The organism is Pseudomonas sp. PSPC2-3, from assembly GCF_049898265.1.
Taxonomy (GTDB): domain Bacteria; phylum Pseudomonadota; class Gammaproteobacteria; order Pseudomonadales; family Pseudomonadaceae; genus Aquipseudomonas; species Aquipseudomonas veronii.
Genome location: NZ_JAFCXJ010000017.1, coordinates 1 through 91,308 on the forward strand (window position 1 = coordinate 1; position 91,308 = coordinate 91,308).

86 protein-coding genes, 4 tRNA genes, 1 pseudogene and 1 riboswitch are annotated in these 91,308 nt (G+C 61.2%); of the genes and pseudogenes, 24 read left to right on the forward strand and 67 right to left on the reverse strand.

Annotated features, from left to right (window positions below; genetic code table 11):
• The 3 genes and pseudogenes from ACP7E3_RS30335 to ACP7E3_RS30345 form a co-directional block, all read right to left on the reverse strand.
• Positions 1 to 305 (reverse strand): annotated as a pseudogene (locus ACP7E3_RS30335) (arabinose ABC transporter substrate-binding protein); the annotation flags it as partial.
• A gap of 38 nt (positions 306 to 343) precedes the next feature.
• The gene (locus tag ACP7E3_RS30340; RefSeq protein ID WP_046382383.1) at positions 344 to 1,165 is read right to left on the reverse strand and encodes an SDR family oxidoreductase; all 822 of its coding nucleotides are present in this window, start codon (positions 1,163 to 1,165) and stop codon (positions 344 to 346) included.
• Positions 1,166 to 1,319: 154 nt separating this feature from the next.
• Complete coding sequence (locus ACP7E3_RS30345) at positions 1,320 to 1,799, reverse strand: GNAT family N-acetyltransferase (protein ID WP_057005494.1); 480 nt, start codon at positions 1,797 to 1,799, stop codon at positions 1,320 to 1,322.
• 190 nt (positions 1,800 to 1,989) lie between these two features.
• Between ACP7E3_RS30345 and ACP7E3_RS30350 the strand changes: the two genes are divergently transcribed.
• Entirely contained in the window at positions 1,990 to 3,186 is a 1,197-nt protein-coding gene (locus tag ACP7E3_RS30350; RefSeq protein ID WP_426125348.1) for an MFS transporter, read from the forward strand.
• 90 nt (positions 3,187 to 3,276) lie between these two features.
• Here ACP7E3_RS30350 and ACP7E3_RS30355 read toward each other — a convergent pair whose 3' ends face one another.
• The 20 genes from ACP7E3_RS30355 to ACP7E3_RS30450 all read right to left on the reverse strand — a co-directional run bounded on the left by ACP7E3_RS30355 (position 3,277) and on the right by ACP7E3_RS30450 (position 20,901).
• The gene (locus ACP7E3_RS30355; RefSeq protein WP_046382379.1) at positions 3,277 to 4,194 is read right to left on the reverse strand and encodes a PfkB family carbohydrate kinase; all 918 of its coding nucleotides are present in this window, start codon (positions 4,192 to 4,194) and stop codon (positions 3,277 to 3,279) included.
• Positions 4,187 to 5,653, reverse strand: coding sequence for a purine-cytosine permease family protein (locus ACP7E3_RS30360; RefSeq protein ID WP_046489304.1), 1,467 nt, complete (start codon positions 5,651 to 5,653; stop codon positions 4,187 to 4,189). Before ACP7E3_RS30360 ends, ACP7E3_RS30355 begins: the two co-directional genes overlap by 8 nt.
• 68 nt (positions 5,654 to 5,721) lie before the next feature.
• Complete coding sequence (locus tag ACP7E3_RS30365) at positions 5,722 to 6,753, reverse strand: ADP-ribosylglycohydrolase family protein (RefSeq protein ID WP_046382377.1); 1,032 nt, start codon at positions 6,751 to 6,753, stop codon at positions 5,722 to 5,724.
• Positions 6,750 to 7,463 (reverse strand): GntR family transcriptional regulator, encoded by a 714-nt coding sequence (locus ACP7E3_RS30370; RefSeq protein ID WP_046382376.1) that lies wholly within the window; start codon positions 7,461 to 7,463, stop codon positions 6,750 to 6,752. Before ACP7E3_RS30370 ends, ACP7E3_RS30365 begins: the two co-directional genes overlap by 4 nt.
• Positions 7,464 to 7,532: 69 nt before the next feature.
• The gene (locus tag ACP7E3_RS30375) at positions 7,533 to 8,093 is read right to left on the reverse strand and encodes a DUF1285 domain-containing protein (protein ID WP_046489303.1); all 561 of its coding nucleotides are present in this window, start codon (positions 8,091 to 8,093) and stop codon (positions 7,533 to 7,535) included.
• A gap of 16 nt (positions 8,094 to 8,109) precedes the next feature.
• A complete protein-coding gene (locus ACP7E3_RS30380) occupies positions 8,110 to 8,715 on the reverse strand; it encodes a DUF4823 domain-containing protein (protein ID WP_046382374.1) in 606 nt (201 codons plus the stop codon).
• A gap of 184 nt (positions 8,716 to 8,899) precedes the next feature.
• Positions 8,900 to 9,868 carry a GTP 3',8-cyclase MoaA gene (locus ACP7E3_RS30385; RefSeq protein ID WP_046382373.1) on the reverse strand — a complete coding sequence of 323 codons (969 nt, stop codon included), beginning with the start codon at positions 9,866 to 9,868 and terminating at the stop codon, positions 8,900 to 8,902.
• Positions 9,869 to 9,982: 114 nt separating this feature from the next.
• Positions 9,983 to 10,651, reverse strand: a complete 669-nt coding sequence (locus ACP7E3_RS30390) for a TetR/AcrR family transcriptional regulator (protein WP_046382372.1) — start codon at positions 10,649 to 10,651, stop codon at positions 9,983 to 9,985.
• Between the two features lie 445 nt (positions 10,652 to 11,096).
• Entirely contained in the window at positions 11,097 to 11,882 is a 786-nt protein-coding gene (locus ACP7E3_RS30395; protein ID WP_046382371.1) for a TatD family hydrolase, read from the reverse strand.
• A gap of 63 nt (positions 11,883 to 11,945) precedes the next feature.
• Complete coding sequence (locus ACP7E3_RS30400; protein ID WP_046489299.1) at positions 11,946 to 12,935, reverse strand: DNA polymerase III subunit delta'; 990 nt, start codon at positions 12,933 to 12,935, stop codon at positions 11,946 to 11,948.
• Positions 12,928 to 13,560: a dTMP kinase gene (gene tmk, locus ACP7E3_RS30405; protein ID WP_046382369.1), complete on the reverse strand. Its 633-nt coding sequence runs from the start codon at positions 13,558 to 13,560 to the stop codon at positions 12,928 to 12,930. The genes ACP7E3_RS30400 and tmk overlap by 8 nt, the downstream gene beginning before the upstream one ends.
• A 19-nt stretch (positions 13,561 to 13,579) precedes the next feature.
• The gene (gene mltG, locus ACP7E3_RS30410; RefSeq protein ID WP_426125354.1) at positions 13,580 to 14,710 is read right to left on the reverse strand and encodes an endolytic transglycosylase MltG; all 1,131 of its coding nucleotides are present in this window, start codon (positions 14,708 to 14,710) and stop codon (positions 13,580 to 13,582) included.
• Between the two features lies 1 nt (position 14,711).
• Positions 14,712 to 15,527 (reverse strand): aminodeoxychorismate lyase, encoded by an 816-nt coding sequence (gene pabC, locus ACP7E3_RS30415; RefSeq protein WP_046382367.1) that lies wholly within the window; start codon positions 15,525 to 15,527, stop codon positions 14,712 to 14,714.
• Complete coding sequence (gene fabF / locus ACP7E3_RS30420; protein ID WP_046382366.1) at positions 15,527 to 16,771, reverse strand: beta-ketoacyl-ACP synthase II; 1,245 nt, start codon at positions 16,769 to 16,771, stop codon at positions 15,527 to 15,529. The genes pabC and fabF overlap by 1 nt, the downstream gene beginning before the upstream one ends.
• 126 nt (positions 16,772 to 16,897) lie before the next feature.
• Positions 16,898 to 17,134 (reverse strand): acyl carrier protein, encoded by a 237-nt coding sequence (gene acpP, locus ACP7E3_RS30425; RefSeq protein WP_003175607.1) that lies wholly within the window; start codon positions 17,132 to 17,134, stop codon positions 16,898 to 16,900.
• Between the two features lie 192 nt (positions 17,135 to 17,326).
• Complete coding sequence (gene fabG, locus ACP7E3_RS30430) at positions 17,327 to 18,070, reverse strand: 3-oxoacyl-ACP reductase FabG (RefSeq protein WP_046382365.1); 744 nt, start codon at positions 18,068 to 18,070, stop codon at positions 17,327 to 17,329.
• Between the two features lie 24 nt (positions 18,071 to 18,094).
• The gene (gene fabD / locus ACP7E3_RS30435; RefSeq protein ID WP_046489281.1) at positions 18,095 to 19,033 is read right to left on the reverse strand and encodes an ACP S-malonyltransferase; all 939 of its coding nucleotides are present in this window, start codon (positions 19,031 to 19,033) and stop codon (positions 18,095 to 18,097) included.
• A gap of 126 nt (positions 19,034 to 19,159) precedes the next feature.
• Positions 19,160 to 20,170, reverse strand: a complete 1,011-nt coding sequence (plsX, locus tag ACP7E3_RS30440) for a phosphate acyltransferase PlsX (RefSeq protein ID WP_079444532.1) — start codon at positions 20,168 to 20,170, stop codon at positions 19,160 to 19,162.
• Between the two features lie 4 nt (positions 20,171 to 20,174).
• Positions 20,175 to 20,357, reverse strand: a complete 183-nt coding sequence (rpmF, locus tag ACP7E3_RS30445; RefSeq protein WP_008152339.1) for a 50S ribosomal protein L32 — start codon at positions 20,355 to 20,357, stop codon at positions 20,175 to 20,177.
• Positions 20,358 to 20,370: 13 nt separating this feature from the next.
• Positions 20,371 to 20,901, reverse strand: coding sequence for a YceD family protein (locus ACP7E3_RS30450; protein ID WP_027607804.1), 531 nt, complete (start codon positions 20,899 to 20,901; stop codon positions 20,371 to 20,373).
• A gap of 105 nt (positions 20,902 to 21,006) precedes the next feature.
• On the opposite strand from ACP7E3_RS30450, the gene ACP7E3_RS30455 reads away from it, so the two are divergent.
• Positions 21,007 to 21,585 (forward strand): Maf family protein, encoded by a 579-nt coding sequence (locus tag ACP7E3_RS30455; protein WP_256823593.1) that lies wholly within the window; start codon positions 21,007 to 21,009, stop codon positions 21,583 to 21,585.
• Between the two features lie 131 nt (positions 21,586 to 21,716).
• Here the strand turns inward: ACP7E3_RS30455 and sppA are convergent, their stop codons facing one another.
• From sppA to rluC, 3 genes are read right to left on the reverse strand one after another with little or no spacing between them, the layout of a single operon-like run.
• Positions 21,717 to 22,700, reverse strand: a complete 984-nt coding sequence (gene sppA, locus ACP7E3_RS30460) for a signal peptide peptidase SppA (RefSeq protein WP_057005500.1) — start codon at positions 22,698 to 22,700, stop codon at positions 21,717 to 21,719.
• 21 nt (positions 22,701 to 22,721) lie between these two features.
• Positions 22,722 to 23,384, reverse strand: coding sequence for an HAD-IA family hydrolase (locus tag ACP7E3_RS30465; protein ID WP_426125359.1), 663 nt, complete (start codon positions 23,382 to 23,384; stop codon positions 22,722 to 22,724).
• The gene (rluC, locus tag ACP7E3_RS30470; RefSeq protein ID WP_046382359.1) at positions 23,371 to 24,330 is read right to left on the reverse strand and encodes a 23S rRNA pseudouridine(955/2504/2580) synthase RluC; all 960 of its coding nucleotides are present in this window, start codon (positions 24,328 to 24,330) and stop codon (positions 23,371 to 23,373) included. The genes ACP7E3_RS30465 and rluC overlap by 14 nt, the downstream gene beginning before the upstream one ends.
• Before the next feature lie 768 nt (positions 24,331 to 25,098).
• Between rluC and rne the strand changes: the two genes are divergently transcribed.
• Positions 25,099 to 28,293 carry a ribonuclease E gene (rne, locus tag ACP7E3_RS30475; RefSeq protein ID WP_128192561.1) on the forward strand — a complete coding sequence of 1,065 codons (3,195 nt, stop codon included), beginning with the start codon at positions 25,099 to 25,101 and terminating at the stop codon, positions 28,291 to 28,293.
• A 115-nt stretch (positions 28,294 to 28,408) separates the two neighbouring features.
• Here the strand turns inward: rne and ACP7E3_RS30480 are convergent, their stop codons facing one another.
• The 5 genes from ACP7E3_RS30480 to ACP7E3_RS30500 form a co-directional block, all read right to left on the reverse strand.
• Positions 28,409 to 28,993 (reverse strand): nucleotidyltransferase family protein, encoded by a 585-nt coding sequence (locus ACP7E3_RS30480; RefSeq protein WP_046382357.1) that lies wholly within the window; start codon positions 28,991 to 28,993, stop codon positions 28,409 to 28,411.
• Positions 28,990 to 29,976 carry an XdhC family protein gene (locus ACP7E3_RS30485; protein WP_046382356.1) on the reverse strand — a complete coding sequence of 329 codons (987 nt, stop codon included), beginning with the start codon at positions 29,974 to 29,976 and terminating at the stop codon, positions 28,990 to 28,992. The genes ACP7E3_RS30480 and ACP7E3_RS30485 overlap by 4 nt, the downstream gene beginning before the upstream one ends.
• Positions 29,976 to 32,297 carry a xanthine dehydrogenase family protein molybdopterin-binding subunit gene (locus tag ACP7E3_RS30490; protein ID WP_046382355.1) on the reverse strand — a complete coding sequence of 774 codons (2,322 nt, stop codon included), beginning with the start codon at positions 32,295 to 32,297 and terminating at the stop codon, positions 29,976 to 29,978. The genes ACP7E3_RS30485 and ACP7E3_RS30490 overlap by 1 nt, the downstream gene beginning before the upstream one ends.
• Entirely contained in the window at positions 32,294 to 32,764 is a 471-nt protein-coding gene (locus tag ACP7E3_RS30495; protein WP_046382354.1) for a (2Fe-2S)-binding protein, read from the reverse strand. Before ACP7E3_RS30495 ends, ACP7E3_RS30490 begins: the two co-directional genes overlap by 4 nt.
• 254 nt (positions 32,765 to 33,018) lie before the next feature.
• Positions 33,019 to 34,350, reverse strand: a complete 1,332-nt coding sequence (locus ACP7E3_RS30500; protein ID WP_169865819.1) for a dicarboxylate/amino acid:cation symporter — start codon at positions 34,348 to 34,350, stop codon at positions 33,019 to 33,021.
• A gap of 339 nt (positions 34,351 to 34,689) precedes the next feature.
• Between ACP7E3_RS30500 and ACP7E3_RS30505 the strand changes: the two genes are divergently transcribed.
• Positions 34,690 to 35,688: an AraC family transcriptional regulator gene (locus tag ACP7E3_RS30505; protein WP_046382352.1), complete on the forward strand. Its 999-nt coding sequence runs from the start codon at positions 34,690 to 34,692 to the stop codon at positions 35,686 to 35,688.
• Between the two features lie 21 nt (positions 35,689 to 35,709).
• On the opposite strand, the gene ACP7E3_RS30510 is transcribed toward ACP7E3_RS30505, so the two are convergent.
• The 3 genes from ACP7E3_RS30510 to ACP7E3_RS30520 are packed head-to-tail and all read right to left on the reverse strand — an operon-like array spanning position 35,710 to position 38,057.
• Complete coding sequence (locus tag ACP7E3_RS30510) at positions 35,710 to 37,056, reverse strand: ATP-binding protein (protein ID WP_426125364.1); 1,347 nt, start codon at positions 37,054 to 37,056, stop codon at positions 35,710 to 35,712.
• Positions 37,053 to 37,730, reverse strand: a complete 678-nt coding sequence (locus tag ACP7E3_RS30515) for a response regulator (protein WP_046382350.1) — start codon at positions 37,728 to 37,730, stop codon at positions 37,053 to 37,055. The genes ACP7E3_RS30510 and ACP7E3_RS30515 overlap by 4 nt, the downstream gene beginning before the upstream one ends.
• Before the next feature lie 18 nt (positions 37,731 to 37,748).
• The gene (locus tag ACP7E3_RS30520) at positions 37,749 to 38,057 is read right to left on the reverse strand and encodes a hypothetical protein (protein ID WP_046382349.1); all 309 of its coding nucleotides are present in this window, start codon (positions 38,055 to 38,057) and stop codon (positions 37,749 to 37,751) included.
• A gap of 132 nt (positions 38,058 to 38,189) precedes the next feature.
• Here ACP7E3_RS30520 and ACP7E3_RS30525 point away from each other — a divergent pair, with 132 nt between their 5' ends.
• Positions 38,190 to 38,906, forward strand: coding sequence for a 4'-phosphopantetheinyl transferase family protein (locus ACP7E3_RS30525; RefSeq protein ID WP_426125366.1), 717 nt, complete (start codon positions 38,190 to 38,192; stop codon positions 38,904 to 38,906).
• 90 nt (positions 38,907 to 38,996) lie between these two features.
• On the opposite strand, the gene ACP7E3_RS30530 is transcribed toward ACP7E3_RS30525, so the two are convergent.
• Positions 38,997 to 40,607, reverse strand: a complete 1,611-nt coding sequence (locus tag ACP7E3_RS30530) for an ATP-binding protein (RefSeq protein ID WP_057005508.1) — start codon at positions 40,605 to 40,607, stop codon at positions 38,997 to 38,999.
• Entirely contained in the window at positions 40,604 to 41,329 is a 726-nt protein-coding gene (locus tag ACP7E3_RS30535) for a response regulator (protein ID WP_046382346.1), read from the reverse strand. Before ACP7E3_RS30535 ends, ACP7E3_RS30530 begins: the two co-directional genes overlap by 4 nt.
• Before the next feature lie 785 nt (positions 41,330 to 42,114).
• On the opposite strand from ACP7E3_RS30535, the gene ACP7E3_RS30540 reads away from it, so the two are divergent.
• Positions 42,115 to 45,009: a ribonucleoside-diphosphate reductase subunit alpha gene (locus tag ACP7E3_RS30540; protein ID WP_046382345.1), complete on the forward strand. Its 2,895-nt coding sequence runs from the start codon at positions 42,115 to 42,117 to the stop codon at positions 45,007 to 45,009.
• A 103-nt stretch (positions 45,010 to 45,112) separates the two neighbouring features.
• Here ACP7E3_RS30540 and ACP7E3_RS30545 read toward each other — a convergent pair whose 3' ends face one another.
• From ACP7E3_RS30545 to ACP7E3_RS30575, 7 genes are all read right to left on the reverse strand, one after another.
• The gene (locus ACP7E3_RS30545) at positions 45,113 to 46,165 is read right to left on the reverse strand and encodes a hypothetical protein (RefSeq protein ID WP_426125370.1); all 1,053 of its coding nucleotides are present in this window, start codon (positions 46,163 to 46,165) and stop codon (positions 45,113 to 45,115) included.
• A gap of 227 nt (positions 46,166 to 46,392) precedes the next feature.
• Positions 46,393 to 47,709, reverse strand: coding sequence for a flagellar hook protein FlgE (flgE, locus tag ACP7E3_RS30550; RefSeq protein WP_057005510.1), 1,317 nt, complete (start codon positions 47,707 to 47,709; stop codon positions 46,393 to 46,395).
• A 31-nt stretch (positions 47,710 to 47,740) separates the two neighbouring features.
• A complete protein-coding gene (gene flgD, locus ACP7E3_RS30555; protein ID WP_057005511.1) occupies positions 47,741 to 48,466 on the reverse strand; it encodes a flagellar hook assembly protein FlgD in 726 nt (241 codons plus the stop codon).
• A gap of 16 nt (positions 48,467 to 48,482) precedes the next feature.
• The gene (gene flgC, locus ACP7E3_RS30560; RefSeq protein ID WP_046382341.1) at positions 48,483 to 48,926 is read right to left on the reverse strand and encodes a flagellar basal body rod protein FlgC; all 444 of its coding nucleotides are present in this window, start codon (positions 48,924 to 48,926) and stop codon (positions 48,483 to 48,485) included.
• Positions 48,927 to 48,929: 3 nt separating this feature from the next.
• A complete protein-coding gene (flgB, locus tag ACP7E3_RS30565; RefSeq protein ID WP_003175633.1) occupies positions 48,930 to 49,337 on the reverse strand; it encodes a flagellar basal body rod protein FlgB in 408 nt (135 codons plus the stop codon).
• 303 nt (positions 49,338 to 49,640) lie between these two features.
• Positions 49,641 to 50,468, reverse strand: coding sequence for a protein-glutamate O-methyltransferase CheR (cheR, locus tag ACP7E3_RS30570; protein WP_026140309.1), 828 nt, complete (start codon positions 50,466 to 50,468; stop codon positions 49,641 to 49,643).
• A 42-nt stretch (positions 50,469 to 50,510) separates the two neighbouring features.
• Positions 50,511 to 51,443, reverse strand: coding sequence for a chemotaxis protein CheV (locus ACP7E3_RS30575; protein WP_026140310.1), 933 nt, complete (start codon positions 51,441 to 51,443; stop codon positions 50,511 to 50,513).
• Positions 51,444 to 51,524: 81 nt separating this feature from the next.
• Between ACP7E3_RS30575 and flgA the strand changes: the two genes are divergently transcribed.
• The 4 genes from flgA to ACP7E3_RS30595 all read left to right on the forward strand — a co-directional run bounded on the left by flgA (position 51,525) and on the right by ACP7E3_RS30595 (position 54,120).
• On the forward strand, positions 51,525 to 52,289 hold the full coding sequence (gene flgA, locus ACP7E3_RS30580) for a flagellar basal body P-ring formation chaperone FlgA (RefSeq protein WP_032804943.1): 765 nt from the start codon (positions 51,525 to 51,527) through the stop codon (positions 52,287 to 52,289).
• Positions 52,290 to 52,431: 142 nt separating this feature from the next.
• On the forward strand, positions 52,432 to 52,755 hold the full coding sequence (gene flgM / locus ACP7E3_RS30585; protein ID WP_017849175.1) for a flagellar biosynthesis anti-sigma factor FlgM: 324 nt from the start codon (positions 52,432 to 52,434) through the stop codon (positions 52,753 to 52,755).
• 48 nt (positions 52,756 to 52,803) lie between these two features.
• Complete coding sequence (locus tag ACP7E3_RS30590; RefSeq protein ID WP_057005512.1) at positions 52,804 to 53,274, forward strand: flagella synthesis protein FlgN; 471 nt, start codon at positions 52,804 to 52,806, stop codon at positions 53,272 to 53,274.
• Positions 53,275 to 53,370: 96 nt separating this feature from the next.
• Positions 53,371 to 54,120: a flagellar brake protein gene (locus tag ACP7E3_RS30595; RefSeq protein WP_017849177.1), complete on the forward strand. Its 750-nt coding sequence runs from the start codon at positions 53,371 to 53,373 to the stop codon at positions 54,118 to 54,120.
• Between the two features lie 58 nt (positions 54,121 to 54,178).
• Here ACP7E3_RS30595 and ACP7E3_RS30600 read toward each other — a convergent pair whose 3' ends face one another.
• Complete coding sequence (locus tag ACP7E3_RS30600) at positions 54,179 to 55,564, reverse strand: MFS transporter (RefSeq protein ID WP_057005513.1); 1,386 nt, start codon at positions 55,562 to 55,564, stop codon at positions 54,179 to 54,181.
• A 491-nt stretch (positions 55,565 to 56,055) separates the two neighbouring features.
• Between ACP7E3_RS30600 and ACP7E3_RS30605 the strand changes: the two genes are divergently transcribed.
• The 8 genes from ACP7E3_RS30605 to ACP7E3_RS30640 all read left to right on the forward strand — a co-directional run bounded on the left by ACP7E3_RS30605 (position 56,056) and on the right by ACP7E3_RS30640 (position 62,467).
• Complete coding sequence (locus ACP7E3_RS30605) at positions 56,056 to 56,346, forward strand: hypothetical protein (protein WP_169865821.1); 291 nt, start codon at positions 56,056 to 56,058, stop codon at positions 56,344 to 56,346.
• A gap of 84 nt (positions 56,347 to 56,430) precedes the next feature.
• The gene (locus ACP7E3_RS30610; RefSeq protein WP_261755317.1) at positions 56,431 to 58,827 is read left to right on the forward strand and encodes a membrane-bound PQQ-dependent dehydrogenase, glucose/quinate/shikimate family; all 2,397 of its coding nucleotides are present in this window, start codon (positions 56,431 to 56,433) and stop codon (positions 58,825 to 58,827) included.
• 138 nt (positions 58,828 to 58,965) lie between these two features.
• Entirely contained in the window at positions 58,966 to 60,252 is a 1,287-nt protein-coding gene (locus tag ACP7E3_RS30615) for a carbohydrate porin (protein WP_126589471.1), read from the forward strand.
• 279 nt (positions 60,253 to 60,531) lie between these two features.
• The gene (locus ACP7E3_RS30620) at positions 60,532 to 60,846 is read left to right on the forward strand and encodes an ArsR/SmtB family transcription factor (protein ID WP_046385196.1); all 315 of its coding nucleotides are present in this window, start codon (positions 60,532 to 60,534) and stop codon (positions 60,844 to 60,846) included.
• Complete coding sequence (locus ACP7E3_RS30625) at positions 60,843 to 61,283, forward strand: YeeE/YedE family protein (RefSeq protein WP_201021460.1); 441 nt, start codon at positions 60,843 to 60,845, stop codon at positions 61,281 to 61,283. Before ACP7E3_RS30620 ends, ACP7E3_RS30625 begins: the two co-directional genes overlap by 4 nt.
• Entirely contained in the window at positions 61,280 to 61,699 is a 420-nt protein-coding gene (locus ACP7E3_RS30630) for a DUF6691 family protein (RefSeq protein ID WP_017849186.1), read from the forward strand. Before ACP7E3_RS30625 ends, ACP7E3_RS30630 begins: the two co-directional genes overlap by 4 nt.
• Positions 61,700 to 61,712: 13 nt before the next feature.
• Positions 61,713 to 61,901: a YgaP family membrane protein gene (locus ACP7E3_RS30635; protein WP_017849187.1), complete on the forward strand. Its 189-nt coding sequence runs from the start codon at positions 61,713 to 61,715 to the stop codon at positions 61,899 to 61,901.
• Between the two features lie 200 nt (positions 61,902 to 62,101).
• Complete coding sequence (locus ACP7E3_RS30640) at positions 62,102 to 62,467, forward strand: YidH family protein (RefSeq protein WP_046382334.1); 366 nt, start codon at positions 62,102 to 62,104, stop codon at positions 62,465 to 62,467.
• 261 nt (positions 62,468 to 62,728) lie between these two features.
• Here the strand turns inward: ACP7E3_RS30640 and ACP7E3_RS30645 are convergent.
• A tRNA-Arg gene (locus tag ACP7E3_RS30645) sits at positions 62,729 to 62,805 on the reverse strand.
• 324 nt (positions 62,806 to 63,129) lie between these two features.
• On the opposite strand from ACP7E3_RS30645, the gene ACP7E3_RS30650 reads away from it, so the two are divergent.
• From ACP7E3_RS30650 to ACP7E3_RS30660, 3 genes are all read left to right on the forward strand, one after another.
• Entirely contained in the window at positions 63,130 to 63,357 is a 228-nt protein-coding gene (locus tag ACP7E3_RS30650; protein WP_108526646.1) for a hypothetical protein, read from the forward strand.
• A gap of 11 nt (positions 63,358 to 63,368) precedes the next feature.
• Complete coding sequence (locus tag ACP7E3_RS30655; RefSeq protein WP_046382331.1) at positions 63,369 to 63,548, forward strand: PA3371 family protein; 180 nt, start codon at positions 63,369 to 63,371, stop codon at positions 63,546 to 63,548.
• 389 nt (positions 63,549 to 63,937) lie between these two features.
• Positions 63,938 to 64,264, forward strand: coding sequence for an Arc family DNA-binding protein (locus ACP7E3_RS30660; protein ID WP_017849200.1), 327 nt, complete (start codon positions 63,938 to 63,940; stop codon positions 64,262 to 64,264).
• A 102-nt stretch (positions 64,265 to 64,366) separates the two neighbouring features.
• On the opposite strand, the gene mgtE is transcribed toward ACP7E3_RS30660, so the two are convergent.
• The 8 genes from mgtE to ltaE all read right to left on the reverse strand — a co-directional run bounded on the left by mgtE (position 64,367) and on the right by ltaE (position 72,103).
• Entirely contained in the window at positions 64,367 to 65,809 is a 1,443-nt protein-coding gene (gene mgtE / locus ACP7E3_RS30665; protein WP_046382330.1) for a magnesium transporter, read from the reverse strand.
• 336 nt (positions 65,810 to 66,145) lie between these two features.
• Positions 66,146 to 66,222, reverse strand: a tRNA-Arg gene (locus ACP7E3_RS30670).
• 72 nt (positions 66,223 to 66,294) lie between these two features.
• Positions 66,295 to 66,371: transfer RNA gene (locus tag ACP7E3_RS30675), tRNA-Arg, on the reverse strand.
• A gap of 108 nt (positions 66,372 to 66,479) precedes the next feature.
• Positions 66,480 to 66,570 (reverse strand) — tRNA-Ser (locus ACP7E3_RS30680).
• Between the two features lie 62 nt (positions 66,571 to 66,632).
• The gene (gene csrA / locus ACP7E3_RS30685; RefSeq protein ID WP_003175645.1) at positions 66,633 to 66,821 is read right to left on the reverse strand and encodes a carbon storage regulator CsrA; all 189 of its coding nucleotides are present in this window, start codon (positions 66,819 to 66,821) and stop codon (positions 66,633 to 66,635) included.
• A gap of 173 nt (positions 66,822 to 66,994) precedes the next feature.
• Positions 66,995 to 68,236 (reverse strand): aspartate kinase, encoded by a 1,242-nt coding sequence (locus tag ACP7E3_RS30690; protein ID WP_017849202.1) that lies wholly within the window; start codon positions 68,234 to 68,236, stop codon positions 66,995 to 66,997.
• A gap of 97 nt (positions 68,237 to 68,333) precedes the next feature.
• A complete protein-coding gene (gene alaS, locus ACP7E3_RS30695) occupies positions 68,334 to 70,952 on the reverse strand; it encodes an alanine--tRNA ligase (protein ID WP_046382329.1) in 2,619 nt (872 codons plus the stop codon).
• A gap of 146 nt (positions 70,953 to 71,098) precedes the next feature.
• Positions 71,099 to 72,103: a low-specificity L-threonine aldolase gene (gene ltaE, locus ACP7E3_RS30700; RefSeq protein WP_108526647.1), complete on the reverse strand. Its 1,005-nt coding sequence runs from the start codon at positions 72,101 to 72,103 to the stop codon at positions 71,099 to 71,101.
• Between the two features lie 190 nt (positions 72,104 to 72,293).
• Positions 72,294 to 72,463: riboswitch (FMN riboswitch) on the forward strand.
• Between the two features lie 113 nt (positions 72,464 to 72,576).
• Here ltaE and ACP7E3_RS30705 point away from each other — a divergent pair.
• Positions 72,577 to 73,086 carry a 6,7-dimethyl-8-ribityllumazine synthase gene (locus tag ACP7E3_RS30705; RefSeq protein WP_017849205.1) on the forward strand — a complete coding sequence of 170 codons (510 nt, stop codon included), beginning with the start codon at positions 72,577 to 72,579 and terminating at the stop codon, positions 73,084 to 73,086.
• A gap of 132 nt (positions 73,087 to 73,218) precedes the next feature.
• On the opposite strand, the gene astE is transcribed toward ACP7E3_RS30705, so the two are convergent.
• The 14 genes from astE to acs all read right to left on the reverse strand — a co-directional run bounded on the left by astE (position 73,219) and on the right by acs (position 89,253).
• A complete protein-coding gene (gene astE, locus ACP7E3_RS30710) occupies positions 73,219 to 74,223 on the reverse strand; it encodes a succinylglutamate desuccinylase (protein WP_426125381.1) in 1,005 nt (334 codons plus the stop codon).
• Positions 74,224 to 74,234: 11 nt separating this feature from the next.
• Positions 74,235 to 74,525: a hypothetical protein gene (locus tag ACP7E3_RS30715; RefSeq protein ID WP_017849207.1), complete on the reverse strand. Its 291-nt coding sequence runs from the start codon at positions 74,523 to 74,525 to the stop codon at positions 74,235 to 74,237.
• Between the two features lie 23 nt (positions 74,526 to 74,548).
• Positions 74,549 to 75,895 carry an N-succinylarginine dihydrolase gene (astB, locus tag ACP7E3_RS30720; RefSeq protein ID WP_426125383.1) on the reverse strand — a complete coding sequence of 449 codons (1,347 nt, stop codon included), beginning with the start codon at positions 75,893 to 75,895 and terminating at the stop codon, positions 74,549 to 74,551.
• Between the two features lie 88 nt (positions 75,896 to 75,983).
• Positions 75,984 to 77,453, reverse strand: coding sequence for a succinylglutamate-semialdehyde dehydrogenase (gene astD, locus ACP7E3_RS30725; protein ID WP_162231510.1), 1,470 nt, complete (start codon positions 77,451 to 77,453; stop codon positions 75,984 to 75,986).
• Positions 77,450 to 78,475 carry an arginine N-succinyltransferase gene (gene astA, locus ACP7E3_RS30730; protein WP_017849210.1) on the reverse strand — a complete coding sequence of 342 codons (1,026 nt, stop codon included), beginning with the start codon at positions 78,473 to 78,475 and terminating at the stop codon, positions 77,450 to 77,452. The genes astD and astA overlap by 4 nt, the downstream gene beginning before the upstream one ends.
• Before the next feature lie 50 nt (positions 78,476 to 78,525).
• Positions 78,526 to 79,545, reverse strand: a complete 1,020-nt coding sequence (gene aruF / locus ACP7E3_RS30735; protein WP_017849211.1) for an arginine/ornithine succinyltransferase subunit alpha — start codon at positions 79,543 to 79,545, stop codon at positions 78,526 to 78,528.
• 204 nt (positions 79,546 to 79,749) lie between these two features.
• Positions 79,750 to 80,970, reverse strand: coding sequence for an aspartate aminotransferase family protein (locus ACP7E3_RS30740; RefSeq protein ID WP_046382325.1), 1,221 nt, complete (start codon positions 80,968 to 80,970; stop codon positions 79,750 to 79,752).
• A gap of 267 nt (positions 80,971 to 81,237) precedes the next feature.
• A complete protein-coding gene (locus ACP7E3_RS30745; RefSeq protein ID WP_017849213.1) occupies positions 81,238 to 82,218 on the reverse strand; it encodes a GlxA family transcriptional regulator in 981 nt (326 codons plus the stop codon).
• A gap of 209 nt (positions 82,219 to 82,427) precedes the next feature.
• Positions 82,428 to 83,192, reverse strand: a complete 765-nt coding sequence (locus ACP7E3_RS30750; RefSeq protein WP_046382323.1) for an ABC transporter ATP-binding protein — start codon at positions 83,190 to 83,192, stop codon at positions 82,428 to 82,430.
• A 27-nt stretch (positions 83,193 to 83,219) separates the two neighbouring features.
• Complete coding sequence (locus ACP7E3_RS30755; RefSeq protein ID WP_046382322.1) at positions 83,220 to 84,332, reverse strand: succinylglutamate desuccinylase/aspartoacylase family protein; 1,113 nt, start codon at positions 84,330 to 84,332, stop codon at positions 83,220 to 83,222.
• Between the two features lies 1 nt (position 84,333).
• Positions 84,334 to 85,032: an ABC transporter permease gene (locus tag ACP7E3_RS30760; RefSeq protein ID WP_017849216.1), complete on the reverse strand. Its 699-nt coding sequence runs from the start codon at positions 85,030 to 85,032 to the stop codon at positions 84,334 to 84,336.
• Positions 85,029 to 85,718: an ABC transporter permease gene (locus ACP7E3_RS30765; RefSeq protein ID WP_010566615.1), complete on the reverse strand. Its 690-nt coding sequence runs from the start codon at positions 85,716 to 85,718 to the stop codon at positions 85,029 to 85,031. The genes ACP7E3_RS30760 and ACP7E3_RS30765 overlap by 4 nt, the downstream gene beginning before the upstream one ends.
• Before the next feature lie 91 nt (positions 85,719 to 85,809).
• Positions 85,810 to 86,595: an ABC transporter substrate-binding protein gene (locus ACP7E3_RS30770; protein WP_017849217.1), complete on the reverse strand. Its 786-nt coding sequence runs from the start codon at positions 86,593 to 86,595 to the stop codon at positions 85,810 to 85,812.
• 702 nt (positions 86,596 to 87,297) lie between these two features.
• Positions 87,298 to 89,253, reverse strand: a complete 1,956-nt coding sequence (acs, locus tag ACP7E3_RS30775) for an acetate--CoA ligase (protein WP_017849218.1) — start codon at positions 89,251 to 89,253, stop codon at positions 87,298 to 87,300.
• 395 nt (positions 89,254 to 89,648) lie between these two features.
• Between acs and ACP7E3_RS30780 the strand changes: the two genes are divergently transcribed.
• Positions 89,649 to 89,918, forward strand: coding sequence for a DUF2790 domain-containing protein (locus tag ACP7E3_RS30780; RefSeq protein WP_017849219.1), 270 nt, complete (start codon positions 89,649 to 89,651; stop codon positions 89,916 to 89,918).
• Positions 89,919 to 90,427: 509 nt separating this feature from the next.
• Positions 90,428 to 91,308: ribonucleotide-diphosphate reductase subunit beta (locus ACP7E3_RS30785; protein ID WP_426125391.1), on the forward strand; the 881-nt coding region annotated here is incomplete at its 3' end.

The window sequence follows — 91,308 nt, forward strand, 5'->3', positions numbered from 1 at the left end:
TTGGCCTTGGCGACAATGGCCGGGCCGAGGGACACGTCCGGCGGGCAGATCACAAAGCCCTTGGCGCCGTTGGCGGCCAGGCTGTCGATGGCCGAGAGGGTCTTCTCGCCGTCGGGCACGGCGATCTTGATCACAGTGAAACCATGTTCCTTGCCGGCTTTTTCGGCGAAGGCCCATTCGGTCTGGAACCAGGGTTCTTCGGCTTGTTTGACCAGGAAGCCGATTTTTACGGGTTCGGCGACGGCCAGGCTGCTGAAGCCGCTTAACGCAATGGCGGCGGCGAGTACGCGGAGTGTTTTTTTCATGAACGGCACCTCTTGTTGTTATTGGAGAGTGACAAGTTCTAGTCGTGGTACATCACCGACCGTCCGCCATCGATCATCAGGCAGGTGGCGTTGATAAAGGGCGCCTCATCGGTGGCCAGAAACAGCGCGCTCATCGCCACCTCCACAGGCTGGCCGATGCGCTTGGGCGGGTGCAGGTCGAATGCGCGCTGGCGCTCGGCGTGGGGGTCGGGGAAAGTGTTCCAGTAGTCGACGTTGAGTTGGGTTTCGATATAACCCGGGGCGATGGCATTTACGCGGATGCCCTTGGGCGCGTATTCGATGCCGAGGGCGCGGGTCAGGCCGAGCAGGCCGTGTTTGGCGACGGGGTAGGGAAAACAGCCGGGAATGATGTGGCTGGAATGGGTCGAAGCGATGTTGATGATGTTGCCGATGCCCTGCTCAATCATGTGCGGCAACACCGTGCGGCAGCCATACCAGGCGCCGTCGAGGTCGATGGCGAAGCAGCGCCGCCAGTCTTCGTCGGTCATCTGCAACGGGTCGCGGAACACGTTGACCCCGGCGCAGTTGACCAGCACATCGACACGGCCGAAGCGCTCGATGGCCAGGTTGACCAGCGCCTGCCATTGCGCCTGGGACGTGATGTCGACCGGTTGCGCGTAGATCTCGGCGCCGCGTTCGCGCCAGTGGGCGGCGACTTGCTCGACCTTTTCGCCCTGGATATCGGCGATCACCAAACGTGCCTGCTGCGCCTGGAAGCAGGCCACGATCGCCTCGCCAATGCCTTGGGCCGCGCCGGTGACGATCACCACCTTGTGCTTGAGCCGCTCGCCATAAGTCGGTTCGGGCACGGCGGGGAGTGACAGAGGTTGTGCCTGCATCGCTTCACCTGTTTTATTTTTGGTAGTGAGTGCTGATGCAGCCGACTATAAACCCAGACCTTTAAATATCTCAATATATAAATTTACATCCCATATAGTGAGAATACATATAAAAAAACCGGCGTCGGGACGCCGGTTTTCACCGGGTACCTGATCAGCCCTGGGCGAAATCCCGCAGCGCATCGCCCTCCATGCGGTAGCGCACCCACTCTTCCTGGGGCTGGGCGCCGATGGATTTGTAGAAAGCAATCGCCGGTTCGTTCCAATCCAGCACGCTCCATTCGAACCGCCCGCAACCGTTGTCGCAGGCGATCTTCGCCAGGTGGCGCAGCAACTTCTTGCCGGCCCCGCCGCCGCGTTGCTCGGGGTTGATGTAGAGGTCTTCGAGGTACAGGCAGTTGCTGCCCAGCCAGGTGGAATAGCTGAAAAAGAACACCGCGAAGCCGATGGGCAAACCGTCGCGCAGGCAGATCAGCCCATGGGCGGTGGCGCCTTCGCTGAACAGGCTGCGCTCGATATCCGCCACACTGGCGATCACTTCATGACGGGCTTTTTCAAACTCGGCAAGCTCGGTGATGAAAGTCAGGATCTGCGCAGCATCGCTGGGCACGGCGGGGCGAATCTCGATGGTCATGGGCGCGCCTTGGGCAAATTCAAAGGCCACATACTAAGACGGTTTGATGACAGATTGCAGTGCAATTTCGGGAGCGCCAGGCCACCTTACTCCGTTGCGGGCTAAAGCAAGCACCAGCAACCACAGAACAATCCGCCCTGACACGCATGGTAGAACGTGGCCATAACTCCAATGATTCCAAGGCGTGCTCATGAACTCCACACCTCCGGTGGGCGGAAAACTATTCGTCCTGTTTTGCCTGGCCAGCTTCCTGTTGTCCTTGTCCTACGGCTCGACGTTTCTGCTGTCCTTGCTGATTCACTCGCGCGGTGGGAATGAGCATGACGCCGGCAGTGTGATTTCCACGGCGATGCTCAGTACCTTCGTCGCGGTAGTGCTCTCCGGGCATTTGGCCGATGCATTGGGCGCGGCACGGGCGATTGCGGGAATGGGCGTGTTGCTGGTGGTGGCCTGCCTCGGTTTTGCCCTGACACCGGGGTTTGGCCAAGGCTTGATGCTGTTCGGGCTGGCCCTCGGCTTGGGTTGGGGGGTGTTCTACACGCTGGGCCCGATCATCGTGACCTTGCTGGTCGAGCCCAGGCAGCGGGCCAAGTACTTTGCGCTGCTGTCGGGCAGCATGTTGAGCGGGATCGGTTCCGGGCCCTTGCTCGGACGAGCCACCAGTGCGCTGGACCTGCCCCTGACGACCGCCTTCTATATCGCTGGGGCGGCCAGCCTCGTTGGGGTGCTGATGTTCTGGCGACTGGGCGCACAACTCAAGCACCATGCGAATGCACCGACGTCGAGGATTTCCCTGGCCACCAGCCGCCGGGTGCTGTCGTCCAGGGCGGCGTTCGCCATCCTCATGGTCGGCCTGGGCGGTTGCGTGTTTGGCGGGCTTTCATCGTTCCAGACCAGCTACGCGGCCGCGCATGGGTTGGATTATTCGCTGTTCTTCGCGGGGTTCCTGAGCGCCGCGATCACCAGCCGTCTGTTGATCGCCGGCTTCGTGGTCAAGCGCGATGCCTACCGGGCCGCCTGTGTGTTGTCCGGGATCATGCTCGGCTCGATTGCACTGTTTGCTTTTGGTGTGAGCGGTAACCTCAGCTACCTGCTGGCGGCTGCCACGCTGGGGGTGGGTTACGGCCTGACGTACTCGGTGATCAATGGGCTGGTCGCCCACGAAGCGCCGTCCGGCACGACGTCCCAGGCGTTGCTGCTGTTCAGCCTGGCGTATTTTGTCGGCGTCTTCGGGTTTCCCTGGCTGGCGGGCAGGATCATCGTCGACTACGGCCTGTCGACATTGATGATGGGCGTACTGGCCATCGCTGCACTGAACTGGATGATCACCGTGGCACGCCTGATAGCGCGCCAGCTCTCGGCGCACAAAACCTTACAGGTGTCCTGATACCGCTCGTCGGCATCCAGGCGCGATCATCGACAACGGCGCCGACCCGCACATCGATAGCCAGGCGAACACCGCTCAAAATGCGGGGGCTTATCCAGCGAGGAATGCGTCGACTTCCGCGGCGCCGGGAGCAGTCGCCGGCCCCCAGCGCGTCACCGCCAGGGCCGCCGCCGCATTGGCACGGCGCGCCGCGTCGAGCGGTTTCAAACCGTTGGCCAAACCGGCGATGAACACGCCGGCGTGGGCATCTCCCGCGCCATTGCTGTCGACCGCCTGCACCTTGAAGCCGGGCACAGGCTCAAGCGCATTCGCCCGCCCGACCCAGCAACCGTTCGGCCCATCGCGCACCACCCGCAGTGTGTCGGCGGGCAGATACTGGTTGAGCTTGATCAGCGCCTCGGCCATATCCGCCGCGCCGGTGAACGCCAGGGCTTCCGGGCCGTTGCTGGTCCAGATGTCGATACGCGGCAGCAGCGCGCGCATCAACGCCGAATCGGGCGCCTGGACCAGCGGGCCCGGGTCGAACACCACCGTAATCGCCCGTGGCAGCGCCAGTAGCCAGTCGATCAGCGCCTGGGCCTTGCCGTCGAGAAGCAGGCTGTAGCCACTCACGTACACGTAGTCATCGGCACGTGGCGCGACGTTGGCCAAGTCCTCGGCGCTCAGCTCGCCCTCGGCGCCCAGATGGGAGATGAAGGTGCGCTCGCTGCTGGCTTCGGTCAGCGCCACGCACAGGCCGGTGTCCTTGCCGGCGCTGGCGGGCAGCGCGATGTCGATGCCTTCGGCGTGCATCGCCGCACGGGCCAGGTCGCCGAAACGGCCGCTGCCGTGGCGCCCCAGGTAGACCACCGGCAGCCCGTTGCGCCGCGCCGCCGCCATCACATTAAAACCGCCGCCGGCTTCGAAACGGGCCGATTGCGCCAGCACGTCGCCGCCGCTCGCCGGCAATTGATCGAGGGCCATGACCAGGTCGACGATGACCTGGCCGGTGTGCAGCAACCTAGGCATTGGCACGCTCGACCAATGCCGGACGCCGGTCAGCCGCGCCGCCGAGCAACGCATATATTCCGCCGGCCACCACGAAAGTCACGATCCAGCCCAGGCCGTTGTGGCCCAACCAGGAATCGGACAACGGCCCGGCGAACCAGATGTTGTCGGCGGTGGTGCCGATGGTAGTGAAACTGAACCCCAGCCCGATCGCCACGGCCCACGCCCCCAACGCGCGCCATTCCACGCCGCCGCGATACCAGTAGGCGCTGCTTGGGCTGACGTTCAGCAGGTCGTCGGGGCTGTAGTAATGACGGTGAATCAGGTCGACCACGAAGATCCCCACCCATGCGGTGATCGGCACCGCCAGCAACGAGATGAAGGTGATGAACGGGCCGTAGAAACTGTCGGCGATCAGCATGAAGTAGATGGAACCGGCGAAGATCGCCACGATATCGACGATCACCGCGTACACGCGCTTGACCTTCAAACCGAGGGTCAAGGTAGTGAGGCCGGCCGAATACACCGACAGGTTATTCGACAGCAACAGCCCGCCAAACGCGGTGATCAGGTACGGCACGGCCATCCAGGTGGGCAGCATGTCGCGGATCGCGACGATCGGGTCGGTCGCCGCCGCCAGGTCGTTGTTGCCCACCGACAGCAGGCCGCCGAGGGTGATCAGCAGCACCAGTGGAATGCCCGCGCCAAACGCGGCAGACGCCACCAGGCGCACGGCCGTGACGCTGCGGTGTTGGTAGCGCGACATGTCGGCGCCGGCGTTGGCCCAGCCGATCCCGGTGCCGGCGGCCATGGTGCCGATGCCGATGAGCATCGCGCTCAAGGGCGCCGGGGTGGCGTTGAACACTGCGCTCCAGTCGATGGTGGCGCAGAGGAAGCCGCCGACCAGGAGATTCAAGGCGCCGAATACGTAGGTCGCCCACTTCTGGATCACCAGCAAAGTCGCATGGCCCAGGCCGGAAACGGCCAGGGTCAGCAGTACGAAAATGGCGATGAACAGCAGCGTCAGCAGCGGCGCACTTTTCGCCGCGACCGGGGTGTGGAACAGCAGCGTACACAACGACAGCAGCACGAACGCAGCAGTGGTGGTGTTGACGGTCTCCCAACCGAGCCGCGACATCAGCGACACCAACGTCGGCCCGATATTGCCGCGCACGCCGAAGATGGCGCGGGACAGCGTCAGACTCGGCGCACGCCCGCGCCGCCCGGCGATCGAGATAATGCCCACCACCGCGAAGGAGCCGGCGGCACCGAGGATGGCGACGATGACCGCCTGCCAGATGGCCAGGCCGCGAAATGCAACCAGGGTGGCGCCCAGCGGCAACCCCAGGATGCTGATGTTCGCGGCGAACCACACCCAGAACAGTTGCAGCGGATGGCCGTGGCACTCGCCTTCGGGGACCGGTTCGATGCCGCGCGTTTCCAAGCGCCCGGCGCTTGGGCCGGAAGTGGACGTACTCATGTGCGGGTGCTCCTGGTGCCGGTATTGTTAGGGTTGTGGCAAATTCGCAAATCGCAATGTTGACTCGGTCAGTGCGCGAGCGCGCTGGCCTGTAGCGCCTGGCGCAAGCTGAGCAGCCCTTCAACCAACGGCTGCAACGCCAGCCCGTTGACCCGCTGGACCTGTTCGATCATCGCCGCCGGCCAGCATTGCATCCCCAGGCACGCGCCCAGCATCGCGCCGAGGATCGCGGCGATGGTGTCGGTGTCGCCGCCCAGGCTGGCGGCCACGCACAAGGCCTCGAAGGCGTTCATCTCGCCCACCGCCACTTGCTGCGCGAGGGCGAACGAGACCACCACCGATTCCTGGGAAGCGACCGAGGTGCCAATCAATTCATAGAGCAAGTCGGCGAACAGCGCCTTGTCGCCACTGGCGACGCTCAAGGTCCGCGCCCAACCGATGCGCGTGGCAATACGGCCGCCGGCCACCCAGTGTCCATGGCGTTCGGCCTGCTGGGCGATCTGGCTGCCGATGTTCAGCGCTGCGCCCAGGTCCGCGCCGTTGATCCCGGCCGAGACCACTGCCGCCACTGCCGCGGCACTGGAGATGCCGAGGCTGGTGTTGTGGGTCACCTGGCACGCCTGGATCACCGCACGGATGAACGGCGCGGGGTCGCTGACATCGGCGGCAATCCCCACCGGCGCGATACGCATCGCCGCGCCGTTGGTGGTGCCGTAGCGCCCGGACTCTTCAGGCGTATGCCCGGCGAGGATCATGTCGATGGCGCGCTTGGTCGACGGGCCCAGCAGGTCCTGGGAGCCTTTGGCGCGCATTCGCGCTTCCCAGTCGATCAGGCGTCGCGCAAGTACGCTCGGCTCGATCGTGCCCTGGCCTTCCACCAGCAACTCGCCGACGAGGATCGCCTGCTCGGTGTCATCGGTGATGGAGCCGGCGGGCATGTTCGGTGCGATGGGTTGGTCGGCGTCGGCATCTTCCAGGCCGGTGATGGCACCGAAGCGCGCCCGGACCTGCTCGCGGCTCAAAGACTGGGTGGGCATGCCCAAGGCATCGCCCAACGCCAGACCGTAGAAGGCACCGAGGGCACGATTGTGCGCGCTCATTTCGTCGCGCCAAACTGCAAGTGCAGACGAAAATGCAGCGGGTCGAGCAGACTCTCCACGTATTCCATGAAGCGTTCGCGCCGGTCGTAAGTGGTGCGCGACGCCTTGAGAAACACCGTGCCCACCGGGCGCTCGAGCAGCTCGGCGTCTTCATCGGTCAGAGGCTCGGCGCCGATCCATTGATCGCCTTCGGCGCCGACGTAACCGTAGGCGGCCAGGGTGATGGTCAGGGAGTTGTCGATCAGCCCGACCCGGGGCAAGCCTTCCAGGCCTCCGGAGGCCGGCATCAGCGAGCGCTCCAAAGACACGGCGCGGCCATCGGCGGCGCGGCGGCGACGGTCGAGGGCGATGAATTGGTCGCTGCCGAAGCGGCTGAACAGGTCCGGGCGGGTCACGGCTTCGAAGCGCAGGATGTCGGTGCTGACCAGGGCGCCGGTGTCGGCCAGGGCCTGGGCCCAGCCATTGCGTTGGTCGAGCACCATGCCGTCATAGGTGACGATGGAGCCGACGCCGCCCTGGGTGGCGATGTAGTTGCGGCGCTTGAGCTCGGCCAGGGCTTCGCGCAGCGTGCCGCGACTGACCGCAAACTCTTCGGCCAGTTGATGCTCACCCGGCAGCAGGAAACCGTCGGCCATCACCCCACCTTCGATACGGCGGATGAGTTCGTCGACGACGCGTTTTTTCTTATCGAATCGGACATGTCTAATCATGTACAAATTGATAACCGATAGCAGCCGTTTACAGCAAGCGAATTATTTCAGGGAGAGGAAAAAACCTGCTCAGGGCTCCAGGCCAATCGGGAAGAACGTCCCGCCGCTCCACACGCCGAGCCAGTTCTGACCGTCGATCGGACGGCTCACCGCCAGCTCGACCAATTGGTAGAACACATTGCGATGCACCAGGGCTTCGAGGTTGGCGCGCACCCGCAGATAGGGCGAAGGCTCCTCGGTGTCGGGGTCGATCACCACCCGCAGCGGGTGTTCAAGATCGGCCTCGACCTGCTCGTCGACTTGCGTGGTGAAGCGCAACCGCTGGCTTTCGCCCTGCCCTTCGACTTCCAGGGTGACCGCGACAAACGGCGCATCCTCGACGGTGATGCCGACCTTTTCCACGGGGGTGACCAGAAAGTACTCATCGCCATCGCGGCGGATGATGTTGGAGAACAACTTGACCATCGGCTTGCGCCCGATCGGCGTGCCCTGGTAATACCAGGTGCCGTCGCGGGCAATGTGCATGTCGATGTTGCCGCAGAAGTCCGGGTTCCACAGATGCACCGGCGCCGGTCCCTTGCCCTTGGGCAGTTGGGCCAATAGATCATTGGCCTTGGCGGAATCGGTCATGGGCTTCTCCTCTGGCTTACTGATCGCTCATGCCCAGCAGGCCTCGGGCGTACTGCGCCAGCGGGCGGGCGATCAGATCTTGGGGCGTATTGTCGTGGAACGTCAGTAAACCGCCACGACTGCGAATCCGTGCAGTATCAATCAAATACTGGGTGCTGGTCTCGATCAACATGATCTGGATAACGCCGCTGTCCAGGCCGACACGGTCGAGGGCCTGCTGATCGGTCCACTCATCGGCGTTGCCGATGCGGTCATCCGCCTTGGCGAAGCGGCAGTACAGCAAGTAGTGAGCGCCGGCCGCACGGGCTTCGGCCATGGCTTGTTCGAGGCTTTCGGGCTGGCGGGCGCGGCGCACCATGGGGAAGTATTCGACGAAGCCGTTGAAGGCTTCTTCGGCGACCACGTTCGGGCGCGGATAGGCGCTGCCGGGCGGCACGAAGGCGCCCTGGGCGATGAAGACAAAGGAGTCCGGCTGCACGCGAATCGACGCGGAGCGCCGGGTGTCGCTGTGGTCCAGCAACCCGGCGTCGCTCATCTGATAACGGGTGCCTTCGGCCATATCGCTGACGGTCATGCAACCACTCAGCGTCAACGACGCCAGCAACAAAACCAGACTACGCATCCTAATCCTCCAGAAGCCGGTGACGGAAAACCGGCGAATGGGCATGAGATGCAGAATCCGCGCCATTTGGGGAGGGGGCTTGCTCCCGATTGCGGCGAGTCGGTCAGATTATCTGGGACTGACACATTGCAATCGGGGGCAAGCCCCCTCCCACACTGGATTGTGCGCAATCTTGAAAACCGGGTTAGCCGCCGATGATTTTCATGATGGTCGCACCACCGGAGAACGCCACTTCCTGTTTGTCGCCCAAGGCCTTCATCAGCAAGCCTTGCAAGGCCGGCAGCGCCTGGTGGCGCGGTTTATCCAGCAGGTCGCCGACATAGTGACGATTGCTCGACGACAGGCAGCCATGCAACCAACCGGTGGACGACAGCCGCAACCGTGAACAGGTGCGGCAGAACGGCACGCTTTCGTTGGCGATCACCCCAAAGAAACCCTTGCCCGGCACTTCGTAGCGCACCGCCGTGGCGTCCACGGGAGCGTTGGCTTGCAGGTATTCGTGGTGTTCGCCGATCAGGCTCAGCAGTTGCTGAAGGCTGACGAATTGCTGCAGGAAGGCATTGGAGTCCTTGGCCAGGTGGCCCATTCGCATCAGTTCGATAAAGCGCAGCTCATAGCCCCGTTCCAGGCAATAGTCGAGCAGCGGCATCACCTGATCGAGGTTCTGGCCGCGCAACGGCACCATATTCACCTTGATCTTGATCCCGGCCGCGCGCGCCTGGTCCATGCCATCGAGCACCGTGGCCAGGTCGCCACCACGGGCGATGCTGCGAAAGGCCTCGGCGTTCAGCGTGTCGAGGGACACGTTGATGCGCCGAATGCCGGCGTCCACCAGCAGCGGCAGTTTGCGCGCCAGCAGTTGGCCGTTGGTGGTCAGGCTGATCTCACTGAGGCCCATCCCGCCCACGGCGCCCATGAAGGCTTCCAGCTTGGGGCTGACCAACGGCTCACCACCGGTGATGCGCAGGCGCTCGATACCGGCGGCTTCGATCAGGTAAGCCACGCCACGGGCCATGGCCTCGGCCGAGAGTTCGTCCTGGGCAGCCACCAGCCGCTTGCCGTTAGGCACGCAATAGGTACACGCGTAATTGCAGGCTGAGGTCAGGCTGATCCGCAAATTGCGAAAACGCCTGCCTTGACGATCAACGATCATGGATCACTCCGGCAGAGGATAATTCAGACGCAGCAAAAGCTGACTCATAAATCAGCTTTTAGCAATAGCCTTACCTGAGTATATTCCTGGGTTACTGCACCTGGCAGCAAATCATTACGCGGCAGGCGTGCCAGCAGGTGCAGCGTCAACGGGTGGCAGCTCGCTGCTGTGCTTGCGCTTGTTGCCCATACGCACGCCGATGTCCATCAGGAACTGGAAGAAACCTTCCTGATCTTCCAATACATTGCTCCAGAACGGCGAGTGGTACAGCGCCACTGCGCCATGCACCAACGCCCAGGCGGCGCAGTAGTGGAAATACGGCGGCACGTCTTCCAGCTTGCCTTCGCTGATGCGGCCCTTGATCAGCAGGGTCAGGCGTTCGAAGTTCGAGGCGCGGATCTTGTGCAACTCCTCGACCATTTCCGGCACCTGATGGCCCTTGACCACCTTCTCTTCCAGGCGGTCGAACAGGCGGTAGCGCTGCGGGTCGCGCATGCGGAACTCGAAGTAGGCCCGCGACAGGGCCTCCTTGTCCTTGTCCACATCGGCCGAATGCAGCAGCTCGTTCAGGTCGCGCTCGTAGTCGAGCATCAGGCGCAGGTAGATCTCGGCCTTGGACTTGAAGTGCTTGTAGATGGTGCCTTTGCCGATACCTACGGCATCCGCGATCATCTCGACGGTAACGCTGTCTTCACCTTGTTCGAGGAACAACTTGAGGGCGGTGTCGAGAATTTCCTGCTCGCGGCGGCGAAACTCACGGACCTTACGGGGTTCTTTTTGCATGAGGAAAAGGTCTGCAGAGGTCGGTATAGGGAGGGTTGCGCAGGGCCAAGGAGACGTGGCAATACGATTTACCCGGTACGAGGGATTATCCCGACTGAACGGTCGTTGGGCAACGCTTATGTGAACCGCTCACACACATTACTTTCAGCATGCCGACGAATTCATGGCGTTCAGTCAGAAATAATACGTGACGTCTACGCCTGTACATCCGCTCAATGAGAACTCAAGCGAAGCGCGCGTATTCCAAATCTGTTTAAAAAACGACCAGACGCGACTGGACTGAATCGGATACTGATCAATACTTCAACTGTCGGCGCGACATCTCCCCCAAGTGAAGCGTCGACCTGGGTACCGACGGACTGCGTGCCCTTGTTTTACTCCTAATGGTCTTAACCCGGATTCCCCCCCCAGAACCCGGGTTTTTTTTGCCTCGGATTTGGTCGCGTCAACCCGCGACGTGCGCCAGCGGGAACAGGCGCTTGAAGTTCTCGGTGGTCTGTTCGGCAAAGCGTTCGTAGGATTCACCGCGTAGCATCGCCAGGTAATCCGCCACGTCACGCACATACTCCGGCAGGTTCGGCTTGCCGCGATGGGGAATCGGCGCCAGGTACGGCGAGTCGGTTTCCACCAGCAGCCGGTCGGCCGGCACTTGTCGCGCCACGTCACGCAGGGCGTCGGCATTGCGAAAGGTGACGATGCCCGACAGGGAAATGTAGAACCCCAGGTCGAGGGCCGCCTTGGCCATGTCCCAGTCTTCGGTGAAGCAATGCAGCACGCCGGCCTGGGGCAATGCGGCTTCGCGCAGCAGGCTCAGGGTGTCGGCGCGGGCGCCGCGGGTGTGGACGATGACCGGTTTGCCGGTCTGCTCGGCGGCGTGCAGGTGCAGGCGGAACGACGCTTGCTGCAATAGCGCGGCTTCGGGCTCGTAGTGATAGTCCAGGCCGGTTTCACCAATCGCCACCACCCGTGGGTGGTTGAGTTCGCCGAGCAACCAGTCGAGGGCCGGAGCTTCGCCAGGCTTGAGGTCCAGCGGGTGGATACCCACCGAGCAATCCACGTCCGCGTAGCGATCCGCGAGGGCTTTGACGTCGGCCGCATTGTCGGCGCTGACGCCGATGCACAGGAAGTGCCCGACCCCACGCTGGCGGGCCGCTTCCAGGGCGGCGTCGAGGGAACCGCCGTGTTGGGCGAGGTCGAGGCGATCAAGGTGGCAATGGGAATCTACGAGCATAGGAAATGACAACTTCAATCACGGGAAGGATCTGGCCGACGATACACCCGTCGGCCACGGAAATTAACGCCGGCCGAGCAAACCGACCCACTGCACCAGCAGCGCTTCGAGCAACAGCACGCGGTTGAGGTTGGCCTTGCCGAGGACCTTCTGGCGCTGGGCGAGAATCCAGTCCTGGATATTCAGCACCTTGTCCTGTGCGCTTTTCTGCGCGAGGTATTGCACGACCTTGCGCATGTCCGGCAGGCCCAGGCCATTTTCATCCTGGGTCAACTGGTAGCGCAGGATCAGGCTCGACCAGTCGCAGAACCAGTCGAACAGCAGCAGCAAGGGGATGTCCTTCCAGGCGGTTTCCGCCAACTGGGTGGCGGACAACTCCTGCTTGAGCAGCTTTTTCACCCCGTCCACCACCAGCGCGCGTTGCTCGCGCACGCCCTGGGCCTGCAGCTTCACGGCGGCCAGGGGGGAGCCGGCGGCCAGGGTCAGCAACTCGACGCGTTCGGCTTCGGAACAGTCCGGCAAAGCCTGTTCCAGCCATTGCAGGCTCATCGCCTCGCTGGGCAATGGGCACGCCTGCTGCACGCAACGGCTGCGAATGGTCGGCAACAAGCGGCTGGACTGGTGGCTGACCAGCAACAGCACGGTATCGCCGGAAGGTTCTTCGAGGCTTTTGAGCAAGGCGTTGGCCGCGTTGATGTTCATCGCCTCCACCGGCTCGATCAGTACGACCTTGCGCCCGCCCATCTGCGCGGTTTGCACCACGAAGCTGACGAGGTCACGCACCTGGTCGACCTTGATCGCCTTGTCCGCTTCCTCGGGTTCCAACAGGTAGTTGTCCGGGTGGCTGCCGGCCTTGAGCAGCAGGCAGGACTTGCACACGCCGCAGGCTTCCAGGTTGACCGGACGTTGGCACAGCAGGCTGGCCATCAGGCGCTCGGCGAGTGCGCGCTTACCGATACCCGCCGGGCCGTGCAACAAGTAGGCATGAGCGTGCTGGGCACGCCCCGCCAGTTGCTGCCAGAGACTGTCCTGCCAAGGGTAGGCTTCAGCCACGGGCGCGCTCCAGCAATGTGGGTAGCAGCGCATCGATGGCCTGCTGCACCTGGGCCAGCGGCTGGGCGGCGTCCAACAGGTAGTAACGCGCCGGCTCGGCCTTGGCCCGGGCAAGGAATGCGCTGCGCACGGCGTTGAAAAACGCCTGGCCTTCCAGTTCGAAGCGGTCCAGGCGGCCACGCGCACTGGCACGGGCCAGACCGACTTCCACCGGCAGGTCGAACACCAGGGTCAGGTCGGGACGCAAATCGCCCTGGACGAAGGTCTCCAGGGTGGCGATGCGCGCCTGGGACAGGCCGCGGCCACCGCCTTGGTAGGCATAGGTGGAATCGGTGAAACGGTCACAAATCACCACGGCGCCGCGGGCCAGCGCCGGGCGAATCACTTCGGCCAGGTGCTGGGCGCGTGCGGCGAACACCAGCAGCAGTTCGGTGTCCGGGTTCATCTGTTCTTCACCTGGGGCCAGCAGCACTTCACGGATGCGCTCGGCCAACGGCGTACCGCCGGGCTCGCGGGTCAGCACCACCTCGACGCCCGCAGCGCGCAAACGCTCGGCCAGGTAATCGCGGTTGGTGCTTTTGCCGGCGCCTTCCGGGCCTTCCAGGGTAATAAACAAGCCAGTCACAGGCAGTCCTTAGTCAGAGTCATTGCGGGCTTTGCGGTGCGGCGGCGTCCGGCGCAGGCTCGGCGGGTGCGTCGGGGGCATCGTTCGTCGGCGCGGGGTCTTCCAACGGCTTCACCTGCGGCGCCGGGCTGGAACGGTAATCGGCGCGACGTTTGAGCTGGAACTCACGCACCGCGGCATTATGTGCATCCAGGTCGTCCGAGAAAATATGACTGCCATCACCCCGGGCAACGAAATACAGGCTGCTGCCCGGCACCGGGTTCAGCGCCGCATGAATCGCCTCGCGGCCGACCATCGCGATGGGTGTCGGCGGGAGCCCGGCAACCATGTAGGTGTTGTAGGGGTTGGCTTCCTTGAGATGGGCACGCGTCAGCTTACCGTTGTAGCGCTCGCCCAGGCCGTAGATCACCGTCGGATCGGTCTGCAGCAGCATGCCGATCTTCATGCGACGCACGAATACCCCGGCGATCTGCCCGCGCTCCTCCGGCACACCGGTCTCTTTCTCCACCAGGGAGGCCATGATCAGCGCTTGGTAGGGGTCGGTGTACGGCGCGTCGGTGGCGCGTTTGCTCCACTCCTGGGCGAGCACGTCGTCCAGGCGGTTGTAGGCCTTCTTGAGGAACTCGACATCCGTCATGCCGCGCACAAAGCGATAGGTATCGGGGAAGAACCGCCCCTCGGGGAAAACCCCTGGGTGGCCGAGCTTGTCCATCACTTCGCTGTCACTCAAGCCGGCAAGGCTCTGCACGATCTTTTCATGCTTGGCCAGCGCCGAGCGCACTTGGCGGAAATTCCAGCCCTCCACCAGGGTCAGGCTGTATTGCACCACTTCGCCACGCTGCCACAGGCCGATCAAGCCTTGGGCGGTGAGGCCGGGAGTGAGGCGGTATTCGCCGCTGTGCAATGGTTGGCCTTCGAGGTTGAAGCGCCAGTACAGACGCAACCAGAAGGCGCCGTCGAGCACACCGTCGGCTTCCAGGCGATTGAAAGTGCCGGTCGGCGTGGCTCCGGCGGGGACGTCGAGCAGTTGCTCCTCGGTCAGGTGCAAGGGCTGCTTGAGGGCTGAGTCGAGCTTCCAGGCCGAAACCCCCAACAGCAACGCCGCCGCGAACAGACCGATCAGCAGCAGTAACAACAGTTTTCGTATCAACTCAAATATCCAATAGCGCGCGAACAATGCCCTGCAGTTTACGGGTGAGCGGCCCAACCGACCAGCTCATCGCAGCACAGCTGCGCACCGGCCAAATGCCATAAACGCTGTTGCAGACAAAAACCTCGTCGGCCGACTGCAACTGCTCAAGGCTGATATCGGCCACGACCACCGGGGTGCCGAGCGCCTGCGCCTGGGCCAGTAGCTCGGCACGCATGACGCCGGCCACGCCGCAACGATTCAGATCAGCGGTCAACAACACGCCGTGGCGCACCAGGAACAGGTTGCTGAACACGCCTTCGATGACGCGCCCGGACATATCCAGCATCAAACCTTCGGCATGCTCGGTATCTTGCCACTCGGCGCGCGCGATCACTTGTTCGAGGCGATTGAGGTGCTTGAGACCGGCCAGCAGCGGCTGTTCGGACAAACGGGTGGCGCACGGAAACAGGCGGATACCGTCGTTGCCATGGGCCTGGGGATAAGCAGCAGGCGCACTGCCCTGCAGGATACGGCGCACCGGGGCGCCGGGGTTGATGCCATAACCGCGTAGGCTGTCGCCTCGGGTGAGGATCAATTTGAGTACGCCGTCGCCGAGGGCGCTGGCATAAGCGAGCACTTCGCTGCGGACCAATGCCGGGTCCACAACCAATGCCAACCGCCTGCAACCCTCGGCCAGGCGTTGCAGGTGGCGGTCGAGCAACACCGGTTGCCCGGCCTTGACGGCGATGGTTTCGAACAGGCCATCGCCATACGCCAGGCCACGATCTTTCAGGGGCACGCTGTCCGCTGGCTGACCGTCGACCCAGCTGTGCATTACTCGGCGAACCGGCGGAACACCAGGGAGCCGTTGGTGCCACCGAAACCGAACGAGTTGGACAACACCACGTCGATCGGCATCTTCTGCGCTTCATGAGGCACGAAGTTCAGGTCGCAGCCTTCATCCGGCTCATCGAGGTTGATGGTCGGCGGAGCGACCTGATCCCTGATGGCCAGCACGCTGAAGATCGCTTCGACCGCGCCCGCCGCACCCAACAGGTGGCCGGTCATGGACTTGGTGGAGCTGACCGCCAGCTTGTAGGCGTGCTCGCCGAACACCGACTTGATCGCTTCGGCTTCCGCCAGGTCGCCGGTCGCTGTCGAAGTGCCGTGGGCGTTGATGTACTGCACCAGGTCCGGGCTGATCTTCGCATCGCGCAGGGCGTTGGTGATGCAACGCGCAGCACCGGCGCCGTTGGCCGGTGGCGAAGTCATGTGGTAGGCGTCGCCACTCATGCCAAAGCCGATCAGCTCGGCGTAGATCGTCGCGCCACGCGCCTTGGCGTGTTCCAGCTCTTCCAGCACCAGCGCACCGGCGCCGTCGGCCAGGACGAAACCGTCACGGCCCTTGTCCCACGGACGGCTGGCACGAGCCGGCTCGTCGTTGCGGGTCGACAGCGCACGCGACGCGCCGAAGCCGCCCATGCCCAGGCCGCAGGCCGCCATTTCAGCGCCGCCGGCAATCATCACGTCCGCTTCGTCATAGGCGATATTGCGCGCGGCCATGCCGATGCAATGCGTGCCTGTGGTGCAAGCCGTGGCAATGGCGTAGTTAGGTCCCTGTGCTCCCAGATGGATGGACAGGAAACCGGAAATCATATTGATGATCGAACCCGGCACGAAGAACGGTGAAATTCGACGCGGACCGGACTCGTGCAACGTGCGACTGGTTTCTTCGATATTGGTCAAACCGCCAATACCCGAACCCATGGCCACGCCGATGCGTTCACGGTTGGCGTCGGTGACTTCCAGACCAGCGTCACGCACTGCCTGAAAACCGGCTGCCAGGCCGTATTGAATGAACAGGTCGAGTTTGCGGGACTCTTTGATCGAGAGGTATTGCTCGACATTGAACCCCTTTACCGAGCCGCCAAAACGGGTGGAATAGGCAGAAAGGTCCGTGTGTTCGATCAGACCAATACCACTGCGGCCAGCCAGAATGCCCTGCCAACTGCTCGGCACATCCGTGCCCAGTGGCGACAACATACCCATACCGGTGACTACGACGCGTCTACGCGACACAGCACTCTCCTTTTTCTAATGACGACACTTTGCTTCAGAATCACTTTTCATCAGAGCTAAAGAAAAAACCGCACGCCGTTACAGCAGTGCGGTTTTTCCCTGACAGCAAGCGACGACTACAAACTATTACGCCTGGTGGCTGGTAACGTAGTCGATTGCAGCTTGAACGGTAGTGATTTTTTCAGCTTCTTCGTCCGGGATTTCGGTCTCGAATTCCTCTTCCAGAGCCATCACCAGCTCAACGGTGTCAAGGGAGTCGGCACCCAGGTCTTCAACGAAGGAAGCGGTGTTGACCACTTCTTCTTCTTTAACGCCCAGTTGCTCGGCAACGATTTTCTTGACGCGCTCTTCGATGGTGCTCATACCTTGTTTTCACTCCTAATGGACAAATTCAGGCAGCTGGCCAGTGGGTAAGTGTATAGAAAGCCATTTCAGCTTTTCAACTGAAAGGTTCACCCCGTACCCGGTCGGCCACCCGCGTATAAATTAAGTTGCAGCTTTATAACGGATTTTAGACAGCTCGTATGACATTTTTTTGAAGCGATCCGTCACAATTTAACTCATGTACATCCCGCCGTTAACCGGGATTGTAGCCCCAGTCACGTATGCCGCACCGTCGGATGCCAGGAAAGAGACCACATTCGCAATCTCTTGAGCCTGGCCCAGACGGCCCAGCGGAATCTGCGTCAGCAAGGCTTCACGCTGTGCTTCCGGCAGTTCGCGGGTCATATCGGTGTCGATGAACCCAGGGGCCACCGAGTTGACCGTAATCGACCGCGAGCCGACTTCACGCGCCAGTGCGCGGCTGAAACCTTCCAGACCGGCTTTCGCCGCGGCATAGTTTACTTGGCCTGCGTTGCCCATGGCACCCACTACGGAGCCAATATTGATAATTCGACCCCAACGCGCCTTGGTCATGCCGCGCAAAACGCCCTTGGACAGGCGAAACAGACTGTTCAAGTTGGTGTCGACGACGTCATGCCACTCGTCGTCTTTCATCCGCATCATCAGATTATCGCGGGTGATACCGGCATTATTCACCAGAATCGCCGGCGCGCCGAACTGTGCGGTGATCTCGGCCAGTACGGCAGCCACGGACTCATCGCTGGTCACATTCAGCTCAAGGCCGGTGCCCTGCACGCCGTTTTCCTTCAAGGTCGCGGCGATACGCTCGGCGCCCGCGGCGGAAGTGGCGGTGCCGATCACGACGGCGCCCTGACGGCCCAGTTCCAGGGCGATCGCCTGGCCAATGCCACGGCTTGCGCCGGTAACCAGTGCAACTTTACCTTGCAGACTCATGCAGGCTTCTCCTAAGTTCGGGGTTCAGGCCAGTGCCGCGCGAGCGGCCGCAAAGGCATCCGGGGTATTGAGGTTGGAGGTCGACACGCCGTCGGCGCAGCGCTTGTTCAGGCCGGCCAGGACTTTGCCCGGGCCGCACTCGACCAACTCGGTGGCGCCGTTGGCGGCCAGGGTCTGTACCGATTCAACCCAGCGCACCGGCTTGTAGAGTTGTTCCAGCAGGTCGCGCTTGAGGGTGTCGAGATCCGCGGCAACCGCCGCGCTGACGTTCTGCACCAGCGGGATCTGCGGTGCCTGCCAGTTGATGGCGGCGATGGACTCGGCAAAACGCTCGGCCGCCGGGCGCATCAGCTCGCAGTGCGACGGCACGCTCACCGGCAACGGCAAGGCACGCTTGGCGCCACGGGCCTTGCAGCCTTCGATGGCGCGCTCAACGGCGGCCTTGGCACCGGCAATCACCACCTGGCCCGGCGAGTTGAAGTTCACCGCGCTGACCACTTCGCCCTGGGCCGCTTCGGCACAGGCGGCGATCACCACCGCATCATCCAGGCCGAGAATGGCGGCCATGCCACCCTGCCCGGCCGGAACCGCTTCCTGCATCAACTGGCCACGACGCTCGACCAGCTTGACCGCTTCAGCGAGGGTCAGGCTGCCCGCGGCGACCAGGGCACTGTATTCGCCCAGGCTGTGACCGGCGACGAATGCCGGACGCGCGCCGCCTTCCGCCAGCCACAAGCGCCACAGGGCGATCGAAGCGGTGAGGATGGCCGGCTGGGTTTTATCGGTTTGATTGAGTTGCTCTTCCGGCCCCTGCTGGGTCAGCGCCCACAGGTCGTAACCCAGGGCATCGGAAGCTTCCTTGAAGGTTTCCAGGATCAGCGGATATTGCGCGCCCAGCTCGGCCAACATGCCGAGGGACTGCGAACCCTGCCCTGGAAAGACGAATGCGAGGGATGTAGACATGTAACAAGCCCCTAATGATCTGGTCGTCGGATATAGGCGCTCCTACGATGGGAGCGCACGAAACTGACAGATTGGATGGTCAATTGAACCGGCCGGTCACATTTAAGCATTCCCGGGCCGATTCGCCTAAGGCAACAGATCTTCCAGGCGGCCGTGCAAGCGTCGCGGCAGATTTTCCTGGATCTCGATCAACGCCCGTGCAATCGCACTCTGAAAGCCTTCCACCCCCGCCGAGCCATGGCTTTTCACCACGATGCCCTGCAAGCCGAGAAAGCTTGCGCCATTATGCCGCGCCGGGGCCAGGTCCTCCTGCAGGCGGCGCATCAGCGGCAACGCCAGGGCGCCGACCAGGCGTGTGGCCAGGTTGCGCTTGAACAAGGCCTCGATCCGCGTGGCAATCATGGTCGCCAGGCCTTCGCTGGATTTAAGCAGGATATTGCCGACAAACCCGTCGCACACCACCACATCCGCCTCGCCGCGATACAAACCGTCGCCTTCGACAAAGCCGATGTAGTTCAACCCCCGCGCACCTTGCAGCAAAGCGGCGGCGAGCTTGACCTGCTGGTTGCCCTTGATGTCTTCGATGCCGATATTCAGCAAGGCCACGCGCGGACGAGCCACACCCAGCGCCTCGGCAGCCACCGAGCCCATCACGGCGAACTGGAACAGATGCTCGGCACTGCAATCGACATTCGCGCCCAGGTCGAGCAACTGGCAATAGCCTGTCTGCGTCGGTATCGCCGCGACTATCGCCGGCCGGTCGATCCCCGGCAAGGTCTTGAGCACATGCCGCGACAATGCCATCAGCGCGCCCGTATTGCCGGCACTGACACAGGCTTGCACCTTGCCATCACGCAACAACTCGAGGGCGACCCGCATTGAAGAGTCGGGCTTGCCACGCAGGGCGACCGCCGGCTTTTCATCCATGCCGATGGCTTCGCTGGCGGGGGTAATCGTCAGGCGCGCGCGATCCACCGCCGGATGGCTGGCAATCAGTTCTTCAAGAAGGGAAGGTTGACCGACGAGGGTCAGGTGCAGCGAGGGCGTAGCAGACAGGCTGGCAATACAAGCCTGAACAATGCTGCGGGGACCGAAGTCCCCGCCCATTGCGTCAATCGCGATGACTTGAGCAGACAAGTGATTACTCGTCAGCGCCCTTGTCGATCACTTTACGGCCACGGTATACGCCTTCTGGCGATACGTGGTGACGCAGGTGAATTTCACCGGTGGTTTTTTCTACAGACAGAGTGCTTGCCGTCAGGGCGTCGTGCGAACGACGCATGTCACGGGCAGAGCGGGATTTTTTGTTCTGCTGAACAGCCATAATTGATTAACTCCTAAACGTTTGGGTCACGCTTTAACTGCGCCAATACACTGAACGGGTTGGACCGCGTTACCTCGTCCTCGCTCGGTTCGGACTCGTCATCGAGGCCCGCCGGCTGCTGGCATTCTTCCGGATGATGAGCAGGCACAATGGGCAAGGCGAGCAAAAGCTCCTCCTCGATCAGTGCATGCAGATCCAAAGGATCTTCGCCCAGTTCCAGCACGTCATAACCTTTCGGCAACGACTGGGTATTCGCACCCTCCTTTACCACAGCGTAACTGCATTCGCTGTGAATCGGCAGGGTGACCAGCTCAAGACAACGCTGGCAAACCATTTTGACCTCGGTGTCGATAAAGCTGTGAATAACCACAGATTTACGTTCATCTCGTTCAAAAACGAATTTGGCCTGCACCGTACCGACAGTGTCGGAAAGCGGGTCGCAGAGTCTCTCCAAATCGGCCAGCAGCAATTCACCTTGAAGGGAAGTGCCACGATCAGCCAATTTGCGCGGGTCAACGTGAGGTGGAATCGGGTCATTCAACATAGGCGCAGCATTATAGGGATGCCCCCAGCCATGTCAAAGGAAATTCAGCCCTGTGCGTCAGCCGGTCGTCCCGCTAGAATCCCCGGTCGCCCTGAGGAGACGCCCATGCTGCCTTTATTACTCGCATCCAGCTCGGTCTATCGCCGGGAATTGCTGAGCCGCCTGCACTTACCGTTCATCTGCAGCTCGCCGGATATCGATGAAAGCCACCGCGCAAATGAGTCAGCCGTCGAACTGGTCAAACGCCTGGCCGAAGAGAAAGCCCGCGCCCTCGCCGCCCGCCATCCAGGGCACCTGATCATCGGCTCCGATCAGGTCGCCACACTCGAAGGCCGGATCATCGGCAAACCCCACACCTTCGAGAACGCCCGCGAGCAACTGCTGGCGGCCAGCGGCAAGCGTGTCAGCTTCCTCACCGGGCTGGCGCTGCTGAACAGCGAGACCGGGCATTGCCAGGTCGACTGCGTGCCGTTCACCGTGCACATGCGCGTGCTGGACGCGGAGCGGGTCGAGCGCTACCTGCGGATCGAGCAGCCCTATGACTGCGCGGGCAGTTTCAAGGCCGAAGGGCTGGGCGTGAGCCTGTTTCAAAGCACCGAAGGCCCGGATGCGACCAGCCTTGTCGGCTTACCGCTGATTCGCCTGGTGGATATGCTGCTGGCCGAAGGTGTGCAAACCCCTTAAAAACACCGCAAAACCAAATGTGGGAGGGGGCTTGCCCCCGATTGCGGTAGACCAGCTACAGACAAGCCGGCTGATCCACCGCAATCGGGAGCAAGCCCCCTCCCACATTTATCTACGCAGACCTTGGGATCTCAGCGCAGGGTCGGGCCCTGGAAGCCCATGTACAAGGCCAACTTCTCCGCCACGCTGGCGCCGAGCTTCTTGGAGAAACGGTCAAACGGCGACTCCTGAACGGTGAAGTCCACCAGTTCCTTTTCACCAATCACGTCCCGCGCCACCGAACTGGCACTGCCCAGGCCATCGATCAAGCCCAGCGGCAAGGCCTGCTCGCCAGACCAGACCAGCCCGGAGAACAGCTCCGGATGGTCCTTGTCCTTCAAACGATCACCGCGCCCTTGCTTGACGCTGGCAATGAACTGGCGATGAGTGGTGTCGAGCACGCTCTGCCAGAACTGGGTTTCATCGGCCTTTTGCGGCTGGAACGGGTCGAGGAACGCCTTATGCTCGCCCGAGGTGTAGGTGCGACGCTCCACACCGAGCTTCTCCATGGTGCCGACAAAGCCGTAACCGGCCGCCGTGACGCCAATGGAACCCACCAGGCTGGCCTTGTCGGCGTAGATCTGGTCAGCGGCACTGGCGATGTAATACGCACCCGAGGCGCCCAGGTCGGAGATCACCGCGTACAGCTTGATCTGCGGATGCAGTGCGCGCAGGCGGCGAATTTCGTCATACACGTAGCCCGACTGCACCGGGCTGCCGCCCGGGCTGTTGATGCGCAGGATCACGCCCTTGACCTTGGGGTCTTCGAACGCGGTGCGCAGACTGCTGACGATATTGTCGGCGCTGGCGGACTCCTTGTCGGCAATCACCCCGCGCACTTCGATCAAGGCGGTGTAGTTGGGACCACGGGTCGCGGTTTTTTCCATGTCCACCAGCGGGCTGAACAGCACCAGCATGCCGAGCAGGTAAACAAAGGTCAGCAGCTTGAAGAAAATCCCCCAGCGCCGCGAACGACGCTGCTCTTGCACGCTGGCCAGAAGAGTCTTCTCCAGCAGCTTCCAACTCTTGTCGTCACTGCTGTCGGCCTTTTCGGGCGCTTTCCACTCATCACTCATGCCATCTACCCCAGCAAAGACTCAGTGGGCCCGGCTGAGCCAGGCCTGCAATTCAGAAAAATGATCGATCGTCAGCCTGGGCTCGTATGCCTGCAGCGCCTCGGAAGCCTGCGCACCGTAGCTGACCGCCACGCTGTCCATGCCGGCATTGCGTGCCATCATCAGGTCGAAGGACGCGTCGCCGACCATCAACGCCTGGCGTGGCGACACGCCGCAATGGGCGAGGATCTGCTCAAGCATCAGCGGATGGGGCTTGCTGGCGGTTTCGTCCGCTGCGCGGGTAACGTCGAAATAGTCTTCCCAGCCGTGGGCCCTGAGCACCCGGTCCAGGCCGCGGCGGGCCTTGCCGGTGGCGACCGCCAGCTGATAACCCTCGGCGCGGAACGCTTCCAGGGACTGCACCACGCCATCAAACAGCGGCGAAGGCTCGGCCTCCAGCGCAATGTAGTGATCGGCATAATGCTCGCGGAACGCGACCAATTCAGCGTCAGCGATGTGCGGGTACAAGGTGCGAATCGCCTCAGGCAACCCCAGGCCGATAATTCCCTTGACCGCCAGATCGCTGCACAGCTCGAAGCCAGAACGCGTCGAGGCCATGTGCATGGCCTCGACGATACGGCCAATGGAGTTGGCCAGCGTGCCGTCCCAATCGAAAATCAGCAGTTTGTAGTCAAGGTGCGGCACTCAAACGCTCCACGGTCTTGGCCCACATCTCATCGACCGGCGCCTGCAACTTCAATTCGCCACCATCGGGCAGCGGGACGGTGAGCATGTAGGCGTGCAGGAACAGGCGTTTGCCGCCCAGGTCGCGAATCTCCTTGGAGAACGCCTCGTCGCCATACTTGGTGTCACCGGCAATGCAGTGGCCCGCATGCAGGGTGTGCACGCGAATCTGGTGAGTGCGCCCGGTGACCGGCTTGGCCTCGACCAGGGTGGCGAAGTCGCCGAAGCGGCGCAGCACCTTGAACAGGGTCAGGGCTTCTTTGCCCTCCTCGTCCACTTCGACCATGCGCTCGCCGGAGCGCAAGTTGCTCTTCTGCAACGGCGCGCGCACGCTCTTGATCGAGCTGGCCCAGTTGCCGCGCACCAGCGCCATGTAGCGCTTGTCCACGCCATCGCCGCGCAGGGCGGTGTGCAGGTGGCGCAACATGCTGCGCTTCTTGGCGATCATGAGCAGGCCGGAGGTGTCGCGGTCGAGGCGATGAACCAGCTCCAGCTCCTTGGCATCCGGACGCAACTGACGAAAGGCTTCGATCACGCCGAAACTCAGGCCGCTGCCGCCGTGAACCGCAATGCCGCAGGGCTTGTTGATCACGATCAGCTTGCTGTCTTCGTAGACAATCGACGCTTCAAGGCGCTGCAACAGGCCCTGGGCCAGCGGCACAGGTTCGTCGCGCTCAGGCACGCGCACCGGAGGCACCCGGACGATATCGCCCGCCTGCAGCTTGTACTCGGGCTTGATGCGACCCTTGTTCACGCGCACTTCGCCTTTACGCAAAATGCGGTAGATCAAGGTCTTGGGCACGCCTTTGAGCCTGGCCAGGAGAAAATTGTCGATGCGTTGGCCGGCATATTCCGGCGAGACCTCGAGCAGCTGGACGCTGGGGGTCTGGGGGGCGGTAGTCGTCATGTCGGCGATGATAACAATTTTTTATGGAATTGAAGCACTTAATCATTACTGCTATAGTCGCGAACGCCGCCAAAAGCGGCCTGGACAGAGGACTTGCGGCAAATTGCCGGCCCTGACCTTCGCAATTCATCAGGACGCGAGGCCGTCCTACGGGGCTTTCGTTACCTTGGAAAGCCCGAGATTGTAACAAGCGCAGGTGACATGAGGCCTGAAGCGAGTGCAGAAAGCAGAGTGAATACTCGCATTTTGCGCCGATATTTACGGCCAGTTCACAAAGTGCAGTCAGTCTTGGGACACACCATGGCGAATGCTTCGGAAACAACGCCTGTTAAGAGCCGAGTGAGAGCGCAATCGCCCACACTTGGTCTTGTTTAGCCATGAGCGTGGACTCCCCATTGGAGAACACGGTAAATGCCAACCCGCTGCGGATTCTGCGCGCGGCAGCACCCGAATTATCAGGGATACGTGTAGGGTGGAGATGCACAACCGTCGGACCGTGTAGCACTAGGCTTATATATAGACGCTTCATCTCGTCCACAGTCGCCGGTTGATTCCTCCTCCTGACCTTAGCTTTTGTTGAAGTGGTGCCTTTGTCACCACCGCTAACAAGCAGGACGCGTCCGTCGCGATACCAGCCCAATTCGCCGGTTATTGCTGGACACTGGAGTGGCCAACCACTCTTGACGCACCTGACACCGACCGTGAGAAGTCGTGTGTGCCGAACGCCGTTTCCGGCAGCCCGGAAACCGACGGTACAACATGAAAAGAATGCTGATTAACGCAACTCAACCCGAAGAGTTGCGTGTTGCGCTGGTAGATGGCCAACGCCTTTACGACCTGGACATCGAGTCCGGCGCACGCGAGCAGAAGAAGGCCAACATCTATAAAGGCCGTATTACTCGCATCGAACCAAGCCTTGAGGCTGCCTTTGTCGATTTCGGCTCCGAGCGCCACGGCTTCCTGCCCCTCAAAGAAATCTCCCGCGAATACTTCAAGAAAGCCCCCGAAGGCCGCGTGAACATCAAGGACGTCCTGAGCGAAGGCCAGGAAGTCATCGTCCAGGTCGAAAAAGAAGAACGTGGCAACAAGGGCGCCGCCCTGACCACCTTCATCAGCCTGGCCGGTCGTTACCTCGTACTGATGCCGAACAACCCGCGTGCCGGCGGCATTTCCCGTCGCATCGAAGGCGAAGAACGCAACGAACTGCGTGAAGCGCTGAACGGCCTGGTCGCTCCAGCCGACATGGGCCTGATCGTCCGCACTGCCGGCCTGGGCCGCAGCAGCGAAGAAATGCAGTGGGACCTCGACTACCTGCTGCAACTGTGGACCGCCATCAAAGAAGCGTCCCTGGATCGTTCCGCGCCGTTCCTGATCTACCAGGAAAGCAACGTGATCATCCGCGCCATCCGCGATTACCTGCGCCAGGACATCGGCGAAGTGCTGATCGACAGCGTCGAAGCCCAGGACGAAGCCCTGACCTTCATCCGCCAGGTGATGCCGCAGTACGCCAGCAAGATCAAGCTGTACGAAGACAGCGTTCCGCTGTTCAACCGTTTCCAGATCGAAAGCCAGATCGAGACCGCCTTCCAGCGCGTGGTCGAACTGCCTTCCGGCGGCTCCATCGTGATCGACCCGACCGAAGCCCTGGTGTCCATCGACATCAACTCGGCGCGCGCCACGAAAGGTAGCGACATCGAAGAAACCGCCCTGCAGACCAACCTGGAAGCGGCTGAAGAAATCGCCCGCCAGCTGCGCCTGCGTGATATCGGCGGCCTGATCGTGATCGACTTCATCGACATGACCCCCGCCAAGAACCAGCGCGCCGTGGAAGAGAAAGTCCGCGAATGCCTGGAAGCTGACCGTGCCCGCGTGCAAGTCGGCCGCATCTCGCGCTTCGGCCTGCTGGAAATGTCCCGTCAGCGCCTGCGTCCGTCCCTGGGCGAGAGCAGCGGCATTGTCTGCCCGCGTTGCAACGGCACTGGCATCATCCGTGACGTTGAATCGCTGTCCCTGGCGATCCTGCGCCTGATCGAAGAAGAAGCCCTGAAAGACCGCACCGCCGAAGTCCGCGCACAAGTGCCGATCCCGGTTGCCGCGTTCCTGCTCAACGAAAAACGCAACTCGATCACCAAGATCGAACTGCGCACCCGTGCCCGTATCGTCATCCTGCCGAACGATCATCTCGAAACGCCGCACTTCGAAGTGCAGCGCCTGCGTGATGACAGCCCGGAAGCCCACAGCGGCCAGTCCAGCTACGAAATCGCCGCTGCCGCTGCCGAAGTGGAAGAAGTCCAGCCAGCCGCCGCGACCCGCACCCTGGTTCGCCAGGAAGCCGCCGTGAAGACCGCTCCGGCGCGTGCCAACGCACCGGTTCCGGTTGAAGTGGCTGCCCCGGTTGCAGCCCCGGCCGCCCTGCCTGAGCCAAGCCTGTTCAAGGGCCTGGTGAAATCGCTGGTCAGCCTGTTCGCCAGCAAGGAAGAGCCTGCGGCACCGGTGGTGGTCGAAAAACCTGCCACCGAGCGTCCGGCGCGTAACGAAGAGCGTCGCAACGGTCGCCAGCAGAGCCGTAACCGCAACGGTCGCCGTGACGAAGAGCGCAAGCCGCGCGAAGAACGGGCCCCGCGTGAAGAGCGCGCACCCCGTGAAGAGCGTGCGCCTCGCGAAGCCCGTGAAGAGACCCCGGTCGTAGCCCGCGAAGAACGCGCACCGCGCGAAGAGCGCGCACCACGTCCACCACGCGCACCGCGTGAAGATCGCAAGCCGCGTGGCGAGCGTGAAGAACGTGTGCGTGAACTGCGCGAGCCGCTGGACGCTGCGCCAGCCGTTGCCGCCGCTGCTGTTGCCGCCCCTACCGAGGAAGAACGCCCGGCTCGCCCGCCGCGTGAAGAGCGTGCGCCACGTGAAGAGCGTCAACCGCGCCCACCGCGTGAAGAACGTCAACCACGTACCGAGCAGGCGGCTGCCGCCAGCGAAGAAGAAGTGCTGACCGGCGAAGAGCAACTGCAGGAAGACGGCCAGGACAACGCCGAAGGCGATCGTCCGCGCCGCCGCTCCCGTGGCCAGCGTCGTCGCAGCAACCGTCGCGAGCGTCAACGTGACGCCAACGGCAATGTGATCGAAGGTTCGGAAGAAGCCGGCGAGAACGCAGAAGCCGCTACCAGCGAACCGACCAGCACCGAACTGGCTGCCGGCCTGGCCGTTACCGCCGCTGTTGCCAGCTCGGTCATCAGCGCACCTGCCGAAGCCCAGGCTCACGAGCAGGCTGAACGCGCCACTGCCGCCGTCGAAGAAACCGTTGCGGTAGAAGCGCCAGTCGCCGAGACCCCAGTGGTTGAAGCACCGGTCGTAGAAGCAACCACCCCGATCGAAGCCCCCGCGGCTCCGGAAGTGGAAGTTGCGCCGGTTCGCGAAGCCCAGCCGCAAGAAGAAGTGGCTGCCGCCGAGCCTGCCCCGGTGGTTGAGCCACAGCCAGTGGTTGAAGCTGTCGTGGAAGCTCCGGTTGTCGAAGCCGCCGCCCCGGCCGTGCGTGAAGTTCGCGAAGAACAGACCGCCTTCCAGTGGACTGCCGAACCTGCCGCCCCGGTTGAAGTGTCTGCCCCCGTGGTAGAAGCCGCACCGGCCCCGGTTGCCGAAGTGGTTGAAGCCGCTCCGGTAGTGGTTGCCGAGCCTGCGCCCGTGGTTGAAGCGCCCGTGGTTGCCGAAGCCGCCGCCCCGGTGGTTGAAGCCGCACCGGCCAGCGCCCTGACCGAAAACGGCCGTGCGCCGAACGACCCACGTGAAGTGCGCCGTCGTCGCAAGGAAGCCGAAGCGGCCGCCGCTGCTGCCGCTGCCGCACCGGCTGTCGCCGAAGTGGTCGAGCACGCTGCCCCTATCGTCGACGAGACCCCGCGTTCCGTTGAAGAAGTGGCAGAGCACCACCCAAAGGCCCTGGAAGAAGAGCACGAGCCTAAACCCCTCGTCTGATTCCATCAGCCACTGAAAAGCCCCGCCTGATCACTCAGGCGGGGCTTTTTTATGCCAACAAATTCTGAAAACACCGAAGATTCAATGTGAGAGGGGGCTTGCCCCCTCCCACATTTCAGAGCGGTTTGAAATCCAACAGATGTGGCAGATCCACATCCCAGAGTACGCCAGGATCGTTTACCTGGATCTCGCGCACCTGCCCCTGGGCAAACAGCGGCTTGGCCCCGCGATCGCCCGTCAACGCCATCAACGCTGGCCCAAACGCTCGTCCAAACGCAACCGGATGCCCATACTGGCCGGCATGCACCGGCACGTTGATGCTGTCCACGTGCTCCAGCACCCGTTCAATACTGGACGGCAGGATGAACGGCATATCACCCAGCACCACCAGCCAGCCATCACTGGAAGCACTGGCCGCGACCGCTGCCGCAATGCTGTCGCCCATTCCGGCCGAGCACAGCTGCACTACCTCGCAGCCATGGACCTGCGCCAGACGAATGACTTCAAGCCGCTCGGGCGACGTCACCAGCACGCGCTTTAGCGCCCACGCCGGCAAATTCACCAGCACCTGCTCGATCACCGGCCGCACCACTGCGTCCCGGCCGACGCACTCAGCCAGCAATTTATCCCGATCTGCCCCGGCTTCAGCGCGAAAACGACTGCCCTGCCCCGCCGCCAGCACAATCACCGTGACGGTCATTCAACCTGCACCGACAGCGGCTTTTTCTGCAGCGGCACCACGCCATTCTTGATCGCGACAATTTCCGCCAGCAACGACAGCGCGATCTCCGCCGGTGTATGGCTGCCAATATGCAAACCGATCGGCCCATGCAACCGCGCGATCGCCTGCGCAGACAATCCCAGCGCCGCCAGGTTTTCCCGGCGTTTACGCGTGTTGACCCGCGAACCCAGCGCGCCGATATAGAACGCATTGGAGTTCAGTGCCGTCAGCAACGCCATATCGTCCAGGCGCGGGTCGTGGGTCAGGCAGACGATGGCCGTGCGTTCGTCGGTCTGGATGTTCAGCACCGCTTCATCAGGCATGCCGGGCACAAAGCGGCCGTGCGGTTCTTCCCAGCCATACGCGAACTCTTCACGCGGGTCGCAGATCAGCACTTCGAAATCCAGCAACCGCGCCATCTGCGCCACGTAGCGGGACAACTGCCCGGCGCCGATCAACAGCAGGCGCCAGCGCGGGCCATAGATGGCGCGCAGGCGCTCGCCGTCGAAGCTCACCACGTCGGTCTTGCTCGCGGGGCTCAAGCTCACGTCGCCGGTGGCCAGGTCCAGCTCCCGAGCGACGATTTCATGGGCGTCACAGCGCGCCAGCAACTCGGCCACCCACTGCCACTCCGTCACGCGCTCTTCGGTCAGGCGCAGGGTGCCGCCGCACGGCAGGCCGAAACGCGCCGCTTCATCGCGTGTCACGCCGTAGGTCACCAACTGCACCGCGGGCCCGTCGTCCGCCAACCGACCATCCTGCAAACGCGCAATCAAGTCGTCTTCAATGCAACCGCCGGACACCGAGCCGATCACCACCCCGTCGCCGCGCAAGGCCAGCATGGCCCCGGGCGGACGCGGCGCGCTGCCCCAGGTCTGGACCACGCTGTACAACACCACCCGCTGCCCGGCGCGGCGCCATTCGAGCACGCTGCGCAGGACATTCAGATCCACGCTGTCCATCAAGCCTTCGCCTCCTGCCAGCCTTGCAACTGATAACGCACGGGCAGGTTGCGAATACGCTTGCCGGTGGCGGCAAAGATCGCATTGCACAGCGCCGGCGCAATCGGCGGCACGCCGGGCTCACCGACACCGCCCAACGGCACCTCGCCCTGTGGCGTGACCAGGTGGACCGCGACAACCTTGGGCGCCAGGGACATGCGCGCCACTTCATACATATGGAAGTTGTCCTGCTGGACCTTGCCGTCCTTGAAGCTGATCTCGCCCAATACCGCGTTGCCCAGGCCCATCACGCAGGCGCCTTCGAATTGCGAGCGAATGCGTTCCGGGTTGATCTGCGGGCCGCAGTCCACAGCGATATCCGCCTTGTGGACGATCAGCGTGCCGTCGTCTTTGACTTCCACCTCGATCACCGCCGCCACATAGGTGACGAAACTGTAATGCACCGCCAGCCCCAGGCCTCGCCCCTTGGGTAGCGTGCGCCCCCAGCCGGCGGCTTTGGCGGCGGTTTCGAGGACGCCGCGCAGGCGGGCGGTATCGATCGGGTAGCGCTCCGGGGATTCGCCGTAGTTCCACTCATCGCTCAGGGTTTTCGGATCGATCTGACGGTCCGGCCCAAGCAGTTTGAGTTGGTACTGCAACGGGTCCTGGCCGGCCTTGTGCGCCAGCTCATCGACAAAGCTCTGAATCGCAAAGCCATGCGGGATGTTCGACACCGAGCGGTACCAACCAACCCGGGTGTGGGCGGCGGCTTCGGGGTTTTCCAGGCGCACGTTGGGAATCGCGTAGGCCATGTTGGTAAAGCCCATGCCCAGCTCGAACGCCGCCTCGTGGTTCATCCCCGGCGCAAACAACGCGGTGATGCTCGGCGCGACGGTGCGGTGCAGCCAGGCGGAAGGCAGGCCGTCCTTGTTCAGACCAGCCTTGAGGTACTCGGCGGAAACCGTGTGGAAGTAGGAGTTGTGGATGTCATCTTCACGAGTCCACTGCACGCGCACGGCCTTGCCGGGGAATTCCTTGGCGAGGATGGCCGCCTCGACCACGAAGTCCGGCTTGGACTTGCGACCGAAACCGCCGCCCAGCAGCGTGACATTGATCGTCACGTTATCGAAAGGCAGGCCCAGGCGCTCGGCGACGCGCTCACGGGTCACCTGGGGCGCCTGGCTGGGGGCCCAGGCTTCGCACTGGCCCTTGTCGAAACGGGCAACGGCAACCATCGGTTCCATCGGTGACTGGGCCAGATGCGGCAAATAATAAGCGGCGTCCAAAGTGCTGTCGGCCTCGTTCATCGCCTGCTCGAGGGTGCCGGTGTTGCGCACCACTTTGCCCGGTTGCCGCGCGGCCGCTTCCAGTTCCTTGCGGTAATCGATCGAGTTGTAGCCGGCGTTGACGCCGTCATCCCAGACAATCGCCAGCGCTTCGCGGCCCTTGATCGCTGCCCATGTGTTGCTGGCCACCACGGCCACGCCGCCCAGCGGCTGGAACTCCGAGGGCAGAGGCCGGCTTTCGATTTCGAGGACCCTGATCACCCCCGGCACCTTCAACGCCGCACTGGCATCGAAGGATTTGACCTTGCCGCCATACACCGTCGGCCGTGCAATGGTGGCGTAGAGCATGCCGTCGAAATGCACGTCCGCGCCGTAGACCGCGCGACCGTTGACGATATCGGCGCCGTCGATGGCCTTGACGCCCTCTTTGCCGATGTAGCGGAACTCCGACGGCTGCTTGAGGCGCAGCGTGTCGCGCGCCGGCACCGCCAATGCACCGGCAGCGGCGGCCAGCTCGCCATAGCCCAAGGTGCGACCGCTGGGCTGGTGAACCACCTTATGCAGCTGCGCACGGCACTCGCCCAGCGGCACCTTCCACTGTTCGGCAGCCGCCTGTTCCAGCATCGCGCGCACACTCGCGCCGCAACGCCGCATCGGTTCGAACCAGTGGCGCATGCTGCGCGAGCCATCGGTGTCCTGGTTGCCGTAACGCACTTCGTCAGCCGGCGCCTGCTGGACGCGCACGTGGGCCCAATCGGCGTCCAACTCATCGGCGACTACCAGGCTCAGGCTGGTACGCACGCCCTGGCCCATTTCCGAACGGTTGCAGATCACGGTCACGGTGCCGTCGGTGGCAATGCTGACGTAGACCTTGGGGTCATCGATCAGCCCATGGGGCATGGCATCGCCGCCATACTTCTTGGCGGCATCGGCGGCAAACGCTGCGGGCAGGCCCCAACTGGCGGCGATCACCAGCGCGCCGGTGGCGCCGACGCCCTTGAGGAAACCGCGGCGGCTGAGGTTATCGAGGACGAAATCAGCGGGTAAGCGGTTCATGCCTTGGCCCCCTGCAGGTGCGTCGAGGCCTGGCGGATCGCGGTCTTGATGCGGTTGTAGGTGCCGCAGCGGCAGATATTGCCGACCATCGCCTCCTCGATCTGCTCGTCGCTGGGGTTGGGGTTGGTTTTCAGCAGCGCGGTGGCCGACATGATTTGCCCGCCCTGGCAGTAACCGCACTGGGCCACGGCACTGTCCAGCCAGGCTTGCTGCACGACCTGGCCGATGGGGTCGGTGTGCAGGTTGTCGATGGTGCTCACGGCCTGGCCCTTGACCGCGCCGATCGGGGTGATGCAACTGCGCGCCGGGGCGCCGTCGATATGAATGGTGCACGCGCCGCACAGGCCCATGCCGCAGCCGAATTTGGTGCCGTTGTAACCCGCCACATCGCGAATCGCCCACAACAGCGGCATATCCTCGGTGACGTCCAGTTGATGGTCTTGACCGTTGAGTTTCAGGGTAATCATTGGGCACGCCCGCCTATTTTTTGCATTTAGGGGCGAGCCATCTGCTGCGAAAGGTATCGCTGGTTCGGGTGCACGCAGATGGGCTCAGGCTGAGGAGGCTCTCTTGCGAAGACGGATCTTCACCGGGCCTTTGATGGAGCATTGACTAACTGTAAACCAAAAAATTCGAATTTGGCCGCGCAGAAACGCAAACGCCCCGAACCAGTCGGGGCGTTTGCGGATTGCTGTGGGCGTCAGTTCACGCCATCAGCGGGTTACTTGATCACCGGCGCAGGGCCTTCGGCCACGCCCAGGTCATCTTCTTCACGGGTGTCGGAGATCCCACGACCACCGGAAGCCAGCTCGACTTGCAGCTTATCTTCGTCCAGTTCGTTGACCCACTTGGCTACCACCAGGGTCGCCACGGCGTTACCGACCAGGTTGGTCAGCGCACGGGCTTCGGACATGAAGCGGTCGATGCCGAGGATCAGCGCCAGGCCGGCAACCGGCAGGTGGCCCACGGCCGACAGGGTTGCGGCCAGCACAATGAAACCACTGCCGGTCACGCCTGCAGCGCCCTTGGAGGACAGCAGCAGCACCAGCAACAGGGTGATCTGGTGGGTGATGTCCATATGGGTGTCAGTCGCCTGGGCGATGAACACGGCAGCCATGGTCAGGTAGATCGACGTACCGTCGAGGTTGAACGAGTAGCCGGTCGGGATCACCAGGCCAACCACGGATTTCTTCGCGCCCAGACGCTCCATCTTGATCAGCATGCGTGGCAGTGCCGATTCAGACGAGGACGTACCCAGAACGATCAGCAGCTCTTCACGGATGTAGCGGATCAGTTTCAGCACGCTGAAACCGTGTGCGCGGCAGATGGCGCCGAGCACCACCACCACGAACAGGACGCAGGTGATGTAGAAGCAGATCATCAACTGGCCCAATTGCACCAGGGAGCCGACACCGTAGGCACCGATGGTGAACGCCATGGCACCCAGCGCACCGATCGGCGCGAGCTTCATGATCATGTTGATGATGTTGAACATCACGTGGGCGAAGCGATCGATGAAGTCCAGCACCGGCTTGCCGTAGGCACCCAGGCGATGCAGGGCGAAACCGAAGATCACCGAGAACATCAGCACTTGCAGGATGTCACCGTTGGCGAATGCGCCGACGATGGTGTTCGGGATCACGTTGAGCAGGAAGCCAACGATGCTCTGGTTCGCACCGGCCGTGGCATAGGCCGCGATTTTCGAAGCGTCCAGGGTGGCCACGTCGATGTGCATGCCAGCGCCCGGCTGCACGATGTTCACCACGAACAGGCCGATCAGCAGGGCGATGGAGGACACGACTTCGAAGTACAGCAGCGCGTAGCCGCCGGTTTTGCCGACCGATTTCATGCTCTGCATGCCAGCGATGCCGCTGACAACGGTGCAGAAGATGATCGGGGCGATGACCATTTTGATCAGTTTGATGAACCCGTCACCCAGCGGCTTGAGCTCCACACCGGTCTGCGGGTAGAAGTGACCGAGCAAAATACCGATAACGATGGCAACGATCACCTGGAAATACAGGGATTTGTACAGTGGCTGACGAGTCGTCATTGCAAAGTTCCTCAATCGTCCCGTGTGGCAAATATCCGCCATTGCCCACGGCACTTGAATTGCGAACCCTCCTGCACTGGAGGGATTTGTTGTTTGCGAGACCTGTAGGACCAAGCCTGCGCTGTAATCCTTAACGCAAACGTCGTGCCACTTTGCTGAAACGGCCTGAAGCCCCTTAGACATCAGGGCTGGAGGGATCAAGGCGCGCCTGAGCGCCGTCCATTGCATGGCGGGTTTCCGCCAACTCGCCGTATCTCGTCCTACAATTTGGCGGATATCCGCCTTGTCGCTGTAGCGGGTGATGGCTACCATCCGCCCTTCCATGGACGAGGCCCTTGCATGCGCGAACGTACCATCGCCAGTCACTACGCCCGAGCGGCCCTCGGCGGTGCGCGCCGGGCCGGCTACGACTACTCGGGCCTGTTGCAGCAGGTGGGCATCACCCCGGAACTGCTGAACGAACCCCGCGCCCGCATCGCCCCGGAACAATTTACCCGGCTGTTGCAAATGCTCTGGCTCGCGCTGGACGACGAATACCTGGGCTTTGCCGAAGGTCCGAGCAAGCGCGGCACGTTCGCCATGATGTGCCACGCGCTGATCCATTGCCGCACCCTGGAGAAGGCACTCGAACGCGGCTTGTTGTTTTACAGCCTATTCCCACAAGGTCCGCGTTGGCAGCTGACACGGGAAGGCGAAATGGCCCGCTTGAGCCTGGACGACTCCCAGCTCGGGGACCCGGATCACTTTCTCAGCGAATCCCTGCTGCTGATCTGGCATCGCCTCGGCAGTTGGTTGATCGGCCAGCGCATCCGCCTGCAGCAGGCCACATTCAGCTACCCGATGCCGGCCCACGCCAGCGAATACGACCTGTTGTTTCCCTGCCCGCAGGTGTTCGACGCACCGAACAGCAGCCTGGTGTTTCCTGCGCGTTACTTGAGCCTGCCGCTGCTGCAGGACGAGCGCACCCTCAAGCATTTCCTGCAGCGCTCCCCCGCCGACTTGTTGTCGCGGCCCGATGAGGGCGACAGTTTGAGCAGCCAGATCCGCCGCCTGCTCAGCCGTGACCGCACACCCTGGCCGGACCTGGACGCCGTTGCCCAGCACTTGCACATCAGCCCGCAGACCCTGCGCCGACATCTGCGTGAAGAAGGCAGCAGTTTTCAAGCGCTCAAGGATGAGCTGCGGCGGGACATCGCCATTTACCACCTGGGACGCGCGGATCTGTCATTGCAGGAAATTGCCGAACAGCTCGGGTTCTCCGAGCCGTCGGCGTTTCATCGGGCGTTCAAGAAGTGGACGGGATTGACGCCGGGGGCTTATCGGGCACAGGAGAGTTAGGCAGGCGCCACTCAAGGAAGGTCAAACGGCCGGAAAGTGGATCTTGAACGCCGCGCCCCCCAAAGGCGAGTCGCCCAGGGTCAGGCGCGCGCCGTAGCTTTCAATGATGTCCTTGACCACCGCCAGGCCGATCCCCTGCCCCGGGTGCTGGCGGTCCAGCCGCTCGCCCCGTTGCAGAATCCGCGCGCGCTGGTCGGGCGGCACACCGGGGCCGTCATCTTCGATGCACAGTTCGATGCCATCCAGGCTTTCCACCAGGCTGATACGCACTTCGCTCAGGCACAGGCGGTAGGCGTTTTCCAGCAGGTTGCCGAGCAGTTCCAGCAAGGCGCCTTTTTCGATGGGCACATCGCACGCGTCCGGCAATACGAAGCTCACTTTGACGTGCTTGTCGCGGTAGACCTTGTCCAGCGTGTCGCACAGGCTTTGCAGTACCGGCTGCAGGCGTACCTGATGGCGTACCAGGCCGCTTTTACGCAGGCTGGCGCGCTGCAACTGGTAGCTGATCTGCTGGCTCATGCGTTCGATCTGCGATTGCAGCACCCAGGCCTGGTCGCGGTCTTCGGGGCGCTGGGCCATGTCTTCGCTCACGCCCTGCAACACCGCCAGCGGGGTTTTCAGGCTGTGGGCCAAGTCGTCGAGGGAGTCGCGGTAGCGGGTACGCTGCTCGCGCTCACTGTGCAGCAAGCGGTTGAGAGGCCCGGTGAGACGCAGCAGTTCGCGCGGGTGTTCTTCGCTGAGGCTTTCGCGGGTGCCGCCTTCGATCTGGTCCAGCTCCTGGCTCAGGCGCCGCAACGCTTGCAGGCCCCAGGTCAGGCCCAGCCAGAGCAACGTCAGCAACACCAGCAACGCCGCGCCGAAGCCCAGGTAGAGGTTTTCGCGCAGACCTTCGAGGGTCAACTGGTATTCGCGCACCGGTTGCAGCGCGACGATGCTGAACGCCGCACTCTTGCCGCCGAGCAGCTTGACCTCGACGTCATACACGAAGAATTCCTGGCCATTGCCCTCGCGAATCCGCGCAAACTCATTCCCGCGCCCGTCATAGCGCGGCCTGTAGTTGATGTTTTCTTCCTGGGTCGCCCGCGAGCGCCACACCAGATGGCCTTCGCGGTCGTAGATATAACCGAGCAACCGGCTATCGGTGAGGTTGAAGCGTTCGTCCGGCAACTGCGCCGGCATTTGCAGGCGGTTGTTTTCAACCCGCGCCGCCGAAATCAAGGTGGTGACGTCCGACGCCAGGCGCTGCTCGATCGAGTCCTGCAAGGCCAGGCTGAACGCGCCCTGCATGGCCGGCAACAAACCCAGCATAAACAGCACGGCCAGGGTGGCGGCCGCCAGCATCAAGCGCACACGTAACGAGCGAATCAACGACAGCGCTCATTGAACAGATAGCCCAGGCCGCGCACGGTGTCGATCGGCTTGAACCCGCCCGGGCCTTCCAGTTTACGGCGCAGGCGGCCGACCAGCACTTCGATGACATTCGGGTCGCGCTCGTCGTCATCGGGGTAGAGCTGTTCCATCAAGCGGTCCTTGGGCACTACCTGCTGATGGTGACGCATCAGGTACTCGAGAATCCGGTACTCGTAGGCGGTCAGCGCCAGGGGTTGCTCGTCCAACGAGGCCTGCTTGCGGTTGAGGTCCAGCAGCAAGGGGCCGGCGACGATGGTCGATTGGGTAAAGCCGCTGGAACGACGCAGCAACGCGTTCATCCGCGCTTCCAGTTCTTCGAACTGGAACGGCTTGACCACGTAGTCGTCGGCGCCAGCGGCCAGGCCTTCGACCTTGTCCTGCCAGTTGCCGCGAGCGGTGAGGATCAGGATCGGGAAGGTCTTGTCCTGGGCGCGCAGTTGGCGGATCAGATCAAGACCGCCCATGCCGGGCAGGCCGAGGTCGATGATCGCCAGGTCATGGTTGAATTGGCCAGTCTGGTACAAGGCCTCCTCCGCGTTGGCCACGGCTTCGACCACGTGCCCGCTGTCGGTCAGGCGGGTATACAGGTGATGACGCAACAGAGCCTCATCTTCCACGACCAGCAATTTCATAAGGCTCTCCAAAGCAAATCAACAGTCCGACAGAGGGATATCATAGCGGCCCTGCAGGTCTTGCGGGCGCAGTTTAATGCCATTGTATTGGCCACCAAGATGCTCATAGCCGGCACGATACGTCGCCTGCGGGCTGCTCGAACCCAGCGACTGGCCCCAAGGCGCGGCCTGGCTGCGCACCGCCTCGAAGCTCACACGCTGCATCAGCGTGCTGGATTTCTTGGTTCTCTCGCTACCGAATGCCGCAAAGGCGCCATCGCTGGCCTGCGCCCCGGCGGTGGCACTGAACATGGTCAACGCCAACATCAGCTTCTTGATTGCAGTCATGGTACTTACCTCCACGTAGGCTGTAGGCCCACACTACGCAAGCGCCCCTGAACTCCCCCTGAACAGGCTCTGAACCTGGCCTGAACCGCTACGGACTATCCACTGGCGCGCCAACTCGGCAAAATACCGCCCATGACGCCCCTACCCGCTTGCTGCACCCCACTCGACGCCCATTGGCCACTGCCCGATCCCTTGCCGGGTACGGTGTTGCTCAGTACGCGCTTTGATCCGGCCCTGTTGATCGCCGGTGATTTCCAACGCAGCGCGGTGACGCCGCCGGCGAGCATCCAGCGTTCGGTGGCCAAGCGCCAGGCGGAGTTTCTCGCCGGACGGTTATGCGCCCGCGCCGCCTTGCAACAGCTCGATAACCTGGACTGCGTGCCGGCAATCGGCGAAGACCGGGCGCCGGTGTGGCCGCCGCACATCAGCGGCTCCATCACCCACAGCAGCGGGCACGCGGCGGCAATCGTCGGGCACAAGGCGCAATGGCGCGGGCTGGGGATGGACCTGGAAAATGTCCTGAGCCTGGAGCGCGCGGAACGCCTGGCGGGGGAAATTCTCACCGCCGATGAGTTGCAGCGCATGGCCAGGTTGCCGCGTGAGCAACATGCGCAGCTGGTGACACTGACGTTTTCGGCCAAGGAGAGCCTGTTCAAGGCGCTCTACCCGATCGTGCAGAAGCGCTTCTACTTTGAGCATGCCGAAGTGGTGGAATGGTCCGAGCACGGCCAGATGCGGTTGCGGCTGCTGACGGAGTTGTCCGGCGAGTGGTGCCACGGCAAGGAGTTGGTTGGGCAATTTGCGGTGGATGGGGAACAGTTGTTGAGCCTTGTAGCAATCGGCGTCTGATCTAGCGTCATCGGGGGCAAGCCCCCTCCCACACTGGAATGCATTCCAAGAGGGGCGGTGCGAGGGTTCGGCTTGCTCCCGATAGCAGTATCAGGATTTATCCTGGTCCCGTGGCCAACTCAGGCTGAAGCACGCCCCTCCCAGGTTGTTGCTCTTGCTGATCAATGCCCGCCCGCCATGCCAATGAATAATCCGCCGCACAATCGACAAGCCCAGGCCATGCCCGCCCGAGGCGCGGGTGCGGCTGTCGTCCAGGCGCAGGAACGGCGTGAAGATGCGTTCCCAGGCGCTTTCCGGTACGCCGGGGCCATCGTCTTCCACATCGATGCGGCAGCGCACCTGGCCGACCTGGTAACTGATCAGCACCCGGCCCTGGGCATGGCGCATGGCGTTGCTCACCAGGTTCTGCAGGGCGCGGTGCAGGTAGCGCGGTTCGGCATCGACCCAGGCATCGTCCCAATGCACCGATGACAGGCAGATACCACGGCTCACGCTGACCTGCGGGCGCAGTGGCGATAATTCGCCGATCACCTGGTCGAGCAACGCATTGAGGTCGACCCGCTGGAAATTCAGCTCCGGCGCGCCCTGCTCCAGGCGCGCGTAGGTGAGCATTTCGTCGACCAGGCCGTCGAGGTCCTGAATATCGCTGTCCATACCTTCGAGGTATTTGCGCCGGGCCTGCGGGGTGGCGGCCTCGCCGATCATCTCCAGGCCGAAACGCAGGCGCGCCACCGGGGTGCGCAACTCGTGGGACACCGCGCGCACCAGTTCGCGCTGGATCGCGAGCAACTGCTGCAGGTGCTCGGCCATGCCATTGAAGGCGGCGGCCAGGCGCCCCACCGAGTCGGCGCCGCGCGCGGGCACGCGCACTTCCAGGTTGCCTTTGGCAATACGCGTGGCAGCGGCCTCCAGGCCTCTGAGCCGGCGCTCGAGCTGACGCACCAACAGATAGACGATCAGGCCAATCAGGGTCAGGCCGATCAATGCGATCAGGATCAACCATTGCGCCGGGTACGGGTTCATTTGATACAACGGGCCGATTTCAAGCACCCAGGGCGTGCCGACCATGCCGGCAAACACCCGAATCGAGTCGCCGCCCTTGCCCAGCGCCATCACCGTATCGCCCTCCGACACGCGGCGGCGCTGGTCGTCGTCCATATCGGCCTGATCGAGGGCCATCAGGTGCATCTCGAAGCCAAACCCTTTGGCTTCCTTTATATCCGCCAGGCGTTGCGGTTGCTCGGCCACCGGAAAACGCACCAACTCGTCGGCCAACAGGTAGATCGTCGCCCGCGCCAATTGCTCGCTGATCTGTTGCACTTCACCTTCCAGCACCAACTGATCCTGCTCGCTGACCAAACGCAGGACCCGCGCCGCATGGGGGCCGGTCTGTTGCACCAGCACCTGGCCATGCTGCAGGCGGGTGCGTTGGCCGAGGTCCAGTTGGGCATCGGTGTACGTGCGCAGCATCAGGGGAATGCCCAACAGGCGCTCCCACACCGCCAGCGCGCGCTGGCGCTCGATCACGCTCATGGGTTGCAGGTTGTCGCCCATCAAGGCAAAGGTGCCGTGGGCCAGACGTTCACGGTACTGCCCGCTGCGCACGTCGTTGAGCAGGTGCAACGCCAGCACGCCCAGCAGCGCCACCAGGATCAGCGCCGCGCACATGCCGCCGTAGATGCGCAGGAAGATCGAGTTCACAGCGGTATGTCGCCAGCGGCTTCGGGGACGAACAGATAGCCTTTGCTGCGCACGGTCTTGATCAGGCGCGGGTGGATCGGATCGTCGCCGATCTTCGGACGGATGCGCGAGATACGCACGTCGATCGAGCGGTCCTGGCCGTCGTAGCCGATGCCGCGCAGGGCGATGAAGATTTCTTCGCGCGACAGGATGCGCCCGGCATTCGCCACCAGCAGCCACAGCAGGTCGAACTCGGCGCTGGTCAGTTCGATGCCGTCGCCCTGCAGCCAGGCTTCGCGCAGGGCGTTATCCACGAGCAGCGGGCCGAATTGCAGGCGGCGCTGGTTTTGCGCGACGGCCGGTTCCGCTGGCTCGCTGCGGCGCAACAGGGCCTGGATACGCGCCAGCAGCAGGCGTGGGCGCACGGGTTTGCACACGTAGTCGTCGGCGCCCATGTCCAGGCCCAATACCTGGTCCATGTCGTCGGTACGCGCGGTGAGCATGAGGATCACCCCGTCGTAGCGCTCGCGCACCTTGCGGCAGATGCTCAGGCCATCTTCGCCGGGCAGCATCAGGTCGAGAATCACCAGGTCCGGCTGTTCGGCGATGATCCGCGCCGCAGCCTGGGCGCCGTCGCTTTCCACCGACACGCGCAGGCCGTTGCTCTCCAGGTAATCACGGGTCAACTCGGCCAATCGCTCGTCATCCTCGACGATCAGGATTTGCCAGGCTTCATGCTCCACAGGTAATCCTCGTTGTTATTAGGGGATTGGTTGGTCTGCTCGATCAAATGTGGGAGGGGACTTGCTCCCTCCCACATGTTGATCTTCGCCAGCCACACCTTATTTGTAATGTTGTGAGGGCATAACAATGATCGATTGTAGCCATGCCCCAACCCTCGAACACAAGCCAGGAAATGCATTCGGTGATGCGGTTTTTTTGTGATAGGGTTCGCGCCCTCAAAAATCCAAAGAGCCGTTTTTTTCTTGGAATATTCAGTGACAAACGGCGCGGTCCAGCAGTACTGCGGCCTACACGGGCATTCTACGTTTCATACACATTTTACTCACAGCGTTATCCACAGGCCCTGGATTGCTAAGCCTCCAAAAACGCATTATCTTGTACCTCGGCGCCAAAAAAACCCTACATGTAGGGTTTTGAACTAAAAGACCAAACACAAATCAGACAAGAAACTCAAGCCCTTTCTTGCTCCTGTTTGGTCCAACTCCAGCATTTTTTGAAAGCCCAAACCGCTCATGCGGATGGCAACCGTTTTAGCGCTCCAACAGCGTAAAACGGTACGGGTGTTGCAGTGCTTGAACCGGGCAACTGTCACCCACCAGGAATACGGCGAGGCGCTTTTGAGCGCCAAACCGAAGACTTCGGCATGGAAGCGGCGCGATAAGCCCCCCTTCCTCCTGTCCCGAAGTTGTTATGCCAGGCCAAGGCCTGCTGTAAGTGCTTCAGGACGGAACGGTGGGCACCGTGATGGTGCCCAAATAAATATAGAATGTGGAGACAACCCCCCATGCAAACCGACACAACTCGCGAGAACCCGCAGGGCTCCGTGCCGCAGGCCGCTGATTCGAATATGGATCTGTCCGCCACTGCACCCGGCCAACTGCGCGTGATCAAGCGTAACGGCACTGTCGTTCCTTACACCGATGACAAAATCACCGTCGCCATCACCAAAGCGTTTCTTGCAGTTGAAGGCGGCAACGCTGCCGCCTCGTCGCGCATCCACGACACCGTTGCCCGCCTGACCGAACAAGTCACCGCGACCTTCAAGCGTCGCATGCCTTCGGGCGGCACCATCCACATCGAAGAAATCCAGGACCAGGTCGAACTGGCCCTGATGCGTGCCGGCGAGCAGAAAGTCGCCCGCGACTACGTGATCTACCGTGATTCGCGCGCCAAGGAACGTGCCGTTCGCTCCCCGGCCGACGAAGCCGCCGTACACGCGCACCCATCGATCCGCATCACCCTGGCCGACGGCACCTTCGCGCCGCTGGACCTGGGCCGCCTGAACACCATCATCACCGAGGCCTGCGAAGGCCTGGAAGAAGTCGACGGCGACCTGATCCAGCGCGAAACCCTGAAGAACCTGTACGACGGCGTGGCCCTGACCGACGTCAACACCGCCCTGGTGATGACTGCCCGTACCCTGGTTGAACGCGAGCCGAACTACTCGTTCGTCACCGCGCGCCTGCTGATGGACACCCTGCGTGCCGAAGGCCTGGGCTTCCTCGGCGTAGCCGACAGCGCCACCCACCACGAGATGGCCGACCTGTACGCCAAGGCCCTGCCGGCCTACATCGCCAAGGGTATCGAATACGAATTGCTGAACCCGGTCCTGGCCACCTTCGACCTGGAAAAACTCGGCAAGGCGATCAACCACGAGCGCGACCAGCAGTTCACCTACCTGGGCCTGCAAACCCTGTACGACCGTTACTTCATCCACAAGGACGGTATCCGCTTCGAACTGCCGCAAGTGTTCTTCATGCGCGTGGCCATGGGCCTGGCAATTGAAGAGAAGCACAAAGAAGACCGCGCCATCGAGTTCTACAACCTGTTGTCGTCCTTCGACTACATGTCGTCCACGCCGACCCTGTTCAACGCCGGTACCCTGCGTCCACAGCTGTCGAGCTGCTACCTGACCACCGTGCCGGACGACCTGTCGGGCATCTACCACGCGATCCACGACAACGCCATGTTGTCCAAATTCGCCGGCGGCCTGGGCAACGACTGGACGCCGGTGCGCGCACTGGGTTCGTACATCAAGGGCACCAACGGCAAGTCCCAGGGCGTCGTACCGTTCCTGAAAGTCGTCAACGACACCGCCGTAGCGGTCAACCAGGGTGGCAAGCGCAAAGGCGCTGTGTGTGCCTACCTGGAAACCTGGCACATGGACATTGAAGAGTTCATCGAGCTGCGCAAGAACACCGGCGATGACCGTCGTCGTACCCACGACATGAACACCGCCAACTGGATTCCTGACCTGTTCATGAAGCGTGTCTTCGACGACGGCAAGTGGACCCTGTTCTCGCCATCCGAAGTGCCGGACCTGCACGACCTGACCGGCAAGGCCTTCGAAGAGCGCTACGAGTACTACGAAGCCCTCACCGAGTACCCAGGCAAGGTCAAGCTGTTCAAGACCATCCAGGCCAAAGACCTGTGGCGTAAAATGCTGTCCATGCTGTTTGAAACCGGCCACCCATGGCTGACCTTCAAAGACCCGTGCAACCTGCGCAGCCCGCAGCAGCACGTAGGCGTGGTCCACAGCTCGAACCTGTGCACCGAGATCACCTTGAACACCAACAAGGACGAGATCGCTGTTTGCAACCTGGGCTCGATCAACCTGCCGAACCACATCGTCAACGGCAAGCTGGACACCGCCAAGCTGGAGCGCACTGTCAACACCGCTGTTCGCATGCTCGATAACGTGATCGACATCAACTACTACTCGGTGCCACAGGCGCAGAACTCCAACTTCAAGCACCGTCCGGTTGGCCTGGGGATCATGGGCTTCCAGGACGCTTTGTACCTGCAGCACATTCCTTACGGTTCGGACGCCGCGGTCGAGTTCGCCGACAAGTCCATGGAAGCGGTCAGCTACTACGCGATCCAGGCTTCCTGCGACCTGGCCGACGAGCGCGGCGCCTACGAGACGTTCCAGGGCTCGCTGTGGTCCAAAGGCATCCTGCCGCTGGATTCGCAACAGATCCTGATCGCGCAACGTGGCCAGAAGTACATCGACGTTGACCTGAACGAATCCCTGGACTGGGCGCCGGTACGTGCCCGTGTGCAGAAAGGTATCCGTAACTCCAACATCATGGCCATCGCACCGACCGCGACCATCGCCAACATCACTGGCGTGTCGCAGTCGATCGAACCGACCTACCAGAACCTGTATGTGAAATCGAACCTGTCGGGCGAATTCACCGTGATCAACCCGTACCTGGTTCGCGACCTGAAAGCCCGCGGCCTGTGGGACTCGGTCATGATCAACGACCTGAAGTACTACGACGGTTCGGTGCAGCAGATCGAGCGCATCCCGCAAGAACTCAAAGAGCTCTACGCGACTGCCTTCGAAGTGGACACCAAATGGATCGTTGACGCCGCCAGCCGTCGCCAGAAGTGGATCGACCAGGCGCAGTCGCTGAACCTGTACATCGCCGGCGCTTCGGGCAAGAAGCTCGACGTGACCTACCGCATGGCTTGGTACCGTGGCCTGAAAACCACTTACTACCTCCGTGCCCTGGCCGCGACCAGCACCGAGAAGTCGACCATCAACACCGGCAAGCTGAACGCGGTTTCCAGCGGCAACCACGGTGATGACTCGGTGCTCGCCGCACCAGCCGGCCCGGCCCCCGTGCCGAAAGCCTGCGCGATCGACGAGCCGGATTGCGAAGCCTGCCAATAAGCTGAGCACGTTCCGGGCTTGATGGCCCGGGATTGGAAAACCCCGATATTCCCTTGCTGCAGTTGGGTTTATCGGGGTTTTCTTTTGCCTGGGCAAAGGCTCGTCAGTCGTCGAACAATATGGTCGCAATCCCCGACCGGGGCACCCCGCCCCGCTTGCCCCACAGTTCAATCCGGCCACCGATCACCGCCATCGAATGACCGCCATACTCCACCGTCCCCACCTTGCCGCTTCGCAAGTCGGCATCCGTGGCCTGCCGGTAATTTTTGCGCAAGCCCAGACGGTCCAAGCCTTCCCGGCTGTACTCGCCGTCATTGAGGGTACGTATGCCATCCAGAAAGCTGCGTCCGGCAGTGCCGTCGTTGTTTTCCAATTGCGCGCGTTTTGCGCTGACGGCAAACATGAAATTGGCGTTGGTCATCATTTTCGGGTCATCGCCCTGGAAACGTGCATGAGTGGCAGCCAGCCGCACTTCATCCTTGGTCAGGTCAACCTTGACACCATCGCGCATGGTCACAGAGTAGCCATTACCCGTCTCCTTGACCTCTTTGAAGACGTCGGTGGGCTTCTCGCCAAATTGCATCATGGCGGCTTTAATCGCTGAAACCGTCACGCAATTGCCGTCCGGCCCCTGTCTGAAGCCGCTCCAGATATTCTCCGGTTTTTTCCCCGGCTCGCTGTCATCGGGCTTGTAGTCGAAATGCTTCGCGCCTTCGGTAATCGGCTTGTCGCTCATGGACTCGCTGGGGCCGAAACCACCGCCGCCGCCTCCACCGCCGCCGCCGCCGCCCCCCCCTCCCCCACCGCCGTCCGGAGAGGGGGATGGAGACGGTGCTGGTGACGGCGGCGCATCCGGGCCATCCGGAAATTCCTCCGGGAAGGCTCTCTTCATGAACGCCTGAAAGCCCTCAGGCGCGTCTTTCTTCACCTCTTCGAGGATCTCCTTGAACTTCTCTTCGCCGAGCTCCTTTCGCTTTTCATTCAGCTTGTCCCGCAGCTCCTGGGCCGTCTGGTTCTTGGAGGTTTTTTCGGCATCTTCAAGCTCCTTGATCAGCTTCGTGATACTGTCCTTGACGGCCCCCTTGTCGTCCTTGGTGCCATCAGACTGGTTGACCCCCTTCTGGTACTGTCCTCCCCACCCCCCCTCGTAACGCATCCCCCCAGCCCCTTGGCCGGATATCGATGAATTCCACATACCGCCTCTCCCAGGTAATGAAACAACCCAACGCCTCTCGGCTTGATAGGTGGAAAGACAGGTGTGGTGCGTTCCAACAAAGGCGTGTCATCTCGTAACCGCATCGGGGGTGGGAAAAGGTCCTGATGCCAAATAAAACGCAAAAAAAAGCCCCTCGATCGAGGGGCTTCTTGTGCAGCGTTAGCGCATCAGGTCATCTGGATGATGGTCTGCATGATGGTGCTCTGGGTGGAGATGGTCTTGGCGTTCGCCTGGTAGTTGCTCTGGGCCTTGATCAGGTCCACCAGCTCGTTGGTCAGGTTGACGTTGGAGTTCTCCAGGGAGTTGGCCACGATCGAACCGAGGGTGCCGGCTTGAGGGGTGTCGTATCCCGGTTGGCCCGAGGCAAAGGTCTCTCTCCAGGCCGTGCCGCCTGCCGGTTGCAGGCCTTGTTCGTTGTTGAAGCTGGCCAGGGAGATCTGGCCAATGGCCTTGCTCTGCTGGTTGCTGAAGGTGGCGAACAGTACACCGCTGCCGTCGATTTTCAGCCCGGTGATCTGGCCGGTGGCATAGCCATCGGTGACCGGTGGGTTGCGATAGCTGGCCGAATTGTACTGGGTGATATTCGCCATGTTGACCGCAATACCGCCGGTGTTGGCAGCGGCGCCGTTAGCAGTCCATACACCGTTGGTCACGGTGCCCGGTTTCCAGTTGGAAATGGTCAGGGTGGTGTTGGAGACTATGCTGGGCGGGGTGACCACGCCAGCGAGCTTACCGGCCGTGTCGAACGTCAGGGTCGACGCGACAGGTGCCACCGCGCCTGCGCCACTGATCGGGGTACCATCAGGGTTACGCCCATCGATCAGGGTGTAGGAGTTCCATTGGTTGGAACCCGTCTTCACCAGGTACTGCACCATCGGGTGAGCGTTGCCTTGGGTGTCGTACAAGGTGGTGCTGTACTGGGTGGTGAAGGTCTTGGTGTCGGTTGGGTTGAAAGGCTTGGCCACCTGGTCGATCACCGCCTCCGAGGAGTTCAGGTTACTGGTGGAATCGACGGTGCTGGAGGCTTTTGGCGGCAGGTTCGACAAGTTGAGTTGCAGGTCGACCAAGCCACCCTTGACGATCTTGCCGTTGTCATCCGCCGCGTAGCCTTGCAGGCGCGAAGTACCGGTGTTGTTGGTGATGTAGCCGTCTTTGTCTGCACGGAAAGCACCGCTACGGGTGTATTCCAGCGAACCGTCGCTGCCCTTCTGTACGAAGAAGCCACCGCCCTGGATCGCCATGTCCAGGATGCCGCCACTGTTGTTGACGTCGCCCTGGGTGAATTGCTGGGACACGGCCGCCAGGTTCACACCGTTACCGATGCTGTTCTGGCCGGTGCCCAGCTTGGACGCCGCGTAGATGTCCGCGAATTCCGCACGGGACGATTTGAAGCCAGTGGTCGCGACGTTGGCGATGTTGTTGCCGGTCACGTCCAGTTGTTTGTTGGCCGCATAGAGGCCGCTCAGGCCGATGTTAAAAGACATGTTTCTCTCCCTCTGCCGTATCTAGCCGGCTCTATGTACCGATAGTCTGAATTTGCGACAGCTTGACGCTGCCCATGCCGCCCGCAAGGTTGAGCAGCATTTCGCCGCCGGTCTTGCTCAGGGTCACGCTGGTGACCGTCGCCGGCAGCGAAGTGGCCAGAGCCACTGCGTCGCCCGCGTCATTCTTGGTGGTGGCCGTAAAGGTGTAAGTCCCTGCCGGGGCGACCTCACCGTCAGCGTTCTTGCCATCCCAGATGAAGTCGGAACTGCCCGCGCTCTGTGCGCCCATATCGAGGGTACGCACCACGACACCGTCTTTGTCGGTGATCTTGACCGAGACGTTGCCCGTTGCCGCCGTCACTGCGACCGAGCCGGTCATGCTCTTGCTGGTGTCCACCAGCGCCTTGTCGGTCTGGGTAATGATCGAGCGACCGACCAGCGACGAAGCCTGCAATGCTTGCGACGAGCTGAAGTTGCTGGAGATGCTGTTTACCGAGTCGTTCAGGGTGTTGATGCCTTCCAGGCTACTGAACTGCGCCAACTGAGCCACGAACGCACCGTTGTCCTGAGGCGACAGCGGGTTCTGGTTCTTCAGTTGGGTCACCAACAGTTGCAGGAACGCATCCTTGCCCAGCGACTGGTTGCCCGTTGCCGTCTTGGTGGCGGTGCTGAGGCTGCTGTTGTCCGTCGCAGTCTTGACCTTGCTGTTGAACAGGTCCTGGACTGCCGAGTTGTTCGTCGTATCAACAATGGCCATTGTTTGGCGCCCCTTATCACTGACCCAGGGTCAGGACCTTCTGCATCATGGTTTTGGCGGTGTTCATCATTTCCGCGTTGGTCTGGAACGAGCGACTGGCAGAGATCATGTCAGCCATTTCCTCGACCACGTTGACGTTCGGGTAGTACACGTAGCCTTTTTCGTTCGCCGCAGGGTGATTAGGCTCATAGCGCGCTTCCAGATTGCTCTGGTCTTCAACCACGCCGAGTACCTGCACGCCTTGCCCGGCAGCGTCCTGATTCTGGAACAGCGAATCGCCGCCGCTGCTCTGGCCGCCCTGAAACATGGTGGCGAACACCGGGTGACGGGCGCGGTAGGTCTGGTCGATGCTCGAAGACACCGTCTCGGCGTTGGCGATGTTACTGGCGACGGTGTTCAGGCGCGTGGTCTGCGCGCTCATGCCACTACCGGCAATATTGAAAACACTGGCTAAGGACATGGCTTACTCTCCACGCAGGGCTGACATCAGCCCTTTGAATTTGCTGTTGAGCAGGGTGAAGCTGGCCTGGAAGTTCACCGAGTTCTCGGCGTAGGCCGATTGCTCCAACTGCGCGTCGACGGTGTTCTGGTCGATCGACGGCTGCATCGGCGTGCGATACAGCAGCGATTCGTCGCCACTGCTCAGGCCTTGCGCTTCGATATGACGGCTGTTGGTCATGTTCAAGGCGAAGGTGCCGTTCTTGGTCTTGTCCTGCTGTGCGGCGAGCACGGCGGAGAAGTCCAGGTCCCGAGCCTTGTAGTTCGGGGTGTCGGCGTTGGCAATGTTGTTGGCCAGGACTTCGGCACGCTGGGCGCGAAAGCCGAGGGCTTGTTCGTGGATACCGAGCGCTTTATCGAAGCTGATGCTCATGGCGGAAACCTTTAGGCTGACCTGCTGTTCGTTAACAGGGTTATAGCAAGGTGCATGCCAATCTGGCTAAAGCCCATATATCAAGGGGTTACGCAGAGATTGCCGGCGGCAATGCCAGAAAAGCGGCAAACGGCTTCCGCGTGGCGCCAGTAAAGCGGCAATCGGGAGTTGCCGCTTTTACCTTGCCGCAAAACAAATGTGGGAGGGGGCTTGCCCCCGATAGCGGTGGTTCAGTCATAGATACTGAGACTGACACACCGCTATCGGGGGCAAGCCCCCTCCCACACTTTGACTGCGTGCGACTTACTTGGCCTGGTAAATGATCCCAGGACTGCACTGCACCATCTGGAAATGATCCGGCAGGCCGTTCAGCGCCTCGGATGCACCGAGGAACAGATACCCCCCGCGCTTGAGCGTGCCGTGGATGCGCAGCAGGATGTCTTTCTTCACTTCGGCCGAGAAGTAGATCAGCACGTTACGGCAGAACACCATGTCGAACTTGCCCAGGCTGGCGTAGCTGTCGAGCAGGTTGAACGAGCGAAACTCCACCCGGTTCTTGATCGGCGCCTTGACCGCCCAACGCCCCGCCCCTTTCGGGTCGAAGTAACGCTGCAGGCGTTCCGGGGACAAACCGCGGCCCAGGGCCAGGCTGTCGTACTCGCCGGTCTTGCAGTTAGTGAGCATGGTGCCCGACAGATCGGTGGCGACAATTTGCGCGCCGGCCTTCAACTGGCCCATGTTCGTCCGTTCGAACTCGTCGATCGCCATCGAAATCGAGTACGGTTCCTGCCCCGAGGAACAGGCTGCCGACCAGATCCGCAAACGCTGACCCGGGCTGGCCTTGATGGCCTCGGGCAGCACTTTGCTCTTGAGTACCTCAAAGGGGTAGGTATCGCGAAACCATAGGGTTTCGTTGGTGGTCATGGCATCGACCACCATTTCCTTGAGCCCGCTGCGCGGCTGGCTCTGAATCCGCTGGACCAACTCACCGAGGGACTTGATGCCCTGCTGTTCCATCAGTTTGTTGAGACGGCTGGATACCAGATACTGCTTGTTTTCACCGAGCAATATGCCACAGGCTTTTTCCAGGAAGACCCGGAACTGTTCGAAATCCAAATTACCCGTAGACAATGATACCGCCTCTTAAATCGTGTGACCGCCAGGGAAATTCCCCTAGCCGTGATCTGCTGCCTTGATCCGGTCGACTACCCGGGATGCCAGGTCATCAGGGCGGAACTTAGCCAGGAAGTCGTCAGCACCGACCTTCTTGACCATCGCCTGATTGAATACGCCCGACAACGAAGTATGCAGGATGATATGCAATTTTTGCATGCGTGGATCGTTGCGTATTTCAGCCGTGAGGGTATAGCCGTCCATTTCCGGCATCTCGATGTCGGAAATCATCATCAAGAATTCTTCTTCCGGCTTCTTGCCTTCATCCACCAGTTTGCGCAGGTAATCCAGCGCCTGGCGGCCATCGTTGAGCGCCACCACCTCAACGCCGATGGTTTGCAGGCAACGGGTCACCTGTTTACGCGCCACCGAGGAGTCGTCCACCGTCAGCACCCGCAGCGAAACCGCCTTGTGCGCCGTTTCGGCATCGACGACGCCAACCGAAATCGCTTCGGAAGTCGGTGCGACTTCGGCGAGGATTTTCTCCACGTCGATGATTTCGACCAACTGGTTGTCTACTCGCGTCACCGCCGTGAGGTAGTGATCGCGACCGGTGCCCTTGGGCGGTGGATGGATCTCTTCCCAGTTCATGTTGACGATACGTTCCACCGAGCGCACCAGGAAACCCTGGGTCTTGGTGTTGTATTCGGTAATGATCACAAACGGGTTTTCGCGGTCTTGCAGGCCGGCCGAACTCGTGGCCAATGCCAGGTCGAGAATCGGGATGGTCGCGCCACGGATGTTGGCTACGCCACACACCACCGGGCTCGACTTGGGCATGATCGTCAGCTTGGGACACTGCAGCACTTCCCGCACTTTGAACACGTTGATGCCATAGAGCTGCTTGCCGTCCAGGCGAAAAAGCAACAACTCCAGGCGATTCTGCCCTACCAGCTGTGTACGCTGGTTTACTGAATCCATTACACCTGCCATGCCCAGACTCCTACGCTAAAACCTTTGGGGGTACGACGCGCACCCAACACTAAACGGCACGAGCTTTGCTTTTTATTGGCTATGGATATGAAAACGACAGTTTCCCGACGCACTCGCCACTCACGGTATCGCAGATTGCTCTGCGCCTGGATGGCGTTGTTTGCCGTGGGCGCAGGCATCACTGCCCGCGCCGCCGACGTCACCTTGCCTGATCTACTTATCGGCGTCACCCAAGGCTTTCTTGAATTCACTGTAGAAGATTATCTGGCAACCACCCAGACGCCAGGACGCTATGAAATCCAGGTCAACCAATTGGATCCGCGCCTGCGCATGCCGATGTGCGACAAGGAATTGACAGCCAGCCTGGAAAGCCCGGCCCAGCCCATTGGTCGCGTGACGGTCAAGGTGCGCTGTGAAGGGACCTCGCCCTGGACCGTGTTCGTGCCCGCCCAGGTCAAACTGTTCCGCGATGTCGTCGTGGTGTCGCGGCCGCTCAAACGCAGCGGAATCATCGGCTATGAGGATGTCATCTTGCGCGAGCGGGACATCAGCCTGATCAATCAGGGTTACCTGACGTCAGTGGACCAGGCTGTCGGGCAACGATTGACCCGACCAATGGTCGCCGACCAGGTCATCACCCTGGTCCATCTTGAACAGGCAGAAGTCATTCGCAAGGGCGACCAAGTCATCATTTCCGCCAGCAGCGGCGGGCTGAATGTGAAGATGCCGGGCGAAGCGCTGTCCAACGGCGGCATGAGCGAACAGATCCGGGTCAAGAACCTCAATTCCAACCGCGTCATCAAGGCACGGGTCACCGCGCCGGGCCAAGTCGAGGTGGCTTTATAGATCACTGGAATAGGACGCCAGCTTTTCCTACACTGTACGCCTGACGTTCGTGCATGCAGGTTTATTGTCAATCGCGCCTAAAGTTTGTCCGGGTATGGCCGAAACCATGGCAAGCGTCCAAATACCCAGAGGTTTTTTTATCATGGTCATCGATTTCAGCCGTTTGAATAACGCCCCGGCTTTGCCAGGCACTACGCGCACCAGCGGCACCAAGGACAGCGTAGACGCCAAGGCCCAGCCTCTGCCCGCCAAAGCGGAACAGGCCGGCGCCAGCCAAAGCGGGGAATCCGTACACCTGAGCAATGAGGCTCAACAGTTGCAGAAGGTCACTGACTCGCTGCGCGATCAACCCGTCGTCAATCAAGCCCGTGTGGCCGAATTGAAACAGGCAATCGCCGATGGCAGCTATAAAGTCGACAGCAACCGTGTAGCCAGCAAGCTGCTTAACTTCGAAGCCGAGCGCTAGGCAAAGGCCTGCGCCAGGCTTTTGGACGCTTAAAACCCAAGGCCAGCCATGCACCACGACGAAAATCTGCTTCAACTGATCATTGATGATCTGGCGCCGACGCAACAATTGCTCGAGCTGCTCAAAGAAGAATCCCTGGCCCTGTATGGCCGGGATATGCCGCTGCTGGAAGAAATCCTGGCGCGCAAGCAGTCGCTGATTGTCCTGCTGGAACAGCACGGCAAGAAGCGTAGCCAGATTCTCGTCAGCCTCGGCCTACCGGCAGATCAAGACGGCCTCGCTCAGTTGGCCAGTCATTCCTCGGTCGGCGATCAGTTGCTGGCCCAGAGCAAAGAACTCAATCAATTACTCACCCAGTGTCAGGAAGCCAACCTGCTCAACGGTCAGTCGATCCAGCTTCAGCAAGCCACGACCGCCAATCAGTTGCGCATACTCCATGGCGGCGAACCTCCGGCCCTGTATAACGCCCAAGGCTCTACCTCGCGCATGGTCAAGCCAAGCACCCGCAGCCAAGCCTGACGTCGGTTTAACGTGCGCCCTATCCAAGGCGTGCGACATACTGGCAAAATGATGGTTCTTGCGTGTAGTCGTATATTGTCTGGAGATGGAAGAACCGTGTTCAACGCCCTTAATGCGGAAGAAGCTCCGCAGCCACCCAAGGTGTTCACCACGCCTCTGGAAATCGCTGGCACCTTGCGCATGCTGCAAGAAAGCCATGACCCGCTGATCATCACCTTCCATGAACGCAGCCAGCGCTTTCAAAGCTACTTGGTCGACGTCGACCGGGACAGCAAGACCCTGGCCCTGGACGAAATGATCCCCCGCGATGGCGAACGCTACCTTGAGAATGGCGAACCCTTCCGCATCGAAGGCTTTCACGACGGCGTGCGCGTTGCCTGGGAAAGCAACGGCACCCTGAGCATCAGCGAAAAAGGCGGCCACCGTATCTACAGCGGCAACATGCCGGACGAAGTGGTCTACCATCAGCGCCGCAATGCGTTCCGCGCCGCGCTGAAACTCGCGCAATTGGTGAATATCGAGTTGGGCGGCGAGAAACTCAAGGCGCCGGTCAGCGGCAAGCTGCTGGATATCTCCGCCACCGGCTGCAAATTGCGCTTTGAAGGCGATATTTCCGAGCGCCTGCAGTTGGGCCAGGTCTACGACCGTTTTATCGCCGCACTGCCCTTTGGCAGCATGACCACCTCGGTCGAACTGCGTTACCTACACTTCGAAGAGAAGATCAACACCACCTTCGCCGGCGTGCGCTTCCACAACATGAGCGGCCTGGTGCAGCGCCAGGTCGAGCGTTTTGTGTACCAGTTGCAACGCGAAGCACGACGCTTCGACAAAGACGACGATTTTTAAGCATTCAGATCGCGATAAAAAACGGGCAGACCCTTTGGGGATCTGCCCGTTTTTGCATTCAGGGGCGCGCCCTGCTCAGGCCGTGGGGATGCTCATCCGGGCCCGGTGGTTCCGGCGGCCCTTCGAAGAGCGGCTCATCCGCCGATGATTCCGCGTCGGTTTCAGGCTCGGGCTCGACAACCGCCGTCTGCATCTGCTCCTGCACCATCTGCTCATCGACCCGCGGATCGAGGGCAGCCACCAGCGGCGAGCTGGACATGCTGTCAGGCATTGCCACGTGCTGCAGCGGTGCATCGTCGACCTGATGCAGGTTGGTCACCGCTTTAGGCCGGATACGCCACACCAGGATCAGCGCGCACAGGCTGAAAAACGCGTACAGCATCTGGCTGCCAAACAGCTTCATCACCACACCGGCCAGCAACGGCCCGATACTGGCGCCCACGCCATAGGTCACCAGCAGCATGGCCGTCAGCGATACCCGACGATCGCCTTCGACGTGGTCGTTGGAAAACGCCACGGCCAGCGGGTACAGGCAGAACTGCACCAGCGAACACAGGAACCCGGCCACGAACAGCACTTCCAGCGGCACCTTGCTCAGGATCGCCAACGGCAATGCCGCCACCGCCAGGCACAGGGCGAAGCAGCGAATCAACAGTGCGCGATCGTAACGGTCCGACAGCCAGCCCAACGGCCACTGCACCACCAACCCGGCAAAAATGCAGCTACCCATGAAGAGACCGACCTGCTCGGTACTCAGCCCCTGCTGGGACGCATAGAGCGGCGCCAAACCGTAGAACGAACCGACGATCAACCCCGCCCCCAGCACCGTGCTCAACGACTGCGGCACGCGCTGGATAAAGAAGCGTGGCTCCATCGGCGCCGGACGCAGGGGCGCCGGGTGAATGCGCCGGGTCATCGCCACCGGCACCAGGCACAGGGCAAAGCACAGCGCGACCAGCATCAGCAACTCGGGGCCGAGCTGGGGATGCATCACCAGGATCAACTGCCCCAGCACCAGGCCAAGGTAGGACGCAATCATATAGCCGCTGAACACTACGCCACGCTGCTTGGCGTCCGCCTGCTCGTTAAGCCAGCTTTCGATGACCATGTACTGGCACATCATCCCCAGGCCCACGATGACCCGCAGGACGATCCAGGCCGGCAGCCAGTCGATCAGGCCATGGCCCAACACCGCCGCGCCGACGATCCCGGCACAGGTGGCATACGCGCGGATATGCCCGACCCGGGCGATCAGGCGGTGGCCGATCTTGCCGCCCAGTACCAGGCCGGAATAGTTGGCCGCCATCAGCGCGCCGACCCACAGGCTGTCGACGTTGTCGGCCGCCAGGCGCAAGGCCAGGTACGTACTGAGCAGGCCGGAGCCGATCAGCATCATCAAGGAGGCGAAATAAAGGGCTCGAAAAGATTTCCAGATCTGGCGCATCGGCGTTCCGAGCGGCTCCTTGCAGTGAGGGTCAGGGCTACCGGCATGATAGTCCCGGGGGTCGGGTCCGGACAGGCACCAGGCGCTGTTTCCGGGGAATATTTTGTGTGAAAACGATGGACTACAGCTCAGACGCTACCGGGTGACACACAAGGTACAAGGTTGCGCGAAATACTCGCCGCACCACCTGTGAACCTCGATCACACGCAAGGTTCGACCGAGTGTTGAAAAGACCGAGCACGCCCCAAAAGCCCACCGCCACGCCTGCACATGATTACCCGCACGCCGGCGTCGCCGATGCGTATCGCCGCGAATTGTTACTGTTTTATCAACATTGTTTTCCAGTCTTATGGATTTATCCAAAAAACCAGCGCTATAGACTGGTCTACGCGTTAATCCACCGCGATTAACCAGCGAATCAGTCGGAGTAAAGCATGTAACCCGAACAAGGCCGACAGAGCCTTCGGAACGATTCACTCGCGACTGAGCACGTGGACAATCGTCAAGCGGGCGTAATACAGCCGCCAACGTTTTCGTTATCCCTCCTGCCGAAACTCAATCAGCCTCTATTAAGCATCCAGTTCGTTATCGAGCGGCGCTTTCAACGTGAAGGGCTGGGGCGAAAGAGTGTCGGCATCCAGACCATGAATACGGGGATGGCCAATTATTACGCTGATTTCCAAAGCTCGCTTGCCGTCGGCAAGCCAGCCTATCGGGATCATGGAAGAACCGCACCCGGCCAACTAAAGGCCGAACTCAATATTCGGCCAAGTTGTTGGTAAATAGCGCAAGCCGTTACGTATTTCCCCAACTGAGCATATACAAATATGACAGACGATCATCGATCTCACTCTGGAAGATCCTCAATGAGCACTATTGCAAGGGGACTGTTTTCCCTGCTTGTTTTTGCCGTGGCACTGGCGTTGATTTATGGCGGATTCAAGCTGGTAGCACTCGACGGGTCGAGTTATTACTTGCTGGCTGGCCTCGCCTATCTGTTGTTGGCGGCACTGTTTGTCTTGCGTAAACCTATCGGCATCGCCCTCTCCGTCGTCGTATTCCTCGCCACCTGTGTGTGGGCGTTCTACGAAGTGGGTCAGTTCAGCTACTGGCAACTGCTGCCGCGCCTGGTGGTGCCGGCGATCATCCTGACCCTCAGCTTGTGGGTCGGTGCCGCATTCCCGGAAACAGCCTTGAGCACCCAGCGCACGGCGAACCGATTCGGCTTCGCCGTATTCCTGGCCTTGATCGCCACCTTCATTGCAGCGTTCTACCCGCACGGCGGGATCTCGAACCCTGTGGCCGCGACTGACTCGAGCAAGGCCACGAGCCCCGCCAGCGCACCTGAAAACTGGGAGTTCTTCGGGCGCAATGCGTCAGGGACGCGGTTTGCGCCTTACACGCAGATCACGCCGGGAAACGTCAAGGACCTGCAAGTAGCCTGGACCTACCGAACCGGACGCAGGACCACCGGCGCCGGCGCTGGCGTTGATGAAAACACCCCGCTGCAGATCGGCAACGTGCTGTATTCGTGTACCCCGGAAAACCTGATCACCGCGCTGGATGGCGATACGGGCAAGGCGATCTGGACGTTCGACCCTCACGCCAAAAGCGAAGAGCATGTGACGTGCCGTGGCGTGGGCTATTACGACATCGATAAAGACGACAGCCTGAGCGCGGCGGTCAAGGCCTCGTATACCGATCAGCAGCAATGTCGCCAGCGTATTCTGGTGTCGTCGGTGGATGCCCGCCTGTTTGCACTTGACGCGCACACCGGCGCCTTGTGCCAGAGTTTTGGTGACAACGGTTACGTCGATCTCAAGAAAGGCATGGGCCCGACCGAGAACAGCAAGCGCTACCACCCGACCTCCCTGCCTGTGGTCATGGGCCACCTCACGGTGGTGGGCGGTTGGGTACGCGATATTGTGGCAGGCGAACCTTCCGGCGCCGTGCGCGCCTTCGACGTGCTGAGCGGTGCGCTGGTGTGGGCATGGGACGTCGGCGCGCCCGAAGGCACCGACCCGACCGCGGCCGATCACCAGTTCACGCTGGAAACACCTAACGTATGGACGATCCCGACCTACGATAAAGAGCTGAACCTGGTCTACTTGCCGACCGGCAATGGCCCGCCCGACTACTGGGGCGGTGATCGCAACGCCGTCAAAGAAAAATTTGGTTCGGCCGTCGTGGCAGTCGATGCCTCGACCGGCAAAGCCAAATGGGTCTACCAGCTCATTCACCATGATGTATGGGATTACGATCTGCCATCGCAGCCGGTTCTCTATGACATCAAGAATGCCCAAGGCGTGAAAACCCCGGTCTTGATCCAGACCACCAAGACCGGCCAGATTTTTGTGCTGGATCGTCGTACTGGCCAGCCGGTCACCGAGGTGCAGGAGCGTGCCGTTCCGACTTCTCCTGCGGCAGAAGGCGAACACTTGTCGCCGACGCAACCGTACTCGGCCGGCATGCCGGTGATCGGGGCCGACCCACTGACTGAAAAGTCGATGTGGGGCGTGTCGACATTCGACCAACTGTATTGCCGGATCATGTTCAAAGATTCGGTTTACGCGGGGCCGTTTACGCCGCCAACCGAAAAGCCGTACATCGAATGGCCTGGCTTGCTGGGCGGGATGAACTGGGGTGGCATCTCCATCGATGAGAACACCGGCACGATGTTCGTCAACGACATGCGGATGCCGCTGCGGATGTCATTGGTGACCAAGGAAGAAACCAAGAAGTTCAAGGTGTCGACCGATGAAGTGCCGGGTTTCATGGGCACCATTCGCCCGCAAGTCGCGGGTATCTATGGCGGCGTGAAAATCGACATCCTCCAGTCGCCACTGGGCGTGCCGTGCAACTCCCCGCCCTTCGGCAGCATGAGTGCGATTGATCTCAATACGCAGAAACTGCTCTGGCAGGTTCCCATGGGCACCGTGCAGGACACCGGCCCGCTGGGGATCAAGACACACCTGCAGATTCCGCTGGGCATGCCGACGCTCGGCGGTCCGACGTCGACAGCCTCTGGCCTGGTGTTCTTTGCGGGCACCCAGGACTACTACCTGCGCGCGCTCGATTCGGCCACCGGCAAAGAAGTCTGGAAAGCCCGCCTGCCGGTTGGCGCAGTTGCCGCCCCACTGATCTATCAGTCGCCCACCACCGGGAAGCAGTACGTGGTCATCTCCGCCGGTGGCATGAGCCATTCGCCTGACGTCGGTGATTACATCATTGCTTATGCATTGCCGGACAACATCAAGCCGTAATGCGTTAGTTGCCACTGCATGAAAATAACCCCCGTTTACGGGGGTTATTTTTCCAAGTCACAAAAGAACGGTGCAACCGATAAACAACGCGGGCCGTTGAGCTATTCCCCCACTTTCTCTGTAACGGAGCACATCCAAATGCTTTTTTCTTTCCGCGCCATGCTGACCAGCAGCCTGTGCAGCGGTTTGTCCCTATGCCTTTTCGCCCCATCCCCGGCACTGGCCGACGATCTGATGAACCGCTCTACACTCACTGGCGACTGGGGCGGTGAACGCCAAAAGTTGACCGACAAGGGCATCAAACTGACCGGTGACTACAGTTCCGAAACGATTTCCAACTTGCATGGCGGGATCAAGCGCGGCACCCGCTATTCGCAACAAATACGCATAGGCGCCCAGTTTGATCTGAGTAAGTTGCTCGACAGCCCCGATGCGGGACGCGTGCAACTGCTGGTTAACGACCGTCGCGGCCACAGCGCCACGGAAGATTTGCTTGGAAACCGCCTGTCGTCCCAAGAAAACTATGGCGGCGAATACACCCGGCTGACCGAGTTCAGTTATCAACGCAACCTGTTTTCGCCGGACCTCTCCACCAAACTCGGCTTCATGGTGATGGGCACCGATTTCGGTGGTATGCCCATCTTGAGCAACTTTGTGAGCGCCGGTTTTTGTGCACACCCACTGACCATGTCGAGCGGCAGTGGCTGGGGCAACTACCCGACAGCACATTGGGGCGGCGAGCTGCGTTACGATGTCAACCCGTCGCTGACGCTGCAAACCGCCGTATTCCAAGTCAACCCGGAATACAACACGCGCTCGTCCAAAGCGTTCTCCATGCCCAGCAACGGCACTACGGGAGCGATTTTGCCACTGGAGGCGATCTTCAATAACAACGCCTTCCTGAACGGCCAATACAAAGTCGGTTGGTACTACGACACCTCCAACGCCCCCAAGATCGGCAGTACGCAAAAGAGCGAAAACCGTACCGGCGCCTATGTGTTGATTGACCAAGCCATCTGGCGGGATGAGCAAGACCCGCAAAGCGTACTACGCCTCTTCGGCCAAGCGGCCAGCAGCAACGCGGCGACCTCGCCGATGCGCCGCTGGTACTCGGTGGGCCTGGTCAAACAAAAGCCTTTCGCGAGCCGCCCGAACGACTCCATCTCTTTTGGCTATGGGCGCGCCGTGCTCAACTCGCGCACACGGGATGTGCAAGAAGCCAAGGCGACCAACCTCGAAGACGCCGAAATGATCGCCAACCTCGACAACGGCGAGCAGATGCTTGAGCTCAACTACGGCGCACAGGTCACACCTTGGCTGCTACTACGCCCCGATCTGCAGTACTACATCGAGCCCGGCGCGTTCTCCGGCAAAAAGCGTGACAACGCGCTGGCGGCGGGGTTACAGGTCAAGGCGACGTTTTAACAACGTCGTTTGCACAGGGGGCATCCATTCGGTGCCCTTTCGCAATCGCACACGCGGTCGGATATCTCAGCTTGTAGCGCAATCAATACGTGCTCAAGCGCTACGCGGGCCGACTGTCCGACCTTCTCCGGCGCTCCGCGCCCGACCCAAGCTCCGCCTTTAGCCCCCGACTTACCCATCGACCTCTCCTGCCAGTGACGAATTCAGATCAGCGCCGGTATACACTTATTATTTTTATATACTATAATTTAACCAACTGAACAATTAGTGATCAAACGTATGCTCGAATCAGATCTCCAGCGGCTTCACGCCAACGCCGATGCTGCCAGCCAATTCCTCAAGGCTCTGGCCAATCCGGATCGCTTGATCCTGCTCTGCCAGCTATCCCAAGGCGAGCGCAATGTTGGCGATCTGGAGTCGCTGCTCGGGATACAACAACCGACGCTTTCTCAGCAACTGGCGGTGCTGCGCCGCGAAGGCCTGGTGGATACGCGCCGGGAAGGAAAGCAGGTGTTCTATCGCATCTGCAGCCCGGCGGCATTGGCAGTCATTCAAACCTTGTATCAACAATTTTGCGCTGGAGAAGCCTCATGAATATCGACTGGCTCAACTTCACTCCCTGGTCATCCCTTGCAGGCGGCGCATTGATTGGCCTGGCGGCCAGCCTTTTCGTCGTCGCCAACGGACGTATCGCCGGCATCAGCGGTTTGATCGGCAGTCTTTTACAACGGGGCAGCGAAGGTGCGGGTGAGAAAGCGCTGTTTCTCCTCGGCCTGCTCGTCGCGCCGCTTCTATGGGGCTTGTTCGCCGCGCTGCCGCCGATTGAATTCCAGAGCGGCGGGGTCGGGCTGATCGTCGCCGGTGTATTGGTGGGTATCGGTACACGCTACGGTTCAGGTTGCACCAGCGGCCACGGCGTGTGCGGCATATCGCGCCTTTCGCCGCGATCGATGATCGCCACTGCCTGCTTTATGTTCAGCGGTTTCCTTAGCGTATTTGTCCTGCGTCATCTGCTGGGAGCCTGGATATGAACAAACTGACCGCATTCATTGCTGGCCTGCTGTTCGGCCTGGGACTGCTGCTGGCAGGCATGGCCAACCCGAGCAAAGTATTGGCTTTCCTGGATCTGGCCGGTGCCTGGGACCCTTCCCTCGCGCTGGTCATGATCGGGGCGATTGGCGTCGCCATTGGCCCGCTGACCTGGGCGCGCCACCAATCCCGCTCGCTGCTGGGAAAGCCAATGCAACTGCCGACCAAGCGTGAGTTGGACCCGCGCCTGATCGGCGGCAGCCTGCTGTTCGGCATCGGCTGGGGAATAGCGGGCATCTGTCCAGGCCCTGCGGTGGCAATTCTGCTGACAGGACGCTGGCAAGCAATCGTGTTCATGTTGGCCATGCTGGCCGGCATGTTGTTGTTTACTGCGCTGGAGACCCGGCGCAACCACTGATCGGGAGATCGTCATGAAAGCGAACCTTGGAACCATTGACCGTAGCCTGCGCATTGTCGTCGGCCTGGTTCTCATTGGCCTCAGTCTGTCGGGCGTGATCGGCTGGTGGGGCTGGATCGGCTTAGTGCCATTGGCTACCGGTATTTTCCGTTTCTGCCCTTTGTACAGGTTGCTGGGCATCCAAACCTGTAACCGTTGCTGAGCAAAAAAACCATAGCGTTCACGTGCACGAGGGCATTGGCGCAGCCGATTTTGTGGCTATGCGCCAAGCACGGGACGCTACGCTGGGCATATGTGCGTTGATCCCAACAGCTGGATCTATCAACGGACACGTCGAGTGGTTTTGTTTAAAGCTATTCTGCGCGGCGTCGTTTCAAAAGCTGTGTGAACAAGGAAATCTCAATGTCCGACCTGAACGATCCGCGCGTGTTCTTTGCCGCCGAGCGCACGTTGCTGGCATGGAACCGAACCAGCCTTTCGCTGATGGCATTTGGCTTTGTGATTGAACGATCCGGGCTACTGCTCCAGATGCTGAAACCGGACGCTCCGGGCTCTCCCGGAAAACATTTTTCGTTCTGGATCGGGCTGGCCTTCCTGATGCTGGGCTCCTGGGTTGCCTGCTGGTCATCCTGGCAATACAAAAAGGTGGTCAAGACCCTCAAACCCGTTGAGATCCCCCTTGGCTACAGCGTCAATACCGGCCCTGGCATCAATGTCATCACTGCAATTCTTGGCGTTTTGCTCATGGCCTATTTGTTCATGATGTGAGCAAGACTGGCCTGCATGACTTCACTCGACCTCCCCGATGGGCGGTAGACGGGTGCAGTCGAGCATCTCTCGACGAGCAAACGAACGAGTGTGACCCTGGCTCACCTTTGGACCCTGATTAAGTGAGTCGCCCATTCAAAAACAAAAAAGCCCCGCCGATGCAATACCCGGCGGGGCTTTTTGTTGGCCTTGTTGCTGTCATCCTGCTGTCACGGGGAAAAATGAGCTGGCAGTGGATCGGCGCGAGAGGCTTTATTTGTATGGTGTCCCAGGGCCGGTTCGAACGGCCAACCTTCCCCTTAGGAGGGGGATGCTCTATCCAATTGAGCTACTGGGACAAATGACAACCATCGGGCCAACGGCGCTGCGACGGACGGCGTGCATGTTAACGGCCGAGGTGGGTTTTGTCATGTCGTCCGTGGGCTTTTTGAGTGTAAGCCAATGCTTGCGCCACGGATCACGGTTTCGCCCAGCAAACCCGGGCATCCGAGGCCATCGTGCAAAATGCACTACACCAAAATGCCAGCATTGCAAATTGCAACCCGAGCGCTGTTTAGATTAAACTCAAACCATTGATTTTATTGAAATAAAACATTGGCACGGCATCTGCAATACATCTCCTACAAAACCATTCGGCTGGACCCGTTGCGGAGAAGATGACGATGAACAGCACCCTTCTGTTGGCTCTCAATACCATCGCCCTGGCCGCACTGGTGATGTTTCATTTTCAGTCGAACGGTAGCGATGACACCGCGCAGATCCGCCAGCCCGTGCCGCATCATCTGCAACAACGTCCGCAATTGGCGGTGATGACGGCCAACCCGCAATCGCCCGTGCGCCTGGCCCAAAGCACTCAGGCCGCGCCCGCAACTGAACACTGGGTTTTCTGAGGAAGCCTTCCATGTCCAAAGCCGCCTGGCTGTTTTTGTGCCTGACCGTCGTGACTGCCGTGCTGGGCATGTCTACCTCGTCCCAGGACGCTCGCACCGCCGCCCTCATCACCAGCGTCGTGTTCGGCAGCTTCCTGCTGTTGACGCTGATCGTCGGCCGCCGAATCAGATTCGACCCCGTGCTGCGCTGATTTTCGCTCGCTGGCACACCTACCTTATGTCGCCTCGCACTAGCAAATCGGCAAATTGCCACTAGTCTTAAAAACAAGGGCAAAAGGCCATATCACGATACGATATGCGCCCCAAACCCCTTGGCAGCAACGGCTTGCGGGACGATGAATTGTGACGATCGCTCGCAAAAAAGTTTTCCAACCAGTCCGCAAAAAAGCAAATCAGTACTGGCATAAAGCCTTTAGGCAGTTCAATATTTGTCACAGAATTGACGCCAAGGAACCGGCAAAACTGAGGCATGATGCGGCCTCTTTGCAATTCAGGTTGAACTTTGGTCGTGAGCCTTGTCTTAACACTCATCTTGCGGCCAATTCCAATAACCGCTCCCCTGAACTAACCGGTTAAATATATGCGCCCATTGAAACAGGCAATTTATTCCAGCCGTACGGCTGACAAGTTCGTCGTACGTCTGCCAGACGGAATGCGGGAACGCATTGCCGAGGTGGCTCGCAATCATCACCGCAGCATGAACTCCGAAATCATCGCGCGCCTGGAGCAGAGCCTCATTCAGGAAGGTGCGTTGGGCGAAGAGCTAAGCATGCGCCTGGACAGCCCTGAGCTGTCACTGCACGAACGCGAACTGCTGCAGCGTTTTCGTCAGCTCTCCCACCGCCAGCAAAATGCCCTTGTCTCGCTTATTGCGCACGACGTTGAGGCGGCCGCAGAAGCCGAATGATCTGTTCCTGAAAGCCGAAGCCAGCCATGTGCTGGCTTTTTTTTGCGCGCAATTCGGGAAGGCAGTACTGGGCGGGGGCTGGGTTGCCCCCGCCGCGAGGGGTCAGAGCAGGAAGATCGTCGCCAGGCCAAGGAAGATGAAGAAGCCGCCGCTGTCGGTCATGGCGGTAATCATCACACTGGCGCCCATGGCTGGGTCGCGCCCAAGGCGTGCCAGGGTCATGGGGATCAGCACCCCCATCAAGGCCGCCAACAGCAGGTTAAGGGTCATGGCGGCGGTCATGACCACCCCCAGCGACCAACTGCCGTACAGCAAGTAGGCCACGATCCCGATCACCCCGCCCCACACCACGCCATTGATCAGCGCCACCGCCAACTCCTTGCGCATCAGGCGCGAGGTGTTGCCGGTATTGACCTGGTCGAGCGCCATGGCGCGCACGATCATGGTAATGGTCTGGTTGCCGGAGTTACCGCCGATCCCGGCAACGATTGGCATCAACGCCGCCAGTGCCACCAGCTTTTCGATCGAACCTTCGAACAGCCCAATCACCCGCGAAGCAATGAACGCAGTGATCAGGTTTACGGCCAGCCACGCCCAGCGGTTACGCAGGGAGCGCCAGACCGAGGCAAAAATATCTTCCTCTTCACGCAGACCCGCCATGTTGAGGACTTCGGTTTCACTTTCTTCACGGATCAGGTCGACCATTTCATCGATGGTCAGACGGCCGATCAGCTTGCCGTTCTTGTCGACCACCGGGGCCGAGATCAAGTCGTAACGTTCGAAGGCCTGGGCGGCGTCGTAGGCGTCTTCATCCGGATGGAAACCCACCGGATCGCTGGCCATCACGTCCGCAACCTTCTTCTCAGGGTCGTTGACCAGCAGGCGCTTAATCGGCAGCACGCCCTTGAGAATGCCTTCGTAGTCGACCACGAACAGCTTGTCGGTGTGCCCTGGCAGCTCTTTCAGGCGGCGCAGGTAACGCAGTACCACTTCCAGGCTGACGTCTTCGCGGATGGTGACCATCTCGAAGTCCATCAGGGCACCGACCTGATCCTCGTCATAGGACAGCGCGGAGCGCACGCGCTCACGCTGCTGGCTGTCGAGGGCTTCCATCAGCTCATGGACAACATCACGGGGCAGCTCGGGGGCCAGGTCGGCCAGTTCGTCGGCGTCCATCTCCCGGGCCGCGGCCAGAAGCTCGTGATCATCCATGTCGGCGATCAGGGTTTCACGGACGGAGTCGGATACTTCGAGCAGGATGTCGCCGTCGCGGTCGGCCTTGACCAACTGCCAGAGGGTCAGTCGATCATCCAGCGGCAAGGCTTCAAGGATATAAGCGACGTCGGCGGAGTGCAGATCATCGAGCTTGCGTTGCAACTCGACGAGGTTTTGCCGATGAACCAGGTTTTCGACGCGGTCGTGGTGCGGACCTTCCTGGCGGTGCGTGAGCTCTTCGACCACGCGCTGGCGCTGCAGCAGCTCAATGACTTGAGCCAGGCGATCCTGCAGGCTTTCTTGTGTTTTCTTTACTTCTACTTCGGTCATAGGCGAACTCCACTCCCAGCAGCGGGGCACGCCGGAAGGATCAATCAGTCAATTCATGATTGGTAAAACGGGGTACTGAGTAACTACTGGGTAAGTCCATGGAGGTGTTCCACAAGCCCCGGCGGGGCTGACGGGCGCAATGATACACCGCCCGCCGCTTTTAACGTCAAAAAACTGGTAAGAACAAGCGCTTGCGAGCCAAAGCTGAGAATTGGCCGCATCTATGAATTGCGACGCTGCCACGCGAATGGAAAACACATGGCGCGAGAAGAAAAGGTTTAATCCTACAAACCCCAGACGGCAAAAAGCCCGCACTAGGCGGGCTTTTTGTTTGTATGGTGCACTCGACAGGATTCGAACCTGTGACCGCTCGGTTCGTAGCCGAGTACTCTATCCAGCTGAGCTACGAGTGCAGATTGTGTTTTTAGACCAGATCACAACTGGTTGTAACCGAATCACCTGCATTGCTGCAACTGACTCTTAAATGGTGCACTCGACAGGATTCGAACCTGTGACCGCTCGGTTCGTAGCCGAGTACTCTATCCAGCTGAGCTACGAGTGCATTTGTTGCCGCGCATTATAGGCCGTTCAATCTCTATGTAAAGCGATTTTTTCGATTAATTTCAACAACTTATCGATAAATCCAGATTGCAACGTACTAAGCAAATAATGGCGGAGAACGGGGGATTCGAACCCCCGACACCCTTTTGAGGTGTACTCCCTTAGCAGGGGAGCGCCTTCGGCCACTCGGCCAGCTCTCCGCAACACGGGGCGTATATTAACCACGTTCATCCCCGTTTGCAAACATAAAAAACGATAAAAATTAAAGGCTTGGTTCTTCGTCCTTCTCTTTCTTGATCCGCAGATAGATTTCCTCGCGGTGGACCGCTACCTCTTTCGGAGCATTTACCCCAATACGCACTTGATTGCCTTTGACGCCGAGCACGGTCACGGTGATTTCTCCATCACCAATAATCAGGCTTTCTGCGCAACGACGAGTCAGAATCAACATACCTTTCACCTCACGCACTTCAGTTCAGGAACAACAGTCTGCAAAAAAAGGCCTTCGACCTACGGCTCAGCGGCCATAGCCCTACCAGCTAAGTATTGTCGAGCCCACGCAAAACAACATGCGCCCTACAAAAAAATGAAAGGCGCGGTAAACCGCGCCTTCCTGGCCTTGCATCACTCGCCCTGTCGGGCCGGAGCGTCCAGCTCAAAAGCGGTATGCAGTGCGCGTACAGCCAGTTCCAGGTACTTCTCTTCGATCACCACCGAGACTTTGATTTCCGAGGTGGAGATCATCTGGATGTTGATGCTTTCCTTGGCCAGGGCCTCGAACATGCGGCTGGCAACGCCGGCATGGGAACGCATGCCCACACCTACGATCGATACCTTGGCGATCTTGGTATCGCCGACCACTTCACGCGCGCCAATCCCGCTCGCAGTGTTCTGCAGGATACGCTCGGCCGCTTCGTACTCGTTGCGGTGAACGGTGAAGGTGAAATCAGTGGTGTTATCGTGCGAAACGTTCTGCACGATCATGTCGACTTCAATGTTCGCGCCACTGATCGGGCCGAGGATCTTGAATGCCACGCCCGGGGTGTCTGGCACGCCACGGATCGTCAGCTTGGCTTCATCGCGGTTGAAAGCGATGCCGGAAATGATCGGCTGTTCCATGGATTCCTCTTCATCAATAGTAATGAGGGTGCCCGGACCCTCTTTGAAGCTGTGCAATACGCGCAGCGGAACGTTGTACTTGCCGGCGAATTCCACCGCGCGGATCTGCAACACCTTGGAACCGAGGCTGGCCATTTCCAGCATCTCTTCGAAGGTGATCTTGTCCAGGCGCTGGGCCACGGACACCACGCGCGGATCGGTGGTGTAGACGCCATCCACATCGGTGTAGATCTGGCATTCGTCAGCCTTGAGCGCGGCCGCCAGGGCCACACCGGTGGTGTCCGAACCGCCACGCCCGAGGGTGGTGATATTGCCGTGCTCATCGACGCCCTGGAAACCGGCGACAACTACCACACGACCGGCCTTCAGATCAGCGCGAATCTTCTGATCATCGATCTGCAGGATGCGCGCCTTGGTGTGCGCGCTGTCGGTGAGGATACGCACCTGACTGCCAGTGTAGGACACGGCCGGCACACCGCGCTTGTTCAGCGCCATGGCCAGCAGGCCAATGGTCACCTGCTCGCCGGTGGACACGATCACATCCAGCTCACGCGGCAGCGGTTGTTGATCGCCGCTGATAGCCTTGGCCAGTTCGATCAGGCGATTGGTTTCGCCGCTCATGGCCGACAGCACCACGACGAGGTCGTCGCCGGCATCGCGGAATTTCTTAACCTTGTCGGCGACCTGCTCGATTCTTTCGACAGAGCCGACCGAGGTGCCTCCAAATTTCTGTACGATCAAAGCCATTTCTAAGCCGCCTCAGCCCGTAAAGGGGCGCCCAATAAACCAATCTTCCAGCAACCGAGCGAGCCCGCGACTAGACCACGGGCTCATTCACAGCGCCTTAAATGCCAGCCTCGACAAACGGCACGGTCAGGGCCAGGGCCGCGTCCAGGGCACCGGCGTCTACACCACCGCCTTGTGCCATGTCCGGACGACCACCGCCCTTCCCGCCCACTGCCGCAGCGGCTTGTTTCATCAAATCACCGGCTTTGAGTTGGCCAGTCAGGTCTTTGGTTACACCGGCAACCAGAACGACCTTATCCTCATGGACACTGCCGAGCAGGATCACTGCGCGGCCGAGCTTGTTCTTCAACTGATCGACCAAGGCCAACAACGCCTTGCCGTCCTGGCCGTCCAGGCGCGCCGCCAGGACGTTCACGCCCTTGACGTCCTGGGCGGAAGCCGACAGATCGTCGCCTGCCGCGCTGGCCGCCTTGGCCTGCAACTGTTCCAGCTGTTTCTCCAGCGCACGGTTGCGCTCCAGCACGGCGGACAGTTTGTCGATCAGATTGTCACGGCTGCCCTTGACCAGGCTGGCCGCTTCCTTGAGTTGTTCTTCACCCGCATTGAGGTAGGCCAGGGCCGCAGCACCGGTTACCGCTTCAATACGACGCACACCGGACGCCACACCGCCTTCGCTGATGATTTTCAGCAGGCCGATGTCGCCGGTACGGTTGGCGTGGATCCCACCGCACAGTTCAACCGAGAAGTTGCCGCCCATGCTCAGGACGCGCACGTTGTCGCCGTATTTCTCGCCGAACAGCGCCATCGCGCCCTTGGCCTTGGCGGTCTCGATGTCGGTTTCCTCGGTTTCCACCGCGGTGTTCTTGCGCACCTGGGCGTTGACGATGTCTTCCAGGGCCTTGATCTGCGCAGGCTTGATCGCTTCGAAGTGGCTGAAGTCGAAACGCAGGCGCTGGCTGTCGACCAACGAACCCTTCTGCTGGACGTGCTCGCCCAACACCTGGCGCAGTGCCGCGTGCAGCAAGTGGGTGGCCGAGTGGTTCAGCGCAGTGGCGTGGCGCACGTCGGCGTCCACCTGGGCGTCCACCGGCGAACCGACGATCAGGCTGCCCGACGCCAATACGCCGTGGTGCAGGAATGCGCCGCCGGTCTTGGTGGTATCACGCACATCGAAACGACCGGAAGACGCCTTGAGGAAACCGCAGTCGCCGATCTGGCCACCGGATTCGGCATAGAACGGCGTCCGGTCCAGGACCACCACGCCGTCATCGCCTTCATTCAGGACGTCGACCGACTGGCCGTCTTTATACAGCGCGATCACTTTGGCCGAACCGTGGGTGGCCGTATAGCCGGTGAACTCGGTGGCCACGTCAACCTTGACCAGGCTGTTGTAGTCCATGCCGAAGGAACTGGCGGAACGGGCGCGCACGCGCTGGGCTTCCATCTCGCGTTCGAAACCTTCCTCGTCGAGGGTCAGGTTGCGCTCGCGGGCGATGTCGCCGGTCAGGTCCATCGGGAAACCGTAGGTGTCGTAGAGTTTGAACACCACATCGCCCGGCACCACGCTGCCCTGCAGGCCGGCGAGGTCTTGCTCGAGGATTTTCAGGCCCTGTTCCAGGGTCTTGGCGAACTGCTCTTCTTCGGCCTTGAGCACGCGCTCGATGTGCGCCTGGTTCTGGGTGAGTTCCGGGAAGGCTGCGCCCATCTCGGCGACCAGCGCCGCGACGATCTGGTAGAAGAAGCTGCCGTTGGCGCCCAGCTTGTTACCGTGGCGGCAGGCGCGACGGATGATACGGCGCAGCACGTAGCCGCGGCCTTCATTGGACGGCAGCACGCCGTCGGCAATCAGGAAACCGCAGGAACGGATGTGGTCAGCCACCACTTTGAGCGATGCCTGGTCTTCATTGGCACAACCGATGGCCTTGGCCGCAGCGGCCAGCAGGCTCTGGAACAGGTCGATCTCGTAGTTGGAGTGAACGTGCTGCATCACCGCACTGATCCGCTCCAGGCCCATGCCGGTATCCACCGACGGTGCCGGCAGCGGGTGCAACACGCCATCGGCGGTGCGGTTGAACTGCATGAACACGTTGTTCCAGATCTCGATGTAACGGTCGCCGTCTTCTTCCGGCGAACCCGGTGGGCCGCCCCAGATATCGGCGCCGTGATCGTAGAAAATCTCGGTGCATGGGCCGCACGGGCCGGTGTCGCCCATGGTCCAGAAGTTGTCGGAGGCGTAAGGCGCGCCCTTGTTGTCGCCGATACGCACCATGCGCTCAGGCGGCACGCCGACTTGCTGGGTCCAGATGTCGTAGGCTTCGTCATCGCTGGCGTAGACGGTGACCCAGAGCTTTTCCTTCGGCAGTTTCAGCACGCCAGTGAGGAAGGTCCAGGCGAAGTTGATCGCGTCCTTCTTGAAATAGTCGCCAAAGCTGAAGTTGCCGAGCATTTCGAAAAACGTGTGGTGACGGGCGGTGTAGCCGACGTTTTCCAGGTCGTTGTGCTTGCCACCGGCGCGCACGCATTTCTGGCTGCTGACCGCGCGGGTATAGGCGCGCTTTTCCTGGCCCAGGAAGCAGTCCTTGAACTGGTTCATCCCCGCGTTGGTGAACAGCAGGGTGGGGTCATTGCCTGGGATCAAGGAGCTGGAGGCGACACGGGTGTGGCCTTGCTCTTCGAAGAAGCGAAGGAAGGCTTCACGGATTTCTGCGCTTTTCATTAGGTTCTTCCACGGAGTCTGAGGCCAAAGGCCAGTGCGCAACATCATCAGACGGAGCGACGGCAAAGGGCCGCATTATATCGGCCCTTTGCCGGTGGTACAGCGTGTTTATGTGATAGAAACAGTCAATTAGACAGTCTGCACGGTCATTTCCGAGAAAACTCGACGAATGCCTGCACCACTTGCTCGATCTGCGCACGGCTCACGTCCAGGTGCGTGACCATGCGCAGGCGCGGTGCGGCGCTCAACTTGATGCCGCGCTCGGCGGCAAACGTCTTCAGGGCCTGCGCCCGGTCGCCGAGCTGCACGTAGACCATGTTGGTCTGCACCGGCTCCACCGCATACCCGGCCTTGCGCAGTTCATCCCCCAGCCACTGGGCGTTGGCGTGGTCGTCGGCCAGGCGCTGCACCTGATGGTCAAGGGCATACAGCCCCGCCGCCGCCAGGGAACCGGCCTGGCGCATGCCGCCGCCGACCATCTTGCGCAAACGCCGCGCCTTGGCGATCAGCGCCGTGGAGCCGCACAACACCGAGCCAATCGGCGCGCCCAGGCCCTTGGACAGGCACACCGACACCGAATCGAAATGCTGGGTGATCTCCCGCGCGTCCACCTCGAGCCTGACCGCCGCGTTGTAGAGCCGCGCGCCGTCCAGGTGCAGGGCCAGGCCATGTTCACGGGTAAACGCACGTGCCCTGGCCAGGTACTCCAGCGGGAGCACCTTGCCCTGCATGGTGTTCTCCAGCGCCAACAGGCGGGTACGGGCGAAGTGGAAATCATCGGGCTTGATCGCTTCCAGCACCTGATCCAGGTGCAGGGAACCGTCCGCCTGCACTTCCAGTGGTTGCGGCTGGATCGAACCCAGCACCGCCGCGCCGCCGCCTTCGTACTTATAGGTGTGGGCCTGCTGACCGACGATGTATTCCTCGCCGCGCTCACAGTGGGCCATCAACGCCAGCAGGTTGCTCATGGTGCCGGTGGGCACGAACAACGCCGCAGCGAACCCCAGGCGCTTGGCCAGTTCGGCCTCCAGGCGATTGACGCTAGGGTCTTCGCCATACACGTCATCGCCGCTGACGGCGCTGGCCATCGCATCGAGCATGCCGGGGGTGGGTTGGGTCACGGTGTCGCTGCGCAGGTCTATCACGGTCATCAAACTGGCCTCTGATGGGTTGGGCGTTCTTTCGTACTGACGATTACTGCGGGTAAAGCCACGGAATATCAAGCCCTATGCTGCGTCAATCGAATATCAATCAAACAAACCGATATAGGCTATCGATACGGCAATCGTGCAGTTTCTGAAAAACCATGTTAAAAACTCTCCGCCGCCAGGGTTCTGGCGGCAACGTTCTCAGGGCGGGGTGCAATTCCCCACCGGCGGTAATTGCGCGCAATGTGCATAGCCCGCGAGCGCTTGGCGCCTCGAACTGCTCCGGCAGGACGGCGACAAGGTCAGCAGACCCGGTGTGATCCCGGGGCCGACGGTCATAGTCCGGATGAAGAGAGAACGGGATTGGCGCAAAAGGGCCGCGCGCTGAGTTCATGCCTGCATGACCCAGCTGTTCGTACCCTTAAATCCCATTCGATTCATAACGCCCTGTTTTTTTCTTAAACAGGAGTCAGAACATGCAACCCACCGCAATCGACAGCAAAAGCAAAAACCATCACGGCGAGCGCGTCGCGTTTATCCAGGCCTGCTGGCACAAGGATATTGTCGACCAATCGCGCAAAGGCTTTCTCAGCGAAATGATCGCCCTGGGTTACCAGGAATCGGACATCGATTTCTTCGAAGTCGGCGGCGCCTTTGAAATGCCCCTGCACGCCAAGCTGCTGGCCAAGACCGGCCGTTACGCCGGCATCGTCGCCGCGGCCCTGGTGGTGGACGGCGGCATCTACCGCCACGAATTCGTCGCCCAATCGGTGGTCAGCGGCCTGATGCAGGTTCAGCTGGAAACCGAAGTGCCGGTGTTCTCGGTGTCTCTGACCCCGCACCACTTCCACGCTGGCAGCGAGCACCACGCCTTCTTCCATGATCACTTCGTACACAAAGGCCAGGAAGCGGCGCGTACCTGTGCCGACACCTTGCACAAGGTACGTGCGATCCGCCGCAGCGAGCCGCGTGCCGTAGCAGTTTAAGCAACACCGCAAAACAAAATGTGGGAGGGGGCTTGCCCCCGATGGCGGTCTGTCAGTTAAAAATTTTCTGACAGTTACACCGCAATCGGGGGCAAGCCCCCTCCCACATTTGGATCCGGTTAAGGCTGAGATCTATGCCAGCCCGGCGTCCGTGGTCGGCACGATCAATATCCCTGCGCGCAAGCCATTCTTCACCTTCGGGTTCGGGAAGATGATGCGTGCGTCCTCCTCCTCGATCACCCAGCGGGTCTTGGCGACGTCTTCGGCGAGCAGATAGCCCTGGGCCAACGGCGAAAAGTTTTCCACGTCCGCCGGCAGGTGCAACAGGAATGCATCGCTGTGCTTGATGACTTCGCGGGACACGGCAAACAGCTGCAGGCCATCCAGGCTGCCGGTGTCCGGCTCGGTGCCTTCGATGATCTGCGTCAGCCGGGTTTCCAGGCGCGACACGTCCACATCCTGGTTCTGCCCGAATGGCCGCGCCTTGCCCAATTCCAGGGTAAAGGCCTCGGCGCCCAGTTGTTCATAGGTAAAGGCGGAGAAGGTGATCGAAGCTTTGTTCTGCAGCAGCACCGCCTGCATACCGGCGGCGCGCAAGCGGGCCAGTTCGTGGCGCGAATGCTGGCGCCCGTCCTTCCACGGGTAGAGGGCGAACTGCTCGACCTTCGAACCACGAATGGCGGTGTGCAGGTCGTAATGCAAGCGCGAGCGGCCAGGCAGGCTGAAGAAGCTGCGGGCCAATTGTTCCAGCTCGGCGGCGCGCATGGCTTCAGGGCCGATATTTTTTTCGTGACGGCCGTTGAACAGCCGGTTGACGTCCAGTTCGAGGTAACGCTCACCGCGGCGCATAGCCTCGGGGTTGCCGAACAGGAACAGAATACGGGTGCGGGGTTTGATCTGCCCGCGGGCGATGCCATGCAACAGGCGGTCGAGCAGTTCGATCGGCGCGGTCTCGTTGCCGTGGATGCCGGACGACAGCAGCACGTCGCTGCCGTTGTCCCGCGCTTGCGGCGGGCGCACTTCGAGCGCGCCTTCGCTGAGCCAGCGCATCTGCACGCCGTCGACAGTCAGTTGAATTTTTTGCGCCGGTTCACGACCGGCGAGAGTCAGTTCAAGGAGTTTGCCGAGGGCGAGCATAAGCAGCTTCCTTAGTGGTTGCAGCCTGGGCCGTGGACGTGATCGTCGTCATCACCCTCAACGTCGGCCGGTTCCATTTCCAGTTGCAGGCTCATCAGGTTGGTGGCCAGTGGGCGCATCAGCAGGTTGGCGTACTCGGCGTCGCCTTCTTCCACGTCCACACCGATCAGCAGTTGGCCACGGCCGTCGTGCTGAATCCAGACTTCCTTGCCCTGCCAGATCACGGCAACGCGGGTGCAGGAGGTTTGCAGCTGGGTGCCGTCGGTGTCTTCAAGGATCAGTTGCAGGGTATCGGTGCTCATAAATAGCTCTCGGCCGTGTGGCGTTAATTGATCTGGAAAGGATATACCGCGCCCAGTTTAAGGATTTGCGTCAGTTCATCCAATGCCGTCCGGCATTCAAGCAGCAATTGCGGGTCAGCCAGGTCGCTTTCGCGCAGGCTGTCGCGGTAGTGCTTGTCGACCCACTGGGTCAGCGTTTCATACAGCGGCGCGGTCATGATAACCCCTGGGTTCACCGCCGCCAGCTCGGTTTCGTTCAACGCCACGCGCAAACGCAGGCACGCCGGGCCGCCGCCGTTCTGCATGCTTTGCTTGAGGTCGAAGACCTTGACCTCGCGGATCAAACCACCGGCAGCGGTCAGACCTTGCAGATACTGCCAGACACGTGCGTTGGCGCGGCACTCTTCCGGCACGATCAATAGCATCGAGCCGTCGGCGCGGGTCAGCAATTGGCTGTTGAACAGGTAGGAACGCACCGCGTCTTCGACGCTGACCTGGGCACGCGGCACGCACACCGACTGGAAGTTGCCGCCCAGCTTGCCCAACTTGGCCTGCAACTCGGCAAGCATCGTCTCGGTGTTGAGGAACGCGTCCTCGTGATAGAACAGCATTTCGCCATTGCCCACCGCGATCACGTCGTTATGGAACACGCCGGCATCGATCACCGCCGGGTTCTGCTGGGCGAAGACCACGCCAGCGTCTTTCAGGCCGTGCAGGCGGGCGACGGCCTGGGAGGCTTCGAGGGTCTGGCGCGCCGGGTACTTCTGCGGCGCCGGGTAACGGGTGTCGAACGCGCTGCGGCCGAACACGAAAAACTCCACGCCGGCCTCGCCATAGTCACGGCAGAAACGTGTGTGGTTGGCCGCGCCTTCGTCGCCGAACTGCGCCACCGCCGGCAACGCGGCGTGGTGGGCGAAGTGTTTCGCATCGGTAAACATCGCCCCCAATACGCGGCTGGTGGTCGGGTGTTCGATGCTGCGGTGGTATTTGCAGTTGAGGTTGGCGGCGGTGAAATGCACGCGGCCATCCGCCGTGTCGGCGCTCGGGCTGACGGTGGCGGCGTTGGCCACCCACATGCTCGACGCCGAGCAGCTGGCGACCAGCAATGGCATGGCGTGCTTGGCCGCGTGCTGGATGACCTGGGCATCGCTGCCGCTGAAGCCGAGGTTGCGCAAGGCAGCCACGTCCGGGCGTTCCTGCGGCGCCAGCACGCCTTGCACAAAACCCATGTCCATCAGCGCTTTCATTTTCTGCAGGCCCTGCAACGCCGCTTCCTTGGGGTTGGAAGCTTGCTGGCTGTTGCTCTGGGACGCGACGTTGCCGTAGGACAAACCGCCGTAGTTATGGGTCGGCCCCACTAGACCGTCAAAATTGACTTCATAGGATTTCATCGGCGAGGCTCCACGAACATCTGTTTTTATAGGCAATCTTCAACACACCCCGGGTCAAGTGTGGGAGGGGGCTTGCCCCCTCCCACCTTTAGATCAGTGTAATGCCGGGCGTGAGTGTGGCTGGCAGCACCAGGCTTGGGGTTTCCAGGGACGCCACCGGGTACGCGCAATAATCCGCTGCGTAATAGGCGCTGGCGCGATGGTTGCCCGAAGCCCCGACACCACCGAACGGCGCGGTACTGGCGGCGCCGGTCAGTTGTTTGTTCCAGTTGACGATCCCGGCGCGGCTTTCCAGCCAGAATTGCTGGTAGCGCGCTTCGGAGTCCGACAACAAACCGGCGGCCAGGCCGTATTGGGTGTTGTTGGCCTCGGCAATCGCCGCGGCGAAATCAGCGTAGCGGATCACCTGCAACAGCGGGCCGAACAGCTCTTCATCGGCGCGCTCGCTCACTTCGGTCACGTCAATGATGCCCGGGGTCAACAACGCGGCCTGAGCCTGCGGCTGGGTCATTTCCAGCAGCGCCACGGCGCCGTTGGCCAACAGCAGTTCCTGAGCGTCCATCAAGGCTTTCGCCGCCGCCAGGGAAATCACCGAGCCCATGAACGGCGCCGGTTGCTGGTCGAATGCACCGACCGCAATCGTCGCGCTGACCGCCACCAGCCGCGCCAGCAGCGCATCGCCCCAGGCGCCTTCGGGCACCAGCAAGCGACGGGCACAGGTGCAACGCTGGCCGGCCGAGATAAACGCCGATTGGATGATGGTGTAGACCGCCGCATCCACGTCGGCCACTTGATCCACCACCAGCGGGTTGTTACCGCCCATTTCCAGGGCCAGGATCTTGTCCGGGCGCCCGGAGAACTGCTGGTGCAGGTGGTTGCCGGTGCGGCTGGAGCCGGTGAAGAACAACCCGTCGATACCCGGGTTGGCCGCCAGGGCGATCCCGGTTTCCCGCGCGCCTTGCAGCAGGTTCAACACGCCCGCCGGCAGGCCGGCTTCGATCCAGCATTGCACGGTCAGCTCGGCGACTTTCGGGGTCAACTCGCTGGGTTTGAACAGCACGGTATTGCCCGCCAGCAACGCCGGGACGATATGCCCATTGGGCAGGTGGCCGGGGAAGTTGTAAGGACCAAACACCGCCACCACGCCGTGAGGCTTGTGGCGCAGCACGGCGGTGGCGTCGCCCAGCGGGCCGCTCTTCTCGCCGGTACGCTCGCGGTAGCTTTGCACCGAGATCGCGATCTTGTTGGCCATGCTGGTGACTTCGGTGGCCGATTCCCACAGGGGCTTGCCGGTTTCTTCACCGATGCAGCGGGCGATTTCATCGGCGCGGCTTTTCAAGGTATTGGCGAAGGCTTCGAGCACGCCGATGCGCTCTTCCAACGAGCGCCGGGCCCACGCCGGAAACGCCTGGCGCGCCGCCTGCACGGCGGATTCGACCTGTTCGGCGCTGGCGCCATTGCCGGCCCACAGCACGTGCTGGGTCACCGGGTTGCGCGATTCGAACAACTCACCCTGGCCAGCCAGCCAGCTACCTGCGATATACAGCGAATTCATTATTTCGACTCCCGAGCAGCAGACAACGGTACGGCACGCACTTGATCGCCCACCACCAGCTGCAGGCGCTTGGCGGTCAACGGATCGACCACCAGCGTGCCTGCCGCCAGGCGGGCCGGTGCGGCGGTGATGCGGCACTCTTCGCGCTTGCGGTTATGGATCAGGAACGGCGTGGCGTCGTCGCCTGGCGTGCCGATGGCCAACACCAGCGACTGGCTGTCGCGCACCGCACGGATCTTGCTGGTCTCACATTCCACCGCCGGGCCGGCGTCGAAAATGTCGACATAGCCCTGGTAGCTGAACCCTTCGCTCTTGAGCATGCTCAGCGCCGGCTCGGTGTCCGGGTGGACCTTGCCGATCACGTTGCGCGCATCCTCCGACAGGAAGCAGCTGTACAGCGGAAATTTCGGCATCAACTCGGCGATAAAGGCTTTGTTGCCCACGCCGGTGAGGTAGTCGGCCTGGCTGAATTCCATCTTGAAGAAGTGTCGGCCCAGGCTTTCCCAGAACGGCGAACGCCCGGCTTCATTGGACACGCCGCGCATCTCGGCGATGATCTTGTTGCCGAACAACTGCGGGAACTCCGCGATAAACAGCAGGCGCGCCTTGGCCAGCATGCGGCCGTTGAGGCCGTTGCGGTAATCGGCGTGCAGGAACAACGAACACAGTTCGGAGTTGCCGGTGAGGTCGTTGGCCAGGAACAGCGTCGGGATCTCACGGTAGATATTCAGCTCCTGGGAGGCGCTGACGGTCAGGCCGACCCGGAAGTTGTACCAGGGCTCGCGCAGGCCGACGGCGCCGGCGATGGCGGAAATCCCCACCACGCGGCCTTCGTCGTTTTCCAGCACGAACAGGTAGTCGGCATCCCCGCGCCCGGCTTCGCCGCGGAAGGTTTTTTCGGCCCAGCCGACCCGGTGGGTCAGGCGCTCTTCGTTGGCCGGCAAGGTGGTCAGGCCGGTGCCGGTGCTGCGCGCCAGATCAATCAGGGCCGGTAAATCGCTGCTGCGTACGGGACGAACGATCATGCTATCTCCTCAGGCGGGCCGCCCGTTCAGGCCACCCGCAAAACTCTGCGTTAAACCGCAACCAAACGCACGCTGGCGCCTTCGCCGACGCCCAGGGCTTCGGCCGCTTCCAGGTCCAGGGTCACCGGTTTGCCGGGCGCGTAGTCCAGCTCCAGCAGCACCGCGCGGTAATCCTGCAACTGCGCGTTGCTCACCAGGTACTGGCGGCCGACACCCTTGACCCTCTCGCCGATCTTCACCGGCACCACGCGGCTCTGGGCGATCGAGCGAATGCCCGAGACCCGCGCGTGCAGCGTCGGGCCGCCGTCGAAGATGTCGATGTAGTGATCGGTCTCGAAGCCTTCGCGCATGAGGATGTCGAAGGTGATCTGCGCACGCGGATGCACCTGGCCCATGGCTTCCTGAGCTTCGTCCGGCAGCAGCGGCACGTAGATCGGGTAGTGCGGCATCAGCTCGGCGAGGAACGTGCGGCTTTTCAGCCCGCACAGGCGCTCGGCGGCGGCGTAGTTGAGGTCGAAGAAGTTGCGCCCGATGGCGTCCCAGAACGGCGAATCACCGTTCTCGTCGCTGTAGCCGACAATCTCGGTCACCACCGAGTCGGCGAAGCGCTCGGGATGGCTGGCGACGAACAACAGGCGGCCGCGGGAATTGAGTTCCGACCACGGCGAACCGACCAGCTCCGGCACCACGTAGAAGCTGGTGAGCAGGCTGTTGCCGGTGAGGTCGTGGCACTGGGAAAGCACGTGGATCTTGTTGTGGATCTTCAGCTCGCGGGAGGCGTGGACGAAGGTCTCGTTACGGAAGCTGTAGAACGGTTCCGAGTAGCCGGCCGAGGCGACGATGGCCGAACAGCCGACGAGCTTGCCGGTCTCGGTGTCTTCGAGCACGAAGAAATAGCTTTCTTCACCGTTGAAACTGACCTCGGCAGCGAAGGACGCTTCGCTGGCGGCGATCTTGTCGCTCAGGCGCTCCACATCGTCCGGCAAGGAGGTGACACCAATCGGGCTGTCCGCAGCCAGACGCTGCACCTCGCCCAGATCAGCCATTTGCGCGGGGCGCATCACCAGCATGGTGTCACTCCTTAACTCGAAAAACTCATAGGAAAAAGTACCGGACAGGTCAGGAACAACACATATCCAATGTGGGAGGGGCGGTGCGACGATTCGACTTGCCCCCGATAGCAGTCTGTCAGTTGATACATCTGGTGACTGATACACCGCTATCGGGGGCAAGCCCCCTCCCACATTCGACCCAGTCCGACAGATAAATGTGTATCAGGCTTGGGTCAGTGTTTTAACAGCACGCTCAAAACGGTCCAGGCCTTCATTGATGTCCGCATCCTCCACCACCAGGCTCGGCGCGAAACGCACCACGTCGGGGCCGGCTTGCAGGATCATCAGGTTTTCTTTCTCGGCCGCGTTGAACACGTCCTTGGCCTTGCCTTTCCAGGCGTCGCTCAACACGCAACCGAGCAGCAGGCCGAGGCCGCGCACTTCGCTGAAGATCCCGTATTGTTTGCCGATCTGTTCCAGGCGGGCCTTGAACAGGTCGTGCTTGGCGTTGACGCCGGCCAGCACTTCAGGCGTGTTGATCACATCGATCACCGCCCCCGCCACCGCACACGCCAGCGGGTTGCCGCCGTAGGTGGTGCCGTGGGTGCCGACCACCAAGTGCTTGGCCAAGGCTTCCGTGGTGAGCATCGCGGCAATCGGGAAACCGCCGCCCAGGCTCTTGGCGCTGGTGAGAATGTCCGGCACCACACCGTAGTGCTGGTAGGCGAACAGATGGCCGCTGCGGCCCATGCCGGTCTGCACTTCGTCGAACACCAGCAGCGCGTCGTGGGCGTCGCACAGTTCGCGGGCGCCTTGCAGGTAGGCCAGCTCGGCCGGCAGTACGCCGCCCTCGCCTTGCACCGGTTCCAGCACCACGGCGCAGGTCTTGTCCGACACGGCAGCTTTCAGCGCGGCCAGGTCATTGAACGGCACATGGGTGATACCGGTGATCTTCGGCCCGAAGCCGTCGGAGTACTTCGACTGGCCACCGACGTTGACGGTGAACAGGGTGCGGCCGTGGAAGCTGTTGAGGGCGGCGATGATCTCGTATTTCTCGCTGCCGAAGCGGTCGAACGCCACGCGACGGGCCAGCTTGAACGCAGCCTCGTTGGCTTCGGCGCCGGAGTTGCAGAAGAACACACGCTCGGCAAAAGTGGCGTCGATCAACTTGTGGGCCAGGCGCAGGGCCGGCTCATTGGTGAAGACGTTGGAGACGTGCCACAGCTTGTGGGCCTGTTCGGTCAACGCACCGACCAGCGCCGGGTGGGCATGGCCCAAAACATTGACCGCGATGCCGCCGGCAAAGTCGATCAGCTCGCGACCCGCCTGGTCCCACACGCGCGAACCTGCGCCGCGCACGGGGATGAATGCGGCAGGTGCGTAATTGGGCACCATGACCTGGTCGAAATCGGCACGTTGCACCGGGGCTTGCTCAACGGACATCGGAGTCTCCTGAAGAGGAACGCCTGCCTGGAACTGGCGGGCGATGCAGGGATTGTAAGGACAGTTTTCAGCGCGGCCTTGCCGCCAAGCGACAACTTCTTATAGCGCCAACCCGCGATTTTGGCGGGTTTACGCCAATGCGACAAATAGCATCGCAATGGCGCAGTTTAAACGCTACCGGGGCACAGCGGCAGGTGGTCGAGCAGGATAGGCGTAACTTGGCCGGCGGCCGGCTATCTATCTACCGCAGGGATCGCGCGGGTGAGATCAACCGCGTTCGGACGGCACCGACGACAACTCGAACGGGCTGCTGCTGCGTCGCTGGTTGCGGTCTTCGCGGGGGGTGGCGCCGAAGAAATTGCGGTAGGCGCTGGAGAAGTGCGGCCCCGAGGAGAAGCCGCAGGACAGGCCGATCTGGATGATCGACTTGCTGGTTTGCATCAGCATCTGGCGGGCCTTGTTCAGGCGCAGTTCCAGGTAATACTGGCTGGGGACGCGATTGAGGTATTGCTTGAAGATGCGTTCCAGTTGTCGTCGCGACACGCAGACATGCTGGGCGATTTCGTCGGTGGTCAGCGGTTCTTCGATGTTGGCCTCCATCAACAGCACCGCCTGGGTCAGCTTCGGATGGCTCGAGCCCAGGCGGTTTTGCAGAGGGATGCGCTGGCGCTCGCCGCCTTCGCGGATGCGCTCCACCACCAGTTCCTCGGACACCGCACCGGCCAGCTCGGCGCCGTGATCACGGGCCAGCACCGCCAGCAACAGGTCGAGTACCGACATGCCGCCACAGGCGGTCAGGCGATCGCGGTCCCAGTCGAACAGATGGCTGGTGGCGATGACCTTGGGGAAGCGCTCGGCGAAATCGTCCTGCCAGCGCCAATGCACGGCGGCGCGGTAGCCGTCGAGCAGACCGAGATGAGCCAGCGGGTAGACACCGGCCGACAAGCCGCCGATCACACACCCGGCGCGCACCAGTTGCTTGAGCGCGGTGCTGAGCTGCGAAGCGATCGCGGTGGGCGGTTCGTCGGCCAGCAGGAACAGTTTCTGGAAGCCTTCGAGCTTGCCGGCCCACGGCCCGCCGGGCAGTTGCCAGGCGCCATCGGTCTGCGGTTCGGCCTGCAGAAACGACAGTTCATAGACCACCTCCGGATGCACCCGCTGAGCAACGCGCAAGGCCTCCTCAGCCAGCGCAAGCGTCAGTGCTTTTGTGCTGGGCCAAATCAGGAAACCAATTCGATGGGCAGTCATGGAGGGCTATCCGAAGCAAAAACAGTGAAAGAAGCCGTGGGCCAATGCTAGCCCGTAAACGAACACAAATCTCAAAAACGATGAACATCCAATGTGGGAGGGGCGGTGCGACGATTCGACTTGCCCCCGATAGCGGTGTATCAGTCACCAGATGTATCAACTGACAGACTGCTATCGGGGGCAAGCCCCCTCCCACATAAAAGGAGTGGCTACTTCAAGCTGCCGGAGAGGAACTGCTGAAGCCGCTCAGACTGGGGATTGACCAGCACTTCGCGCGGGTTGCCGCGTTCTTCGACGATGCCTTTGTGCAGGAATACCAACTGGTTGGACACTTCACGGGCAAAGCCCATTTCGTGGGTCACCACCACCATGGTGCGGCCTTCCTGGGCCAGGTCCTGCATGACTTTCAACACTTCGCCGACCAACTCCGGGTCCAGCGCCGAGGTGGGTTCGTCGAACAGCATCACCTCCGGCTCCATCGCCAGCGCACGGGCAATCGCCACGCGCTGTTGCTCGCCACCGGACATATGGCCGGGGAACGCATCCTTACGATGGCCCACGCCGACTTTGGCCAGGTAGTGCTCGGCCTTTTCCCGCGCGTCCTTTTTCGACATGCCCAGCACATGCACCGGGGCTTCCATCACGTTTTCCAGCGCGGTCATGTGCGACCACAGGTTGAAATGCTGGAACACCATGGACAGGCGCGAACGCATGCGTTGCAGCTGTTTCGGGTCGGCGGCCCGCAGGGCGCCGTCTTTGCCGGCCACCAGTTTCAGCTCTTCGTTATTGAGCAGGATCTTGCCGGCGTGGGGCTGCTCCAGCAGGTTGACGCAGCGCAAAAAGGTACTTTTGCCCGAACCGCTGGAACCGATGATGCTGATCACATCACCGGCCGCGGCGGCCAGGGACACGCCTTTGAGCACTTCATGACTGCCATAGCGTTTATGCAGGTCTTGGACTTCAAGCTTGTACATGCGGTCGGTTCTCACAAAAACAGGTGGTCAGTCGTTGAGCAAGCGCCCGTGACGCAGCGCTTCGCGCCCCGCCACCTTGGCCAGCCAGAAACCCGCTTGGGCATAACGTAGCCGTTCAACGGCAAACAGCACCCCCGAAGTGCCGGCGCAGATGATGCTCACGCGGTCTTCCAGAGGGTCGATCACTTCAAAAACCGGCTCGCCGGCGTCCACCCAGTCACCGGCTTTACGCAGGTAACTGATCACGCCAGCGTGGGGTGCAAACAGCAATTCGGTGCCTTCGAAGGGCACGCCTTCGCAGGGTTCGTGACGTGGCGCCGGCCACTCACCTTTAATCAGGCCCTGCTCGGCGAGGAACGCGAGGATGCCTTCGGCGTGGAAGATCGCTTCGTCGCGGCCGGTATCGGCCTGGCCGCCCAGTTCCAGGGTGGTCGCCAGGCACGCCAGCGGAATCTGCGCCTCGGGGAACGCCCGCGACACACGCAGCCAGGGCAGCGAGCAGGCTTCATCGAACGAGCTGCCGCCGGAGTCTTCCGCCAGCAGCCCGACTTTCACATTCAAATGCGCCGACAGCGACCGCCACTGCGGCCAATGCTGGGGCAGCGCGTACATGTGCAGCGCGGCTTCGGCGTCGCAATGCAGGTCGAGGACGATGTCCGCGGTGCAGGCGTGGCTCAGCAGCACCCGCTGCATGCCTTGCAACTGGCTGGCCGGCGCGGGCAGCGCGTCGAGCGTATCGCGCATCGCCTGGCGGATCACGCGCACGTTGGCATGGGGATCATCGCCGAGCTTGCCGTGCAGTTGTGCGATCAGCGGTTCGCTCAACTCGACGAAATCGCGGTTGAAATTCTTGCCGCTGCCAATCTCGAAACGCCCTTGATGGCTGCCTTGCAACAGCTGGCCCAGGCCCATCGGGTTGGCCACCGGCACCAACTCGATCACGCCGTTGAGCGCGCCTTGCTGTTCCAGTTCGGTCAGGCGCTTTTTCAGCTCCCACGCGGCACGCATCCCCGGCAGTTCATCGGCGTGCAGGCTGGCCTGGATGTAGGCCTTGCGCTCGCCGCTGCCGAAACGGAACACGCTCAGTTGGCGCTCGCAACCCAGGTGGCCCCAGGGCAACAGGTGATCGATACGTTCCATATCAGTGCTTCCGTGGAGCCAGGTAGCTCAGCCAGCGGCGCTCGGCCAACTTGAACAGGCGCACCAGGATGAAGGTCAGGCACAGGTAGAACGCGCCGGCGGTGATATAGGCTTCGAACGGCAGGTAGAACTGTGCGTTCACCGTGCGCGCGGCACCGGTGATGTCGATCAGGGTGACGATGGATGCCAGGCTGGTGGTCTGCAGCATCATGATCACTTCGTTGCTGTACTGCGGCAGCGCCCGGCGCAGGGCCGATGGCAGCAGGATGCGGCGGTACAGTTTGTAGCGCGACATGCCCATGGCCTTGGCCGCTTCGATCTCGCCGTTGGGGGTGGCCTTGAGGCTCCCGGCGATGATTTCGGCGGTGTAGGCACTGGTGTTGATCGCAAAGGCCAGGCACGCGCAGAACGTGGCGCTGGACAACAGCGGCCACAGGAAGCTCTCGCGCACCGCCTGGAACTGGGCCAGGCCGTAGTAGATCAAGAACAGCTGCACCAGCATCGGTGTGCCGCGGATCACATAGGTGTAGAGCCAGGCCGCGCCGTTGACGATCGGCTGCTTGGACACCCGCATCAAGCCCAGGGGCAAGGCGGCGAGCAGGCCGAAGAACAGCGAGATGGCGAGCAGTTTCAGGGTGGTCAGCAAGCCGCCGAGGTACAGCGGCATGGCGTCCCAGATGACGTTGTAGTCGAAGATCATAGATCAGCCGCCCTTACGCCTACCGAGTAGCGCTTCTCAAGATGACGCAAGGCCAGCAACGATACGCTGGTGATCACCAGGTACATCGCCGCCACTGCGAGGAAGAAGGTAAAAGGCTCGCGGGTGGCATCCGCCGCCTGCTTGGCCTTGAACATCATGTCTTGCAGGCCCACCACCGAAATCAGCGCGGTGGCCTTGGTCAGGACCAGCCAGTTGTTGGTAAACCCGGGGATCGCCAGCCGGATCATCTGCGGCACCATCACCCGGAAAAACACCTGGAAAGGGCTCATGCCATACGCCAGGCCGGCTTCGGCCTGGCCCTTGGGGATGGCCATGAAGGCGCCGCGGAAGGTTTCCGACAGGTAGGCGCCAAAGATGAAACCCAGGGTGCCGATACCGGCGGCCAAGGGGTTCAAGTCGATATAGTCGTCATAGCCAAGCATCGGCGCGACGCGGTTGAGCAGGTCCTGACCGCCGTAGAAAATCAGCAGGATCAGCACCAGGTCGGGAATCCCACGGATCACCGTGGAGTACAAGTCACCCAGCCAGGCCAACCAGCGCACCGGCGACAGGCGTAACGCGACCCCGATCAGACCCAGAACGATGGCCAAGGCCATGGACGACAAGGCGAGCTGAAGCGTCAACCATGCGCCATCGAGGATGACGGCCCCGTAGCCTTTCAACATGATTCAGGTCCTCGAAAAGGGGGATGAAAAAATGGCGCAAACCGCAGGAATTCTGTTGCTTGCGCCATTCTGGACAGACCGCTGCGACGATTTACTTGGCGTCTGGGCCGTAAATATCGAAGTTGAAGTACTTGTCCTGGATAGCCTTGTACTTGCCGTTGGCACGAATCGCAGTGATCGCAGCGTTGATGCGGTCCAGGTTTTCCTTGTCGCCTTTACGTACCGCGATACCGATGCCATCGCCGAAGTATTTGCTATCGGTAAAGGCTGGGCCGGTGAACGCGTAGCCTTTACCCGCAGCCGTATCGAGGAAACCTTCCTGCAACAGGGTGGCGTCAGCCACGGTGCCGTCGAGGCGACCGGCTTCCACGTCCAGGTAGATTTCGTTCTGCGAGCTGTAAGGAACAACCGTGGCACCTTTAGGCGCCAGTACTTCCTTGGCGAAACGGTCGTGGATCGAACCGCGCTGCACGCCGATCTTCTTGCCTTTCAACTCATCCAGGCTGTCGCTGACGGTCGTGCCTTCCTTCAACACCAGGCGCGCCGGGGTCAGGTAGTAGCGGTTGGTGAAGTCCACGGACTTCTTGCGGTCGTCGGTGATGGACATGGACGACAGGATCGCGTCGATCTTGCGCACTTTCAGCGCGGGGATCAGGCCGTCGAACTCTTGCTCGACCCAAGTACACTTGACCTTCATCTCTTCGCACAGAGCGTTGCCGATGTCGTAGTCAAAACCGACGATGTTGCCATCCGGCGCCTTCGAGGCAAACGGAGGGTACGCCGCTTCGATACCAATTTTCAGAGGCTTGCCTTCAGCGAAAGCCTGCATGGACAGCACGGACAGCGCCAGGGCGCCCAACAGCACGAGTTTCTTCATCTTGGGACTCCATCGGTATAGGGCAAAACAGCAGTATGAGCCATGGCCCACGATGCGACTGAGTGAAACCGAATAGCGGTGCTGCGTCCTACGCCGATTCAACAGCGGCGACGACGAGCGAGTGATCGGCATTCTAACGACAGGCCGGAAGCCGATATTTCCTCAATGCGACAACAATTTACAGAAGCACCGAGAAAGCGGTTCCAGCACATTGACAGCCCCTGTTTTTTATGCAGAGACAAAAGATATTAAACCTGTTGATACTGCAAATAGCGGGCCTATTATTCGCAAACCCTTCTAGCACGGCAAGTCTGGCGTTTAATCTAATACTGGGAGCTGTCTAAAACGCGGCTTTTCGGTGCAAACCCGTAGCACTTTGCCTCATGTTCGGGCGAAGGGTTACACATTTGCGCCGCTCGGTAACATTCAGAAACGTCCTGACGAAGAAGTCGATATTTATTGGCCTGGGATTATGCAGGTCCATGTGGGAGGGGCGGTGCGACGATTCGACTTGCCCCCGATAGCGGTCTTCAGCCAACTGATCAGTGACTGATCCACCGCCATCGGGGGCAAGCCCCCTCCCACATGGGATCTTCAGTGGCTTCGAGAGACCACAAACATGGGATCTTCAGTGGTTTTGAGAGACCACAAAAAAGCCCCACCCGGCTCACGCCGAATGGGGCTCTGTCCCACCTACCCGTCTTACGCGACGTTCATGGTCTTGTGGGTCTCAATCAAATGCGCCACCACACTTGGGTCGGCCAGGGTGGAGATATCGCCCAAGCCATCGTACTCAGCCGTGGCAATCTTGCGCAGGATACGTCGCATGATTTTGCCCGACCGCGTCTTCGGCAAGCCCGGTGCCCACTGGATCACGTCCGGCGAAGCGATCGGCCCGATTTCCTTGCGCACCCAGTTCTTCAGTTCCAGGCGCAGCGCTTCGGTCGGCTCTTCACCATTTTTCAGGGTGACATACACATAGATGCCCTGGCCCTTGATGTCGTGCGGCACACCCACCACCGCCGCTTCGGCGACTTTCGGGTGGGCGACCATGGCGCTTTCGATCTCGGCGGTCCCCATACGGTGGCCGGACACGTTCAACACGTCATCCACACGGCCGGTGATCCACCAGTAGCCATCTTCATCGCGACGGGCGCCGTCACCGGTGAAGTACATGCCACGGAAGGTCTTGAAGTAGGTATCGACGAAACGGTCATGGTCGCCGTACAGGGTACGGGCCTGGCCTGGCCACGAATCGAGGATCACCAGGTTGCCTTCGGCAGGGCCTTCGATGATGTTGCCCAGGTTATCCACCAAGGCCGGCACCACGCCGAAGAACGGCCGTGCCGCCGAACCCGGCTTGAGCGCATGGGCGCCCGGCAGCGGGCTCATCAGGGTGGCGCCGGTCTCGGTCTGCCACCAGGTATCGACGATCGGGCAACGGGATTGGCCGACGTTCTTGTAGTACCAGTCCCACGCTTCCGGGTTGATCGGCTCACCCACCGAACCCAGTAGGCGCAAGCTGCTGCCATCAACGCCTTCGCAGGCGGCGGTGCCGGAAGCCATCATCGCGCGGATCGCCGTCGGCGCGGTGTAGAGAACATTGACCTTGTGCTTGTCGACGATCTTGCCCACCCGAGTGATGTCCGGGTAGTTAGGCACGCCTTCGAACATCAGCGTGGTCGCGCCATTGGCCAGTGGCCCGTAGACGATATAGGTGTGGCCGGTGATCCAGCCGACGTCAGCGGTACACCAGAAGATTTCGCCCGGACGGTAGTCGAATACGCGCTCATGGGTCAGGGCCGCATACAACAAGTAGCCGCCAGTGGTGTGCTGCACGCCTTTAGGCTTGCCGGTGGAGCCGGAGGTATAAAGGATGAACAGCGCTTCTTCGGCGCCCATCTCTTTCGGCGCGCACACGGTGCCCGCCACTTTCATCAGGTCTTCGTACCAGATGTCGCGATGCTGGTTCCACTTGATGCTGCCACTGGTGCGCTTGCAAACGATGACTTTCTGGACGCTGTTGGTTTCCGGGTTGGTCAGAGCGTCGTCGACGTTGGCCTTCAACGGAATCTTCTTACCGGCGCGCACACCTTCGTCGGCGGTGATCACCACTTTCGACTTACAGTCGATGATGCGACCGGCCAAGGCCTCCGGCGAGAAACCGCCAAACACCACCGAGTGGATCGCACCGATGCGGGCACAGGCCAGCATGGCGACCGCAGCTTCGGGGATCATCGGCATATAAATAGTCACCACGTCGCCGCGGTGTATGTCCTGGCCACGCAGGGCGTTGGCAAACTTGCAGACTTGTTCGTGCAACTCGCGGTAGGTGATGGTGCGGCTGTCGGCAGGGTCATCGCCCTCCCAGATGATCGCCGCCTGGTCGCCGCGCTCGGCGAGGTGACGGTCCAGGCAGTTGTAGGAAACGTTCAAGGTGCCATCGGCAAACCACTTGATGTCGACATGGTGATCGTCGAATGAGGTCTGCTTCACCGTGGTGAAAGGCTTGATCCAGTCAAGACGCTTGGCTTGCTCACGCCAGAAACCATCGGGGTTGACCACCGACTGCTGGTACATGGCCTTGTAGGTCGCCTCGTCAGTCAGCGTGTTGGCTACTGTTTCGGGGCGAACGGGGTACAGGGAAGCCGCACTCATCTTTCTTACCTCGGTGAAATAGTTGTTTTTGTATGACCCCAGTTGTAGCCGGGGTCAGCCTATAGAACCATTCGACGATGGTAGTAACAAGACCCTACAAATTGCCCTGCTATCTCCTTCCCCCCTCTGGCCCGTAGCCTGCGGCGCTTGGCGGACACGTAAAAAAAACTGCGCCGGGGGATTGTTACAAAAACCACCAATAGTGTTTATCAAAAGCACGGGTATATGAATATAACCCGCAGGCCTAAAATCGACTTCGCCAACAAGGCAACCAGATTAACAACGTAACAGCCCCCACGAAGGCACGTTAATCGGAAGTAAACACCCCTAAGTTACACACGAGGCCTCCAAAGGGCCCCGTGCCCCCTTTCGCACTGAAGAAGGTAAAAAGAGAAATGAAAGCTTTATTAGTTATGGCCCTCAGCAGCTTGTGCGCCACCGCCGCCCTGGCCGAGGAAGCCCCGACTGACGTAGCCGGCCAGAACGCCCCGATTGTTGAAGACTACACCTACAGCACTCACCTGGACGTCGCCAAAGTAGTCTCCATGAGCACCATTCCAGATGTATGCGAAGTCGTACCGGTAAAAATGGAATATGAAGACTCCAAAGGTCAGCGCCACATTCTTAACTACCATGTGATGGGTAACGGTTGCTCTAACGGATAACAACTTCGTTAGTTCACATTGACCGTGATCTTATTCGCCGCAAGAAATTGTTCTTGCGGCCAAAAACCCGCCTCCCACTCCCCCGCTCAAAAAACCTCGCCAGCCCCCGCAATAAATAGCCCACCGTCCGTCAAAAAAATCCTCCGGCACCAACCCCCTGTAAACCCTCGCTCTGGCTCGAATACCAGGCGTTTTGTCAGCAATCCGAGCGCATCTGCCGCAACACAAAGCCGTTTTTTTCCCTATAATGCGCGGGTAAATCGGGCCTGCAATATCCCTTTACACTGGGATGAAGAGCCGACCTGAGGCCTCCGCAGGAGCATGCATCTATCGCTCCGCCCCTCAAGCCTCACGCAGAGCACCCGTTCACCCCATTGCGTTTAATGCCTGCGCTAGCTGTTGCAACAAACGATTCCTTAAGATCCACCGCGGCCCGAGGGCCGTGTGAACCCCCAACCATCCGGTTTCACACGGGCACCTTCGAGCCCTCACGCAGGAGACGACACGTCATGCTGAGCTGGGACGAATTCGACAAAGAAGAAGACGGCGAAGTCGCCGTCAAAGGCGCCAACGCCGGCCACGCCACCGAAGCCAACATGGACCGCCTCGACGGTGCCGGCGCCGCTGCCGCCATCGAAGCCCGCGCCGTCACCGCCAACGACTCCGCCGCGATCATCCGCGCCAAGGCTGCCCTCGACAAACTCGACATCGCCGAAGGCCTCGCCGAGCTCGAAGGCGCCTCCGCCCGCGTCGCTGTCGACGAAAAGCGCATGATCAACTGCCGCGCCGACCTCAACCAACTCGTGCCCTTCAAGTACGACTGGGCCTGGCAGAAATACCTCGACGGCTGCGCCAACCACTGGATGCCGCAAGAGGTCAACATGACCGCCGACATCGCGCTGTGGAAAAACCCCGAAGGCCTGACCGACGACGAACGCCGCATCGTCATGCGCAACCTTGGCTTCTTCTCCACCGCCGACTCGCTGGTCGCCAACAACCTGGTCCTGGCCGTGTACCGCCTGATCACCAACCCGGAGTGCCGCCAGTACATCCTGCGCCAGGCCTTCGAAGAGGCGATCCACACCCACGCCTACCAGTACTGCATCGAATCGCTGGCCATGGATGAAGGCGAGATCTTCAACATGTACCACGAGATCCCATCGGTCGCGAAAAAAGCCGCCTGGGGCCTGAAATACACGCGCTCCATCTCCGACCCGAAATTTGAAACCGGCACCGTCGACACCGACAAAGAACTGCTGCGCAACCTGGTGGCCTACTACTGCGTACTGGAAGGCATCTTCTTCTATTGCGGCTTCACCCAGATCCTCTCCATGGGCCGCCGCAACAAAATGACCGGCGTGGCCGAGCAGTTCCAGTACATCCTGCGCGA

Excerpts from the sequence above, each read along its gene's own strand:
- ACP7E3_RS30340 (WP_046382383.1), bottom strand. The coding sequence starts at position 1,165 with ATGCAGGCACAACCTCTGTCACTCCCCGCCGTGCCCGAACCGACTTAT.
- ACP7E3_RS30345 (WP_057005494.1), bottom strand. The coding sequence starts at position 1,799 with ATGACCATCGAGATTCGCCCCGCCGTGCCCAGCGATGCTGCGCAGATC.
- ACP7E3_RS30350 (WP_426125348.1), top strand. The coding sequence starts at position 1,990 with ATGAACTCCACACCTCCGGTGGGCGGAAAACTATTCGTCCTGTTTTGC.
- ACP7E3_RS30355 (WP_046382379.1), bottom strand. The coding sequence starts at position 4,194 with ATGCCTAGGTTGCTGCACACCGGCCAGGTCATCGTCGACCTGGTCATG.
- ACP7E3_RS30360 (WP_046489304.1), bottom strand. The coding sequence starts at position 5,653 with ATGAGTACGTCCACTTCCGGCCCAAGCGCCGGGCGCTTGGAAACGCGC.
- ACP7E3_RS30365 (WP_046382377.1), bottom strand. The coding sequence starts at position 6,753 with ATGAGCGCGCACAATCGTGCCCTCGGTGCCTTCTACGGTCTGGCGTTG.
- ACP7E3_RS30370 (WP_046382376.1), bottom strand. The coding sequence starts at position 7,463 with ATGATTAGACATGTCCGATTCGATAAGAAAAAACGCGTCGTCGACGAA.
- ACP7E3_RS30375 (WP_046489303.1), bottom strand. The coding sequence starts at position 8,093 with ATGACCGATTCCGCCAAGGCCAATGATCTATTGGCCCAACTGCCCAAG.
- ACP7E3_RS30380 (WP_046382374.1), bottom strand. The coding sequence starts at position 8,715 with ATGCGTAGTCTGGTTTTGTTGCTGGCGTCGTTGACGCTGAGTGGTTGC.
- ACP7E3_RS30385 (WP_046382373.1), bottom strand. The coding sequence starts at position 9,868 with ATGATCGTTGATCGTCAAGGCAGGCGTTTTCGCAATTTGCGGATCAGC.
- ACP7E3_RS30390 (WP_046382372.1), bottom strand. The coding sequence starts at position 10,651 with ATGCAAAAAGAACCCCGTAAGGTCCGTGAGTTTCGCCGCCGCGAGCAG.
- ACP7E3_RS30395 (WP_046382371.1), bottom strand. The coding sequence starts at position 11,882 with ATGCTCGTAGATTCCCATTGCCACCTTGATCGCCTCGACCTCGCCCAA.
- pabC (WP_046382367.1), bottom strand. The coding sequence starts at position 15,527 with ATGCACAGCTGGGTCGACGGTCAGCCAGCGGACAGCGTGCCCCTGAAA.
- acpP (WP_003175607.1), bottom strand. The coding sequence starts at position 17,134 with ATGAGCACCATCGAAGAGCGCGTCAAGAAAATCGTTGCCGAGCAACTG.
- fabG (WP_046382365.1), bottom strand. The coding sequence starts at position 18,070 with ATGAGTCTGCAAGGTAAAGTTGCACTGGTTACCGGCGCAAGCCGTGGC.
- fabD (WP_046489281.1), bottom strand. The coding sequence starts at position 19,033 with ATGTCTACATCCCTCGCATTCGTCTTTCCAGGGCAGGGTTCGCAGTCC.
- rpmF (WP_008152339.1), bottom strand. The coding sequence starts at position 20,357 with ATGGCTGTTCAGCAGAACAAAAAATCCCGCTCTGCCCGTGACATGCGT.
- ACP7E3_RS30450 (WP_027607804.1), bottom strand. The coding sequence starts at position 20,901 with ATGTTGAATGACCCGATTCCACCTCACGTTGACCCGCGCAAATTGGCT.
- ACP7E3_RS30455 (WP_256823593.1), top strand. The coding sequence starts at position 21,007 with ATGCTGCCTTTATTACTCGCATCCAGCTCGGTCTATCGCCGGGAATTG.
- sppA (WP_057005500.1), bottom strand. The coding sequence starts at position 22,700 with ATGAGTGATGAGTGGAAAGCGCCCGAAAAGGCCGACAGCAGTGACGAC.
- rluC (WP_046382359.1), bottom strand. The coding sequence starts at position 24,330 with ATGACGACTACCGCCCCCCAGACCCCCAGCGTCCAGCTGCTCGAGGTC.
- rne (WP_128192561.1), top strand. The coding sequence starts at position 25,099 with ATGCTGATTAACGCAACTCAACCCGAAGAGTTGCGTGTTGCGCTGGTA.
- ACP7E3_RS30480 (WP_046382357.1), bottom strand. The coding sequence starts at position 28,993 with ATGACCGTCACGGTGATTGTGCTGGCGGCGGGGCAGGGCAGTCGTTTT.
- ACP7E3_RS30485 (WP_046382356.1), bottom strand. The coding sequence starts at position 29,976 with ATGGACAGCGTGGATCTGAATGTCCTGCGCAGCGTGCTCGAATGGCGC.
- ACP7E3_RS30490 (WP_046382355.1), bottom strand. The coding sequence starts at position 32,297 with ATGAACCGCTTACCCGCTGATTTCGTCCTCGATAACCTCAGCCGCCGC.
- ACP7E3_RS30495 (WP_046382354.1), bottom strand. The coding sequence starts at position 32,764 with ATGATTACCCTGAAACTCAACGGTCAAGACCATCAACTGGACGTCACC.
- ACP7E3_RS30500 (WP_169865819.1), bottom strand. The coding sequence starts at position 34,350 with ATGACGACTCGTCAGCCACTGTACAAATCCCTGTATTTCCAGGTGATC.
- ACP7E3_RS30505 (WP_046382352.1), top strand. The coding sequence starts at position 34,690 with ATGCGCGAACGTACCATCGCCAGTCACTACGCCCGAGCGGCCCTCGGC.
- ACP7E3_RS30515 (WP_046382350.1), bottom strand. The coding sequence starts at position 37,730 with ATGAAATTGCTGGTCGTGGAAGATGAGGCTCTGTTGCGTCATCACCTG.
- ACP7E3_RS30520 (WP_046382349.1), bottom strand. The coding sequence starts at position 38,057 with ATGACTGCAATCAAGAAGCTGATGTTGGCGTTGACCATGTTCAGTGCC.
- ACP7E3_RS30525 (WP_426125366.1), top strand. The coding sequence starts at position 38,190 with ATGACGCCCCTACCCGCTTGCTGCACCCCACTCGACGCCCATTGGCCA.
- ACP7E3_RS30540 (WP_046382345.1), top strand. The coding sequence starts at position 42,115 with ATGCAAACCGACACAACTCGCGAGAACCCGCAGGGCTCCGTGCCGCAG.
- ACP7E3_RS30545 (WP_426125370.1), bottom strand. The coding sequence starts at position 46,165 with ATGCGTTACGAGGGGGGGTGGGGAGGACAGTACCAGAAGGGGGTCAAC.
- flgE (WP_057005510.1), bottom strand. The coding sequence starts at position 47,709 with ATGTCTTTTAACATCGGCCTGAGCGGCCTCTATGCGGCCAACAAACAA.
- flgD (WP_057005511.1), bottom strand. The coding sequence starts at position 48,466 with ATGGCCATTGTTGATACGACGAACAACTCGGCAGTCCAGGACCTGTTC.
- flgC (WP_046382341.1), bottom strand. The coding sequence starts at position 48,926 with ATGTCCTTAGCCAGTGTTTTCAATATTGCCGGTAGTGGCATGAGCGCG.
- flgB (WP_003175633.1), bottom strand. The coding sequence starts at position 49,337 with ATGAGCATCAGCTTCGATAAAGCGCTCGGTATCCACGAACAAGCCCTC.
- ACP7E3_RS30575 (WP_026140310.1), bottom strand. The coding sequence starts at position 51,443 with ATGGCAGGTGTAATGGATTCAGTAAACCAGCGTACACAGCTGGTAGGG.
- flgA (WP_032804943.1), top strand. The coding sequence starts at position 51,525 with ATGGATATGAAAACGACAGTTTCCCGACGCACTCGCCACTCACGGTAT.
- flgM (WP_017849175.1), top strand. The coding sequence starts at position 52,432 with ATGGTCATCGATTTCAGCCGTTTGAATAACGCCCCGGCTTTGCCAGGC.
- ACP7E3_RS30590 (WP_057005512.1), top strand. The coding sequence starts at position 52,804 with ATGCACCACGACGAAAATCTGCTTCAACTGATCATTGATGATCTGGCG.
- ACP7E3_RS30600 (WP_057005513.1), bottom strand. The coding sequence starts at position 55,564 with ATGCGCCAGATCTGGAAATCTTTTCGAGCCCTTTATTTCGCCTCCTTG.
- ACP7E3_RS30610 (WP_261755317.1), top strand. The coding sequence starts at position 56,431 with ATGAGCACTATTGCAAGGGGACTGTTTTCCCTGCTTGTTTTTGCCGTG.
- ACP7E3_RS30615 (WP_126589471.1), top strand. The coding sequence starts at position 58,966 with ATGCTTTTTTCTTTCCGCGCCATGCTGACCAGCAGCCTGTGCAGCGGT.
- ACP7E3_RS30620 (WP_046385196.1), top strand. The coding sequence starts at position 60,532 with ATGCTCGAATCAGATCTCCAGCGGCTTCACGCCAACGCCGATGCTGCC.
- ACP7E3_RS30625 (WP_201021460.1), top strand. The coding sequence starts at position 60,843 with ATGAATATCGACTGGCTCAACTTCACTCCCTGGTCATCCCTTGCAGGC.
- ACP7E3_RS30630 (WP_017849186.1), top strand. The coding sequence starts at position 61,280 with ATGAACAAACTGACCGCATTCATTGCTGGCCTGCTGTTCGGCCTGGGA.
- ACP7E3_RS30635 (WP_017849187.1), top strand. The coding sequence starts at position 61,713 with ATGAAAGCGAACCTTGGAACCATTGACCGTAGCCTGCGCATTGTCGTC.
- ACP7E3_RS30640 (WP_046382334.1), top strand. The coding sequence starts at position 62,102 with ATGTCCGACCTGAACGATCCGCGCGTGTTCTTTGCCGCCGAGCGCACG.
- ACP7E3_RS30650 (WP_108526646.1), top strand. The coding sequence starts at position 63,130 with ATGAACAGCACCCTTCTGTTGGCTCTCAATACCATCGCCCTGGCCGCA.
- ACP7E3_RS30655 (WP_046382331.1), top strand. The coding sequence starts at position 63,369 with ATGTCCAAAGCCGCCTGGCTGTTTTTGTGCCTGACCGTCGTGACTGCC.
- ACP7E3_RS30660 (WP_017849200.1), top strand. The coding sequence starts at position 63,938 with ATGCGCCCATTGAAACAGGCAATTTATTCCAGCCGTACGGCTGACAAG.
- mgtE (WP_046382330.1), bottom strand. The coding sequence starts at position 65,809 with ATGACCGAAGTAGAAGTAAAGAAAACACAAGAAAGCCTGCAGGATCGC.
- csrA (WP_003175645.1), bottom strand. The coding sequence starts at position 66,821 with ATGTTGATTCTGACTCGTCGTTGCGCAGAAAGCCTGATTATTGGTGAT.
- ACP7E3_RS30690 (WP_017849202.1), bottom strand. The coding sequence starts at position 68,236 with ATGGCTTTGATCGTACAGAAATTTGGAGGCACCTCGGTCGGCTCTGTC.
- alaS (WP_046382329.1), bottom strand. The coding sequence starts at position 70,952 with ATGAAAAGCGCAGAAATCCGTGAAGCCTTCCTTCGCTTCTTCGAAGAG.
- ltaE (WP_108526647.1), bottom strand. The coding sequence starts at position 72,103 with ATGACCGTGATAGACCTGCGCAGCGACACCGTGACCCAACCCACCCCC.
- ACP7E3_RS30705 (WP_017849205.1), top strand. The coding sequence starts at position 72,577 with ATGCAACCCACCGCAATCGACAGCAAAAGCAAAAACCATCACGGCGAG.
- astE (WP_426125381.1), bottom strand. The coding sequence starts at position 74,223 with ATGCTCGCCCTCGGCAAACTCCTTGAACTGACTCTCGCCGGTCGTGAA.
- ACP7E3_RS30715 (WP_017849207.1), bottom strand. The coding sequence starts at position 74,525 with ATGAGCACCGATACCCTGCAACTGATCCTTGAAGACACCGACGGCACC.
- astB (WP_426125383.1), bottom strand. The coding sequence starts at position 75,895 with ATGAAATCCTATGAAGTCAATTTTGACGGTCTAGTGGGGCCGACCCAT.
- astA (WP_017849210.1), bottom strand. The coding sequence starts at position 78,475 with ATGATCGTTCGTCCCGTACGCAGCAGCGATTTACCGGCCCTGATTGAT.
- aruF (WP_017849211.1), bottom strand. The coding sequence starts at position 79,545 with ATGCTGGTGATGCGCCCCGCGCAAATGGCTGATCTGGGCGAGGTGCAG.
- ACP7E3_RS30740 (WP_046382325.1), bottom strand. The coding sequence starts at position 80,970 with ATGTCCGTTGAGCAAGCCCCGGTGCAACGTGCCGATTTCGACCAGGTC.
- ACP7E3_RS30745 (WP_017849213.1), bottom strand. The coding sequence starts at position 82,218 with ATGACTGCCCATCGAATTGGTTTCCTGATTTGGCCCAGCACAAAAGCA.
- ACP7E3_RS30750 (WP_046382323.1), bottom strand. The coding sequence starts at position 83,192 with ATGTACAAGCTTGAAGTCCAAGACCTGCATAAACGCTATGGCAGTCAT.
- ACP7E3_RS30755 (WP_046382322.1), bottom strand. The coding sequence starts at position 84,332 with ATGGAACGTATCGATCACCTGTTGCCCTGGGGCCACCTGGGTTGCGAG.
- ACP7E3_RS30760 (WP_017849216.1), bottom strand. The coding sequence starts at position 85,032 with ATGATCTTCGACTACAACGTCATCTGGGACGCCATGCCGCTGTACCTC.
- ACP7E3_RS30765 (WP_010566615.1), bottom strand. The coding sequence starts at position 85,718 with ATGTTGAAAGGCTACGGGGCCGTCATCCTCGATGGCGCATGGTTGACG.
- ACP7E3_RS30770 (WP_017849217.1), bottom strand. The coding sequence starts at position 86,595 with ATGAAGAAACTCGTGCTGTTGGGCGCCCTGGCGCTGTCCGTGCTGTCC.
- acs (WP_017849218.1), bottom strand. The coding sequence starts at position 89,253 with ATGAGTGCGGCTTCCCTGTACCCCGTTCGCCCCGAAACAGTAGCCAAC.
- ACP7E3_RS30780 (WP_017849219.1), top strand. The coding sequence starts at position 89,649 with ATGAAAGCTTTATTAGTTATGGCCCTCAGCAGCTTGTGCGCCACCGCC.